The organism is Pararhizobium sp. LjRoot238 (assembly GCF_964252955.1).
Taxonomy (GTDB): Bacteria; Pseudomonadota; Alphaproteobacteria; order Rhizobiales; family Rhizobiaceae; genus Pararhizobium.
Genome location: NZ_CAXUPP020000001.1, coordinates 440,456 through 552,584 on the forward strand (window position 1 = coordinate 440,456; position 112,129 = coordinate 552,584).

Annotated in this window: 109 protein-coding genes and 1 tRNA gene (1 of these 110 only partly in view); 28 read left to right on the forward strand and 82 right to left on the reverse strand. The window is 60.0% G+C overall.

What is annotated here, in order from left to right; translation table 11 throughout:
- The 3 genes from ACSQ3F_RS02310 to ACSQ3F_RS02320 all read left to right on the forward strand — a co-directional run.
- Positions 1-240: the end of a glycosyltransferase family 2 protein gene (locus ACSQ3F_RS02310; RefSeq protein WP_436098737.1), read on the forward strand. It extends 774 nt beyond the left edge of the window; 240 of the gene's 1,014 nt are visible here — the last part of the coding sequence; the start codon falls outside the window, past its left edge; its stop codon occupies positions 238-240.
- 4 nt (positions 241-244) lie between these two features.
- Entirely contained in the window at positions 245-1,150 is a 906-nt protein-coding gene (locus ACSQ3F_RS02315) for a UTP--glucose-1-phosphate uridylyltransferase (protein WP_436098738.1), read from the forward strand.
- A 109-nt stretch (positions 1,151-1,259) separates the two neighbouring features.
- Positions 1,260-3,596, forward strand: coding sequence for a polysaccharide biosynthesis tyrosine autokinase (locus tag ACSQ3F_RS02320; protein ID WP_436098739.1), 2,337 nt, complete (start codon positions 1,260-1,262; stop codon positions 3,594-3,596).
- 462 nt (positions 3,597-4,058) lie between these two features.
- Here the strand turns inward: ACSQ3F_RS02320 and ACSQ3F_RS02325 are convergent, their stop codons facing one another.
- The 4 genes from ACSQ3F_RS02325 to ACSQ3F_RS02340 form a co-directional block, all read right to left on the reverse strand.
- Positions 4,059-5,444 (reverse strand): family 16 glycosylhydrolase, encoded by a 1,386-nt coding sequence (locus tag ACSQ3F_RS02325; protein ID WP_436098740.1) that lies wholly within the window; start codon positions 5,442-5,444, stop codon positions 4,059-4,061.
- A gap of 84 nt (positions 5,445-5,528) precedes the next feature.
- On the reverse strand, positions 5,529-5,696 hold the full coding sequence (locus tag ACSQ3F_RS02330; RefSeq protein ID WP_436098741.1) for a hypothetical protein: 168 nt from the start codon (positions 5,694-5,696) through the stop codon (positions 5,529-5,531).
- Positions 5,696-6,709: an acyltransferase family protein gene (locus ACSQ3F_RS02335; RefSeq protein ID WP_436098742.1), complete on the reverse strand. Its 1,014-nt coding sequence runs from the start codon at positions 6,707-6,709 to the stop codon at positions 5,696-5,698. Before ACSQ3F_RS02335 ends, ACSQ3F_RS02330 begins: the two co-directional genes overlap by 1 nt.
- Positions 6,710-6,715: 6 nt before the next feature.
- The gene (locus ACSQ3F_RS02340) at positions 6,716-8,002 is read right to left on the reverse strand and encodes an O-antigen ligase family protein (RefSeq protein WP_436098743.1); all 1,287 of its coding nucleotides are present in this window, start codon (positions 8,000-8,002) and stop codon (positions 6,716-6,718) included.
- A gap of 641 nt (positions 8,003-8,643) precedes the next feature.
- Here ACSQ3F_RS02340 and ACSQ3F_RS02345 point away from each other — a divergent pair.
- The 4 genes from ACSQ3F_RS02345 (at position 8,644) to ACSQ3F_RS02360 (ending at position 10,706) form a co-directional block, all read left to right on the forward strand.
- Complete coding sequence (locus tag ACSQ3F_RS02345; RefSeq protein WP_436098744.1) at positions 8,644-8,889, forward strand: helix-turn-helix domain-containing protein; 246 nt, start codon at positions 8,644-8,646, stop codon at positions 8,887-8,889.
- Between the two features lie 271 nt (positions 8,890-9,160).
- Positions 9,161-9,394: a hypothetical protein gene (locus ACSQ3F_RS02350; RefSeq protein WP_037119558.1), complete on the forward strand. Its 234-nt coding sequence runs from the start codon at positions 9,161-9,163 to the stop codon at positions 9,392-9,394.
- Between the two features lie 221 nt (positions 9,395-9,615).
- Positions 9,616-10,056: a hypothetical protein gene (locus ACSQ3F_RS02355; protein ID WP_436098745.1), complete on the forward strand. Its 441-nt coding sequence runs from the start codon at positions 9,616-9,618 to the stop codon at positions 10,054-10,056.
- 155 nt (positions 10,057-10,211) lie between these two features.
- Complete coding sequence (locus ACSQ3F_RS02360; RefSeq protein ID WP_436098746.1) at positions 10,212-10,706, forward strand: BON domain-containing protein; 495 nt, start codon at positions 10,212-10,214, stop codon at positions 10,704-10,706.
- Between the two features lie 45 nt (positions 10,707-10,751).
- Here ACSQ3F_RS02360 and ACSQ3F_RS02365 read toward each other — a convergent pair whose 3' ends face one another.
- The 3 genes from ACSQ3F_RS02365 to ACSQ3F_RS02375 form a co-directional block, all read right to left on the reverse strand.
- Positions 10,752-12,005: an NAD(P)/FAD-dependent oxidoreductase gene (locus ACSQ3F_RS02365; protein ID WP_436098747.1), complete on the reverse strand. Its 1,254-nt coding sequence runs from the start codon at positions 12,003-12,005 to the stop codon at positions 10,752-10,754.
- Positions 12,006-12,113: 108 nt separating this feature from the next.
- Positions 12,114-12,236: a hypothetical protein gene (locus tag ACSQ3F_RS02370; RefSeq protein ID WP_436098748.1), complete on the reverse strand. Its 123-nt coding sequence runs from the start codon at positions 12,234-12,236 to the stop codon at positions 12,114-12,116.
- 175 nt (positions 12,237-12,411) lie between these two features.
- Positions 12,412-12,576 (reverse strand): DUF1328 domain-containing protein, encoded by a 165-nt coding sequence (locus ACSQ3F_RS02375; RefSeq protein ID WP_037119568.1) that lies wholly within the window; start codon positions 12,574-12,576, stop codon positions 12,412-12,414.
- A 218-nt stretch (positions 12,577-12,794) separates the two neighbouring features.
- Here ACSQ3F_RS02375 and ACSQ3F_RS02380 point away from each other — a divergent pair, with 218 nt between their 5' ends.
- The 4 genes from ACSQ3F_RS02380 to ACSQ3F_RS02395 all read left to right on the forward strand — a co-directional run bounded on the left by ACSQ3F_RS02380 (position 12,795) and on the right by ACSQ3F_RS02395 (position 14,684).
- Complete coding sequence (locus tag ACSQ3F_RS02380; RefSeq protein ID WP_436098749.1) at positions 12,795-13,001, forward strand: hypothetical protein; 207 nt, start codon at positions 12,795-12,797, stop codon at positions 12,999-13,001.
- Between the two features lie 261 nt (positions 13,002-13,262).
- The gene (locus tag ACSQ3F_RS02385; protein WP_436098750.1) at positions 13,263-14,132 is read left to right on the forward strand and encodes an alpha/beta fold hydrolase; all 870 of its coding nucleotides are present in this window, start codon (positions 13,263-13,265) and stop codon (positions 14,130-14,132) included.
- A 93-nt stretch (positions 14,133-14,225) separates the two neighbouring features.
- Positions 14,226-14,381 carry a DUF3309 family protein gene (locus ACSQ3F_RS02390; protein ID WP_436098751.1) on the forward strand — a complete coding sequence of 52 codons (156 nt, stop codon included), beginning with the start codon at positions 14,226-14,228 and terminating at the stop codon, positions 14,379-14,381.
- Positions 14,382-14,435: 54 nt separating this feature from the next.
- Positions 14,436-14,684 carry a YMGG-like glycine zipper-containing protein gene (locus ACSQ3F_RS02395; protein ID WP_436098752.1) on the forward strand — a complete coding sequence of 83 codons (249 nt, stop codon included), beginning with the start codon at positions 14,436-14,438 and terminating at the stop codon, positions 14,682-14,684.
- Between the two features lie 94 nt (positions 14,685-14,778).
- On the opposite strand, the gene ACSQ3F_RS02400 is transcribed toward ACSQ3F_RS02395, so the two are convergent.
- Positions 14,779-14,973 carry a NepR family anti-sigma factor gene (locus ACSQ3F_RS02400; protein WP_037119577.1) on the reverse strand — a complete coding sequence of 65 codons (195 nt, stop codon included), beginning with the start codon at positions 14,971-14,973 and terminating at the stop codon, positions 14,779-14,781.
- A gap of 248 nt (positions 14,974-15,221) precedes the next feature.
- Between ACSQ3F_RS02400 and ACSQ3F_RS02405 the strand changes: the two genes are divergently transcribed.
- Positions 15,222-16,019, forward strand: a complete 798-nt coding sequence (locus ACSQ3F_RS02405) for a response regulator (protein WP_436098753.1) — start codon at positions 15,222-15,224, stop codon at positions 16,017-16,019.
- Positions 16,020-16,088: 69 nt separating this feature from the next.
- Here ACSQ3F_RS02405 and ACSQ3F_RS02410 read toward each other — a convergent pair whose 3' ends face one another.
- The 8 genes from ACSQ3F_RS02410 to ACSQ3F_RS02445 all read right to left on the reverse strand — a co-directional run bounded on the left by ACSQ3F_RS02410 (position 16,089) and on the right by ACSQ3F_RS02445 (position 24,058).
- The gene (locus ACSQ3F_RS02410; RefSeq protein ID WP_436098754.1) at positions 16,089-17,225 is read right to left on the reverse strand and encodes an AI-2E family transporter; all 1,137 of its coding nucleotides are present in this window, start codon (positions 17,223-17,225) and stop codon (positions 16,089-16,091) included.
- Between the two features lie 663 nt (positions 17,226-17,888).
- Complete coding sequence (locus ACSQ3F_RS02415; protein WP_436098755.1) at positions 17,889-18,059, reverse strand: hypothetical protein; 171 nt, start codon at positions 18,057-18,059, stop codon at positions 17,889-17,891.
- 221 nt (positions 18,060-18,280) lie between these two features.
- Positions 18,281-18,625 carry a RidA family protein gene (locus tag ACSQ3F_RS02420; RefSeq protein WP_436098756.1) on the reverse strand — a complete coding sequence of 115 codons (345 nt, stop codon included), beginning with the start codon at positions 18,623-18,625 and terminating at the stop codon, positions 18,281-18,283.
- Positions 18,626-18,786: 161 nt separating this feature from the next.
- Positions 18,787-19,611 carry a dipeptide ABC transporter ATP-binding protein gene (locus tag ACSQ3F_RS02425; protein ID WP_436098757.1) on the reverse strand — a complete coding sequence of 275 codons (825 nt, stop codon included), beginning with the start codon at positions 19,609-19,611 and terminating at the stop codon, positions 18,787-18,789.
- Complete coding sequence (locus ACSQ3F_RS02430) at positions 19,611-20,462, reverse strand: ABC transporter ATP-binding protein (RefSeq protein ID WP_436098758.1); 852 nt, start codon at positions 20,460-20,462, stop codon at positions 19,611-19,613. Before ACSQ3F_RS02430 ends, ACSQ3F_RS02425 begins: the two co-directional genes overlap by 1 nt.
- Complete coding sequence (locus tag ACSQ3F_RS02435; protein ID WP_436098759.1) at positions 20,462-21,355, reverse strand: ABC transporter permease subunit; 894 nt, start codon at positions 21,353-21,355, stop codon at positions 20,462-20,464. Before ACSQ3F_RS02435 ends, ACSQ3F_RS02430 begins: the two co-directional genes overlap by 1 nt.
- A 9-nt stretch (positions 21,356-21,364) precedes the next feature.
- Positions 21,365-22,369, reverse strand: coding sequence for an ABC transporter permease subunit (locus tag ACSQ3F_RS02440; protein WP_436098760.1), 1,005 nt, complete (start codon positions 22,367-22,369; stop codon positions 21,365-21,367).
- Between the two features lie 93 nt (positions 22,370-22,462).
- Positions 22,463-24,058, reverse strand: coding sequence for an ABC transporter substrate-binding protein (locus ACSQ3F_RS02445; RefSeq protein WP_436098761.1), 1,596 nt, complete (start codon positions 24,056-24,058; stop codon positions 22,463-22,465).
- 485 nt (positions 24,059-24,543) lie between these two features.
- Between ACSQ3F_RS02445 and ACSQ3F_RS02450 the strand changes: the two genes are divergently transcribed.
- On the forward strand, positions 24,544-25,254 hold the full coding sequence (locus tag ACSQ3F_RS02450) for a helix-turn-helix domain-containing protein (RefSeq protein WP_436098762.1): 711 nt from the start codon (positions 24,544-24,546) through the stop codon (positions 25,252-25,254).
- A gap of 81 nt (positions 25,255-25,335) precedes the next feature.
- On the forward strand, positions 25,336-25,725 hold the full coding sequence (locus ACSQ3F_RS02455; RefSeq protein WP_436098763.1) for a response regulator: 390 nt from the start codon (positions 25,336-25,338) through the stop codon (positions 25,723-25,725).
- Positions 25,726-25,780: 55 nt separating this feature from the next.
- On the opposite strand, the gene rirA is transcribed toward ACSQ3F_RS02455, so the two are convergent.
- The 4 genes from rirA to ACSQ3F_RS02475 form a co-directional block, all read right to left on the reverse strand.
- Positions 25,781-26,242 (reverse strand): iron-responsive transcriptional regulator RirA, encoded by a 462-nt coding sequence (gene rirA / locus ACSQ3F_RS02460; protein ID WP_436098764.1) that lies wholly within the window; start codon positions 26,240-26,242, stop codon positions 25,781-25,783.
- A gap of 276 nt (positions 26,243-26,518) precedes the next feature.
- A complete protein-coding gene (locus tag ACSQ3F_RS02465; RefSeq protein WP_436098765.1) occupies positions 26,519-27,577 on the reverse strand; it encodes a M48 family metallopeptidase in 1,059 nt (352 codons plus the stop codon).
- Positions 27,567-28,658, reverse strand: coding sequence for a YjgN family protein (locus ACSQ3F_RS02470; protein WP_436098766.1), 1,092 nt, complete (start codon positions 28,656-28,658; stop codon positions 27,567-27,569). Before ACSQ3F_RS02470 ends, ACSQ3F_RS02465 begins: the two co-directional genes overlap by 11 nt.
- 179 nt (positions 28,659-28,837) lie before the next feature.
- Positions 28,838-30,334, reverse strand: a complete 1,497-nt coding sequence (locus ACSQ3F_RS02475) for a CoA-acylating methylmalonate-semialdehyde dehydrogenase (RefSeq protein ID WP_436098767.1) — start codon at positions 30,332-30,334, stop codon at positions 28,838-28,840.
- Between the two features lie 273 nt (positions 30,335-30,607).
- On the opposite strand from ACSQ3F_RS02475, the gene ACSQ3F_RS02480 reads away from it, so the two are divergent.
- Positions 30,608-31,489 (forward strand): LysR family transcriptional regulator, encoded by an 882-nt coding sequence (locus ACSQ3F_RS02480; protein ID WP_436098768.1) that lies wholly within the window; start codon positions 30,608-30,610, stop codon positions 31,487-31,489.
- A gap of 98 nt (positions 31,490-31,587) precedes the next feature.
- Here ACSQ3F_RS02480 and ACSQ3F_RS02485 read toward each other — a convergent pair.
- Together ACSQ3F_RS02485 and ACSQ3F_RS02490 are read right to left on the reverse strand one after the other, a co-directional pair.
- Positions 31,588-31,664 (reverse strand) — tRNA-His (locus ACSQ3F_RS02485).
- Between the two features lie 167 nt (positions 31,665-31,831).
- On the reverse strand, positions 31,832-32,281 hold the full coding sequence (locus ACSQ3F_RS02490; protein ID WP_436098769.1) for a phasin: 450 nt from the start codon (positions 32,279-32,281) through the stop codon (positions 31,832-31,834).
- Positions 32,282-32,526: 245 nt separating this feature from the next.
- Here ACSQ3F_RS02490 and ACSQ3F_RS02495 point away from each other — a divergent pair, with 245 nt between their 5' ends.
- A complete protein-coding gene (locus ACSQ3F_RS02495; protein WP_436098770.1) occupies positions 32,527-36,381 on the forward strand; it encodes a PAS domain S-box protein in 3,855 nt (1,284 codons plus the stop codon).
- Between the two features lie 124 nt (positions 36,382-36,505).
- Here the strand turns inward: ACSQ3F_RS02495 and ACSQ3F_RS02500 are convergent, their stop codons facing one another.
- From ACSQ3F_RS02500 to ACSQ3F_RS02510, 3 genes are all read right to left on the reverse strand, one after another.
- Entirely contained in the window at positions 36,506-36,889 is a 384-nt protein-coding gene (locus ACSQ3F_RS02500; RefSeq protein WP_436098771.1) for a VOC family protein, read from the reverse strand.
- A 109-nt stretch (positions 36,890-36,998) separates the two neighbouring features.
- Complete coding sequence (locus ACSQ3F_RS02505; RefSeq protein ID WP_436098772.1) at positions 36,999-37,577, reverse strand: helix-turn-helix domain-containing protein; 579 nt, start codon at positions 37,575-37,577, stop codon at positions 36,999-37,001.
- A gap of 393 nt (positions 37,578-37,970) precedes the next feature.
- Complete coding sequence (locus ACSQ3F_RS02510; RefSeq protein ID WP_436098773.1) at positions 37,971-39,923, reverse strand: acetoacetate--CoA ligase; 1,953 nt, start codon at positions 39,921-39,923, stop codon at positions 37,971-37,973.
- A 175-nt stretch (positions 39,924-40,098) separates the two neighbouring features.
- On the opposite strand from ACSQ3F_RS02510, the gene ACSQ3F_RS02515 reads away from it, so the two are divergent.
- A complete protein-coding gene (locus tag ACSQ3F_RS02515; RefSeq protein WP_436098774.1) occupies positions 40,099-41,937 on the forward strand; it encodes an AsmA family protein in 1,839 nt (612 codons plus the stop codon).
- Positions 41,938-42,008: 71 nt separating this feature from the next.
- Entirely contained in the window at positions 42,009-42,269 is a 261-nt protein-coding gene (locus ACSQ3F_RS02520) for a DUF6460 domain-containing protein (protein ID WP_436098775.1), read from the forward strand.
- Between the two features lie 16 nt (positions 42,270-42,285).
- Here ACSQ3F_RS02520 and ACSQ3F_RS02525 read toward each other — a convergent pair whose 3' ends face one another.
- The 5 genes from ACSQ3F_RS02525 to ACSQ3F_RS02545 all read right to left on the reverse strand — a co-directional run bounded on the left by ACSQ3F_RS02525 (position 42,286) and on the right by ACSQ3F_RS02545 (position 48,130).
- Positions 42,286-43,101 carry an ABC transporter permease gene (locus ACSQ3F_RS02525; RefSeq protein WP_436098776.1) on the reverse strand — a complete coding sequence of 272 codons (816 nt, stop codon included), beginning with the start codon at positions 43,099-43,101 and terminating at the stop codon, positions 42,286-42,288.
- A gap of 2 nt (positions 43,102-43,103) precedes the next feature.
- Positions 43,104-44,015, reverse strand: a complete 912-nt coding sequence (locus tag ACSQ3F_RS02530; RefSeq protein ID WP_436098777.1) for an ABC transporter permease subunit — start codon at positions 44,013-44,015, stop codon at positions 43,104-43,106.
- A gap of 4 nt (positions 44,016-44,019) precedes the next feature.
- Positions 44,020-45,162, reverse strand: coding sequence for an ABC transporter ATP-binding protein (locus ACSQ3F_RS02535; RefSeq protein WP_436102015.1), 1,143 nt, complete (start codon positions 45,160-45,162; stop codon positions 44,020-44,022).
- Positions 45,163-45,262: 100 nt separating this feature from the next.
- Entirely contained in the window at positions 45,263-46,357 is a 1,095-nt protein-coding gene (locus ACSQ3F_RS02540) for a polyamine ABC transporter substrate-binding protein (protein WP_436098778.1), read from the reverse strand.
- 363 nt (positions 46,358-46,720) lie between these two features.
- A complete protein-coding gene (locus ACSQ3F_RS02545) occupies positions 46,721-48,130 on the reverse strand; it encodes a helix-turn-helix domain-containing protein (RefSeq protein ID WP_436098779.1) in 1,410 nt (469 codons plus the stop codon).
- 230 nt (positions 48,131-48,360) lie between these two features.
- On the opposite strand from ACSQ3F_RS02545, the gene aceA reads away from it, so the two are divergent.
- Entirely contained in the window at positions 48,361-49,650 is a 1,290-nt protein-coding gene (aceA, locus tag ACSQ3F_RS02550; protein ID WP_436098780.1) for an isocitrate lyase, read from the forward strand.
- 189 nt (positions 49,651-49,839) lie between these two features.
- Entirely contained in the window at positions 49,840-50,079 is a 240-nt protein-coding gene (locus ACSQ3F_RS02555) for an SMc00767 family acetate metabolism repressor (protein WP_436098781.1), read from the forward strand.
- Between the two features lie 110 nt (positions 50,080-50,189).
- Here ACSQ3F_RS02555 and ACSQ3F_RS02560 read toward each other — a convergent pair whose 3' ends face one another.
- The 4 genes from ACSQ3F_RS02560 to ACSQ3F_RS02575 all read right to left on the reverse strand — a co-directional run bounded on the left by ACSQ3F_RS02560 (position 50,190) and on the right by ACSQ3F_RS02575 (position 55,934).
- Entirely contained in the window at positions 50,190-51,065 is an 876-nt protein-coding gene (locus ACSQ3F_RS02560; RefSeq protein ID WP_436098782.1) for a LysR family transcriptional regulator, read from the reverse strand.
- Between the two features lie 397 nt (positions 51,066-51,462).
- Positions 51,463-53,991: a methyl-accepting chemotaxis protein gene (locus ACSQ3F_RS02565; protein ID WP_436102016.1), complete on the reverse strand. Its 2,529-nt coding sequence runs from the start codon at positions 53,989-53,991 to the stop codon at positions 51,463-51,465.
- A gap of 376 nt (positions 53,992-54,367) precedes the next feature.
- Positions 54,368-54,523: a hypothetical protein gene (locus ACSQ3F_RS02570; RefSeq protein WP_436098783.1), complete on the reverse strand. Its 156-nt coding sequence runs from the start codon at positions 54,521-54,523 to the stop codon at positions 54,368-54,370.
- Between the two features lie 226 nt (positions 54,524-54,749).
- Entirely contained in the window at positions 54,750-55,934 is a 1,185-nt protein-coding gene (locus ACSQ3F_RS02575; RefSeq protein ID WP_436098784.1) for an NAD(P)/FAD-dependent oxidoreductase, read from the reverse strand.
- A 174-nt stretch (positions 55,935-56,108) separates the two neighbouring features.
- On the opposite strand from ACSQ3F_RS02575, the gene ACSQ3F_RS02580 reads away from it, so the two are divergent.
- The 5 genes from ACSQ3F_RS02580 to edd all read left to right on the forward strand — a co-directional run bounded on the left by ACSQ3F_RS02580 (position 56,109) and on the right by edd (position 63,031).
- On the forward strand, positions 56,109-57,545 hold the full coding sequence (locus tag ACSQ3F_RS02580; RefSeq protein ID WP_436098785.1) for a glutamine synthetase family protein: 1,437 nt from the start codon (positions 56,109-56,111) through the stop codon (positions 57,543-57,545).
- A 16-nt stretch (positions 57,546-57,561) separates the two neighbouring features.
- Complete coding sequence (locus ACSQ3F_RS02585) at positions 57,562-58,848, forward strand: NAD(P)/FAD-dependent oxidoreductase (protein WP_436098786.1); 1,287 nt, start codon at positions 57,562-57,564, stop codon at positions 58,846-58,848.
- Between the two features lie 94 nt (positions 58,849-58,942).
- The gene (zwf, locus tag ACSQ3F_RS02590; RefSeq protein WP_436098787.1) at positions 58,943-60,418 is read left to right on the forward strand and encodes a glucose-6-phosphate dehydrogenase; all 1,476 of its coding nucleotides are present in this window, start codon (positions 58,943-58,945) and stop codon (positions 60,416-60,418) included.
- A 10-nt stretch (positions 60,419-60,428) separates the two neighbouring features.
- Positions 60,429-61,127, forward strand: coding sequence for a 6-phosphogluconolactonase (pgl, locus tag ACSQ3F_RS02595; RefSeq protein WP_436098788.1), 699 nt, complete (start codon positions 60,429-60,431; stop codon positions 61,125-61,127).
- 83 nt (positions 61,128-61,210) lie between these two features.
- A complete protein-coding gene (gene edd, locus ACSQ3F_RS02600; RefSeq protein WP_436098789.1) occupies positions 61,211-63,031 on the forward strand; it encodes a phosphogluconate dehydratase in 1,821 nt (606 codons plus the stop codon).
- A gap of 47 nt (positions 63,032-63,078) precedes the next feature.
- Here edd and ACSQ3F_RS02605 read toward each other — a convergent pair whose 3' ends face one another.
- The 7 genes from ACSQ3F_RS02605 to ACSQ3F_RS02635 all read right to left on the reverse strand — a co-directional run bounded on the left by ACSQ3F_RS02605 (position 63,079) and on the right by ACSQ3F_RS02635 (position 70,786).
- Positions 63,079-63,444, reverse strand: a complete 366-nt coding sequence (locus ACSQ3F_RS02605; RefSeq protein WP_436098790.1) for a GFA family protein — start codon at positions 63,442-63,444, stop codon at positions 63,079-63,081.
- A gap of 108 nt (positions 63,445-63,552) precedes the next feature.
- Complete coding sequence (locus ACSQ3F_RS02610; protein WP_037119649.1) at positions 63,553-63,960, reverse strand: hypothetical protein; 408 nt, start codon at positions 63,958-63,960, stop codon at positions 63,553-63,555.
- Positions 63,961-64,103: 143 nt separating this feature from the next.
- On the reverse strand, positions 64,104-65,192 hold the full coding sequence (locus ACSQ3F_RS02615) for an ABC transporter ATP-binding protein (protein WP_436098791.1): 1,089 nt from the start codon (positions 65,190-65,192) through the stop codon (positions 64,104-64,106).
- Positions 65,193-65,252: 60 nt separating this feature from the next.
- Complete coding sequence (gene bglA, locus ACSQ3F_RS02620) at positions 65,253-66,917, reverse strand: beta-galactosidase BglA (protein ID WP_436098792.1); 1,665 nt, start codon at positions 66,915-66,917, stop codon at positions 65,253-65,255.
- A 27-nt stretch (positions 66,918-66,944) separates the two neighbouring features.
- Positions 66,945-68,093 (reverse strand): carbohydrate ABC transporter permease, encoded by a 1,149-nt coding sequence (locus ACSQ3F_RS02625; RefSeq protein ID WP_436098793.1) that lies wholly within the window; start codon positions 68,091-68,093, stop codon positions 66,945-66,947.
- Between the two features lies 1 nt (position 68,094).
- Positions 68,095-69,105, reverse strand: a complete 1,011-nt coding sequence (locus ACSQ3F_RS02630) for a carbohydrate ABC transporter permease (RefSeq protein ID WP_436098794.1) — start codon at positions 69,103-69,105, stop codon at positions 68,095-68,097.
- A gap of 322 nt (positions 69,106-69,427) precedes the next feature.
- Positions 69,428-70,786, reverse strand: a complete 1,359-nt coding sequence (locus ACSQ3F_RS02635; RefSeq protein ID WP_436098795.1) for an ABC transporter substrate-binding protein — start codon at positions 70,784-70,786, stop codon at positions 69,428-69,430.
- 297 nt (positions 70,787-71,083) lie between these two features.
- Here ACSQ3F_RS02635 and ACSQ3F_RS02640 point away from each other — a divergent pair, with 297 nt between their 5' ends.
- Complete coding sequence (locus ACSQ3F_RS02640) at positions 71,084-72,115, forward strand: substrate-binding domain-containing protein (RefSeq protein ID WP_436098796.1); 1,032 nt, start codon at positions 71,084-71,086, stop codon at positions 72,113-72,115.
- Positions 72,116-72,138: 23 nt separating this feature from the next.
- Here ACSQ3F_RS02640 and folD read toward each other — a convergent pair whose 3' ends face one another.
- Complete coding sequence (folD, locus tag ACSQ3F_RS02645; RefSeq protein WP_436098797.1) at positions 72,139-73,038, reverse strand: bifunctional methylenetetrahydrofolate dehydrogenase/methenyltetrahydrofolate cyclohydrolase FolD; 900 nt, start codon at positions 73,036-73,038, stop codon at positions 72,139-72,141.
- Between the two features lie 232 nt (positions 73,039-73,270).
- Positions 73,271-75,364, reverse strand: coding sequence for a GumC family protein (locus ACSQ3F_RS02650; protein ID WP_436098798.1), 2,094 nt, complete (start codon positions 75,362-75,364; stop codon positions 73,271-73,273).
- Between the two features lie 183 nt (positions 75,365-75,547).
- Here ACSQ3F_RS02650 and ACSQ3F_RS02655 point away from each other — a divergent pair, with 183 nt between their 5' ends.
- Positions 75,548-76,813 carry a lipopolysaccharide biosynthesis protein gene (locus ACSQ3F_RS02655; protein ID WP_436098799.1) on the forward strand — a complete coding sequence of 422 codons (1,266 nt, stop codon included), beginning with the start codon at positions 75,548-75,550 and terminating at the stop codon, positions 76,811-76,813.
- 6 nt (positions 76,814-76,819) lie between these two features.
- On the opposite strand, the gene ACSQ3F_RS02660 is transcribed toward ACSQ3F_RS02655, so the two are convergent.
- From ACSQ3F_RS02660 to ACSQ3F_RS02670, 3 genes are read right to left on the reverse strand one after another with little or no spacing between them, the layout of a single operon-like run.
- Positions 76,820-77,698, reverse strand: a complete 879-nt coding sequence (locus ACSQ3F_RS02660; RefSeq protein ID WP_436098800.1) for a DUF6492 family protein — start codon at positions 77,696-77,698, stop codon at positions 76,820-76,822.
- An 11-nt stretch (positions 77,699-77,709) separates the two neighbouring features.
- Positions 77,710-78,525 (reverse strand): WecB/TagA/CpsF family glycosyltransferase, encoded by an 816-nt coding sequence (locus ACSQ3F_RS02665; RefSeq protein ID WP_436098801.1) that lies wholly within the window; start codon positions 78,523-78,525, stop codon positions 77,710-77,712.
- Positions 78,522-79,787, reverse strand: a complete 1,266-nt coding sequence (locus tag ACSQ3F_RS02670) for a glycosyltransferase (RefSeq protein WP_436098802.1) — start codon at positions 79,785-79,787, stop codon at positions 78,522-78,524. Before ACSQ3F_RS02670 ends, ACSQ3F_RS02665 begins: the two co-directional genes overlap by 4 nt.
- Positions 79,788-79,947: 160 nt before the next feature.
- On the opposite strand from ACSQ3F_RS02670, the gene ACSQ3F_RS02675 reads away from it, so the two are divergent.
- A complete protein-coding gene (locus ACSQ3F_RS02675; RefSeq protein WP_436098803.1) occupies positions 79,948-80,937 on the forward strand; it encodes a glycosyltransferase family 2 protein in 990 nt (329 codons plus the stop codon).
- Positions 80,938-80,952: 15 nt separating this feature from the next.
- Here the strand turns inward: ACSQ3F_RS02675 and ACSQ3F_RS02680 are convergent, their stop codons facing one another.
- The 36 genes from ACSQ3F_RS02680 to ACSQ3F_RS02855 all read right to left on the reverse strand — a co-directional run bounded on the left by ACSQ3F_RS02680 (position 80,953) and on the right by ACSQ3F_RS02855 (position 112,008).
- Positions 80,953-81,522 carry a hypothetical protein gene (locus ACSQ3F_RS02680; protein WP_436098804.1) on the reverse strand — a complete coding sequence of 190 codons (570 nt, stop codon included), beginning with the start codon at positions 81,520-81,522 and terminating at the stop codon, positions 80,953-80,955.
- Positions 81,522-81,890 (reverse strand): hypothetical protein, encoded by a 369-nt coding sequence (locus ACSQ3F_RS02685; RefSeq protein WP_436098805.1) that lies wholly within the window; start codon positions 81,888-81,890, stop codon positions 81,522-81,524. Before ACSQ3F_RS02685 ends, ACSQ3F_RS02680 begins: the two co-directional genes overlap by 1 nt.
- Positions 81,891-81,996: 106 nt before the next feature.
- The gene (locus ACSQ3F_RS02690) at positions 81,997-82,563 is read right to left on the reverse strand and encodes a rod-binding protein (RefSeq protein ID WP_436098806.1); all 567 of its coding nucleotides are present in this window, start codon (positions 82,561-82,563) and stop codon (positions 81,997-81,999) included.
- Between the two features lie 118 nt (positions 82,564-82,681).
- Positions 82,682-83,095 carry a hypothetical protein gene (locus ACSQ3F_RS02695; protein ID WP_436098807.1) on the reverse strand — a complete coding sequence of 138 codons (414 nt, stop codon included), beginning with the start codon at positions 83,093-83,095 and terminating at the stop codon, positions 82,682-82,684.
- 6 nt (positions 83,096-83,101) lie between these two features.
- Positions 83,102-83,854: a flagellar biosynthetic protein FliR gene (fliR, locus tag ACSQ3F_RS02700; RefSeq protein ID WP_436098808.1), complete on the reverse strand. Its 753-nt coding sequence runs from the start codon at positions 83,852-83,854 to the stop codon at positions 83,102-83,104.
- Positions 83,851-85,938, reverse strand: coding sequence for a flagellar biosynthesis protein FlhA (flhA, locus tag ACSQ3F_RS02705; RefSeq protein ID WP_436098809.1), 2,088 nt, complete (start codon positions 85,936-85,938; stop codon positions 83,851-83,853). The genes fliR and flhA overlap by 4 nt, the downstream gene beginning before the upstream one ends.
- A gap of 155 nt (positions 85,939-86,093) precedes the next feature.
- Positions 86,094-86,360, reverse strand: a complete 267-nt coding sequence (gene fliQ / locus ACSQ3F_RS02710; RefSeq protein WP_037156451.1) for a flagellar biosynthesis protein FliQ — start codon at positions 86,358-86,360, stop codon at positions 86,094-86,096.
- The gene (gene flgD / locus ACSQ3F_RS02715) at positions 86,360-86,776 is read right to left on the reverse strand and encodes a flagellar hook assembly protein FlgD (RefSeq protein WP_436098810.1); all 417 of its coding nucleotides are present in this window, start codon (positions 86,774-86,776) and stop codon (positions 86,360-86,362) included. Before flgD ends, fliQ begins: the two co-directional genes overlap by 1 nt.
- Complete coding sequence (gene flbT / locus ACSQ3F_RS02720; protein ID WP_436098811.1) at positions 86,767-87,216, reverse strand: flagellar biosynthesis repressor FlbT; 450 nt, start codon at positions 87,214-87,216, stop codon at positions 86,767-86,769. The genes flgD and flbT overlap by 10 nt, the downstream gene beginning before the upstream one ends.
- Positions 87,213-87,560, reverse strand: coding sequence for a flagellar biosynthesis regulator FlaF (gene flaF / locus ACSQ3F_RS02725; RefSeq protein WP_018324193.1), 348 nt, complete (start codon positions 87,558-87,560; stop codon positions 87,213-87,215). The genes flbT and flaF overlap by 4 nt, the downstream gene beginning before the upstream one ends.
- A 37-nt stretch (positions 87,561-87,597) precedes the next feature.
- Complete coding sequence (locus tag ACSQ3F_RS02730) at positions 87,598-88,650, reverse strand: flagellar hook-associated family protein (RefSeq protein ID WP_436098812.1); 1,053 nt, start codon at positions 88,648-88,650, stop codon at positions 87,598-87,600.
- A gap of 2 nt (positions 88,651-88,652) precedes the next feature.
- On the reverse strand, positions 88,653-90,089 hold the full coding sequence (gene flgK, locus ACSQ3F_RS02735) for a flagellar hook-associated protein FlgK (RefSeq protein WP_436098813.1): 1,437 nt from the start codon (positions 90,087-90,089) through the stop codon (positions 88,653-88,655).
- 20 nt (positions 90,090-90,109) lie between these two features.
- On the reverse strand, positions 90,110-91,327 hold the full coding sequence (locus ACSQ3F_RS02740) for a flagellar hook protein FlgE (RefSeq protein WP_436098814.1): 1,218 nt from the start codon (positions 91,325-91,327) through the stop codon (positions 90,110-90,112).
- A gap of 114 nt (positions 91,328-91,441) precedes the next feature.
- Positions 91,442-92,113 (reverse strand): transcriptional activator Rem, encoded by a 672-nt coding sequence (gene rem / locus ACSQ3F_RS02745; RefSeq protein WP_349437277.1) that lies wholly within the window; start codon positions 92,111-92,113, stop codon positions 91,442-91,444.
- A 281-nt stretch (positions 92,114-92,394) separates the two neighbouring features.
- On the reverse strand, positions 92,395-92,961 hold the full coding sequence (locus ACSQ3F_RS02750; RefSeq protein WP_436098815.1) for a transglycosylase SLT domain-containing protein: 567 nt from the start codon (positions 92,959-92,961) through the stop codon (positions 92,395-92,397).
- A complete protein-coding gene (gene fliK, locus ACSQ3F_RS02755) occupies positions 92,897-94,510 on the reverse strand; it encodes a flagellar hook-length control protein FliK (RefSeq protein WP_436098816.1) in 1,614 nt (537 codons plus the stop codon). The genes ACSQ3F_RS02750 and fliK overlap by 65 nt, the downstream gene beginning before the upstream one ends.
- The gene (gene motC / locus ACSQ3F_RS02760) at positions 94,507-95,820 is read right to left on the reverse strand and encodes a chemotaxis protein MotC (RefSeq protein ID WP_436098817.1); all 1,314 of its coding nucleotides are present in this window, start codon (positions 95,818-95,820) and stop codon (positions 94,507-94,509) included. Before motC ends, fliK begins: the two co-directional genes overlap by 4 nt.
- Before the next feature lie 5 nt (positions 95,821-95,825).
- The gene (locus ACSQ3F_RS02765; protein WP_436098818.1) at positions 95,826-97,025 is read right to left on the reverse strand and encodes a MotB family protein; all 1,200 of its coding nucleotides are present in this window, start codon (positions 97,023-97,025) and stop codon (positions 95,826-95,828) included.
- Positions 97,022-97,678, reverse strand: a complete 657-nt coding sequence (locus ACSQ3F_RS02770) for a hypothetical protein (RefSeq protein WP_436098819.1) — start codon at positions 97,676-97,678, stop codon at positions 97,022-97,024. Before ACSQ3F_RS02770 ends, ACSQ3F_RS02765 begins: the two co-directional genes overlap by 4 nt.
- A gap of 536 nt (positions 97,679-98,214) precedes the next feature.
- Complete coding sequence (locus tag ACSQ3F_RS02775; RefSeq protein WP_436098820.1) at positions 98,215-99,183, reverse strand: flagellin; 969 nt, start codon at positions 99,181-99,183, stop codon at positions 98,215-98,217.
- A 339-nt stretch (positions 99,184-99,522) separates the two neighbouring features.
- Entirely contained in the window at positions 99,523-100,488 is a 966-nt protein-coding gene (locus ACSQ3F_RS02780; protein ID WP_436098821.1) for a flagellin, read from the reverse strand.
- Positions 100,489-100,764: 276 nt separating this feature from the next.
- Positions 100,765-101,730, reverse strand: coding sequence for a flagellin (locus ACSQ3F_RS02785; protein ID WP_436098822.1), 966 nt, complete (start codon positions 101,728-101,730; stop codon positions 100,765-100,767).
- A 319-nt stretch (positions 101,731-102,049) separates the two neighbouring features.
- Positions 102,050-102,787: a flagellar type III secretion system pore protein FliP gene (gene fliP / locus ACSQ3F_RS02790; protein WP_436098823.1), complete on the reverse strand. Its 738-nt coding sequence runs from the start codon at positions 102,785-102,787 to the stop codon at positions 102,050-102,052.
- Positions 102,784-103,335: a flagellar basal body-associated FliL family protein gene (locus ACSQ3F_RS02795; protein ID WP_436098824.1), complete on the reverse strand. Its 552-nt coding sequence runs from the start codon at positions 103,333-103,335 to the stop codon at positions 102,784-102,786. Before ACSQ3F_RS02795 ends, fliP begins: the two co-directional genes overlap by 4 nt.
- Positions 103,336-103,383: 48 nt before the next feature.
- Complete coding sequence (gene flgH, locus ACSQ3F_RS02800) at positions 103,384-104,094, reverse strand: flagellar basal body L-ring protein FlgH (protein ID WP_436098825.1); 711 nt, start codon at positions 104,092-104,094, stop codon at positions 103,384-103,386.
- Complete coding sequence (locus tag ACSQ3F_RS02805; protein ID WP_436102017.1) at positions 104,091-104,585, reverse strand: MotE family protein; 495 nt, start codon at positions 104,583-104,585, stop codon at positions 104,091-104,093. Before ACSQ3F_RS02805 ends, flgH begins: the two co-directional genes overlap by 4 nt.
- Positions 104,586-104,632: 47 nt before the next feature.
- On the reverse strand, positions 104,633-105,748 hold the full coding sequence (locus tag ACSQ3F_RS02810) for a flagellar basal body P-ring protein FlgI (RefSeq protein WP_436098826.1): 1,116 nt from the start codon (positions 105,746-105,748) through the stop codon (positions 104,633-104,635).
- Positions 105,745-106,266, reverse strand: coding sequence for a flagellar basal body P-ring formation chaperone FlgA (gene flgA, locus ACSQ3F_RS02815; RefSeq protein ID WP_436098827.1), 522 nt, complete (start codon positions 106,264-106,266; stop codon positions 105,745-105,747). The genes ACSQ3F_RS02810 and flgA overlap by 4 nt, the downstream gene beginning before the upstream one ends.
- A gap of 16 nt (positions 106,267-106,282) precedes the next feature.
- Positions 106,283-107,071, reverse strand: coding sequence for a flagellar basal-body rod protein FlgG (gene flgG, locus ACSQ3F_RS02820; protein WP_436098828.1), 789 nt, complete (start codon positions 107,069-107,071; stop codon positions 106,283-106,285).
- A gap of 13 nt (positions 107,072-107,084) precedes the next feature.
- Positions 107,085-107,420 carry a flagellar hook-basal body complex protein FliE gene (locus ACSQ3F_RS02825; RefSeq protein ID WP_436098829.1) on the reverse strand — a complete coding sequence of 112 codons (336 nt, stop codon included), beginning with the start codon at positions 107,418-107,420 and terminating at the stop codon, positions 107,085-107,087.
- The gene (flgC, locus tag ACSQ3F_RS02830; RefSeq protein ID WP_436098830.1) at positions 107,420-107,839 is read right to left on the reverse strand and encodes a flagellar basal body rod protein FlgC; all 420 of its coding nucleotides are present in this window, start codon (positions 107,837-107,839) and stop codon (positions 107,420-107,422) included. The genes ACSQ3F_RS02825 and flgC overlap by 1 nt, the downstream gene beginning before the upstream one ends.
- A gap of 5 nt (positions 107,840-107,844) precedes the next feature.
- On the reverse strand, positions 107,845-108,225 hold the full coding sequence (gene flgB / locus ACSQ3F_RS02835) for a flagellar basal body rod protein FlgB (protein ID WP_436102018.1): 381 nt from the start codon (positions 108,223-108,225) through the stop codon (positions 107,845-107,847).
- 253 nt (positions 108,226-108,478) lie between these two features.
- Positions 108,479-109,021, reverse strand: coding sequence for a flagellar protein (locus tag ACSQ3F_RS02840; RefSeq protein WP_436098831.1), 543 nt, complete (start codon positions 109,019-109,021; stop codon positions 108,479-108,481).
- 3 nt (positions 109,022-109,024) lie between these two features.
- A complete protein-coding gene (gene fliI, locus ACSQ3F_RS02845) occupies positions 109,025-110,422 on the reverse strand; it encodes a flagellar protein export ATPase FliI (protein WP_436098832.1) in 1,398 nt (465 codons plus the stop codon).
- Between the two features lie 79 nt (positions 110,423-110,501).
- The gene (gene flgF / locus ACSQ3F_RS02850) at positions 110,502-111,227 is read right to left on the reverse strand and encodes a flagellar basal-body rod protein FlgF (protein WP_436098833.1); all 726 of its coding nucleotides are present in this window, start codon (positions 111,225-111,227) and stop codon (positions 110,502-110,504) included.
- 1 nt (position 111,228) lies between these two features.
- Complete coding sequence (locus ACSQ3F_RS02855) at positions 111,229-112,008, reverse strand: DUF1217 domain-containing protein (protein WP_436098834.1); 780 nt, start codon at positions 112,006-112,008, stop codon at positions 111,229-111,231.
- Positions 112,009-112,129 lie beyond the last annotated feature (121 nt).

A 112,129-nucleotide genomic window follows, 5' to 3' on the forward strand; every position in this document is an offset into this window, starting at 1 on the left:
AGCATCGAGGATGCACGGTCGTTCATCATCCTGGTCGACCAGATCAAGGCCCGGGCCCTTTCCGACGCGGTGAGAACCGCGTGGAGAAATCCGGCGGCAATTCGGCATCTGCGCATGCCGATCGCCGTCAGACTGCGGCGCCTGATGGCGCCGTTCACTGCAATTCGCCCTTTCGGCAACCCGCCGAAAACGATGAGTAGAACCACCCCGGGCAACAGCCCGCACAAAAGCAAAGGATAGTTCTATGGCTCCTGTCAAATCCGTTCGCAAAGCCGTTATCCCGGTGGCCGGAAACGGCACACGGTTTCTGCCCGCGACCAAGGCAATGCCGAAGGAAATGCTGACCATCGTCGACCGGCCCGTCGTGCAATATGCCGTCGAGGAAGCAATGCAGGCAGGCATCGAGCACATTGTTTTCGTGACGGGCCGCAACAAGCAGGCCATCGAGGATCACTTTGACGATGTGCCCGAGCTGATTTCGTCGCTGACGCGATCGGGCAAGGATGCCCAGATTTCCGAGCTCGCGCGCATGCTGCCGGCTGCGGGCTCCGTCAGCTTCACGCGCCAGCAGGCGCCGCTTGGTCTCGGCCATGCGGTCTGGTGTGCCCGCGACCTGATCGGCGACGAGCCGTTCGCGCTGCTTTTGCCCGACATGATCTGCTATGGTGCCCGTGGCTGCATGGCCGGCCTGATGGACCTTTACAACGATGTCGGCGGCAACGTCGTCGCCGTCGAGGAATGCGCGCCTGAGGAAACCTCGAAATACGGCATCGTCGGCATGGGAGCCAAAACCCGGCATGGCTTCGAAGTCACGCAGATGGTCGAGAAGCCGCCCGTGTCCGAAGCGCCGTCGACCTATTACCTGAATGGCCGTTACATCCTTCAGCCCGAGATCTTCTCGATCCTCGCGCATCAGCAGCGCGGCGCCGGCAATGAGATCCAGCTGACCGACGGCATGCTGCGCCTTTCGGCAACCCAGTCGTTCCACGCCCATCCTTACGAAGGCCGGACCTTCGATTGCGGCTCCAAGCAGGGCTTCATCGAGGCCAACGTCGCCTTTGCTCTGGCTCGTGCAGACATCGGCAATCTGGTCTTCGAATCCGTTCGCGAGATGGTGCTGTCGCACGAACAGGCGATACAGGCCGCCTAAAAAATGATGATTTTCGCTGGTTTAGCACCGGTGAAATATCTGGTCTCATCCCCGACGTGATTTGGGGGTGAGATATGAACTCAAGAAGCATCCGGAGATAAAGCCGCCCATGAATCAAAGACCCCTTCCGTTGAACACTGTTCCATCGCTGCGGAGCGATGATGCCGACTCGTTCATCGATTTGAACCGGCTAACCGCGGTTGCGGCGCGGCGTTCAAGGGTCGTGGCCGTCTGTGTTATTGCGTGTTTCCTCCTCGGTGCGATTTACCTTTTGCTTGCGACGCCGGTCTACACGTCGCAGACGCAGATCCTGCTCGATGACAACCTGTCCAAATATGCGGAAGAAGCTCCTTCGCCGCAGAGCACGCAGCAGGCCGACACGCAAATTTCCAGCGCTGTCGAAATTCTGAAATCTGGCGAACTTGCCCTGCACGTCGCCGATGCCGAGAAGCTTTGGGAAAACGAGACCATTCTCAATCCGCCGCAGTCGCTGATCTCAATGCTGAAATCGACAATCAGGTCTGTCGCCGGTGTCTTCAGCGGCAAGCCCGAAATTTCCGAGGCTGCGGCGCGCAACGGCAAGCGTGAGACCGCTGCCGCCTATATCCAGCAGGCAATAACCGTCGAGCGGGTGGCTAGAAGCTCCGTTGTCGCGCTTTCCTATAAATCGACCGACCCGCAGCTCGCAGCCAGCATCACCAGGGCCTATGCGAACGCCTATCTGACCGATCAGCTGAATGCGAACTTCGATGCCACCGAACGCGCCTCCGTCTGGCTGCAGGAACGCCTGACCGATCTTCGCCAGCGCGCGCAGGCAGCCTCGCTGGAAGCGGAAAAGTTCAAGTCGGAAAACGGTTTGACCTCGACGCGGGGAGAGTTGATGTCGGAACAGCAGCTTTCCGACCTCAACAGCCAGTTGATCGTCGCGCAGGCGGATACAGCCAGCGCCTCTGCCCGCTACAACCAGTTCAAGTCGATTGTCGATCAGGGTCCAGACAATGCCGTCGACAACGCGACGATTTCTTCGAAGGAGACTGACAATACGGTCATTCAGGATCTGCGGACACGCTATCTCGCCGTCACCAAGCGTGAGCAGGCCGTTGCCCAGAACTTCGGAGCAGACCATCCTCAGGCGGTGAGCCTCAGGACCGAAAAAACGGAGCTTGCCGGCCAGATCTTCCGGGAATTGGAGCAGATAACGGCAAGCTACCGCAACGAATTCGAAGTGGCCAAGTCCCGCGAAGCGTCGCTGCGCCAAAGCATCGAAGGTGTCGTCGGCAGCAATTCGCAGGCCAACAGGTCGCTGGTCGACCTGCGGGAACTGGAACAGAGGGCGACAGCGCTCAAGACGCTTTATGAATCCTATCTCGGCCGCTATGAGGAGGCCGCGCAGCAGCGTTCCTTCCCGATTGCCAAAGCGCGCATCATCTCGGACGCCGGTGTCCCCTCAGCGCCGTCAAGCCCGAAGAAAACGATGGTTCTTGCTCTTTCCATCGTGCTTGGCTTCATGGTGGGTGCCGCAATTGCAGGCGTTCAGGAGTTCCGCGAGCGTTTTTTCCGCCTGGAAGAAGAAGTCCGCTCGATCCTCGGACACAAGTCGCTCGGCTATCTGCCGCTAATCGGGAAAAAGACCAGCACCCTCTGGGACAAGACGCGCAGCCGCCTTGCCAAGGAGGACGTGGTCAAAACTGAGCCCGAGACCGACATTCCGTTGACGCGCATGACCCGGATTGCCGTGGAGTCGCCGCGCTCGGCCTTTGCCGAAACGCTGCGCAACGCCAAACTTGCCAGCGACGTCATGCTGCAAGGCCGGCCGAACCGGGTGATCGGTATTGTCTCTGCGTTGCCGGGCGAAGGAAAATCGACGATTGCCGCGAACTTTGCCGGGCTGCTTGCGGCCAGCGGCAAACGAACGCTGCTGATCGACGCGGACCTTCGAAACCCGGCAATCAGCCGCATGATTTCCCCGCCGCCTAAAACAGGCCTGTTGGAAGCGGTACTCGGTGAGACCGAGTGGACGGCGGGTCTGAGAGTCGATCCGCAAACGCGGCTTGCGATCCTGCCGATTGCGCCGCGTGAGCATCTTTATCACACCAACGAACTGCTGGCCTCGCACGGCATGGAAACCCTCATCAACAATGCGCGCAAGGCCTTCGACTACATCATCGTTGATCTCGCGCCACTCGCGCCGGTCATCGACGCCAAGGCTTTTTCACCCTTTGCCGACGGCTTTCTGATGGTCGTCGAATGGGGCAAGACGCCGTCCCGTCTGGTCCGGGACGTATTGCAATCCGATCCGCAGTTCAACGCCAAGATACTCGGCGTGATGCTGAACAAGACCGATATGGATGAGCTTGGCAAATATAGCGATTTCGGCGCGGCCGAAAAATATCGCAAGAGCTATGAGAAATATTACATCGAACAGCCATTGAAGGCGGCCCGGTAACTTTTCGGCTTTAGCGCGTGTGCCGTCCGTCAGGCTCGCGATCGAGCCTGAAGATGGCGGCCAGAGCCATCAGAATGATCAGGACAGCAAATCCAGCCAAGTATAGAAGACTGAAAGCGAGATATTCCACAAGGCAGGGTACGAAAAGCAAGATCCGGATGTAGGCGGGTTGTGCGCGCGCCCAGCCGTGCATGCCGTTTTGACGGAAGTTCTCGAAACGTTGCGCGATATACCTCATCGGTATCGCCCCGCGTGTTGCCTCAACATTAAGATAATGTTTACCCCAAACGGCAGACCGGCGCAATTGAACGGGCGCCCGGAAGGCGAACGCGCAGTGAACGCGCGCAGAATTTCACGATCCGAACGGCTGCAATACGCCTTCTGGGACCGCACTACTTGACAAGGTTGAGGTTCGGGGATCACCGCACGGCCAACGCCGTGCGGTCTTCGACGTGTCTCGGCCTAAGCCAGATCGTCCAGCGTGTAGGCGCGAATGTAGTCGATCTTCATCTGCGAACCATCGGCGAAATCATCGCCAGGATTGCCGGCGATGCCGCCGACCGCCAGGTTGACCAGCATATACATCGGCTTATGCATGTCCGACGGCGTATCGGCGTGCGCGACGGCGACGTCATCGAAGTACCAGACAATCTCGTCTGCCTGCCACAACACACCGTAGGTGTGAAACCCCTCGGTGCTGGCGACGCTGACGGCGCTCGTGACGGAGGTATGTTGCCCAGTTTCGTTCGAGTGCACGGTGACATGCACCGTATTCGGATCCTGGCCGCGCATTTCCACGACGTCCAGTTCCGGCGGCCAGGATCCATCTTCGGGCAGCAGCCAGAAGGCCGGCCAAGCGCCCTGGTCGTCGGGCATGTCGGCACGAATTTCGAAATAACCGTAAGTCTGGGCAAAGGACGCGTGCGTCGTCAGCATGCCGGAGGTGTAGTCATATCCATTGACCTCGGCGCTGATCGAATCCGGCGTCTCTTTGGCGGTAATCGTCAGGACGCCATTGTTGATGGAAAAAGGGTTGGCTACGGCAGTCGGGGCGTAGGATGGATTGATGTACCACTGAAGTTCGTCATTTAAGGTGGCGCCCTTTTCCGGCGCCCACCAGTATTTCGCTTCCCACACCCCAGTCGTGCCATTGTACAGTTGGAGCGTATTGAAGTCGTCGCCAAACGTTTGTGTGAGAGCGGAGCGATCAAGGCTCAGCTCAAATTGACCGGCATGAAGATCGCCGATTGCCTCATTGGCAAAGACCAGGCTTTCCCCATCCCCGAGATCAAGCCGCAGATTTGCGCCTTCCTGCGTTATGTTGTCGAGAAGCTGATCGAAGGATGTGAGCGAGTAGCTATTCAGCCGGACGATATCATCCGTGCCGAGATCGGTAATCAGGTCGCTGCCGTTGCCCTTGGTAAAAATGAAGGTATCGGCACCGGTCCCACCCGTCAGCACATCATTGCCGTCGCGGCCGTCCAGCGTCTGTCGCCCGGACGCGCCCCTGATGATGTTGTCGACAGAATTGCCGAATGCATAACGCAGATTGCCGGTCACCGTCAGGTTTTCGAAATTCTCCGGCAAGGTGTAGCTCATCCAGGTACTGATGGTGTCGATGCCCTGCCCGGCAGCCTCCTGCGCACGATTGATCGACGAATAGAGGTAGTAGATATCGTCGCCTGTGCCGCCGATCATGGTCACGTTGACGGAGCTGTCACCCCACATGGAATCGTTCCCGGCAGTTCCGTAAAGGGTCGGGCCGGAGCCCGTCGCCGAAAAAAACGCGGTCGAACTATCGCTGTAGTACAAGGGTTGCCCGAGGGCATTCAAAACGCTTTTGCGCATCGACTGTCTCCATATAATTTGCCGGTCTGGATCCGGCCGAGCGTGGCACACGCAAGCAAGGGTAGCATCTTGCTCGCAGCGAAACTATTGCAACGCAGCAAATTTCAGGCCGAAATGGCGCTTCTCGGCGATAAACTGCAGATGGGCGTTAACACGACGGTAACCGATCCCGGTTTGGGGCAGGCGATCTTTCTCGGGACAGTGCGTTGTGCCTATTTGGTATGCAGAACGCCATTGATGATTGCCCGTCATCAGATTTCTTCCGCTGGAACAGGCTTCGACCAGGACTTGGGCTTCGGCGACTTGAAGAGTTTTGTGAGCGGGCGCTCGAGCAAGATGTAAGCGCATGTGCCGAGAACAGCACCGCCCACAACAGCAGCCGCAAACGTGATGCCGGGATGGAGGCCAATCGACCCGCCCAGCTTTGCGATCACCGAGATCGCGAACGTGTGCCAGATGTATATCGAGTAGGACGCATCCCCGAGAAAGGCGAACACGCGCCATTGGCCTATCCTGCCCGCCGCTTCAAGAGAGAGAGTTCCAGCCACAAGGGCCACCGCGAGGGGACCGCAGTTGAACTCGTTGAATGGAAGTTTGAAGACCTGGAGCGCGAGAAAGCCGCCGATGGCAAGGATGACAAGCAACAGGCCAAACTGCGGCCCAAGAACTTTCCCCTTCAACCACGCCTGCCCAATGAACATGCCGACAATGAATTCCAGCATGATCGGCCGCGTATAGGTGAGGAATATCGGGTTCTGCGAGGTCATGACCAGGCCCGAAAGCACCAGGGAAGTGAAAACAGCCGCGACCGCCACGAGGCGCCACCTGCGCTCGAGAAAGAGCGAAAGCGCAAAGATCACATAGAAGAACATTTCAAAGTTCAGCGTCCAGCCTTGCACCAGGACCGGCCAGATTTCGCCGCTGCTTGGTGAGCGGACGGGAATGAAGAACAGGGATGCGACGATGTGCTGCGTGGTCAACATCAGATTTGGAAAGAGGCCGAGAACGCCACCGGCAACCATCACCGTCGTCGCCAGCCAGTAAATGGGGGCGATCCGGCGGACGCGCTCGTAGAGAAAAGCGGCTGGCGTCAGCGCGCGCCGGTCGCTGATCACCCACATGATGAAGCCGCTGATGACGAAGAAGATATCAACGCCGGCGGCGCCGATCGCAAAATGATGACCGGTTTTCTCGGCGGCATGGAAGACAACGACGGCAAGTGCCGCAAACGCTCGAAGGTACTGGATCCCGTAAATCGTCTTCATCGCAACTCACCTGCCCCTGTCTGTGTCCATGAACGCCGGAGCATGAACGTGCGCGTGCAGATACGGCCGCGCAAAAGAAGATCGGGAAGCCCCGACAGTGAGCCGCCCGGCTGAAAAATAAAGCAGGAAGGACCCGACGTGGTAGGGGTTCAGAATATCCACCTCGACGAAAGCGCGCATGAGAAGGAGGATGGCGACGCCGAAGAGCACCGACGATTCCGTTGCCAGCGCTTGCGAAAGCAGCCGCTTCAAGTGGCCGCACACGGTGATCAGAAGGATGGAACACAACAGAAACAGGCCGATAGCCCCTGTCTCTACCATCGTTTCGATGAAGGTGTTGTGGAAGTGAAAGCCGCTGCGCGACCCGATATAGAATTCCTCCCAAAGCCGCTCGGCTTCCGAGAACCCCTGGACCCAATAGGCCTGATAGCCCAGGCCAATCAATGGAGATGCGCCAGCAGCCTCGATGCCCTGCTGCCAGAGATAGGTCCGGCCCGTCAGCGTCGAATCCTTGCCGAATATGCCAAGGACGCTGTCCACCGCGCCGCCATAGATCGCGCCGACCACGGCGATCACGCCAATCACGATCACCGCGAGGAAAACCGTCTTGCGCGTTTGCGGCGAAAGCGCCGAGAGCACCTGCAGACCGAGGCAAATGCCAATCACGGCCACTGTCGTCAGCGCCGACGTTGCCGATTGAGAGGCATAGAGCGAATAACAGGCGATGAGGCCAACGCCGGCAGCAGGCGCCAGCCAAATTCCCCTTTCGCGAAGCATCAGAAAGGTTGCAAAGGCGAAATAGACCCCGAGGGAGGCATAGAACCCAAGCTGGTTTTTAGAGGCGAAGGCGCCGACGAAGCTGTAGGTGCCGTCCAGTGGATCGAAATGATAAATCCCGAACAACAGAGAAAACATCAGAACGACACCGATGCCGGTGATCATACCGAGTGTGAGAGTCCGGATGTCGACGACCCGCATTGCGATCAGGGCGCAGATGACGTGGGAGAGATATTGTAGTCCGGCTCTTGCCGTCACCGCCGGTGCCGCCGACCAGAAAAGAGAGAGACAGGCGAACACCGCGAACGCAAAGATCCATCCATACCTGCCAGAGCCGGCAAGGACGCGCCGATAATCGACCAGCACCAATGGAAGCCACAAAGCATAATAGAGGAGGATCGAAACCTGGCCGAAACGCGAGGAGTAGGCAAACACGAACAGGGACAACGCGAGCGCAGCGATGGCATAGCCGCTGTTCTCACCCGGGCTGACAAGGCTGGCTTTGGCAACTCTCACGATCGGTCCTCGATAGCGTGTTCGCCTTTGCGTCGGCCCTGCGGAGGAAACAGCAGGACGCTTCTGTTCCCTTTCCCGGCAAGCCGAGAATACCCGCTTCCGGCGGCAAGGTATTCGTTCCATCCGGTCGCGCAGACGTCAAAGACTGCTGTCTGGTCAGAGTTCAGAGCGCTCTCCGTTTCAGCGTTGGCACGGCAGACAGCATAGGGCACCATCTTGTGCATCGCAACAAATTCCATCCGAACGTATCTCGTTCACGTGCCGATTGATCCCGATAGCGCCAAAACCGATGGCCCAGATGCCCTGTTTTCAAGCCTTGGAGAGGTTGTGCGATATGGACAACGCGGCAACTCGAGAGCCACCCTGCCACCGATATCTGTCATGAATGTGTTTCCTGGGCCATTAAATGGGGCAAAAACAGGCCTTTGACTGCTGCATTCCGCTGAGCGCTACCGTTGAGGCAATACGGCCCATGGCACACTCTCTCTCCAAAGATCGCCAGCACGCCTTGCATCACCATCGTTTCTACTTATATTGCACTGCACTCGCCTCTCGCTCTGCCAGGCCGAGTATCTCAATGGCTGCAAGCCACCTTCACGCGTTGAGCTGGGCTCGCCGCGAACAACCGAAGGAGTCATTTCATGACCATCTCAATCAACAACGCCGACGTTTCCGGCAACGCTGGCATGCCGCCCGTAGAAATCGGGGAAGCCGTCAGGCGTTTTCGCGAAGCTTCAGGCTACAGCATCGAGGACCTCGCCCTGACCTGCGGGCTGACCGACGTTGAAATTTCCAGGATCGAGACTGGAGAGGATGTCGATCCCGGCAGGGTAAAGCGCATTGCCGCTGCACTTCAAATGCCGGCCTCGACCTTCGATTCTCTTTAAAAAGCCAGGGTGTCGCGCCGAAATCGGGCGCGACGCCTGCTTTGATGCATTTCCTTGGGAGCCGTTTCGCTGACCAAATGAATGATTGGTCCGGAAAACGCGCTTCGGCAGTTTGCATGGCCAGTGCATATACCGGGCGTAGCATCAGTGCTACAGGTTGCCGGACACAGGCGCCGATGCGCCTCATTCGCTACTGGCATATTGTCGAAATCTGTTACCGAGACTGCCGGTATCGGCTTTGCCGGGCCCAGCATCCCGAAAGGCGCCGTTCATGGCCGAGAAATTCATCGTTCTTCCTTATCGAAAGGTTCGTGGCGGGATGGCACCGGGGGAGATGCGTCAGGCGTCCAATGCCGCAAGCGCTGAGAAAATCGCGGCAGCGATGGCAGGCCGCTTTGCCGGAGTTGCCGCCTATGCCGTCGAGGTCGATGAGGAAACCGGCGACATGACGAGCCCACGCCTTCTGGCGCAATTCGGGGAAATCGCCGAACTCCCGTCGTCCTGACGAGCATCACGGTTGGCGAGAACGCGCCTCGTCCAGGCCTCTCCGCCATGCCAACCGAACTCTTTTTGATCCGTATTTGGGCAGAAAAGCTGTAATTTCAGCCTCTTTCGTGCGCCAAAATCGTCTTTCGCGGAACTTTCGCGCCCCTTCGACGTTTAAGGGAGCAGTTGCCTTCAACGTTTGCTGGCACAGGCTCCATTTCTCGAAAGGATATGAACGCCATGAATCAACGTTTTGACCCTAGTGAAAATCGCAACGTTAATCCGGCGGCATGGCCGGCCGACAAGGCAAACCAGCCCGCAACGGATCCGTTGGCAAACCAGCGCCTGCCGGAAGATATTGAACCCCGTTCTACGCGTTCAAGCTGGCCGATTCTGATCATCCTTTTGGCCGGTCTGGTTCTGGCCTTGCTCGTCTGGCTGCCGGCCGAGCTTTCCAACGACCAGACGAATGATGCGGCTACCCAGCCGTCAACAACGGAACAAACGACCACGCCGCCAGTTGACAACAGCGTGACCCCGGGGACCGCAACTCCCGATACCAACGCAACGCCGGACACCTCGGCGACGCCAAACGCCACGCCGGCAACCCCGGATACGCAGACACCGGCCACCGGCACGGATACCCAGACCCCTGCTACGGGCACTGCCCCGCAGAACTGATCTGCGCATGAAAAATGACGGAATGGCGGAGCCTCTTCAGCGGCTCCGCCATTTTCGTGTCCGCAGCATGTCGGATGCACGGGAGACCCGTCCAATGAACCAAACGCCCCGTCATCCGTTTCTCTTTGTGATAACATCAGAACAAGGAGCGAGCGATGAAACGCAAAATAACAAGAACGACGGGTCGTGAGGAAGACTACCGCGACTACGAGGAGCGCGACCTCGATGAAGGCTGGCCCTATGCCGACGCCACGCCCGGATCGGACACCAAAATCGGAAACAGTTCCTATGGCCAGACCGGCCAGAACTTCGACGACGCGGGCAACCCCGGCTTCGAGCGCAGTAGCGACACCGCGATCAAAAGCGCCGACGGCCCGGATCTTTTCAGTGACGATGTCCAGGCGGACGTGGAGGACGATGCGCTGGAGGAGACGATCGCCAATGCACTGTTGGACAGCGACATAGACACCTCGGGTATGGACCTGAAAGTCCGGCGCGGCATCGCCCTTCTGACTGGCGAAGTAGAAACCGCCCAAGACCGCCGCCGTATCGAGCGGTTTATCTACGATACACCCGGCATCTCGGACGTGCGCAACGAGCTGACGCTGCGTGGCGCCGATGGCAACATTCCCAGTGATTGGGACGACTGAACACGATCAGTGCGATCGGTATCCACCCCTCGTCAGCCGCGATATTCACGCCAGAAAGCGGTGAGGCCTGTAGGGCTTGATATCGATTACTGTCTTCTCCCCGGTCATCGCTTCGGCAAGCGCGCGGCCGGTGACGGGGCCAAGCGTCATGCCATGATGGGCGTGGCCGAAGGCGAACCACAGGCCTTCATGACGGGGCGCCTTGCCGATGATCGGCATCATGTCCGGCGTGCAGGGGCGTGCGCCCATCCAGGGTTCCTCATCGCGACGTTCGGCGAGCGGGAAGAATTCCCGAGCGACGCGCTCGGCGCGGGTCAACTGCACCGGGGTCTTCGGCGCATCGCGGTGGGCGAATTCGGCGCCGGTCGTCAGGCGGATGCCGCGCAGCATCGGCGCGAGGAAATAGCCCCTCTCTGCATCGAGCACCCAGTTGTTGAGTTGCGCGCCATCTTCCGTGCCGTAATGCATGTGATAGCCGCGCTTGACGGCGAGCGGGAAGCGATAGCCGAGTTTCTTCGTCACCGTATCAGCCCAGGGACCGAGCGCGACTACGACCTCTTTTGCCTCCAGCGGGCCTTCCGGTGTCGCGACGCGCCAGCCTGCGCCTTCCAGAATATGCTCCAGCGTTGCCGCGTCGCCCGAGACGAGACGCCCGCCGAGCGACTGGAAATAGGTGAGATAGGCCTTGTTGAGGCTGTGCGGATCGCGGATCGACCAGGGATCCGTCCAGCGCAGGCCGCCCGTCAACTCCGCCCTGATCGACGGCTCCATCGTCTTCAATTCGCTGCTCGACAGCTTTTGATGATTGACGCCGAAGGCCGAGGACAGTTTTTCCGCGTCCTTGTAGGCAGCGTCACGGGCAGCCTCGGTGCGGAACACCTTCATCCAGCCATCCTTGCGGATAAGGTCGCCGGCGCCGGAGGCTTTGATCAGGTCATCGTGCTCGGCGATCGAATTCTCGATCAGCGGCGCATACATCGATGCGATGTTCTCATGCTGCGTGAAGCCGGAGTTCCACCAGTAGCGCAGCAGGAAGGGCACGAGGCCCGGCAGTGCGCTGAAGTGGTAGCTCGCATCGATGGTGTTGTTCAGCGCGTAGCGAAACAGGGCACCGAAGTCGTGCGGGAAACCATAGGGGTACACGCCTTCACGCTGGATCAGGCCGGCATTGCCGTAAGAGGTTTCCTCGCCGGCGCCGCGGCGGTCGAGAAGAACGACGGATTTCCCCCGCCGCGCCAGATGAATGGCCGTTGACAGGCCAACGATGCCTGCGCCCAAAACAACGACGTCTGTCTTCATTTCCGGTTCCCCATTTTGCTTATTTCTTCAGTCTGTTGATGATCTGCTCGAGGAACCCGAGCATCGGCGCGGAGACCACGAAGGCGATGTGCATGATCGTCGCCCGCATCAGTTGCTCGCCATCATCACACCGTCGACAAAAACCGCGTTGGCCGGGCCGAAATAGAAGACCACCCGGAGCCAGCGGCTCGACGGGGTGATCCTTTCAACGGTGCGTTCCAGCGACTTCATGCGGCATGTGGCTCCGGAATGTGCGGTTGCGAGATGTCCCGGTCATGAATAGCCAAGCCAATTGCCTTCGGCAAGGCGCAAGCAGGCGGCACCGCGCGGCGCGGCCGGATGCAGGCAAGGAAAAGGGAGCAGCGCTTGCGCACCGCTCCCTTTTCAGCCGCATCACTTGATGGGGTCAGGTCCTGCGCATCAGGCCAGCCACCAGCGAAATGATCAGGAAAGCCAGGAACAGGAAGAACAGGATCTGTGCTATGCCAGCAGAAGCTCCGGCAATACCACCAAATCCAAGAACACCCGCGATAATAGCGACGACGAGGAAGACAAGGGCGTAGTAAAGCATCGAAACTCTCCTTGGTTTAATCTGTCGGGAATTAAACGCGAAAAGGATAACTTTGTTCCAGCAAAAGGCATGACGTAGTTTCTCGTCACGATTGAAACTATTCATTAACCATGCCCCGGAAATTTGCCCCGAATTGACACGGATTAGCCATTCGCATTGCGGAACCTTCCTGACGTAGGGAACGTTGTGAAGGCACACAGCCCATGCGAGACAGTAAGATGACCGTATCCACGTCCAGCATCTGGAAGTCCGCAGCAGCGGCGGTCCGCCAGCCGGGTCGGGCGCGTGAAAAGAACCTGCATATCGGCAGGACTTTGCGCGATCTCTATGCCGACGAACAGGTGCCCAAGACGGATGAGACCTTTGCCGACCTTCTCAGGGAACTTGACGCGGCGGAGGAAGACGCGTCGTCACAGGCAAGTTGAACCCGCGCAATCAAACAAAAAGCGGCGACCGATGGTCGAGTTCCGAAAATATCGCAGGGAACCTTTTTCGTCGGATCACGTTTGGAAAATACGTCAAGGAATGCCTGGCGTGACTTGGTGAACCCCGGATACGCGATCCAGACCCCGATTGCGCCTGCATCAGACAACCAACGCCTCAAGGCATGATTACCGACGCACGTCAAAGGAAAGTCGGCAATGTTGCGTCCCCCATCTCCCCATTGGCTTTCCCAGGATCCGGGCATGAAAACCGTGCTCATCCACGGAATGGTGATGGCGCCGACCTTCTGGAGTTGTTTCGCGCCGAGCATCGTGCGGGAAGGCCAGGCGGCGGCCTATCCCCTGCCGGGCCACAGCCCCTGGACCCTGGATGGCCTTTCCGGAACGTTGAATACCGCCGATATCGTCAATGCCTATGCGGCGGCGATCGAGCGCGATTTCGACGGCGAGCCGGTTACGCTGATCGGCCATTCGACCGGCGGTTTCGTTTCGCTGCTGCTCGCTCGCCACCGTCCGGACCTGGTCAGCAACGTCATTCTCATGGGTGCCTTCGCCTGCGGGCGGTTTGTTGGACAGGAAAGGTTAGCAGCGCGTATCCTCGCATTGCCGCTGCTGGGTCGGCTTCTCTTTATCCGGATCTTCACCCGCTGGATTGCCACGCGCGAAACCTTTCGCTGGGGATCGCTCCAATGTGTATTCGACAAGACCGTCGGCTGGGAGACGGAAGAAACCATCGCAACCATGGAGCAGGTCCGCGAGCATCTCATGAAGTCGCGGACGGACGAAATCGTCGCCTTTGTTTCCTGGATGTCGCAGACGTCGGTCATCGACGAACTGCCGCTCATCGACGTGCCGGTGCTCAATATCATCGGCGCCCGTGACGCGATCGTTCCGCCGTCGCACCAGATCCACCTGTCCGGCCGCCTGCCGCGCGTTCACACCGTCATCCTTGACAAGGTCGGCCACCTGCCGATGGCCGAGGCCCGCGAAAAAGTCGATCAATTGATCGGCACCTTCCTTCTGTTCGGTCCACTGACGGCAAGCCGTCAGAACGAACTTGCCAAGCCGGCAAAGCCGGAGCCTTTACGCCTAGCGCTCCCCCTCGGATCTTAGTCTACAATCGCCCGTTGGAACAAAATTGCACGACATACGTTTCCGCAAGCAGGCCCCTTGGCCCCAAAGGCCTGAAACGGAAGAGGAAACATCATGCTCGGTACAATACTCCTGATCGTCCTCATTCTTTTGCTGATCGGTGCGCTTCCGAGTTGGGGCCACAGCCGCAATTGGGGCTACGGCCCCTCGGGTGGTCTCGGGCTGGTCGTCATCATCCTCCTCATACTCGTTCTGACGGGCCGTATCTGATCGGCCGCCTTGTTTCCCGTTAGATTGTCAACGCCCCTTGAAAAGGAAGCCATCATGAAAAAGATCCTCCTCGCAGTTGCCCTCATCCTTCCCCTCGCAGCCTGCACGCAGACGGAAAAAGGTGCCGGTATCGGCGCGGCATCGGGCGCCATCATAGGCGGCGTGGCAACCGGAAATGTTCGTGGCGCGGCAGTGGGCGCTGCGGTCGGCGGTGTCGCCGGCGCATTGATCGGCAATGCAAGCGAGCCTGGCCAGTGCTATTACCGCGATCGCTACGGCCGGCGCTATATTGCAGCCTGCTGATCATCGCATCGGCAATAGCCTGAAATACAGGAAAACGGGCTTCGGCCCGTTTTTTTGTGTGATGGTGTCAAAGGGTCAATTGCTAAATGGTGCGTCAACGACGCGATTTGCCGGTTTGCTCCGCCTTGTCCAGCTTTTCGAGAAGATCGAGAAACAAGTCGGGGATCGGCTCCTGCTCGACCGCGCTGTAAAGAGCCCTCAGTTTGGAGGCAATCTGGTTGTTAGGGTCCATCATGCCACCACCAGCCCTGCCTCCGGCCCGCCGCCGATTTTCCGGGATGTCACTCATAAACGTCTCAACTCCTGACACCGCGGCGGCAATCGCCGGGCGGCGACGCATCCACGCATAATTTTGCTACGCTCAAAACCTTGATATATTCCGAATTTTTAGGGGTTTCGCTTCGGTCTGCGCTTAATTCGTCCCGCTTCAAAACTTCCCATAAACCATAAAACATGTTCAAACCAATGCCGGTTTCGACTCACATTAGCGTCGGGCACCGGAAAATCTCGGCGCCATCATACTCAAGGAAGTCCTAAATGTCACTTTCCACGCGGATCGCAGCCCATCTCCCCTATCTGCGCCGCTTCTCCCGCGCGGTGACCGGATCGCAGGCTTCGGGCGATGCCTACGTGGCGGCGGTGCTGGAGGCGCTGATCGCCGACATCACGCTTTTTCCGCAGGGGACCAATGACCGGGTCAACCTGTTCAAGCTGTTTTGCTCGCTGTTCGAGACAATCTCCATCGATCTCCCGGACACTTCTTCGCCCTTCAGCTGGGAAAAGCGCGCAGCAGCGAACCTTTCGATGATGCCGCCCGCCGCCCGCAAGGCGTTCCTTCTCGTCTCCGTCGAAGGGTTCACGCCGGACGAGGCGGCCGACATCCTTGGCATTACCGGCAACGACGTCGCTGCGCTGTTGCGCGAAGCTTCGGAAGACATTTCCAGACAGGTCGCGACCGAAATCCTCATCATCGAAGACGAACCGCTGATTGCGATGGATATCGAGGATATGGTGACGAGCCTCGGTCACAAGGTCGCCGGCGTGGCAAGAACCTATAGCGAAGCCATTACGCTTTTCGAGAAGACCACGCCGAAGATGATTCTTGCCGATATCCAGCTCGCCGACGGCAGCTCCGGCATCGATGCGGTCAATGATATCCTGAAGAGCACTGCGATCCCGGTGATTTTCATCACCGCTTTCCCGGAACGTCTGCTGACCGGCACGAAACCGGAGCCGGCCTTTCTTGTCACCAAGCCGTTCAATCCGGAGATGGTCAAGGCGCTGATCAGCCAGGCTCTGTTCTTCGACGAAAACGCCCGCTCGGGCAAACGCTAACGCGCCACTCGCGCCCGCCACCTCTGCGTCGCGGGCGATCATCGCAAGACGACGAAGCAATCGCCCTCCTTATCCTGGAAGCTGCCGTTCCGGCGGGCCGGTCCGTATCTCGTTGAAGATCGTCATTGCGATCAGCGACAGCGGGAGTGCCAGCATGGCGCCGACCGCGCCCCACATCCACGTCCAGAATATGATTGCCAGGAAGACCAGAAACGGGTTGATCTCCAGCCTGTGCCCCAGGATCGCCGGCGTCACCAGGTTTTCCATCACCAGATGTAGCACGAAGAATGCGGCAGCCGGCGCAAGCGCCAGCAACAGCGCGTCGTGGGTCATCAGGCCAGCGCACAGAAGCGCGATCGTCATCGCCGTTACGCCGAGATACGGAATGAAGCTGGAGACGAAGGCGAACAGCCCCCAAAGCGGCGCCACCGCCAGACCGCCGACAAATGCGATCGCCGCGGTGATGGCACCAAGTATCAGATAAATCACGCTTGCGGTCGCAAAATAGAACCCGACCGCATTTTCGGTGGCGTTCATGATCCGGATTGCAGCAAGGCGGCGATCGCGTGTTGCAAAGGCGAGAATGATGGTCTTGCGCAGATGCGCGCGACCCACCAGGAAGAGCCCGAGCGCTGCCAGAAAGATCAGCGTCTGGATGAAAGCCGGCGTGACCCCGGATGCGACAAATCCGAGCATGGTGCCGGCATTCTGGATAGCGACGTCGGTCACGGCTTTTTCATCCGTGCCGGCAATCGCCACCTTTACCCATTCGAACCGCTCAATATAGGGAAGAATCCGCTCAAACGTCCGCTCAAGGATGCCGGGCGCCTGCCCGGCAAGCGACGTCAACGGCTCGATCAGCGCGTTGATCAGAAAGAAAAGCCCGAAGACGAAGATGATGGCGAGCAAAAGTCCGCCAAGAACGGGCGGCAGTCCGAATTTTGCCAGCCGATCTGCGGCAAGCCCCAGAACCATGCCGACGACGATGGCAAGCGTGACCGGCATGAGGATCGCCTCCATCATGTAGATTGCCGTCGAAGCGAAGATGACGAATGTTCCGACAATGCTCCAGGAAACCACCAGGTCGAGCCCGGTTTTCGGCGACGTTTCCGGGATAGCGGCCTCGGCCGCGTGCGCCTCGATCTCAGCCTGTCTCAAATGCTGTCGTTGCTTGAAAATCCCACTCCCCGGCAAGGCAGCACTCATTTTTTATCTCTCCAAAAATCCGGCATTTACCGGACTGACACTTGCCATCCATGTGCGGAAAACGTCGAAGCGGCGTGACGGCTTCGGCTCCATCTCCGGCATCTCATAACGGCTTGCCGGGCCAAAGGTTCCAATGCCCTATGGAACAGGGCGAAAGGGAACGATTGCCGTTTCCGCGCGTTTGTCGACTGCAAGGTCGTGAGATTTGAGACACCCAGCGAATGCAACGGTCGCGGCGACGGAATGTTTCCCGAAACCGAGGGAACATCGAGTTGCGGCGACCTGACGCTGAAGCTCAAGGCGCCCGCCAAGTGACAAGCGCGACGTTGACCTCCTCTCGGCCTTTCGAACCTTGTTTCCCAAAACTCATGGGGGAAGCCCTCGCGCTTTCCCCCTTTTTTTTTCACCTCAAACCGGAAAGGTCATGCACGCACGCGTGCCGGGCGCGTAGCTGCGATCATATGTCAACTCCGCCGATCGCCCGGTCACCATCCCCAGCCCCGTTGCATGGCGGTCAAGCGCTCGTCTCGCTCGAGCCATTCGCTCCCGCAACGAGCGCGAGAACGAGATCAAGGTTCAATTTTTGATGAACAGCTCACACTGCGTCCGTACAGCGTTTGCCGGAAAAGAAAACCGTTTGTACGTCAATGCCCACGCGCAACTTCAATGTCGCTCCGGGGGAAAAACATGAAGCGTCAATGAGAACAGGCCAAGGCCCAGGGCCACCACGATCAGCGTATTGGCAATGTCCTCCGACGTTGCGGGCAGGAGACCAAAGCCCAGAACCGCACCAATGAACAGGAACAGGCATAGCCTTGGCAACCAGTACAGCATGGCACATTCCCTTCTGGTTGAGCGCATTCCGGAGAAATTCACTGGCTAACGCGGGAGCCATCGATTTGTTCCGCTCCACTGACGGAGCGCAGAGAACTAACACGGCCAAACCGGAGGGCCACGATTATTCTCTTGCGAAGATAAAAAGCCGGCGTCCCTGGAGGCGCCGGCTCGAATTCCGCGTGCGGGACCGGCAAGCCGATCCCATCATTTCCTACGCCTTAAAGAGCGGCGATAGCGATAACTTCGACGAGGTATTCCGGGCTTGCGAGCTTGGCTTCGCCGGTCGCGCGCGCCGGGGTGTTGCCCTGCGATGCCCAGGCATCCCAGACGGCGTTCATCTTCGGGAAATCGACCATGTCGGCAAGCCAGATGGTCGCCGAGAGGATACGGCTCTTGTCCGTGCCTGCGAGCGCCAGCAGACGATCAACTTCGGCGAGCGCTTGCTTGGTCTGGGTCGCAACGTCGTCACCGGCATTGCCAACCTGGCCGGCGAGGTAGACCGTGCCGTTGTGCACGACAGCCTGGCTCATGCGCGGGCCGGTTTCGAAGCGTTTGATGTCCATCTTCATAGTCCTCGTGATGTGCGGCGGGCCGCATCTGTGATTGTTGTGACGCAGGCGATTTATCGCAGATTTCCCGCAAGCGAAACCGTCATTGCGAAAAAGTCGGCGTCATTCCGCGTCAGTTGGAGTGCCGGCCCATGACAGGCACCCCATCGCCGGGATCAGGCAGCTTTCCGGGCAAGGCGCGCCTTGATGCTGTCGACATCGGCGCGTGGCGTCGCAGCGAAAAGTGTCTTGGTATAGCTGTGCTTCGGATCGCTGAAGACGTCCTCGCGGCTGCCATATTCCACGGCTTCGCCGTAATACATGACCATCACGTCGTCGGCGATATAGCGCACCACCGACAGGTCGTGGCTGATGAAGACATAGGTCAGCTGGAATTCGTCCTGCAGATCGGCGAGCAGGTTCAAGACCTGGGCCTGCACTGAGAGGTCGAGCGCCGAAACCGGCTCGTCCAGCACCAGAAGCCGCGGGTTGAGCATCAGGGCGCGGGCGATGGCGATGCGCTGGCGTTGGCCGCCGGAGAACATGTGCGGATAGCGGCCGTAATGCTTTTCCTCAAGCCCGACTTTCTTCAGCATGGCCATGGCCTTGTCGCGCCGCTCGTCCGCCTTCATCTTGGTATTGATGATCAGCGGCTCGGTGAGGATTTCACCGATCTTCTTGCGCGGATTGAGCGTGCCGTAGGGATTCTGGAAAACGATCTGCACCTTGCGGCGCATTTCCGCGGTCAGGCCGTCCTTGGCAATATCGACCTTTTCCCCGTCGATCAGCATCTCGCCCGAGGTGGCCGGATCGATCATGGTGACGATCCGGGCCAGGGTCGACTTGCCGCAGCCGCTCTCGCCGACGATGGCAAGCGTCTTGCCCTGTTCGACTGTGAAACTGACGCCCTTCACGGCATGAACGATCTTGCCCTTCCTGAGAAGGCTGCCCGGGATATGATAATCGCGGACGAGGTTTCTCGCTTCGAGAACAGGGGTCATTATACAGCTCCTGCAAAGATCTGGTCGTCGCTGAGAAACTCAGCAATCGTCGGCAACCGGTCGCCGGTGGCATTGTCCGGCAAGGCCGAAAGAAGCGCCCGCGTGTAGGTGCTCTTCGGGGATTCGAACAGCGACAGCACGTCCGCCTCCTCGATCTTGCGGCCCTTGTACTGGACGATGACACGGTCGGCGGTTTCAGCCACCACGCCCATATTGTGGGTAATAATGATCATCCCCATGCCCTGCTCGGCCTGCAGCCGCATCAGGAGGTCCAGAATCTGCTTCTGGATCGTCACATCGAGCGCGGTCGTCGGCTCGTCGGCGATCAGCAGTTTCGGATTGCAGGACAAAGCAATCGCGATCATGACACGCTGGCACTGGCCGCCGGACATCTGGTGCGGGTAATGGCTCAGCCGTTCGGCCGGATTGGGAATGCCCACCAGCTCGAAGAGCTCGATGGCACGCGCCCTGCGGGCCGCCTTGTCGAGACCGAGATGGATGCGCAGCACCTCCTCGATCTGGAAACCGACCGTAAAGCACGGATTGAGGCTGGCGATCGGTTCCTGGAAGATCATGGCAATATCCTTGCCGACGATCCTGCGACGTTCGGACGGCGACAGGCCGAGGAGATCGATGCCATGGAACTGCAGCTTGTCTGCCGTCACCTTCGCGGTCCAGGGCAAGAGGCCCATGGCCGCGAGCATGGACACGGACTTGCCCGATCCGGACTCGCCGACGATCGCCAGCACTTCACCGGCGTCCACCTTCAGCGACACGCCATCTACGGCACGGAACGGACCGGACGCCGTCTGGAATTCGACAACCAGATTTTCGACTTCAAGAAGGGACATCACGACCTCTTTAACTTGGGATCAAGCGCATCGCGCAGGCCGTCCCCCATCAGGTTGATGGCAAGAACGGTGATGAGAATGGCAAGGCCCGGGAAGGTAACGACCCACCAGGCGCGCTGGATGAATTCGCGCGCCTCGGCCAGCATCGTTCCCCATTCCGGCGTCGGCGGCTGGGCGCCCATGCCGAGGAAACCGAGGGCCGCCGCATCGAGGATCGCAGCCGAGAAGGCAAGCGTCGCCTGAACGATCAGCGGCGCAAGGCAATTGGGCAGGATGGTCAGGAACATCAAACGCAGCGTACCAGCACCCGCCACTTTCGAGGCGATAACATAATCCTTGGTACGCTCGGTCATGACTGCCGCCCGCGTCAGGCGCACGAAATGCGGCAGGTTGACGAGCGAGATCGCGATCATCGCGTTGACCAGCCCGGGACCAAGGACCGCAACAAGCACGAGGGCGAGAAGCAGCGACGGGAACGCCAGGATGATGTCCATGACGCGCATGATGATCGTATCGGTACGGCCACGGAAATAGCCGGCGATCAGACCGACGAGCACGCCTGAGACGACCGAAAGGCTGACCACCACGACGCCGATGAACAGCGAGAAGCGGGCGCCGTAAATCAGGCGCGACAGGATATCGCGCCCGACGGCATCGGTTCCGAGAAAATAGGTCAGCCTGCCGCCTTCGACCCAGGCCGGCGGCAACAACAGGACCTCGCGGTTTTGAATGGTTGGGCTATGCGGCGCCACGAACGCCGCGAACACTGCGAGCAAAAGGATGATTAAGAAGACCGCAAAGCCGATCACGGCGCCCTTGTTGCGCGAGAAATAGAACCAGAACTCGGCAAGGCCGGTCGGCGGCGTGATGGTTTTGATTTCGACGACAGCCATCGGACCCTCCTAGTACCGGATACGCGGATTGATGAACCCGTAGAGCACATCGACAATGAGGTTCACGACCATGATCACGGCGGCGATCAGCATCAGGCCGCCCTGCACGACCTGGTAGTCGCGTTTGAAGACCGAATCGACCATCCACTTGCCAATGCCCGGCCACGAGAAGATGGTTTCGGTCAGGATCGCGCCGGCGAGCAGAACCCCCACCTGAAGTCCGATGGTGGTGACGACCGGGATAAGGGCATTGCGCAGCGCGTGGACGCCGATCACCCGGAACGGCGACAGACCCTTCGAGCGGGCCGTGCGGACATAATCCTCGCCAAGCACTTCCAGCATAGCAGAGCGTGTCTGGCGGGCAATGACGGCAAGCGGAATGGTCGCAAGCACGATGGTCGGCAGGATCAGATAGATTACCGCCGACTTGAAGGCGCCGGACTGGCCAGAGAGTAGGCTGTCAATCAACATGAAGCCGGTGACCTGCGGGAAGAAGAACATCAGCGAGATACGGCCCGAGACGGGCGTCCAGCCGAGATAGCCCGAGAAGAAGATGACGAGCAACAGCCCCCACCAGAAGATCGGCATGGAATAACCGACCAGCGCGGTGCCCATCAGGGTCTGATCGAGCCAGGTGCCGCGCTTGACCGCAGCCAGGACGCCGGCCGGAACGCCGAGAGCGACGGCCAGAATGATGGCGCAGAGCGACAGCTCGACAGTTGCCGGAAACAATTGCAGGAAGTCGTCGAGCACGGCGCGTTTGGTGACGATCGAACTTCCGAAATCGCCCTGCAACAGGTTCACGAGATAGTCGAAATACTGGATGTAGATCGGCCGGTCGAGACCGAGATCCGCCATCAGCTGGGCATGACGTTCGGGAGACATCACACGCTCGCCCGACATCAGCATCACCGGATCACCGGGCAGCAGGCGGATGAACGAGAAGGCAATAATGGAAACCCCGATGAAGGTGGGGATCAGGACGGCGAGCCGTCCAAAGATAAAGCGCAACATGGGCGTTTAGTCCAATTGTAAAAACCGGCGGCCCGAAACATTCGAGCCGCCGGAATTGCTACCGCGGATGCGGCAGACATAGTTTATATTAGATTACTCTGCGATATCCACACCGTTGAAGCGGTGAATGCCGAGTGGGTCCATGACGAAGCCGGAGACCTTCTTGCTCAGCGGAACGAAGACGAGCGAGTGGTCGAGCGTGTTCCAGGGCGCTTCCTTCTTGAAGATCACCTGGGCTTCTTCATAGTACTTCGTGCGTTCTGCGACGTCGGCGGTTGCCTTCGCCTTGGTCATCAGATCATCGAACTCCTTGTTGCACCACTGAGCGCGGTTGTTGCCGCCGACGGCGTCGCAACCGAGCAGGGTGTCAAGGAAGTTGTCCGGGTCGCCGTTGTCGCCGGTCCAGCCGAGGATGGCCGCACCGTCGCGGTCCTTGGCGGAGGAGAGCTTCAGGTATTCGGCCCATTCATAGGAGACGATTTCGACGGTCACACCGATCGCGGCCAGATCGGCCTGCATCAGTTCTGCTGCGCGGCGCGCGTTCAGCATGTACGGACGGGCGACCGGCATGGCCCAGATCTTCATCTTGAGGTCCGAAACGCCAGCATCGGCCAGCATCTTCTTTGCTGCTTCCGGATCGTACTTGTCGTCTTCAATGGCGTCGTTATAGGACCACATCGTCGGCGGGATCGGGTTCTTGGCGACCTTTGCGGCCCCCTGGAACACGGCATCGACGATGGCCTGCTTGTTGACGGCCATGTTGAGCGCCTTGCGCACTTCAGCCTTGTCGAATGGCGCAACGAGCGTGTTGTAGGCGAGGTAGGAAACGTTCAGGCCTTCCTGCTCGAGAACCGTCAGGTTCTCGTCCTTCTTCAGCTCGGCAACGTCGGCTGCGTTCGGATAGGGCATGACGTGGCATTCGCCGGCCTTGAGCTTCTGCGCGCGGATCGCGGCATCGGTGGTGATGGCGAAAACGAGGTCGTCGATCTTTTCCTTGCCGGCCCAGTAATCCGGGTTGGCCTTGTAGCGGATCGCGGCGTCCGTCTGGTAGGCGACGAAGGTGAACGGACCGGTGCCGAGCGGCTGCTGGTTCATCAGCTCCATCTTGCCGTCGGCGGCGAGCTTGTCGGCATATTCCTTCGACAGGATCGACGCGAAATCCATGCCGAGGTTTGCGAGGAACGGCGCCTCGGCGCGCTTCAGCTTGAACTTGACCGTCAGGTCATCGACCTTGGTGATCGACTCGATCAGGTCCGGGAGACCCATGCCCGAGAAATATTCCCAGGAAGCGCCGGCAACATACTTGTTCCACGGGTTGTCAGCCTTGTACTGGCGCTCGAACGAGAAGATGACGTCGTCAGCATTGAATTCGCGCGTCGGCGTGAAGAATTCGGTGGTCTGGAACTTGACGCCAGGGCGCAGCTTGAAGGTGTATTCGGTGCCGTCGGCGGATACTTCATAGCTTTCAGCGAGGCCGGGTTCGATCTCCGTCGAGCCATGCTTGAACTCCACTAGGCGGTTGTAGACCGTGCGCGACGACGCGTCGAAAGTCTGGCCGGCCGTGTAGAGGCCCGGATCGAAGCCTTCCGGCGATGCTTCAGAGCAATAAACCAATGTCTTCGACCATGCAGAACCGGCCATCAACGTGGCGATTGCGGTTGCTGCAAGGAGAGTAGAGAGCTTTTTCATGAGCTTGTTTCCCAGTTTTGTTCTTGTTCTCATATTTTTCCGACGCAGAACGCCATTGCTTCCGGTCAAGGCCGGATGGAACGACATTTGATCGGGCATTGCAATAAGCGTCCAAAAAAAATTGTCCAATTGGAAAATTCTTCCGGATATGACAACGAGGGCGCTATGCACGACTTTCTTTTCGCCGCGCGCTCCATCGGCCGAATCGATTTCGTTTTACCGTCAATGTCAATCCCAATTTACACGGATAGCGATCAGGTCGCCGTCATGGCATACCCCTTCTGCGGGGCAGGGAGGACTGCCATGCCGAAGTCTGCCAGGCGGGGATAGACGAAGCGACCATAGGCAGTCCCCCTCTTCCCGCCAATCTCCCGATCGTGAAGCTTCAAAACCGCGCACAACTGCCTTTTTCGCTGAACTGCCAGTTGCGTAAAGTGATCCGCGCGTTACACTCTTATTGCGGGGACACTGGGGACGGCGGCGTCGTGGCAACCCTTTTGAAAAACCACCGGCGATACGACTTCGACAACGATTTGGAGAAAGCTCTCAATCGGGTCGATTTCTTTCGAATTTTCCATACGATGTCGCTGCGTTTCGGCTTCGACCATTTCGGCATCCTGCAACTCGGAAACGAAGGTGACGCCTGCATGCTGTCGAACCGGCTTGCATTGCATGACCTGCCGTCGGGCCTTGCGGAGGAGTATGACAGGCGTCATCGCTTCGGCGATTCCGTCGCCTACAAGAGCCTCCATGCGTCAACCATTCCTTCCATATGGAAAGCCGACGACCCCCATCTCGGCAAAGGCGGCAATCTGGTGGACCAGCTCGGTTTCGAAATGCTGATCTGCGTGCCGGTGACCGGCCTGAACGGCGCGCGCTACGCGGTCCTGTTTCTCGGCGATTGTGAGGACATAGACCAGCAGGCGCATTTCGAGCTCTGTTATGATGCGGTCTGCGCGTTCGACTATTTTTACCGGCTGGTCCTCTCCAACAAGGCGGGCCTGGGCCTGACGCCGAGGGAAACGGAAATACTGCGCTGGATCTCGCATGGCAAAACTGCGAGCGAGATCGCCTTGATCGTCTCCGTCTCTGAACACACGGTCAACTCGCACACGGCGACGATCCTGAAGAAACTCGACGTGGTCAACCGAACCCAGATGGTTGCCAAGGCGATCCGGGAGCAGATCATACAGTGATATCCAGATAGAAACCGGAAAGGGGCCCACAGCGCCGGCCTTCTTCATCAGTCATTCCATTAGGCGGAACAGCAGATCATCATGACAGAACCAATTCACATCTTGCTCGTTGATGATGATCCGGCCGAAAACCTGATCATGCGCGGCTTGATAAAGAGGGTTTCGAGCGCAGAAATCCGTCTGCATTATTGCGAAACGATCGATGCGGCCCTCGACTTCATCAAATCCGGGAAGCCCGTATCCATGGTGCTGATGGACAACCGGCTGCAGCCACAGGCAGATTTTCGCGAAACCGTTCCGGCCATGCGCCAACAGGGCTTCATCGGGCCGATCGGGGTGATTTCCTCATCCCTCGCCGACCCCTACTTCCAGAAGTTCGAGGAATATGGCGCCGATTTCCGCATCGACAAGGCGGAAATCGATCCGACTGCGATCGAGTTCATTCTCAGGGAATATGTGATAAGGAAATAGGGCCAGCAAAAAGCCCGGATCAACCGGGCTTTTGATGCTCCAAGCAGAGACAGCCTCAAGCGGCCGTTTTCGGATGTGTGATCTGGTCGAGGCCGAGCAGGAAGTTGATCTGCGGCCGAGCTTTCACCAGGTCGTCGATCGAATATTGCTGCAGGACCTCGAAGAAGGCATTCAGCGCCTTGCGCAATGCCGCGTTCAGGCCGCAGCTATCAACGAGCGGACAATCGATCTCACCCGCCTCGAAGCATTCCGCCATGGCAAAGCTGTCCTCGGTCACCTTGACGATGTCGAAGAGGCTGATCTCGGCGGCGGGCCTCGGCAGGCGTACACCGCCGTTACGGCCCCTCACCGTCTCGACAAGGCCGGCCTTGTTGAGTGGCTGCAGAATTTTGAACAGAAAGAGTTCGGATACGCCATAAGCCCTGGCGATTTCCGGAACGCGGCTCAAATGGCCGTCATTGGCAGCGCAATACATCAGCATGCGGACTGCGTAGTTCGTTTGCTTCGTCAGGCGCATTATTTGCTCCAAGCTTTAAATTTCTGCGCCCCTCGGTTCAAGCGAACCGCTGAGCCCTCCCTATCGGCACGTCGAAATCACAAGGTATGGCGGCGACTCTGCCGGTGATTTCATGACTGTCATACTCATATAGAACGGATCACAGTTTGGAACAATTCCAAAAAGCAGAAAATCATCTTGATGCGATCATGATCATCAGTTTCCTATGGACTGTCCACCCTTCGTCCCAGAAAAATGAGAGGACTTGGCAAGTTAAGACGAACATTCCGGACTACCCTAATCTTGACGCAACTTCGCTTGGTAATCGAGGATCGCCTTCTTGCGCTCCGGGGTGCCCGGATGTGTCGACAGGATATTTGTGCCCGACGTATCACCGAGCTTTTTCTCGAGGATTTCGAAGAAACGGGCGACGGCAGCGGGGTCGTATCCGGCCTTTTCCATCAGTTCGACCGAATGACGGTCGGCCGCGGCTTCCGCCGCTCGGGAGTAGGACAGCGCCAGCAAACCACCGCCCTGAACAAGCAGATCCTCGACACTGTCACCCACGTCGCCGGCGATCAGCATGATCAGGCCGGCCATGCCGGCGGCGCGGTAGATCTGCCTAAGACTGTGTTCCAGTTCGACATGGCCGATCTCGTGCGCCAGCACACCGATCAGCATTTCGGTGTCGTCGCCGGCAAGTTCAACCAGTTCATCGGTAATGATCAGCGTTCCATCCGGTAGCGCGAAGGCGTTCGGACCGATCGCCCCACCTTCCCGGAAGTGCAACGCATAGGCGGAGGCGCCACGCGCAGACTGGGCCGCGATACGGGCGAAACCTTCGGAAATCGCGTCCCTTTTCGCCTCGTCCAGCTTTGTTTCGTCGAGCACGGTGCGATCCAGCGTCTCCAGCGTGCTGACGGACATCATCCGCGGCACGACCGGCGGCGTGACGGCGACGGCAACCTCGACCAGAACCGGTAGTGCGCAACGGTAGACCAGGCCGGACAGAAGGAAAACCGCGGCAACGAAGATCAGCAGGCGCGGATGAAACCGCTCGAGCCGGTGTACCAGGCCTGCTCGCTTGCGCCCGTTCACAAGCAGCAAGCGATCGATCGCATCTTTGTCGGAGGTTTCGAACAGCGAACCATCGGGAAACTCGATGCGGCGGGGGATCGAACCAACCCGCGGCGAAATATCGAGGGCTGGAAAGGCGGCGAAAGCGAGCGCTGCCTCCCCCTCTTCCTCAACAGCCGCGATCTGCCCATCCCTTACGAGCAGACGGGCCTGGACAGACCGGCTGGAACTGTGCGGATGCCAATCGCCGCGGCAAATCGGCTGGTCATCAGAAGCCAAAATCGAAGCCCTCGAACTCCATGAACTCGGCGCCGACGGCGGTGCCTTCCTGCTCGACCGCCGCCAGGATTTCGCCGACGTCGCCATCGAAATGGATCGCCGTATGTCCATTGACATAACGCGCCATGCGCACAGCCGCCCACGGCCGCATCAGGCCGAGGGTCAGAACGGTAATGATAACATTGGAGATGGCAATCCACACATAGCGGAACCGCGACAGGTCGCTCTTCAGATTATGTCTGCCATCGAAAAGTGTCGACGACCAGGCAATGTTGCGGACGCCAGCACGATAGAACAGAGCTGCGATGCCGAAGGAGAGAAGCACGGCCAGATAACTGACCACCCCCAGAAGAAAGAGCGATGCGTTCATCTCGGGCGAGATCACATCCGGATTGTCGATCAGCGCCGCGATGACGGAGACATTGGCAAGAACGGCGACGCCGACGATCAGCATTCCGAGAACAATGATCAGCGCCGAAAAGAACCAGGTCTGGTAGATCGGCCCCAACCGCGGATCGGTGGCGAATGCGCGGCCGCCGTACCGCAGATTGTTGCCCATGTAGCGATACATCCAGCGGCTGGCGAGGGGTGCCAGAATGCCGAGCGACAGGACCGCCAGCACGGGGCCGGCCATGAAGGCTACGAAGGCACCGCCCATCTTGCCGGTAAAATCGAACCGGACGTTACGGTAGCTGGTGACCCGGGCGCTGAAGCGCAGGCCGCGCATGATCAGCCAGGGAAAGAAGAGGAGGATGACGGCGCCGAGCGCGAGGCCGGCGATCGGGAACGCTGTCAGCAGAATGTTGTAAACGACCAGGTAAGCGAAGACGATCAGCCGGCCGATGAAGATCTGTTTGCCCTTGGCATGATATTCGAAGGCGCGGCCGAGCAGCACCGTGTTGCCGTAGAAATAACGGTTGCGCCGCACCTTCGCCCAGGCCGAATAGATGCCGAGCGTGATGATCGTCAGGAGGATATTGACGATCCAGATGCCGAAATATTCCCTTGCATTTCCGCTAAACGATAGCCTGTAAAAATCCTGCGATGCCGCCGGCAAGGGTGCCGTTTCAGTCGTGTTCATAGTCGCCCCTCTTCCCTAACATTGAATGCAATTGAAGAAACGGCCGACTATCCCCCGATATTCGGCCGCCGGCACAAGTCTTAAACGGCCACCACCGCGGGTCAACCACGCGCTGGCGAGCACAACGAAAAAGGGCCTCCCGGGAGGAGGCCCAATTTGCGGAGGATGGGGAAGGAAGCTTACTTCATCGTCGGCATGACGAATTCAGCGCCGCCCTTGATGCCCGACGGCCAGCGGCTCGTGACCGTCTTGGTGCGGGTCCAGAACTTGATCGAGTCCGTGCCGTGCTGGTTGAGATCGCCGAAGGACGAGGACTTCCAGCCGCCGAAGGAGTGGTAGGCGAGCGGAACCGGGATCGGAACGTTGACGCCGACCATGCCGATATTGATGCGGCTTGCGAAATCGCGGGCCGCGTCGCCGTCGCGGGTGTAGATCGCGACGCCATTGCCGTATTCATGCTTCATCGGCAGGTCGAGGGCTTCCTCGTAGTTCTTGGCACGAACGACGGAGAGAACCGGTCCGAAGATTTCGGTCTTGTAGATGTCCATGTCCGGCGTGACGTTATCGAACAGGCAGCCGCCGATGAAATGGCCATTTTCATAGCCCTGCAGCTTGAAATCGCGGCCGTCGACGACGAGCTTGGCGCCTTGCTCGATACCCTTGTCGATCAGTCCCTTGATCCGGTCATGGGCTTCCTTGGTTACGACCGGACCCATGTCGGCCTTCTCGTCGGTATAGGGGCCGATGCGCAGGCTTTCGACCATCGGTGTCAGCTTTTCGATCAGGCGGTTGGCGGTTTCCTCGCCGACCGGGACGGCGACCGAGATCGCCATGCAGCGTTCGCCGGCCGAACCGTAGCCCGCCCCCATCAGGGCGTTGGCGGCCTGATCCATGTCGGCATCCGGCATGATGATCATGTGGTTCTTGGCGCCGCCAAAGCACTGGGCGCGCTTGCCGTTCATCGCAGCCGTGCCATAGACGTAGCGGGCGATCGGCGTCGAGCCGACGAAGGAAACGGCGGAGATATCTGGATGGGTCAGAATTGCATCGACCGCGCCCTTGTCGCCGTTGACGACGTTGAGGATGCCGGCAGGCAGACCTGCTTCGATCATCAGTTCGGCAAGGCGGATCGGCACGGACGGATCACGCTCGGACGGCTTCAGGATGAAGGCGTTGCCGCAGGCGATCGCCGGCGCGAACATCCACATCGGGATCATGGCCGGGAAGTTGAATGGCGTAATGCCGGCGCCGATGCCGACGGCCTGGCGGATCGAATACATATCGATGTTCGGGCCGGCGCCTTCGGTGAATTCGCTCTTGGCGAGGTGCGGGATGCCAATAACGAACTCGCAAACCTCCAGGCCGCGGACGACATCGCCCTTGGCGTCGTCGATGGTCTTGCCATGCTCGCGTGACAGCATCTCGGCCAGTTCGTTCATATGTTCGTTCAGGAGCTGAACGAACTTCATGAAGACGCGGGCGCGGCGCTGCGGGTTGGTCGCAGCCCACTTCGGCTGTGCTGCCTTGGCGTTCTGCACGGCTGCATCCATCTCCGCGTCGCTGGCAAGCGCCACGGTGGCCTGAACTTCGCCGGTTGCCGGATTGTAGACATTGCTCGTGCGGCCGCTGGTGCCGGCAACGCGCTTGCCGCCAATGAAATGACCAATCTCATACATGGGTGATCCTCCTGATCTTGATTATGGCGAGAGTGTCGCACTACAATATGCACAAATCAACGCGTGATATTCAGGAACCGTTGTGCAGGAATTGATGTCAAAACAGAGCTCGTGGATAGTTACCCCCCTCTGCCCTGTCGGGCATCTCCCCCTCAAGGGGGGAGATCGCAGGCGGCAGACATTTGAGGGAAAAGAACAATCTCCCCCCTTGAGGGGGAGATGTCACGGAGTGACAGAGGGGGGTAACTCGCCCCTCGCCAAAGGTCCGCGTTGATGAACTGGGACGACGTGCGCATGTTCCTGGCCGTGGCCCGAACCGGCCAGATCCTCGCAGCCTCGAAGCGGCTCGGCGTCAATCACGCGACGCTGAGCCGGCGGGTGACGGCGCTGGAAGAATCACTGAAGACGCGGCTTCTGATCCGCCGCACGAATGGCTGCGACCTGACGGCAGAAGGCGAGATTTTCGTGCACGCCGCCGAGCGGATGGAAACAGAGATGCTGGCCGCGCAGGCGCAGATCGGCCGTATCGACACGATGATCGCCGGCACGGTGCGCGTCGGCGCGCCGGACGGTTTCGGCGTGTCGTTCCTTGCTCCGCGCCTTGGCCGGCTGACGGCGCGTTTTCCGGAACTGCGTATCCAGCTCGTGCCTGTCCCCCGCTCCTTTTCGCTGTCGCAACGCGAAGCCGACATTGCTATCACGCTGGAACGCCCGGAACAGGGCCGGTTGATCTCCTCGAAGCTGACCGACTACACGCTCGGGCTCTACGCCTCGCAGGAGTATCTCGCCGCCAACGGAACACTCGAGACCATCGATGATCTGAAGACCCATCGCCGCATCGGTTATGTCGAGGACCTGATCTTCACGGCCTCGCTCAATTTCACCGGCGAGGTGATGCGCAGCTGGGATGCATCCTTCGAGATTTCCAGCGCAACGGGCCAGACCGAGGCGGTGCGCTCCAGCGCCGGGGTCGGCATCCTGCACAATTACATCGCCCGGCAATATCCCGAACTGATCCGCATCCTGCCGGAGACGACGATCCGGCGGGCCTACTGGACGACCTACCACGAAAGTGCCCGCGATCTCGTCCGCGTCCGCACCGTCGCCGATTTCCTTCAGGAGCTGGTGACCGCGGAACATCATATTTTTGTTTGAACGATCTCTTTGCGCTCAGGCGGGTCCAAGATAGGGGGCACAACGCCCGTTTGCAACGCGCCGGCGCGAAGGACAATTTAGAAATATGAAGGGCAAAATGGTACGGTTGGGGGGTCTCGAACCTCCGACCTCAGGTGCCACAAACCTGCGCTCTAACCAACTGAGCTACAACCGCACATAAGAGAGACACACGAAACATCGTCGGGTGCCGCTTTCCGGGTCAAATACGGGCAGTCCGTATTTTTTGCAAGACATAACTTGCCGTTTGATGTGAAAAAACCGGGTGACGGATCACCCGGTTCTCTTGATGGGGCTGCACCGGCAAACCGGCGCCGGCTTAAATCAGTTCTTCTTGAAGCCGGAGATGACCTTTTCGGCGGCGTCCTTGCCGGGCTTCGTGACGTTCTCGGCAACCTTGCGGGTGGCTTCCTGCATCGACTTCGCCTGCTCCACGGCAAGCTCGGCCTGCTTGCGGATGAAGGCGGTCTGCAGTTCGAAGAATTCGGAAACGGACTTGACGCCGAGCAGCGCTTCCAGATGCGAGAGCGAGTTCTCGGCATTGGTGCGCAGGGCTTCGATCGCCTTGAGGCCGAGTTCGACGGTGCCGGACTGGGCGCTTTCGAGCGTTGCTTCAACGGTCTTCGTCGCGTCTTCGGCGGCGGTCTTCACCTTCGCATAGGCTTCCTTCGACTGGGCGGCACCCTTTTGCGCGAAATCGCGGAAGGTCTCGGTCACCTTTGTCGGGTCGAATGCAGCCAGCGAAAAGGCATCTTCTGTTTTCTTGGTAGCCATGATCAGCGCTCCTTGGTTTGGGCCCTCTCATGAGGCACCCGTTTCAGATGATGTCTATATAGGCGATTTCGTTGTGCATTGCAATATATTTGTGCATTGCACAACAAACAAACCGGCCGGAATTAACCTTTCGCGGCGAAAGACCTGTGGCGCATGGCCCGTAAGCTGGACCCCCGCCGCCCTGACGGCTATTAATACACTGTTAACAATCCCGTCCGTGTGACGGTTTTAAACCAGGTCAGCCGATGCCCGCAAAATCGTATCCCTTCATCGACATCGCCGTTCACGAGCGGGTGCGGGAGCATTTTGCGAGGGGCGACGCGGCCGTCTTGTTTTCACCAGACATGAGCCAGGTGCTATGGTCGAATGGCGAGGGCGCCTTCCTGTTCGGCCTGCCGTCGATCTATGACTTCATCGACAGCGGCGCCAACCGCAACGATGCCGCCTATCGCCAGATGGAGACGGCAGCCCGGCAGCTCGAACGCAGCGGCGACAAACGGTCGTTTCTCATGCGCATCGCCTCGGGCTTCCAGCGCCTTTCCGTCAGCGCTGCGGTGGAGATGATCACCGTGCGGCCCGGCGAAACCGCAATCCTTTTTACAGCCCCGCGCACCGGCAAGCCGCTGTCAGCGGAAGAACGCGCCGCCCGGATGATCTCCGGCTTCGACGATCCCGATACGCATATGGCGGTCCTCGATAGTCAAGGCACGCTTCTCGCCGCCTCCCCCGGCTTCCACGCGCTCTCCATGACGCCGCAGACCTGCCGTGCGCTGGTCACCGCCGTTGCCCGCGACAGCGACTGGCTGCTCAAGCGCCCGGTCCCGACCGGCAAGGGCCATCTGCCGGCGGCGATCGGCAAACTTTCTGAAAACCCTGCCCTGCACCTGCTTTTTGCCGTCGAGACTATTCTCGGCAATCTCGACCCAGGCGCCGATTTCCGCGAGGTCGAGGAAACCGTCGCCACGGGAGACACCGCACTATCCGTGTCGGCGCCGCCGCTTCTTTCGCCGGCAAGCCTGCCGGACGATGTTATCGACGAGATCGAAACGATCGAGGAAATTCCGGCGGAAAACGAAAGCTTCACCGGATCGCTGCTGGAAACGCCTGCCGATGATCTTTCGGTGCAGGAGACGGAAAACGAGGCCGCCCTTACGGATACGCTCGTTTCTACCGAAGAGACCGAACAGCCTTCCATCGACGCTGACACAACACCTCGCGACATTGTATCAGAAGTAGCGGACACCCATGCAGACGAGGCGCAGCCGCACTTGTCACCGGCTGAGACGGTGGAACAAGACGATCTCGCCGAGGTCGGCGAAGCTATCGCCGCCGGGGCCGAGGACCTTGCCGAACAACCGAACGTGACAGTCGCGGACGAAACGGCCGCCGAAACGCGGAATGAGACGGAGAAGGACGCACCGGACGAAGCACCTCTGGACGAGCAGGCTGCCATAGCGCCGGTCGAAATCACGTCGGAAGAGGCATTTCAGGACGAGGCGAGCGCAGCCGGCGCGGCGCAAGGCTTCGTCTTCAATCCGAACAGCCGGGCCGTGCGTTTCGTCTGGAAGATCGATTCCGACGGGCGTTTCAGCGAGATTTCCGAGGAATTCGCGACCGCAGTCGGGCCGAAATCCGCCGATGTCGGCGGCCAGCGCTTCACCGAGCTGGCGGCGCGGTACCATCTCGATCCCGGCAACACGATCGGCGAATTGCTGAAGCGGCGCGATACCTGGTCGGGAAAGACCATTTTCTGGCCGGTCGAAGGGACCAGCCTGCAGGTCCCGGTCGATTTGGCAGCCCTTCCGACCTATTCGCGCAACCGCGAATTCGACGGCTTTCGCGGCTTCGGCATCGTGCGCGTGGCGGATGCGGTCGAGGACGAACAGGCGATCGGCCTGACATTCGGCGAGCCAGTGACCTACTCCGTCGACGAGAACGCGCCCGGAGAAATCGATGGCGCAACCGTTGACGCCACGGACGTGGACGATGGTCACGGCGATCAGGAAGGTGCGGCAAACGGCTCGATCCTGGACGAGACCATCGTGGATGACGGGATCGCGGGCGACGGCACCGACGGCGGCGTTGAAACTGCCGGCCCTGCGCAATCCAGCCCTGACCTTGCGGCCGAAGCCGAACCGGAACATTCCGACGAGGAAGACCTGTTCGCCGGACTGGAAGACGAGCAGCCTGCAGCGGAGCTTCCGCCGGAAGATCCTTTCCGTGGTGAAGTTCCAGCATTGAAGCTGGTCGAGACGCCGGGGCGCCGCGCGTCCGACAAGGTGATTGAACTCAACGACCATCGGCCGCCGGGTACCGAGACGTTGAGCCGCAGCGAGCAGGCCGCGTTCCGCGAGATCGCGCGTCAGTTGGGCGGGACCTTCGACAAGCGCGCGAACGAAGATGCGCCGGCAACCGATGAGCCCGTCGCCGATGAACCGGTGATCGCCGACCCTGTCGAAGAGACAGCACTGCTGAAGGCTGACAACACCGACAAGGACGATTTTGCGGATATCGATGGCGCTACGACCCCAGCCAGCGAAACCGCGCTCTCCGAAACGCTCGACGCGATCGTGCCGCCGCGCACCAGCAGCAACAGCAGCCTGACGCCGGAACTCCTCGACAATTTGCCGATTGCCCTTCTGGTTCACAGCGGCGACGATCTGTTTCATGCCAATTCCGAGTTCCTCAAGCTCACCGGCTATTCCGACCTGGACGAATTGCGAGACGAAGGTGGGATCGATGCTCTCTTCGCCGGCAATGAGGACGGTCTCCTCGACATGCCGGACGGCGCTTTGATGGTCATCCGCAATGACGGCAATCTCATTCCCGTGACGGCGCGGTTGCAATCGATCCGCTGGGAAGACAAGAGCGCGCTGATGATGGCGCTCTCGGCGGTGCATGCGCCGGCAACTTCAGTCGCAACCGAAGCCTCGCCGGAAGTCACGGCGCCAGAGGCTGACAGGAACACGGAAATCCAGGCTCTGCGCATGGAGACCGAAGAACTGCACTCGATCCTCGAAACCGCGACGGACGGCGTCGTCGTTGTCGGCGCGGACGGAGAAATCCGCTCGCTGAACCGCTCGGCGAGCGCGCTGTTCAACTATGATGACGGTGAAGTTCGCGGCAAGCCCTTTGCCATGTTGTTTGCCCATGAGAGCCAGAAGGCAGTGCTCGACTATCTGTCGGGCCTGTCCGGCCATGGCGTCGCCAGCGTACTCAATGACGGTCGCGAAGTGATCGGCCGCGAAGCGTCCGGCGGTTTCATCCCGCTGTTCATGACCATGGGCCGCCTCTCCTCCTCCAACGGCTTCTGCGCCGTCATCCGCGACATCACCCAATGGAAGCGGACGGAAGAGGAACTGCGCAACGCCAAGCGTGCAGCCGAGACGGCGAATGCCCATAAGAGCGACTTTCTCGCCCGCGTCAGCCATGAGATCCGCACGCCCCTGAACGCGATCATCGGCTTTTCCGACATGATGGCGAGCGAGCATTTCGGCCCGATCGGCAATCCCCGTTACGTCGAATATGCCAGCGACATCGGCCGCTCCGGCCGCCATGTGCTCGACATCGTCAACGACCTGCTCGACATTTCCAAGATCGAAGCCGGCGAGATGGATCTGGAGTTCACCGCTGTCGAGATCAATGACGCGGTCTCGGAGGCGGTCGCCCTGGTCCAGCCACAGGCCAACAGTCAGCGCGTGATCATCCGCACATCGCTTTCGGGCTCTGTCCCGAACGTGGTCGCCGACAACCGCTCGATCAAGCAGATCGCCCTCAATATCCTGTCGAACGCCATCCGTTTCACGCCGTCGGGTGGCCAGATCGTCGTCTCGACGGCCTATGAGGCCAATGGAAGCGTCATCCTGCGCATCCGCGACACCGGCGTCGGCATGACCCGCACCGAGCTCGAGCAGGCGATGAAACCCTTCCGGCAGGTGACGACCGGCGTGCGCAAGCGCGGCGACGGCACCGGCCTCGGCCTGCCGCTGACGAAGGCCATGGCGGAAGCGAACCGGGCCCAGTTCTCGATCAGTTCGGCGCCGAACGAAGGCACGCTTGTGGAGATTTCCTTCCCGTCGCAGCGGGTGCTGGCAAATTAGCTATTGCACGGCAATTGCTACCAGTATTCAGGCGCAGGGTGGCAACTTTACGCCACATCCGGATGCTTGCTGGCTGTGCGGCGAAGGATGCGTCTCGCCCCCTCGCGGACGTTGGATCGGGAAGTCATCTGCTTGCCGGCTGAAAGAGCTCAACGAAATTTCCGGACGAGTCTATCAACAAGATCTGCGATCCGCCCGGTCCCGTGACGATCTCATTGCGGAATTGGACACCGGCAGCATGCAACCGCGCTACTTCGGCAGGCAGATCGTCGACGATCAGATGAATGCGGTTCCAACCGCCGGATCGGGGCTGTTCGCCGTCCGGCATCGGCCGTCCCGCCGAACTCGTCGGCCCGCTGAGCAACAGCCGCAACGCTCCGCGCCGCACATCCGCGAAAGCGGGGGCGTGGTTCGACAGAACTGAAAAGCCCAGATGGGTCGTATACCATGTGATGGCAGCCTCGACATCATCGACCATGTAACGGACATTGACGGTTATTTCCGACATTTCTTTCTCCCAATGTTGGACAGGCGCGGTCAGCCTGAATGCCTGGCCGTCGCGCGTTCTCCGCTATCTCTACCAGCTGGAAAGCGTCGCAGATTGGAAAAAATGGAAGTCAGTCTGCCAAGGGCAGATGGTGGCGCTTCACGTGCGCGCCTGCATGATCGAATGCCTTCAGTCGGTGTCGGAGTTCGACCGGAGTGAGACCGGAGAATTCGACGAACTCGTGAATCAGGTGCGATTGGTCGAAGTAGCCGACGTCCAGGGCGAGTTGAGCCCAGTTGACCTTCGCCGTGTTCCGCGACGATGCAAATGCATGCTGGAAGCGCTGCACGCGGCCAAAAAGCTTCGGCGTCAGGCCTACCTCGGCGGTGAACACCTCGATGAATCGCCGCGGGCTCAAATCGACTGCTCTCGCGATGTCGCGTACTTTCGCTCGACCATGGGTGCGTATCAGCACGTCCAGCCCCTCGTGCGGATCGGATGAGCTGTAGATACGAAACTCATCTTCGCGGAGGTTGAATACCATCTCGAATGTTCCGCTCGGGAGTATCCGTTCCCATGAATGATCACCCGCGTAATCCTCGTAGAGCCAGAAGTCGTCCACGAATTCGCAAAGCGGAGCGGCTGGAGAGTATGATCGAAACAGCATCGAAACGGCCGAAACTTGGTCGGGAACACCCCTACTCGACATCGGAGTCTATAGTACCAGGCCGAATGATTGAAGAAACGACTGCTTGGGTTTATCCGTCACCTCCTGCCCAACAAGGATGGTGGCAGTTTCTACCGAACAGCATGCATTAGTGACAACGTAAGCTCCTGGATTAGCAGATAAAAAAAGAGGCAGCTAAAAAGCTGCCTCGATAAGTTGATGCTAAACAGGTACTCGAGAAGCAGTGCCGTCTGGTCGGTGCAGGCATCTCTGCCGAGCGCTAGCCCTCACATCGGGTAACCTCAAGTTGAGAGCACCATGCGCTGCCATTCGTAAACAAAACCTTTCCGCCGCATCCGCAAATTTTAAGCATTCGCGGCAAAGACATAAGCTTTGGTTAATTCGGCAGGCCGGAAATCCTTAACGGCACCGGGGTCAGCTCCGCAGTTCGGGAAGGTTTGCGTAGAGGTCGAGGGCTTCCGGATTGGCAAGCGCCTCCTTGTTCTTGACCGGCCGGCCATGCACCACTTCGCGCACCGCGAGTTCGACGATCTTGCCCGACTTCGTGCGCGGGATGTCGGCGACCGCGATGATCTTCGCCGGCACGTGGCGTGGCGATGCGCCGGTGCGGATCCTGGTCTTGATCGCCTTGACGAGGTCGTCAGTCAGTTCCCTGCCCTTTGCCAGGCGCACGAACAGGATGACGCGAACATCATCATCCCAATCCTGGCCGATGCAGATCGCCTCGGCGATATCCTCCATCTGCTCGACCTGATTGTAGATCTCCGCGGTGCCGATGCGCACGCCGCCCGGATTGAGCGTCGCGTCCGAACGGCCATGGATGATGATGCCGCCATGCTCGGTCCATTCGGCGAAATCGCCGTGGCACCAGATATTGTCGAAGCGTTCGAAATAGGCAGCCTTGTATTTGGCGCCCTCCGGATCGTTCCAGAACATCACCGGCATGGAGGGGAATGCCTTGGTACAGACGAGCTCGCCCTTTTCCTGGCGAACCGGCTGACCGTCGTCGTTCCAGACATCCATGGCAAGGCCGAGGCCAGGCCCCTGGATTTCGCCGCGCCAGACGGATTTAAGCGGATTGCCGAGCACGAAGCAGGAGACGATATCCGTACCGCCGGAAATCGAGGCCAGCTGGATATCGGGCTTGATGCCTTCATAGACGAAGGAAAAGCCTTCCGGCGACAGCGGCGAACCGGTTGATGTCATCAGGCGCAGCGACGAGAGATCATGCGTCGAGACCGGCGTAAAACCGCCCTTGCGAACCGCATCGATATATTTCGCCGAAGTGCCGAAGATGGCGAATTTCTCGTCACGGGCATAGTCGAACAGCACGTTGCCATCTGGATGGAACGGCGAGCCGTCGAAGAGGCAAAGCGTTGCGCCCAGCGCGAGACCGGACACCAGCCAGTTCCACATCATCCAGCCGCAGGTGGTGAAGTAGAAGAGCTTCTCGCCCTCTCTCAAGCCGCAATGGAAGCGGTGCTCCTTCAGATGCTGCAACAGCGTGCCGCCGGCCGAATGGACGATGCATTTCGGAACGCCGGTCGTGCCGGAAGAAAAGAGAATGTAAAGCGGATGCGAGAAGGGCAGCGCCGTGAACTCGAGCGGCTTTTCGGCGAAGGGCGCGATGAAGGCGGAGAGGGTTTTGCCGTTCTCAATGGATGCTGCGAGCGCGGCCGCATCGCCGGCATAGGGAATGATCAGGGCCGGCACGCCGAGTTTCTTCATGACGGCCTGAACCTTTGCGGAAACGTCCTGCAGCTTGCCGGCATACCAGTAGCCGTCGCAGGCGATGAACAGCTTGGGTTCGATCTGGCCGAAACGATCGAGTACGCCCTGTTCGCCAAAATCGGGGGAACAGGACGACCAGATCGCTCCAATGGAGGTAGTGGCGAGCATCAGCGCGATGGTCTCGGGCATGTTGGGCATCATCGCCGCGACGCGGTCACCCTTGCCGATGCCCGCGGCCTTCAACGCCTGCTGCAGCCGCGACACCAGCGCCCGCAGTTCATCAAAGGACATGCGCGATTGCGCCTTGTCCTCGCCACGGAAGATCAGTGCGTCTCCGCTCCCCGTGTTCCGCAACAGGTTTTCCGCGAAATTGAGCGTCGCGTCGGGAAAGAACCGGGCTTCCAACATGCGATCGCCGTGGATCAGCGCCTGCTCGCCCCGCTCGCCGATGACGCCGCAATGGTCCCAGACCGCCGTCCAGAAATCGGCGCGCTCGGAGATCGACCAGTCATGGAACGCATCATAGTCTACAAAGCTCTTGGAAAAGCGCTGTTCGCACCAGTCGATGAACGCCTTCATCGGCGTCTGGTCGATGAATTCACGGGACGGTGTCCAAAGGGGGCGATCTGATTGCATGCTTTCCTCCGCTACCCAAGCCAGCCTCTATATCATGCTGCGACGCAAGATAAACAGACCGAGCAATTGATGACTGTAGCAGTTGCGACATTTCCCCGTTTCAATCGTTTGATTTCTCGCCGGTGAAAGCCTATCCATCGGCCCTTCAGAACACATGAAAGTGCACCGCACGGCAATGAAGCAATTCCTTGATATCGCCAGCATCAAAGCAGGACTGCGCAAGCTGCTTCTATCGCGGACGCTTGCCTGGCTGGCGATCAGCGCGCTTGTTCTCACGGTGTTGTTCAAGGTTGCCCTGCCGCTGTTCGTCTCCACGGCCAGCGTCAAGCTCAACATGGAGCGGGCACTTTCTTCGTGGACCGGCGCGCGCGCCAGCATCGTCGGCGATCCGGATATCAGATTCTGGCCGCATCCGGTGTTGACGCTGCACACCGTGACCTTCGAAGGCGGCGATACCGCGTCCCCGGAGCTGCTGGCGAAAGCCGACGCCATCGCCGCCGGGTTCGATCTGCTTGCCGCCTTGCGTGGCACGCCGGTCTTCTACGACTTCCGCCTGCTCAACCCGGTCTTCAAAATAGAGCGCAGGATAGACGGAAGCCTCAATTGGCGACGGGCCGGCTGGATGGCCGACGCCGTCGCCAATGCGTCGTCGAAGGCGCCATCATCGGCGCGCAACACCCCGATTGGCGACATCGAGATCGAAAACGGCACGCTCGAACTGACCGACCGCATCACTGCCGGCGCCTATCGGGTGACCAATGTTTCCGGCTCGATCCAATGGCCAGCGCCCGCTGCGCGGATCAGTGCAAGTCTTTCGGCTCTGATGAATGGCGAAAAGGTCGAGTGGTCCTTCGTCTGCGATGAGCCGATGATGCTGCTTTCGGGGCAAAACAGCGCAATCCAGACATCGTTCGCCTCCGCCCCGCTGAGCTTCAGTTTCGACGGTACCGGCAACGCCTCCGCCCATCCCTTCGCCTCCGGACAACTGCAGCTTACGGCGAATTCCCTTCCAACGTTGATGAGTTGGCATGGCGCGGCCACGCCGCTGCCGCCATCGACGGGAACCATCTCCATCGACACCGGCGTGACAATGTCCGCCGAGACGTTGAAGATGGACAATCTCTCTCTTTCGCTGAACGGAACCAGCGCCACAGGTGTACTCGACGTGGCCTGGCGCCAGCAGCGCAGCCCGCGCATCAATGGAACGCTTGCGTTCGAACGGCTCGATCTGACGTCTCTTCTCGCTTCCTTCCGGCCGGTGCACCCGGCATCCAACTCTACCGGCGCGCCGGATATGTCGTTTCTTAAGCGGATCAATCTCGATCTCCGGCTTTCGGCTGAGGAAGCAAGCTACGGCGCGATTGTGTTCACCGATATCGCTGCCGGCGTCATCGCAAACAACGGCCGGGCCTCCCTGGATATCGGCGACGGTACCTATTCCGGCGGCTCGTTCAGCGGCCGCATCGCCCTTGCGAAAGACGGTGCCGATGGCGGCCAGCTGCAGTTTTCGCTGAAAAATGCCAATCTCACCCCGGTCGCTGCCGGGCTCGGCCTGCAAGGGCCGCTGCCGCTGGGGCGGGGCATGCTCAGCGTCGATCTTGCGACCACCGAACCGCTGTCGGCGATGACAATGGGCGGCGTTTCGGGAGAGATCCGCTACTCCGCAGTTAACGGTGCGCTGACAAACTTCAACGGACCGGAATTCGAACGGCTGGCGGCCCAGGGCGGTTTCTTCAACATCAATCAGGCCGGCGACGGTTCCTTCGCGTTTACCACCGCAGAAATCGTTGCAAAGCTGCGTCGAGGCGTTGCCGAGTTGACGAAGGCGGATATTCGCGGCGAAGGACGAACGCTGTCCCTTGCGGGGCTCATTCCCTACCGCAGTGGGAGCCTAGCACTCGCCGGCGCCATCCGACCCGACGATACGACATTACCGCCGGTTCGCTTTTTTGTCGGTGGCTCTTGGCCGAATGCAATCATCTCACCGCTCGCGGCGATCCCTGCCCCGCAATGATCGCATCACATCGACTTTGCCACAGGGCCTTCTAAAATAAGCTGCCGAATCAGCCCACAGGAGATGTGTCCGTGCTGCGTTTTCTTGCCGCCCTGCTCAAGATCGTCTTGGCATCGCTTCTGACGGGCACCGCGCTTTCGCTCTTCAACATCTCCTCCGAACAAATCCTGCAGCAGGCCGGCCTGACGCCGGAAATTCTGTGGACCTACCTTCTGCGCCTGAGCGCCTGGGCGCTGCCGAACATCCTGCTCGGTTCGATGATCGTGCTGCCCGTCTGGCTCTTGACCTATGTCTTCCTGCCGCCGCGCGAAAGGGAGCGCGAGCGCGACTGAAGCAGAGGCGTGTGGATCACAAGGCGAAGGCCGCCTGCTCGTCCTTGACCCGCTGGATTTCCCGGCGCCGCGAGACGACGGAAGCGATGAGCACGCCCATCGCGACGATGCCGATCAGGATGGTGCAGACTGCGTTGATTTCCGGTGTCACACCCAACCGCACCTGACTGTAGATCTTCATCGGCAGCGTGGTCGCTCCCGGGCCGGAGGTGAAGTTCGAGATCACCAGATCGTCCAGCGACAGCGTGAAGGCGAGAACCCAGCCAGAAAAGACGGCCGGCGCGATGACCGGCAAGGTCACCTGCAGGAAGGTGGCGACCGGGGTGGCGCCCAGGTCCATCGCGGCCTCTTCGATCGACCGGTCGAAGCTCAACAAACGGGACTGCACGACAACAGCGACGAAGCACATGGTGAAGGTGATGTGCGCCAGCGTCAGCGTCCAGAAACCGCGATCGAGGCCAATGGCGACGAACAAAAGCAGCATCGACAGGCCGGTGATGACCTCCGGCATGACGAGCGGCGCGTAGATCATGCCGGAAAACAGCATGCGACCGCGAAAGCGAGTGTAGCGCGTCATGGCAAGGGCGGCGAGCGTGCCGAGCACCGTTGCCACGGTCGCGGAAATCAGGCCGACCCGCACCGTCACCCAGGCGGCATCGAGCAGAGCCTGATTATGCAGCAGCTGGACATACCACTTGGTCGAGAACCCCGCCCAGACGGTCACCAGCTTCGATTCGTTGAACGAGAAGATGACGAGGAGAACGATCGGCAAATAAAGGAAGGCGAAGCCGAAAACGATCGAGGCGATATTGAAGCGCGACCACTTGACCATGATTACCTCCCCTCGCCATCGGCTTTGGCCTGCGCGTGCTGGAAGAACATGATCGGTACGACCAGAATGAGCAGCAGGATCGTCGCCACCGCCGCGGAGATCGGCCAGTCACGATTGGCGTTGAACTCGTTCCAGAGTGTCTTGCCGATCATCAGCGTCTCCGACCCGCCAAGCAGATCCGGGATGACGAATTCACCGACGGCCGGGATGAAGACGAGCATGCAGCCGGCGATCACGCCGGGCATCGAGAGGGGAAATGTCACGCGCCAAAAGGCCCGGATCGCCGTGCAGCCGAGGTCCTGCGCCGCTTCGATCAGGCTATGGTCCATCTTTTCCAGAGACGAATAGATCGGCAGCACCATGAACGGCAGGTAGGAATAGACGATGCCGATATAGATTGCCCAATTGGTGTTGAGGATGATCAGCGGCTGGTCGATGACGCCGAGCGTCAATAGCAGCTGATTCAACAAGCCTTCCGGCTTCAGGATGGCGATCCATGCGTAGACGCGGATCAGGAAACTCGTCCAGAACGGCAGGATGACCAGCATCAGCAGCGTCGGACGGATCGAGTTCGGCGCCTTTGCCATGCCGTAGGCGATGGGATAGGCGATCATCAATGTCGCGATGGTCGAGATGACAGCGATCTTCAGGCTGGAAATATAGGCATTGGTGTAGAGCGCATCCCCGGCGAGAAAAACGTAGTTGGCAACCGACAACTCGCCGAGCTTGTCGACGAGGCCCGAGATGCCATCCGCCAAATTGAAGACGGGCAGATAAGGCGGCATCGCGATGGCGGTTTCCGACAGCGATATTCTGAGAACGATGAAGAAGGGTGCGAGGAAAAAGACCGTCAGCCAGGCATAGGGGATGATGATCACCAGCCGGTTGAAGATTGCCGATCCGAATTTTGACATGGTCTCAATCCTTCAGCACGACGCCTGAGTTTTCATCGAAGGAAATCCAGACTTCCTGGTCATAGCCCAGCGGATCCTCGACCGCGCGCACCGCATTCAGGGAGGACGCCTTGATCACCTTGCCATCTTTCAGGCGCACATGAAAAATCGTCATGTCGCCAAGATAGCCGATATCCCAGATCTCGCCCTGGGCCGCATTGAGCGGCGCGCAGGCCGGCTTATCGCGGCTGACACGGATTTTCTCCGGGCGAATGGCAAGCCCGGCCTTCGTTCCGACGCCGGGCGGCTCGGCGGATGCGAGGCGCACCGTGAAGCCCGCTTCCGTCGCAATCTCGACCGTGCCTGGGCCGGCAAAGGAGACCGTGCCATCAAAAATGTTCACGTCACCGATGAAATCGGCGACGAAGCGCGAATTCGGCGCCTCGTAGATTTCCGGTGGCGTTGCCACCTGAATGACCTTGCCGTGTGCCATGACGGCAATGCGGTCGGCCATGGTCATTGCCTCTTCCTGGTCGTGGGTGACGACGACAAAGGTCAGGCCGAGTTGCTGCTGCAGGTCCATCAGTTCGAACTGGGTCTCCTCGCGCAGCTTCTTGTCGAGCGCGCCGAGCGGCTCGTCGAGCAGCAGCACCTTCGGCCGTTTGGCGAGCGACCGGGCGAGCGCCACGCGCTGGCGCTGGCCACCCGACAGCTGATGCGGCTTGCGCTTGGCGAACTTGTCGAGCTTCACGAGCTTCAGCATCTGGTCGACGCGCTCGGCGATCTGCGGCTTCGGCATGCCGTCCTGCTTCAAACCGAAGGCGATGTTGTTCTCGACCGTCATATGCGGAAACAGGGCATAGGACTGGAACATCATGTTCACCGGCCGCCGATAGGGCGGAATACCGGCAAGGCTCTGTCCATCGAGCACGATTTCGCCGGATGTCGGCTGCTCGAAGCCCGCCAGCATCCGCAAGAGCGTGGACTTGCCGCAACCCGACGCACCAAGCAGCGCGAAGAACTCACGGGGATAGATATTGAGCGATAGATTGTCGACGGCGACGAAATCACCGAATTTCTTGGTGACGTTCTTGACGGCAATGAAGGGCACGGAGGCAGGATCGGCCCAGGGTGCAAAGGAACGCCGGATACTGCCAAGTGACTTCATCATCGATCCCCGAATGACGTGCAAACAGCACGGCCACGTTGGTCCGCGCTCCCATAAGAAAATTGCCCGGATTTTTCATATCCGGGCAATTCTTTTCGGCTTACTGGCCGGTGACCACTTTGGTCCACATGCGCGTCAACACGCGCTGCGATTTGGCGTCGAAGGGCGTTGTCGTGAACAGCTTATTCATCACGTCTGCCGGCGGATAGATCGCGGTGTCCTCTATCACTTCCTTGCTGATGAACTGCTGCGATGCCTTGTTGCCATTGGCGTAGAAGACGAAATCGCTGGCCTTGGCGATGACTTCCGGCTTCATGATGTAGTTCAGGAATTCATGCGCTTCGGCGAGATGCGATGCATCGGCCGGAATGGCCATCACGTCGAACCACATCTGCGCACCCGACGGCGGGATCGAGTAATCCACGGTCACGCCGGCCTTGGCTTCGGCGGCACGGTCGCGCGCCTGGAAAATGTCGCCCGAATAACCGAGGGCAAGGCAGATATCGCCGTTGGCGAGCGCATTGATATATTCGGAGGAATGGAACTTGCGGACATAGGGACGAACCGTCAGCAGAAGCTCTTCCGCCTTGGCCAGATCGTCCGGCGAATGGCTATCGGGGTTGAGGCCGAGATAGGCAAGCACGCTCGGCACCACATCGGTAGGGGAATCGAGGATATGGATGCCGCAATCCTTGAACTTGGCGGCAACCTCGGGCTTGAACAGAACATCCCAGGTCGGCTTTTCGTCCGTTCCCAGAATCTGCTTCGCCTTCTCGACATTGTAGCCAATGCCGGTGGTGCCCCACATGTAGTCGATGGCATATTCATTGCCCGGATCATACGTCGCGACGCGCGTCGTGATCTCGTCCCACAGATTGGACATGTTCGGCAGCTTGGACTTGTCGAGCTTCTGGAACACGCCAGCTGCGATCTGGCGCTGCAGGAAGGTCGCCGTCGGCACGACGACATCGTAGCCGGTGCCGCCTGCAAGCAGCTTGGTCTCGAGAATCTCGTTGGAATCGAAGACGTCGTAGACGACTTTGATGCCGGTTTCCTTGGTGAAGTCCTCCAAAATGCTGGCATCGATGTAATCGGACCAGTTGTAAACGTTGACGACGCGCTCCTGCGCGGTGGCAATCGTTGCGGACCCGCCGAGGAGCAGAGCGGCAAAGGCGGTGATAATCTTTCGCGACATGGAATTCCCCTTTTTTTGTCGAGCTCGCGGCAGCCGCGCCATCGCCGCGCGTCAAACGATCGAGCCCGTATGCGTCTGGAAGTTAGGCATGTTTTCAGGCGACCACAAGCGCTTTTACGCGGTGGCGAAGGCATGAACGCGTCAGCGTGAATTTTAGGAAGCGCTGCAAAAACCTGAATCTTTTCAGCACCTGCAACGCGGCCGTCATCGTCCACCGGGAGGATTGACCATAACTTGGATCGGACCTTAACCATGGGCTTTGCGATCCATGGCGGGATCGCGATTACCCCGCCACCAGTTTTGCTTGTCGGAAAGCTGCGTCACGAGCGTGACGTCGCGGCTTCCGGTCTATCATCGCGTGCGTTACTGAAAATCGAAGGCGCTCAGGCCGGTCACCATCTCATCAAGCCCGAGCGGTCGGGTGACCGGCGGTTCAGCCCGCGCAAGACAACCTTGCCGCTCGCAAAGCCGACAGGCTGTACCGCCGGCAACGGTCGCAAGCGGCGCCTCGCCGTAGACGGTTTCCAGTGCATGCACAGCATCGCAGCCGATCAGAATCGCCGTCCGCCTTACCCGTTCCTGAAAGCCTGCACGTGGTCCCTCGACCGTTCGCGCGATCACCAGGAACTCGCCGCCGCCAAAAACCTCCACGCGCTCCGCCAGGATCTGGCCGGCCTGCGCAAACGCCGCGTGGATGTTGAGCTTCGGACAGTTGCCGCCGAACCGCGCCTGGGGGAAACCTTGAGCACCGGCCTTGCGCAGGCGGTGTCCGGCATGATCGATCTCCATAAGGAAAAACGGCAGGCTGGAGGCTCCCGGACGCTGTAGCGTCACCAGCCGGCTTGCCGCCTGCTCGAAGGACACCTGGAAGCGGGCGCTCAGCATATCAAGATCGTATTTCGCCCGCTGCGCGGCCGAAAGAAATGCGGCATAGGGCATCATGATCGCGTGCGCGGCATAGCGTGCCAGTTCGAAACGGCCGATGCGCCGGGCTTCGCCCGTTGAAAATGCCAGTTGATCGAGGTCGGCGGCGATCGCCTCCGGAAAGGCAATCTGGGCCGCTTCCATGGCGATCTCGCGCAACTGGTCCTGTGCGGACAGTCTCTCCGACAGGAACAACCTCATCGAGTGACGGTCGAAACGACGGCGCAGGTCCGGCATCACATGCACCGGCAACGCCCGCACCGAGAGACCGTGCTCCTTCCGCAGCCAGCCTTTCAGCGCGCCCGCGAGATCATCGCCGGGTGACAGCCGGGCGTGGTATGCTTCGGCGGCCTCGTCGATCCGTGCGAAATAATGCGGGCGATTTTCGAATAGCTCGCGCACTTCATCCATCGGCAGTCGTGCATCGGACAAGGCCGCCATATGCCCCTGTCCCGACAGGAGGCCGCTTAGATCCTTCAACCGTGAGGACTGCTCCCGATAGGCGCGATAGAGCTTGAGGATGCCGGTCGCAACGTTGGGCGCAGCTTCGGCTACCTCGATCAGTTCCTGATCACCCGGCAACTCGCCGGCGAGCAGCGGATCAGCGAACATCTCGCGCAGCTGCGCGACACTGCCGGACGCCTCCCCCTGCAATTCGTCAAGATCGACCTTGTAGACAGAGGCCAGTTTCAACAGCAGTTGCACCGTCAAGGGTCGCTGATTGCGTTCGATGAGGTTGAGATAGGACGGCGAGATACCGAGTGCCTCGGCCATCGCCGTCTGCGTCAGCGACAGGCCATTGCGGATGCGCCGCACCCGGGCGCCGGCGAAAATCTTGTTCTCAGCCATTTGTCATGCCTTTTACAATTTTACGCCAAAGCGGACATTTACATATTTTACAAAATTACAGAAGCCGCCTGTAAAACACAAGACATGATAACCCTTTTCGTAGTCGCAAAACTCCTTTTGTTCTGGCAGCTTTGTGCAGCGCACTGTAAAACTAGTTACATCGAATTCGAGGATTGAACGGGCATTGAACCAAAGTCGAACACCGTTCGAAAATTTGCAGGAGGATCTTTATGACTGATTTTTACAATCTCGTTCCGGGTGCACCGCAGGGCCGTTTCGACGGCATTGAGCGCCCGTACACCGCAGAAGACGTCAAGCGTCTGCGCGGGTCCGTCCAGATCAAGCATACACTGGCCGAGATGGGCTCCAACCGGCTGTGGCAGCTGATCCACGAGGAGGATTTCGTCAATGCGCTGGGCGCACTCTCGGGCAATCAGGCGATGCAGATGGTCCGCGCCGGCCTGAAGGCGATCTATCTCTCAGGCTGGCAGGTCGCCGCCGACGCCAATACGGCGTCCGCCATGTATCCCGACCAGTCGCTCTATCCGGCCAATGCCGCACCCGAGCTTGCCAAGCGCATCAACCGGACACTCCAGCGTGCCGACCAGATCGAAACCTCGGAAGGCAAGGGTCTGTCCGTCGATACCTGGTTCGCGCCGATCGTTGCCGATGCGGAAGCCGGCTTCGGCGGTCCGCTCAATGCCTTCGAGATCATGAAAGCCTTCATCGAGGCGGGTGCCGCCGGTGTCCACTATGAAGACCAGCTGGCATCGGAAAAGAAGTGCGGCCATCTCGGCGGCAAGGTCCTGATCCCGACCGCCGCCCATATCCGCAACCTGAACGCCGCGCGGCTTGCCGCCGACGTCATGGGGACGCCGACGTTGGTCATCGCCCGCACCGATGCGGAAGCCGCGAAGCTGCTGACCTCCGACATCGATGAACGCGACCGGCCCTTCGTCGACTACGATGCCGGCCGCACGGTCGAGGGCTTCTATCAGGTGAGGAACGGCATCGAGCCCTGCATCGCCCGCGCGATCGCCTATGCGCCGAACTGCGACCTGATTTGGTGCGAGACCTCGAAGCCGGATCTCGAACAGGCCCGCAAATTCGCCGAAGGCGTGCACAAGGCGCATCCGGGCAAGCTGCTCGCCTATAACTGCTCGCCGTCGTTCAACTGGAAGAAGAACCTCGACGACGCGACGATCGCCAAATTCCAGCGCGAGCTGGGCGCGATGGGCTACAAGTTCCAGTTCATCACGCTTGCTGGCTTCCACCAGCTGAACTTCGGCATGTTCGAACTGGCTCGCGGCTACAAGGATCGCCAGATGGCTGCCTATTCGGAGCTGCAGGAGGCGGAATTTGCCGCCGAGGTCAACGGCTACACGGCGACCAAGCACCAGCGCGAAGTCGGCACCGGCTATTTCGACGCCGTATCGATGGCGATTACCGGCGGCAAGTCATCGACCACCGCCATGCATGAATCGACCGAGCACGACCAGTTCCGCCCGGCGGCGGAGTGAGAAACTCCCCTCCCCAACCCCTCCCCACAAGGGGGAGGGGCTAGAGCGCCGCACTTCTTCGGCACCCAATTGCCTCCGCACTTTCGGAGGTCATGAAGGAACAAAGAGGTGCAGCAGGTTAAGCCCCTCCCCCTTGTGGGGAGGGGTTGGGGAGGGGTTTTAAAACCAACTCAACCAGGAGGAACCACAATGACAGTCCAGACACGCGTCAAGGAACGGGCCGAAGAGCAGTCGTCGGCCATGACACCGGAACAGCAGGCGATGATCCGCATGGTCGCCAACGACCTGCACCGGCTCAACCAGGCCGTCATGAAGGCGGTGGACGCCGGTGTTTCCGTCGAGCTCGTCCGTTCGGCCCGGCACCACGGCGGCGGAGGCAACTGGGGCGACCTGCTGATCCCGGTGATCGTCACGCAGGGTCGCGGCTGAGACATGACCATCTGTCCACGAAAATCCCGGCGGGAGCTTTGCCCGCCGGGATTTTGCGTTCCTGCCTGAGCGCTTAAGCGAACGTCAAAGAATGAAATCCGCAGCAGGGGCTAAACGCTGCGGCTGGGCCGCTTACCGGCGAAAAGGTCGGCGTGACTTTTCACCAGCCGAAACAGGCGCTCCGAGACGGTACGGATCTCGCGGCGGTGGCGATCCTCGCTGTTCGTCACGATCCACTGCCCATGACGGAGCTGCTTCAGCTCATCGCCGGCCCGTTCCAGACCGGGGTCGAGATCGCCGACGAAACAGGGCAAAACCGCCTGGCCCGCGCCTGCTCTTGCCAGGTCGAGCAAGGAGCGTGGGCGGCTGACGATGACGGCGATCGCGGCGGCCGCCTGTTCGTGCGGCCAGCGCAGATAGGGCGAGATCGCATCTTCCTCCGACACGGCGAGCCAGGCCGCTGCCAGCCCATCGGGTGCGTTGCGCTGGCGGTAGGCGGCATAGGCGACATCGCCGGTGTGGCGGCTGGTGAGATGCGGCTCCTCCGGTGCGACGGCCCGGACGCCGACATCGCTTTCCCGGTGAGCCAGCGTCGCCCGCCGCTCGGAAACGGACATGTCGAGCCGGAAACCGTCGCGTTCGCTCCAGATGGCCTGGATATTCTCGCAGACCAGCCAGGTCACCCAGGTCCCGGCCATCAGCCGCACCACCGCCGAGCCGTGCGCTTCCTGGCGCCAGTTTTCCACCTTGCGCACGACGGCGTCCATGGGCTGCAGTTGCTCGAACAGGGCCTGTCCGTCGGCGGTCAGCCGGTAGCCGGTCTGGCTGCGCAGAAAGAGTTGTCGACCGATTGCCTGCTCGAGGTCGAGCACGCGGCGGCCAACCGTTGCCGGACTGAGACCGCTCGCCTGGGCGGCGCCGGTCAGCCCGCCGTGACGGGCGACAGCTAAAAAGGTTTGATAGGCATCCCAGTTAATGTCTTTCATGCATGAAAAACATACGTCAGTTTCTTCCGTTTATAAACCAATTTTTGAAGCATAGATTGAAGCTGTAAATCAAACGCGGCCAACGATCGCCGCCTATCCCAATCAAAGGACGCTGGCATGCGGGACATCGGTCCGGCACTGGCCTCCTGTTGCCCCAAGGAAACGCACAATGCCGGAGATGGTAGGAATAGTCCTGTTGGCGGAAATGCTGTCGAAAGACGGCCGCAGGCGACATGAGTTCGAGGAACTTCGCAACCAAAGTCGTCTGTCCGGCAGGCTTGCGGCAGCCGTACGGAGATTTCGCCTGCGCTGGTCGCAGTGATGCTTGCAAAAACAAAGACCTGGCCGACGCCCCTTCGGCGTCGGCCAGGTCGTTCTGACTTTAAGCAGAGGCCGATCAGGCGGCGCGGACGACCTTGCGGCCGCCACTCACCGACTCAAGGCGGAACTGCTCGACGAGCATCATCAGCGTGTCGGCCTGGTTGGCGAGTTCGCGGCTGGCACTGGTCGCCTGATCGACCATGGTGGCGTTCTGCTGGGTCATCTGGTCCATCTGGTTGACCGAGCCGTTCACCTCGTGCAGCGCAGCCGCCTGGTCGCGGCTTGCGGTCGCGATCATCTCGACATGGCTGCTGACCGAGACGATCTGCTGGCTGATCGAGGCAAGCACGGCACCGGTTTCCTGGACCAGCTGCGACCCGGAATTCACTTCGGTGGTCGACTTGTTGATCAGCCCCTTGATCTCACGGGCGGCTCCCGCCGAGCGTTGGGCGAGTTCGCGAACTTCCTGGGCAACCACCGCAAAGCCCTTGCCCGCATCGCCGGCGCGCGCCGCCTCGATGCCGGCATTGAGCGCCAGAAGGTTGGTCTGGAAGGCGATCTCGTCGATGACCTCGATGATCTGCTCGATCTGGCGCGAGGCGTCCTCGATGCGGCCCATGGCGGCAATCGCATTGCTGACCACGACCGCCGAGCTGTCTGCACTCTTCTTGGTGTGCGTGACCGCGACATTCGCCTCGTGGGCGCGTTCGGCCGACGAGCGCACCGTGACGGTGATCTGGTCGACGGCGGCCGCGGTTTCCTCGAGCGAGGCGGCCTGCGCCTCGGTCCGCTTCGACAGCGAGTCGGCGGAGGCATGCATGTCGTTGCCGCTGCGCTGGATCAGGAGCGCGTTGTTGCGGATCTGTACGAGCGTGTCCTGCAGGCGGATCAGCGAGCCGTTGAAGTCCATGCGCAGTTGCTCGAGCCGGCCGGTGAACGGCGTTTCGATCTGCTGCGAGAGATCGCCCTGCGCCAGGCGACCGAGACCGGCTGCGAGCTGGCTGACGGCAAAATCGATCTGGCTGTCGAGCGCCCGTTTTTCGGCATCGTTGCGCATGCGCTCGGCTTCCGCCTGGGCGCGATGTTCCTCGCTTTCAGCCTCGATGCGGACTTTCGACAGGGCGTTTTCCTTGAAGATGCCGAGAGCGCGGGCCATGTCGCCGATTTCGTCGCCGCGGGCGCCGCCATCGATCGACGTGTCGAGCGCGCCGTCTGCGAGACGGCGCATCGCCGCAGTGATCTGGCCGATCGGGCCTTTCAGTGTCAGCACCAGTGCACCGCCGGCCAGAAGCGCGATCAGGATGCCGGTGACGGTTGCGAACACGGAGACCTGGTTGGCCTTGTCGCGCTCGACCGATGCCGTCGTCTTCTGGCCTTCGGCAAAGGCGGTGAGTTGGCCCCAGATATCATCGATCTCGGCGGCTGCCGCGGTAAATTCCGCCTGGCGCTTCTGACTGATGTCGACCAGCGCCGTGCTGTCGCTGGTCATCTTCTCGATGATCGGCTTCAGCGCGTTGACGAGCTTTGAGAAGAACTCCAGATCGCCGGCCGTGCCAGCGAGGCTCTGGATATCCACCTCCATGACCTTGAATTCGCGGGCCAGGCGCTGGCGGCCTTCCTCGTCCGATTTTTCAAGGAAACTCGCAGCAGCGATGCGGATCGAATAGACCGAGTTCACCAGCTTGCGGGTGTCCGTCAGCACGGCACCGGCCTTGACGAGCGGCGCGTCGAGCTTGCCGAAAGTTGCCGTCGCTTCGCGCATTTTCAGGCCGGCGGCGGTGTGGAGCTGGATGCTCGTCTGGCGGAAGCGAGCCATGAGCTTGCCGATGGCCGCTGCCGTCTCGTCGCTCTTGTCGCCGCTGTCGATCAGCGCCTTGATCTCGCCTATCGTCTTCTTGAAGGTTTCCGCGACTGCCTTCTGGTTTGGCGGCATGCCAGAACTGATCTTGCGCAGGACCTTGGTCATGGCACCATAGGAATCGGCTGCTACCTTGATCTTTTCTTCGGCGTTGGGCGCCTTTCCGAAATTCGAATTGAAAGCAACCAGCGTATCGCTGGAGGAGGTCAGGCGCTCGGCTTCACGCAGAAGCGTCTTGGCAGCTTCCTCGTCCTTGCGCACGACGCGCTCCATCTTGGTGGCTTCCTCCAGCACCTTCATCTGCTCGCCGAGCAGGTTGCCGAGGCTCGCGCTGATGGACTTGCGCAGGCTTACTTCGTTTTCATAGAGCGTCCAGAGCTGGCCGACCCGGTCACCGATCTTGGTGCTGCCGTCAACGGCTTGCTGCAATTGCTGCCGGCCTTCGTCGTCCACCACCTGCGACAGCGTGTCCGCGAGCACCCCTTGCTGTGCTTCCAGCTTCGCGACAACCGCCTGTCGGGTTTCCTCCGATGTGTTCTGGAGGAAGGCATTCATGCCGGCATAGACATCCTTGAAGCCGCTCAGCGACTGCAGCACGCTGTTGGAGATTTCCATCCGTCCCTGTAGCAATCCGGACGCATAAAGCCCGGTGATACCGACGGCGCAGATGCTGACGACGAAGGGCAGGATGAACAGAAGCACCTTGGTCTGGATTTTGAAGCGGGCAAGAATCTTGTCGATGAACATGAACGCACCTTGGCTCGCAGCCTGCATCCGCCCTCCACAAGCCGTACAGGCTTTCCCGGTGCGCCAACAAGCTGATGATTTGATTTTAAAAATCATACGGCGTTCCGCCGTCAGCCTGCCAGGCATTCATTGCATGACCCGCCACTCCCCGTGGGCGAAATCACGGCAGACTCCGTTGTGGTGCATTCTTCAACGGGAAGAATTAATATTTGAATAAATACGACTTATTTCGTTTCACATACGCCAGAGGCGAGGATACAGGAAAAAGAATCCGGCCTTCAAGCAAGCCTAGCCGCAGCGGGAGCGCGGGCAATGGACGGGGACAATCGCGCAGCAGAAATGCGCTAGCAGTCGCTACGCTATTGATCTTGGGGTTTCAGAAGGGCCAGAACGAGGGAAGCGCTGCCAGCGTGGTCAGAGCACCGAGCGCGATGACGGCGGCGCGGATCAGAATGGCCTTTCGCGTTCTGCTTTCGTCCGCTTTCGCAATGGCGATAGCGCGGGCTGCAGAGCGGTTGCGATACTGGTTCATGGCATCATGTCCTTTCGACCAAAGCAACGATAGACCCGGATGATCCGGACCGCCAGCCCGCTTCATGTTGCAACTGCACACAAAAGAGAAAAAATGTCACGTTTCTGATACATTTTCCGAAAAGCGCATCTTTTTCAGTCCGTGGGCCGTTTGTGCCAGCTTATGAAACAGGTTCCGCCAGATATCTTAACAATGGCTGAAGGTGCGCGAGACCTTTTGGAGTCCGCTATACTGCCTGCCCCGCCGAAAAGCCCGATGCCCAGGCCCATTGGAAATTATAGCCGCCGAGCCAGCCGGTGACGTCGACACATTCGCCAATGAAATAAAGGCCAGGCACCGCGCGCGCCTGCATCGTGCGGGAATCGAGCGCCTTGGTATCTACGCCACCGAGCGTGACCTCTGCGGTGCGGTAGCCTTCCGAGCCGGCCGGGGTGATGGCCCAATCCTTGATGCCGGCGCAAAAACTATCGATCACCTTGTCGGAGAGATCGGCAAGCGACCGGTTGATCAGGCCGGCGGTCTCGGCGAAGAACTGTGCCAGGCGCTTCGGCAGATGCTCGGCAAGTGCCGTCTGCAAGGCCTGCCGGCCATTTTCGCGGCGTGCCCCTTTGAGCAGTGCTGCAATATCGATGCGCGGCAGCAGACAAAGGCGGATGTCGCCGCCCTCGCGCCAATAGGACGATATCTGCAGGACGGCCGGACCACTCAAGCCGCGATGGGTGATCAGCACAGCCTCCTCGAACACCGTCTTGCCGGAACGAGCCTCGGCGTCGACGGCAACGCCGGAGAGAGCGCTCAGGCTTTCCAGTTGCGCCGGATCGAGGGTCAGGGGCACCAGCGCCGGGCGAGTTTCGATTAGCGGCAGGCCGAACTGCTCGGCAATTCTGTAGGCAAAACCCGTCGCCCCCATCTTCGGAATCGATTTGCCGCCGGTCGAGACAATCACGGCGGCGCTGTCGATCGCGCCGTCTGCCGTTGATACGCGAAAGCCGGAAAGCGACTTTTCGACTGTGAGTATCTGCGCGCCCAGCCGTAAAACTGCGCCCGACTGCTTCATCTCGGCCAGGAGCATACGGATTATGTCCTTGGCGCTGTCGTCGCAGAAGAGCTGGCCGAGTGTTTTTTCATGCCAGGCGATGTTGTGGCGTTCGACCAGTGCGACGAAATCCTGCGGCGTGTAGCGCGCCAGCGCCGACTTGCAGAAGTGCGGGTTGGCCGAGAGAAAATTCTTCGGGCTCGCATGAATATTGGTGAAGTTGCAGCGCCCGCCGCCCGAAATGCGGATCTTTTCCCCCGGCGCCTTGGCGTGGTCGAGCACCAGCACCCGGCGGCCGCGCTTGCCCGCTTCGATCGCCGCCATCATGCCGGCGGCACCCGCGCCGATTATCACCACGTCATATTGTTCAGCCAACGCATCCGGTCCTGTTTCGACTTCCTTTTCCGGGCGGAGGCTTGAAAGTCAATCACTCACTTTCTCCGGGGTTCGCGAATACAGCCTGTACGGGAGGGAAAGTCCCGGTTTTCGCCCTAGCCAATTGCCAAACTCCGGCTATGATGGCCTATCCGAACCCAAAACCGGTGATTTATGCCTGCCAGACGAAGCATTACCCAACAAACAGCAAAGAGCAGCAAGACTTTAAAAATACCCCCCGCCCTGCAATCAGCCCGAGGAGTGAAGACCTGGAAGGAAGCCACTGATTGGCTGAGAATCCGCGGTATCGAGGACATCGAGTGCATCACCCCCGATATCGCCGGCGTACCGCGCGGCAAGATGATGCCGTCCTCAAAATTCACCTCGAACACCTCGCTCGCCCTGCCATCGGCGATTTACCGCCATACAATTTCGGGTGAATACCCGGAGGAAACGGGCGACTTCCGCTACGATAGCCGCGACAGCGACATCAAGCTGGTGCCCGACCTCTCGACCCTTTCGATCGTTCCCTGGGAAAGCGACCCCACGGCGCAGGTCATCTGCGACATCGCTGGATCGAAGGGCGAGAATGTACCCTATACGCCGCGCAACGTGCTGAAGCATGTGCTGGACCTCTACCACAAGAAAGGCTGGAAGCCGGTGGTGGCGCCGGAAATCGAATTCTATCTGGTCGCCAAGAACGAAGACCCCGACTATCCGCTGAAACCGCCGACGGGACGCTCAGGCCGCGCGATCCTCAGCGGACAAGGATACTCGATCGCCGGCGTCAACGAATTCGACGAACTGATCGACGACATCTACCATTTCTCGGAAAAGCAGGGGTTGGAGATCGACACGCTGATCCACGAGGAAGGCCCGGCGCAGCTCGAAATCAACCTTCGCCATGGCGATCCGATCGAACTTGCCGACCAGGTCTTCATGTTCAAGCGGACGATCCGCGAGGCGGCGTTGAAACACGGCATCTACGCCACCTTCATGGCCAAACCGATGCAGGGACAGGCCGGGTCCGCCATGCACATCCATCAGTCGGTCATCGAGATCAATACCGGGCGCAACCTGTTTTCCAAAGCCGACGGTTCGGCCTCGAAGGAATTCTTCTCCTTCATCGGCGGCATGCAGAAATATGTCCCAAAGGCGCTGTCGATGATGGCGCCCTACGTGAACTCCTACCGCCGCCTGACACCCGACATGTCGGCGCCGGTCAACAATGCCTGGGGCTATGACAACCGCACCACGGCCTTCCGCGTGCCGGTTTCGGAGCCGATTGCACGGCGCGTCGAAAATCGGCTGCCGAGTTCGGATGCCAATCCCTATCTCGCACTCGCCGCCTCGCTCGGCTGCGGCTATCTTGGCATCCTTGAAGGGTTGGAACCATCGGCGCCGTCGGATGACACGGTAAACAGCGGCACGATCGACCTGCCGCGCGGTCTGCTCGAGGCTATTTCCCTGCTTGAGTCGGTGCCGGCCTTCGCCGAAGTCTTCAGCCCCGAATTCATCGCCATCTATGCCGGCGTGAAGCGTGGGGAGTTCGAAACCTTCATGCAGGTGATCAGTCCCTGGGAACGCGAATTCCTGCTTCTCAACGTCTGACCGGAAAGGTGTCGCGATGCCTTGGCAAAGCCCGATCTCGCCGGGGATTTCCTGGTATGAAGACAACGTGCCAGAGCGGCCGGAATATCCGGCCCTTTGCGGTTCGGTCGAGACCGACGTCGCCATTGTCGGCGGCGGTTTCACTGGTCTGCAGGCCGCCTATAATCTCGCGCTGAAGGGGGTTCGCGTCACGCTGATCGACGCCTGCCGCTTCGGCGACGGCGCCTCTGGCCGCAACGGCGGGCAACTCGGCACCGGGCAGCGCTGGTCACCGGAAGACCTTGAGGAAACGCTCGGCTTTGAGCGTTCCAAGGCTTTGTTCGATCTGGCCGAGAATGCCAAGACATACCTTCTCGACTTTGCGTCCGCCCACAGCATCGACATCGAATATGTTCCGGGCCAGCTCAATGTCTCTCACAAGAAGAGCTATGAGAAGGACTACCGCGACAGCGTCGAGATCGCCGCGTCTCGCTACGGCTATCCGCACCAGAGTTTCATGGATCGCGACGAAACCGTCGCCCGGCTCGGTTCAGAGCGTTATCTTTTCGGCATCCGCGACACCGGCACCGGCCATATCCAGCCGATGAAGCTGCTCGTCGGTCTGGCGAAGCAGGCAGCCCTGGCCGGCGCCTCGCTACACGAAAAGACCAAGGCGTTGAAAATCAACCAGAACAGCGGCCGGATCATCATCGAAACCGACAGGGGCAATATCCGCGCGGAAAGAGCGCTGATTGCCTGCAACGGCTATATCGGCAATCTCGAGCCGGTGACGGCGCGGCATGTGATGCCGATCCGTTCCTTCATCGGTGCAACAAAAGTCCTCACCGATTTTCCGGATGTGCTGCCGGGCGGCGAGGCGGTTGCCGATTCGCGCTTCGTCGTGCGCTATTTCCGCAAATCCAAGGACGGCCGGCTGCTGTTCGGCGGCCGCGAGGCCTATACGGCCGATAATCCGCGCGATATCACCGACCATATCCGCCGCCAGATCACGGAAATCTACCCATCGCTCGCCAACATTGAAATGACCCATGCCTGGGGCGGCTCCGTCGGCATCACCATGCCGCGCCAGCCCTTCGTGCGCGAAGTCATGCCCGGCGTCACCTCGATCGGTGGCTATTCCGGCCATGGTGTCATGCTGTCAAACTACTGTGGCAGGCTCTATGCCGACCTCGTGACCGGCAACCGGTCGGATCTCGATCTTTTCCGGGACTTGAACATTCCGGCATTCCCGGGCGGCACGCGGTTCCGATCCGTGCTTTTGTTCCTCGCGCTCAGCTGGTATGCCTTGCGCGACAAATTCTAAAAGCCGTGCAGCTCATTTTATTGCATCGCACCCTAGCGCTTTTAAATCGATTAGATTATAAACTCCTCAGACCAGAACGAGATCGAGATTTCTCATGAGCAGCCAGATCATTCCTGTGGAACCCTTTGACTATGTGGTTTTCGGAGGCACCGGCGACCTTGCCGAGCGCAAGTTGCTTCCTGCCCTCTATCATCGTCAGCTGGACGGCCAACTGAGCGATCCGACCCGCATCATCGGCGCATCGCGCAGCGTGCTCAGCCACGAAGAATACCGAAAGTTCGCCCAGGACGCCCTCAAGGAGCACCTGAAGAAGGGCGAATACGACGAGGCGCAGGTCAAGACCTTCACCGACCGTCTCTTCTACATTCCCGTCGACGCCAAGTCGGATAGTGGCTGGGACCAGTTGAAGTCGCTGCTGGACGAAGGCAAGGATCGCGTCCGCGCCTTCTATCTCGCCGTTGCGCCGGCCATCTTCGGCGACATCTCGGAAAAGATCCGTGACCACAAGCTGATCACAAAGACGACACGGATCGTCGTCGAAAAGCCGATCGGCCGAGACCTCGCCTCGGCGCTCGAACTCAACGACACGATCGGCAAGGTGTTCAAGGAAGAGCAGATCTTCCGTATCGACCACTATCTCGGCAAGGAAACCGTGCAGAACCTGATGGCTCTGCGCTTTGCCAATACGCTTTATGAGCCGCTGTGGAACTCCTCCTATATCGACCACGTCCAGATCACGGTCGCCGAATCCGTCGGCCTTGAGAGCCGCGCCGGCTATTACGACAAGGCCGGCGCGCTGCGCGACATGGTGCAGAACCATATCCTGCAGCTTCTCTGCCTCGTCGCCATGGAAGTGCCGCCGTCGATGAATGCGGAAGCCGTGCGCGACGAAAAGCTGAAGGTGCTGCGCGCGCTGAAGCCGATCACCCCCGGCAACGTCGAGAAGTTGACCGTGCGCGGCCAGTACAAGGCGGGTGCTTCCGCCGGCGGTGCGGTCAAGGGTTACCTTGAGGAGCTTGATGGCGGCGTCTCCAATACCGAGACCTTTGTCGCCATCAAGGCCGAGATCGGCAACTGGCGCTGGGCGGGCGTTCCGTTCTATATCCGCACGGGCAAGCGCATGGCCGGTCGCATGTCTGAAATCGTCGTCAATTTCAAGCCTATCCCGCACTCGATCTTCGACGAGGCAGCGGGCCGCATCGCTGCCAACCAGTTGATCATCCGGCTGCAGCCGGACGAAGGCGTCAAGCAGTCGCTGATGATCAAGGACCCGGGGCCGGGCGGCATGCGCCTGCGCAACGTTTCGCTCGACATGACCTTCGCGGAAGCCTTCAACGCCCGCAGCGCCGATGCTTACGAGCGGCTACTGCTCGATGTGGTGCGCAACAACCAGACGCTGTTCATGCGCCGCGACGAGGTCGAGGCCGCTTGGCGGTGGGTCGATCCGATCCTGAAAGCGTGGGAAGCCGTCGGCCAGCAGGTTCAGGCCTATACGGCCGGCACCTGGGGCCCGAGCCAGGCGATCGCGCTGATCGAGCGCGATGGCCGCACCTGGCATGAAGTGATCTGAGGACAATGGAATGACGGCTGCGATGCGTGTTTTCGATAGCGGTGCGGCACTTGCCGAAGGGCTGGCCGGCGCGGTGGCCTCGGCCCTGTCTGCGGCCGTCGCTGCGCGCGGGCAAGCTTGCATCGCCGTCTCGGGCGGTTCGACCCCGAAAGCCTTTTTCAAGGCCCTTTCCGGCAAGGCGATCGACTGGTCCAAGGTAACGGTGACGCTTGTGGACGAACGTTTCGTCGATCCCGACAGCGACCGCTCGAACGAGAAGCTCGTGCAGGACAATCTGTTGATCGATGCGGCCGCAGCGGCAAAGCTTGAGCAGCTTTACTATCCGACATCCACCGCTGAAGAAGCAGCGGCGGCCGCGACGAGCCAGACGGCCGGTATCGGCTGTCCCTTCGATGTCGTCATCCTCGGCATGGGCGGCGATGGCCACACCGCTTCCTTCTTTCCCGGCGGTTCGCGCCTTGCAGAGGCGCTCGACCCCGCCACGCCGCGCGGCGTGATGACGATGGAAGCCGAAGGTGCGGGCGAACCGCGCCTGACATTCACATTCTCCAGCCTTCAGGACGCCCGCTTTCTGGCGCTCCATATCGAAGGCAACGGCAAGAGGGAAGTTCTTGCCAAGGCAGAAGCGCCCGGCGACGAGGCGGAGATGCCGATCCGGGCGATGTTGCGCCGGGCCTCGTCTCCGCTTCAGATTTACTGGGCACCTTAGAGCCAGGATCCGGGGCCCAAGACCCGGATGACCGCAACCATGCTGACTAGAGGAGTCACAAGGACTCCGGAACAGGATATGCCATGTCCGCAGATTCCCGCATTGCCGCCATCACCGCCCGCATTGTCGAGCGTTCGAAACCCTTTCGCGAGCCCTACCTCGATCGCGTGCGCAACGCAGCAGCGAAAGGTGTGCATCGCTCGGTTCTCGGCTGCGGCAACCTTGCCCACGGCTTCGCAGTCTGTTCCCCCTCCGAGAAGGTCGCCCTTTCAGGCGACACGGTGCCCAATCTGGGCATCATCACCTCGTACAACGACATGCTCTCGGCGCATCAGCCGTTCGAAACCTACCCTGCCCTCATCCGTGAGGCGGCGCATGAAGCGGGCGGCATCGCACAGGTGGCGGGCGGCGTGCCGGCCATGTGCGACGGCGTGACCCAGGGCCAGCCTGGCATGGAGCTTTCGCTGTTTTCGCGCGACCTGATTGCCATGGCGGCGGGTATCGGCCTGTCGCACAACATGTTCGATTCCACCGTCTATCTCGGCGTCTGCGACAAGATCGTGCCCGGCCTGATGATCGCCGCGATGACCTTCGGTCACTTGCCGGCCGTCTTCATTCCGGCCGGCCCGATGACCTCCGGCCTGCCGAATGACGAGAAGTCGCGCGTGCGGCAATTGTTCGCCGAAGGCAAGGTCGGCCGCGACGAGTTGCTCGAAGCGGAATCGAAGTCCTATCACGGCCCCGGCACCTGCACTTTCTACGGCACGGCAAACTCCAACCAGATGCTGATGGAGATCATGGGTTTCCACCTCCCCGGCGCCTCCTTCATCAATCCGGGCACGCCGCTGCGCGATGCGCTGACCAGAGAAGCGACGAAACGGGCTCTGGCGATCACCGCGCTCGGCAATGAATTCACCCCGGCCGGCGAAATGATCGACGAGCGCTCGATCGTCAACGGCGTTGTCGGCCTGCATGCGACCGGCGGCTCGACCAACCACACCATGCATCTCGTCGCTATGGCCCGCGCGGCGGGCATCGCGCTGACATGGCAGGATATTTCGGAGCTGTCCGACATCATCCCGCTGCTTGCCCGCGTCTATCCGAACGGACTTGCCGACGTGAACCATTTCCACGCCGCCGGCGGCATGGGCTACCTGATCGGCCAGTTGCTGAAGAAGGGCCTGCTGCATGACGACGTGCGCACGGTCTTCGGCCAGGGGCTCGACGCCTATGCGATCGACGTGAAGCTCGGTGCCAACGGCACCGTTCACCGCGAACCGGCACCGGAGCAGAGCCACGATCCGAAGGTGCTGGCGACGATCGATCATCCGTTCCAGCCGACGGGCGGCCTGAAAATGCTGTCGGGCAACCTCGGGAAGGCCGTCATCAAGATTTCCGCCGTCAAGCCGGAACGCCACGTCATCGAGGCGCCTGCCAGGATCTTCCATGACCAGTCGGAACTGCAGGCGGCCTTCAAGGAAGGCAAGCTTGAGGGCGATTTCATCGCCGTCGTCCGCTTCCAGGGGCCGAAGGCCAACGGCATGCCGGAACTGCACAAGCTGACCACCGTGCTCGGCATCCTGCAGGACCGCGGCCAGACCGTAGCACTTGTTACCGACGGCCGCATGTCCGGTGCCTCCGGCAAGGTTCCTTCGGCGATCCACATGACGCCGGAAGCCAAGGACGGCGGGCCGATCGCCCGTATCCGCGAGGGCGACATCATTCGCCTCGACGCCATCCAAGGCACGATCCAGGTGCTTGTCGACGCCTCGGAGCTTGAAAGCCGCGCGCCGGCCGAAGCCGATCTGTCCCACAACGAGTTCGGGATGGGCCGTGAAATGTTCGCACCGTTCCGGGCCGCAGTCGGTGAGGCGGAACACGGCGCCAGCGTCTTCTTCCACTGAAAGCAGGAGCCCTCTGTATCAAACCGGGGGCTTGTTCTAGAGATTGATCAGGGCAGCGGACCCGGATGCATGTCGCTGCGGCCGTCATAACGCTCGATCTGCAAGTCGAAGATATCGATACCTTCGATGCAACGGGCATTGATCGACACGCGCTCGCCGGAGTAGCCGGTGCGCATCAGGGCAACGCCGCATGTCGGACAGAAATGATGGCCTTCGGTGACGCAGCGCCAGACGTAGGTGGACATACGGCGCCGCTCGCTGAGCAGCGTTATCTTGTTGGCGGGAACCTTCCAGTGGAGGAAGCCAGAGCGCCGGCAGGTCGAACAATTGCATTCGATCAGCTCGGAAATCTCTTCATCGACTTCAAGGCAGATATCGCCGCAATGACAGGATAGGCGATAGGGTCGTTCCATTGGTGATCATCTCGCTTTGCCGTGTCCGATGCCTATCAATCCGCCTCTCGCGAGCGGAGTCAAGCGCGGGCAACAACCGGCCGCGCCAATCGCGCAGAAGTGAAACGATCAGCTGTAGATGTCGAGTACACGGTTCCGGTGGTTGGGATGGGTGCTGTAGACGAAGATGCGGTTGAGGTCGCGCTCGGACATCAGGCGCAGGAAACGCGCTTCGAGGATGTTGTTGGCATGCACGCGCTTGACGATGCAGCCGATCATACCGATGCGAGCGCTCGGGATATCGAGATAGAAATTCTGAGGCAGCTTGAACTGCGTGGCGATGCCGATAACCGCGCTGCTTTTGGAGATTTGCAGCAGTTCGCAGCGGCGCGAGGAGAGGTTGAGCATACCGTTTTCGGTATATTCGATGCGTGCCTCGTTGCGGGTTTCCTCCATCGGGAAGTTTGCTTCCCGGTCGTACATGAAGGATTCTTCGCGGCTGAGATATGTCGGTTTATCGGATGCCTGTCCCCGCATCGATCTGCTCCCCTGCTGTATTTCCAACAGATTAGCGGCGGAGGTTTAACAGAGTGTGAGTCGGGCGCCGGAAATAGTACCGGTTGCAAGAAAATCCGGCCGAAAAAGAATTCCGGACGGATCCGTCGAAAGCCTCGCAGGGCCTATACCCGATAACTCTTGCCGTTTGCGTCGAACAGATGCAGCTTGGCCTTGTCGGCGGTGAACCGGACCTTGTCGCCGCGCTTGACATCGAGAATGCCAGGTATCTTGGCGATGATCGGTTCGTTGGCGACCAGTCCCTCGATATAGAGAAGGGTAACTTCGCCCAGCGCTTCGATAATCGCAACCGTACCCTCGAACAGAAAGTTGTCGCCGGTCGAAACCCGCAGGTCTTCCGGGCGCACGCCGAAACTTGCCGTCTTGCCGTTTTCGGAAGCCGGGGTCGCGATGTCGAGAACATCCCGCTTGCCGCCGGTCAGTTCGACCGTCGTTTCCGCGCCTGTGCCGACGATCTTTGCCGGAATGATGTTCATCGCCGGAGAGCCGATGAAGCGGGCGACGAAAAGGTTGGCGGGGCGCTCGTAGAGTTCGAGCGGCGGGCCGACCTGCTCGATATGACCGGCCGAGAGAACCACAATGCGATCGGCGAGTGTCATCGCCTCGACCTGGTCGTGCGTGACGTAGATCATCGTCGTGTCGGCCATCGCCTCATTCAGCTTGGCAATCTCGATGCGGGTCGCGACGCGAAGGGCGGCGTCCAGGTTCGACAGGGGCTCATCGAACAGGAACACCTTCGGATCGCGGCAGATGGCGCGGCCGATGGCAACGCGCTGGCGCTGGCCGCCCGAGAGCGCCTTGGGCAAGCGGTCGAGATATTTGGTGAGTTGCAGGATATCGGCGGCGGAGCGCACGCGCCGGTCAATCTCCTCCTTTGATTCCTTGGCGATGCGCATGCCGAAGGCCATGTTGTCGTACACCGTCATATGCGGATACAGTGCGTAGGACTGGAAGACCATGGCGATGCCGCGCTGCGAGGGCGGCACGTCGTTGACCAGACGATCGGCGATATACATTTCGCCACCGGAGATTTCCTCGAGCCCGGCGATCATGCGCAGCAGCGTGGACTTGCCGCAGCCCGAGGGGCCAACGAAAACCACGAACTCGCCCTGCTTGATCTCGAGATCGATGCCGTGAATGACATCAACCGCGCCATAGGACTTGCGGATATCCTTCAGTTGCAAACCTGCCATGCCACCCTCCTCTGCATTCTCTCGTTTTTATCGGCACCCGTGGATGCCGGCTTGATCCGATTATTCGACACGGGCAAAAAAGCCGCTCCACGCCGGTAGCGTGATTTTCTCGTCACCCAGATGCGAACCGAAACCGTGGCCTTCGAGCACGTCGAGCTTTTCGATCGGCCGGTCGACGGTTGTCGCCTCGCCGCTCATGTTGAACAGGCACAGGATCGTCTCGTTGCCGAATTTGCGCTCGAAACCGAGCACCGGCGCCTCATAGGCCCGGAACACGATCTCGCCCTTGGCGAAGGCCGGATGCTGCTTGCGGAACGCAAGGAAGCGCCGGTAGTGATTGAGCACCGAGCGCTGATCCGTCTGCTGGACCGAGACGGCGCGGGCGAGATGCTCCTGCGGCACCGGCAACCACGGCTTAGCCTCGCTGAAACCGCCATTGACGGCGCTGCCATCCCAGACCATCGGCGTGCGGCAGCCGTCGCGGCCCTTGAAGTCTGGCCAGAACTGGATGCCATAGGGATCCTGCAGATCCTCAAAGGCGAGCTCGGCTTCCGTCAGCGCGAGTTCCTCACCCTGATAGATGCAGACCGAGCCGCGCAACGTCATCAACAGGCTGCAGAGAAACTTCGCATGCGCCTGGTGATCGGCGACATCGAGGCCCCAGCGGGTGATGTGGCGCACAACATCATGGTTGGAAAACGCCCAGCAGGCCCAGCCTTCCGGTGCCGCACGGGCAAAATCATGCAGCACCTGCGCGACGCTTGCCGGCGTCAGCGGATCGGGCGCCAGGAATTCGAAGGCGTAGCACATATGCATCTTGTCGCCGCCGGAGGTGTACTGCCCGGCGATCTCAAGACCGATCTGGCTGTCACCGACCTCGCCGACGGCGGCGATCGCCGGATACTCGTCCATGACGGCGCGGAAACGCTTGAGGAACTCGAGGTTCTCCGGCTGGTTCTTGTCGTAGAGATGTTCCTGATAATTATACGGATTGACCGCCGGCGCCGTGTTGGCATTGCGGCGTTCCGGGGCCAGTGCCGGATTGTCGCGCAGTTGCTTGTCATGGAAGTAGAAGTTGATCGTATCCAGCCGGAAGCCATCGACGCCGCGCTCCAGCCAGAAGCGTTCGACGGCAAGCAGCGCGTCCTGAACTTCCGGATTGTGCAGATTGAGGTCCGGCTGCGAGGTCAGGAAGTTGTGCATGTAGTATTGCAGCCGCGTCGGGTCCCACGCCCAGGCCGAGCCGCCGAAGATCGACAGCCAGTTGTTCGGCGGCGTGCCGTCGGGTTTGGAATCCGACCAGACATACCAGTCCGCCTTCGGATTGAAGCGGCTGGAGCGGCTTTCGACAAACCATGGGTGCTGATCCGACGTGTGGGACAAGACGAGATCGATCATTACGCGGATGCCGAGGCGATGAGCTTCGGCAATCAGATCGTCGAAATCCGCAAGCAGGCCAAAGATCGGATCGACGCCGTTGTAGTTCGACACGTCGTAACCGAAATCCCTCATCGGCGAGGTGAAGAACGGCGAGATCCAGATCGCGTCGACGCCGAGCGAAGCGACATGCGGCAGACGCGCGGCGATACCCTTGAGGTCACCGATGCCGTCGCCGTTGGAATCCTGATAGGAGCGCGGATAGATCTGGTAGATCACCGCACCGCGCCACCAGTCACGGTCAGCCGCCAGGGTGGAAGCACCGGCCTCAGTCAAGCTCATGTTCATTTCAGTCAAATTCCCGTTTTCGAAAGATCAGCCGCCCTTGACCGAGCCCGCCAGCAGGCCGCGCACGAGATAGCGCTGCAGGCTGAAGAAGACGATCAGCGGAACGATGATGGTGATGAAGGCGGACGCCGTCAGGATTTCCCAATTGCCGCCGCGCGAGCCGAGCAGATTGACCAGGCGCCCGGTCAGGACGAGCGAGTCGTTGCCCGTGCCGAGGAAGACCATGGCAACCAGCAGGTCGTTCCAGGTCCAGAGGAACTGGAAGATCGCGAAGGAGGCGAGCGCCGGGAAGGACAAGGGCAGGATGATCTTGACGAAGATATCGAAATCGCTGGCGCCGTCCACACGGGCCGACTCCATGATTTCACGCGGCAGACCGGCCATATAGTTGCGCAGCAGATAGATGGCGAGCGGCAGGCCGAAGCCCATATGCGCCAACCAGATGCCGACATAGGTCTTGGCCGGTACACCAAGGAAGGCTCCGACGCCGTTGTACAGTTTCAGCAGCGGGATCAGCGACATCTGCAGAGGAACGACCAGAAGGCCGACCACGACGGCGATCAGGATCGCGCGACCGGGGAACTTCATCCAGGCCAGCGCATAGGCCGCAAAGGCGGCGACCAGGATCGGAATGATCGTCGAGGGTATGGCGACCGTCAGCGAGTTGATGAAGGAAGCGCCGATGCCTTCCGCCCGCATGACTTCAATATAATTATCGATGGTGAAACGCGGCGGAACGGCTGCCGTATAGAAGATCCGCTGGCCGCGCGTGCCTTCCATCGCCTTGTCGGAAACGATTTCAAATGCACCGTCAGCCTGTGCCGTGAGTTTTTCACCGTCGCCGAGATCTGCGGTCTGCCCTGGCTGGAATGCCGCCGGTTCGCGGCTGTTGAAGCCGAAGGCGGAGACCTGACCGGTCGACTGGCCTTCGAGCAAATTGCCGGAAATGACGAACTTGCCGTCGTTCTCCACCTGCTTGTCGGCGCCAGGGGCACGATAGACGAGTTTCTGCGTCGAGGTGGACAGTCCGGTCCACCAGCCGGAGACAGCGAGCTGGTCCTTGTCGCGAAGCGACGAGATGAGCAGACCGGCGGTTGGCAGCGTCCAGAGCAGAACCAGCAAAAGGACCGAGAGATGGACGACCCAGATGAGCGGCGAGCGGGAAGAAGCAATCATCTCAGCGGCCCTCCATTTCCTTGGCAGCGTTGCGGATGTTCCAGATCATGATCGGGATCACCAGCACCATGATGACGACGGCGATCGCAGCACCCCGTCCGAAGTCGCCGCCGCCGCGGAACATCCAGTCGAACATGAGGTTGGCGAGAACCTGGCTTTGCCACTGCCCGTTGGTCATGGCGAGAACGATATCGAAGACCTTGAGCACCAGGATCGTGATGGTGGTCCAGACGACGGCGATCGTGCCCCAGATCTGCGGGATCATGATCTTGAAGAAAATCTGCAGGCCATTGGCACCGTCGATGACGGCGGCCTCGATGGTCTCTTCCGGAATGCCACGCAGAGCCGCCGACAGAATGACCATGGCGAAACCGGTCTGGATCCAGACCAGGATCACCATCAGGAAGAAATTGTTCCAGAATGGCAGCGTCATCCAGGCTTCCGGCGATCCGCCTAAATAGACGACGAGCGCGTTCAGAAGACCTATCTGCTCGGAGCCCTCTGGACGGAAATCATAGATGAACTTCCAGATGACCGAGGCACCGACGAAGGAGATCGCCATTGGCATGAAGATCAGCGTCTTGGCGATATTACCCCACCAGATGCGATCCGTCAGTGCCGCGATGATCAGGCCGAAGAAGGTTGCCGCTGCCGGAACGACGAGCAACCAGAGGAAATTGTTATAGATCGACTGGCGGAATTCACCGTCGTTGACCATCCAGCTGAAATTGCTCGGGCCGACGAAATTCTGGCCGGCCTTGTCGTGAAAGCTCAGCCAAACGGATGAGATCACCGGGTAGATCAAGTAAATGGTCAGCGACACCATCGCCGGCCCGAGGAAGAGCCAGGGGCGGATGGCATTGGTGATGCGCAGGTTGCGCGACGCGACCTTGCCGGTCAGACCTTTCGACGGAAAAATCCGGTCGAGAATCCAGTTCGTCCCGTAAAAATAGGCGACGCAGGCGAGAACCCCCGCTGCCATCGTTGTGACGGCAAAAAGCAACTGCTGCATGGCAACTTCCCTCCCCAGGAATACATGGCCGTCAGCGCGGCCTTTCCGCCCGTGCCGCTCGATCTCCAACACTGTTGGGAGACCTGCGGCAGGCTGAACGGTCGGCTGCCAGGCGATGATGTGGCATCACACGCCCGGCAGGGCCGCCTCGTTCAGAGACGCCTTTTCGACCCCTCTCGACATCCGCCCTTCCCAATGTCGGAGCGGAGCGGAATCTCAGGTCTTCCAGTCTTTTCTGATTGTGGTGCCGGAACAGGTACCGGCACCGTTTTGTTCGATGGTTTGGCAGGCTGGCGGCCACCCTGCCAAACTTCTTCGATCCTTACTTAATTGCGTCCCAGGCCTTCTGGGTGTCAGCTGCGACATCGGCCGACGACTTGCCGCCGACATAATCGACCATGCCCGTCCAGAATGCGCCCGCACCGATCTTGCCCGGCATCAGGTCGGAACCGTCGAAGCGGAAGGTCGTGGCGTTGAGCAGGATTTCACCCTGCTTCTTCATCGGACCGTTGGCATAGGTGTCCTTGTTGACACCCTTGAACGGAGTGAGGAAGCTCGTCTGAGCCATCCAGACTTCATGCGCGATCGGGGTCTTCAGGAACTCGATGAAAGCGCGCGAGGCCGGCGTGTCCTTGGTAATCAGGGCGAGCGTGCCGGCGCCGAGAACCGGATTGCCGAGATCCGTCTTGCTTGCGTAGGGCGGCATGTAGAAGAAGTCCGCATCCTCGCCGACAACCGTGCCTTCCGGGAAGAAGGACGGAATGAAGGACGCCTGATGGTGCAGGTAGCACTTCGGCGGAGAGGAGAAGAGGCCCTTGGGGCTATCGCGGAAGTCGGTGGAGGCAACGGCTGCGGCGCCGCCATCGACGTTCTTGTCGTTCTTCGCAAACCAGCCGAATTCATCGATCGCGCCGGTTACGGCGGCATCGGTGAACGGAATGGCGTTGGTGACCCACTTGTCGTAGACGTCGGCCGGTTGCGTGCGCAGCATCATGTCCTCGACCCAGTCGGTTGCAGGCCAGCCGGTGGCACCGCCGGAACCGAGGCCGATGCACCAGGGCGTGCCGCCGTCAGCAACGATCTTCTCGGTGAGCGCCTTCAGCTCTTCCATGGTCTTCGGAACTTCGTAGCCCGAGTCCTCGAAGTTTTCCGGCACGTACCAGACGAGCGACTTCACGTCGATTTTGTAGGGGAAGCCGTAGAGTTCCTTCTTGCCGTCCTTGCCTGCATAGGTCGCTAGATCAACCCAGGACTGCCCGGCAGCGTAATTGTCGAGAAGCCACTTCTGGGTCTCTTCGCCGAGCGGCGTCAGATAACCCTTGGAGGCGAGATCGGCGATCAGGCCCGGCTGCGGCAGGACGGCGACGTCCGGCGGGCTGCCGGCCTGCGTATCGATGACGATCTGCTGCTCGTAGTTTTCCGAGGACGAGTATTTCACGTCCACGCCGGTCGCGTCGCGGAAATAATCGAGCACCGACTCGACCAGCGCCTGGTCTTCGCCGCGCCAGGGGCCGAAGATCGTCAGCGTCTGACCCTTGAGGTCATGACCCTTCTTGAACTCTTCGTAACTTCCCCAGTTGAATTTGGAATCTTCGCCCGGCTTGAATTTCAGCTCAGCTGCATTTGCGGCACCCGCCACAAGCGCAATCGCTGCCACTCCCATCAAGAATGCTCTCTTCACGTCATTTCCTCCCAAGAAAGACCCAGCCCATTTGACGCCGGGCGAACATCATTGCGCCTCGAAATTCAAAGCGCTTTGAGTTTGCTAACAAATCATTTCGACCGGCAGGAAGTCAAGGGCTTTCCCGTAAATGGCGAAAAAACGAATAAATCGTGCATCGCAGCGAATGTTTGCAGTGCAATGAAGTGGATTTTTCTGGTTGACTGCCACCACCGGTGATACAAAATCTGCCGCGCGCTGTGGATGGAAAGCAAAAACCAAATAGAAATCAAAGCGCTTTGGGAGGACGCGCTAGTCATGAATGTGAATTTGAAACAGCTCGCGGAAATGTTAGGCCTGTCGCAAACGACGGTCAGCCGGGCGCTTAACGGATATCCGGAAGTCAACGCCGAAACACGCCAGCGGGTCTTAAGCGCCGTGCGCGAAACCGGATACAGGCCGAACCGCGCTGCCCAGAGGCTGGCAACCGGCCGGGCCGGCTCCATCGGCCTCGTCATGCCGATCGCCCAGGGTATCGATTCCGACGTCCATTTCGGCGAATTCCTGGCCGGGCTGGGCGAGGAATCCGTCAGGCACGATTTTCATTTCGTCATCAATCCGAGCGCGCCCGACGACGAGGAAGCAACGTTCAAGCGGCTGGCTGCCAGCGGCAATGTGGACGCCCTGTTTCTCGCCTATGTGCGCGCCAATGATCCGCGCATCGCCATGCTGAAATCGCTGTCGATCCCCTTCGTCGTCCATGGGCGGGCAATCGGACAACCGGCCGACTACCCCTTCCTCGACATCGACAACACCGCGGCCTTCCATGACGCGACGCGGCTCTTGATCCAGCTCGGGCACCGGCGGATCGCACTGATCAACGGCCCGGCCAATCTGACGTTTTCGATCCGGCGCAAGAAGGGCATGCAGCGCGCACTGGAGGAAAACGGCCTGTCTTTCGACGAAGGCCTCGCCCATCACTCGCTGATGACGGATGAATATGGCCACCGGGCGATGCAGCAGTTTCTCGAACGGAAAGAGCCGCCAACGGCCGTTCTGTGTTCCAGCACCGTGATAGCGCTCGGCGCCGTCAGGGCCATTAGCAAGGCGGGATTGCAACTCGGCACTGATATTTCGCTGATCGCCCATGACGACGTTCTGCCGATGCTGAAGCCGGAAAATTTCAGCGTTCCGTTGACGACCACGCGCTCGTCGCTCAGGGCCGCCGGCTCGCGCATCGCCACCCGGCTGATTTCCCGCATCCTGAAGACCGGCGACTATCCCGAGCAGGAGCTCTGGCGCGCGGAACTGATCGTCAGGGCCTCCACCGGCCCTGCCCCGAAGTCATAAAGCGATCGCCGACGACGGTCGGATCAGAATTTCGGCGCTTTCCTACCTGCCTTGCGATAGGCGGCAATAACTGTATTGGCCATCAGCATGGCGATGGTCATCGGACCGACGCCACCCGGTACCGGCGTAATGACCTCGGCAACTTTCGCGCATTCCTCGAAGGCGACATCGCCGACCAGGCGGAACTTGCCCTCGCCCCTTTCGGGCGCAGCGATGCGGTTGATGCCGACATCGATGACGGTCGCACCGGGCTTCACCCAGTCAGCCTTGACCATTTGCGGACGTCCGACGGCGGCAACGAGGATATCGGCGCCACGGCAGACGGCGGGCAGATTCTTGGTGCGCGAATGCGCGACCGTCACCGTTGCATTGGCGGCGAGCAGCAAGGACGCCATCGGCTTGCCGAACAGATTGGAGCGGCCGATGACGACGGCATTCAGCCCGGAGAGATCCTCGCCATGCGTGCGCTTGACGAACACCATCGCACCAGCCGGCGTGCAGGAGACGAGACCGCCATCGAGATCGCCGGTCGCTACTTTGCCCGCATTGACGACGTGCAGGCCATCGACGTCCTTTTCCGGCAGAATGGACTGGATGATCGGCTCGGAGTTGAGATGCTTGGGCAGCGGAAGCTGCACGAGGATACCGTGCAGGCTTTCGTCCCTGTTCAAGGTTTGAACCAGGGCCGCGAGCTCTTCCTGCGTCGTTTCCTCCGGCAGTGTATGTTGGACGGAGGTAAAGCCGCACTCCTTGGCCATCCTGCTCTTCGCCGAGACATAGGCATGGCTTGCCGGATCGTCGCCAACGATAACCACGGCCAGACCGGTCTTGACGCCGGTCTGTTCCTGCAGCGTCTCAGACGCGGTTTTCACGGCGTCGATCACAGAAGCTGCAACTTGCTTGCCATCAATCACGGTCGTCACGGCGTTCTCCCAGATTCTCGTTTGTTCTATGCACTCTAGTTTTGGTGAAAGATATCGGTGGCCTCAATGCGTCCTATGCTGTCCCGATCGAATAAATTCAAGGCCGATTGGGCGGTCGTGGTGCGGAAACACGACCAGCTTGCGATTTTCTATCATTCTATCATTGCTGAGGAAATGAAGCCGACGAGTCGCTCGCCGCAACCAGATCCGTTCTGCAGATAAGAATAATCAACTAACGCCGTCCGCTGGTCCGCGAGCTCGCATAGTGCTCGACACGGGAGCGCAGCGCGCGCATATCCTGCTGAACCTGCGCCATGCCGCCACTACCCTGATCCTGCTCGCGCAGATAGTCCCTGAGAGCAGATGGCGCCGTGTCCCGGCGCGCGGGAAACGCCGAGAGTGCAGCCGCCGAGGCCGCCGCATGATGCACCGACGGCATCCACGCCCGGTGTTCCGCCGGCGCGGACAATGGATCTTCAAAATATCCCGAGGATCCCGGGCCGTCCGGATCATTATCTTGCCCGGGCGGATCGCGCTGCGGAACAAAGCCTGCCGGTTGGTTCGACCGCTGGAACAGGTCCCGCAGGCTCCGATAGGCGCCGAGCGCGATGCCGAGCCCGATACCTGCCATGAACCCTGCAATCAAACCGCCAACCGCGATCAGCTTGCGCGACGGGCCCTTGGCCTGGAGCGGCGGCTCCGCCTGCGAGATCACCCGGATGTTCTTCGATGTCAGCTTTTCCTCCTGGCCGGTTTCGCTTGCCCGCTTCAGGAAGGATTCATAGATGGTTCTGGTCGCATTCACCTTGCGCTGCAGTTCGCGAAGTTCGATGAAGCCGGCGGACGAGTTGACCTGCTGCGCCTTGCGAACCGCCAACTGCTGGACAAGGTCCTTCTCGGTGCGGATCGCCCGCTGCAATTCGGTCTGGGCCGCCGCCTCGATGCGGCGAAGCTCGTTGCCGATTTCCGAACGCGCAACCTCAAGCGACTGGACGGCCGCCAGCCTCTGGGGATGGCGGGGCCCAAGGCTTGCCTCGAGCGCGCTCAATTGCGCGCGCGCCAGCGAATATTGCTTGCGCAACTCCTGCAGGGTGACAGAGCTCAGCTCCTCCGGAAACGCGCCGCTAAGCACATCGTTCAACCGGGTCTTGGTGGCAACACCTGCTTTAGCCCTGGCTTCGGCGATGCGGTTGCGCACGGCGGCAACCTGATCGTTGAGGGCAAGAAGCTGCTTGTCGGAAATCAATTTGCCATCAGCGTCGACGATATCGCGGTCGGCTTTGTATTTCTCGACAGCGTTTTCAGCAGTGTCCAACTCCTTGCGAAGATCAGCCAGCCGGCTGTCGAGCGCCGCCGTAGTCTGCTGGAAGAAACCGGACTGGGCGGCCTGCTCTTCGGCAAGGAAGGTTGATACGAGGCGATTGGCGATGAGCGCCGATTTTGCCGGATCGCGGGTCTGCATCTCGACGGTGACGATGAAGGTCTTCGGATCGCGCGACACGCTGACGGCTCCACTCAATTTTTCGAGCGTGCGCGGATTGACGCCCGATGCCGGCGCCGGCTTTCCCTTGCCGGGAGAAACGATCTCGCGGATGACATCGATCCCGGCCGCCAGGCCGCCCGTGCCCGCGGCATTTCCGCCGAATTCCGGATCACGGTCGAGACCCAGATCAATGGCAACCTTTTCGAGAACCGTGCGCGATCGCAGCACTTCGAGCTGACTATCGACCAGCGCAAGAATGGCCTCGGTTGCCAGGCTTTCCTTGGACAGGTCCGAATCCGTCAGCCGCACCTCGCGCGGATCGACGTAGAGCTTGCTCTCCGAGACATAGACGCTGGGGGTCGACATGGCGAGCAGCACACCGCCCACGGCACCAACAACCGTCAACGCTATGACAACCTTGCGAAGCAGCCAGACGGAGCTCAGGATCGTGGCAACATCGATCAGAGGACGATCCTGCCCATCTGGTGGCACTCCGAAGGAGGGAGACACCGCCGGCGAGGAATAGACGGCAGCAATGGTCTGCGCCTCTGTTTCTCGTGCCGGCTCTATTTTTCCGCTACTACGCCTGAACCAGCCGGCCTGCTTTCGCGCGTCAATGGTCTCATGGCGCGCGGCCTGCTTGCCTTTGCGGGTCTGTGCCGCTTGCGGTTCGACGACCGGGCTGCCCAGCCGGCTCAGCAGGGCGGCAGCGCCATGCACAGGCGCGGGGGGCGCCGCAGCGTGCGACGTTTTCGAACGGCGCGACGGCTTCCCTTCGCTTGACGGAACGTCAAGCAGGGAGCGGCGAACCACAGTCCGTTTGTTGTCATCCGGATCGAACATCAAGGCCTGCAAGCGCCCGCGATCGGGCAAAAGGACGAATTGTGCACGGAGCTTAAGTTTTTATGGAAAACAAACCATTAACATAGGGCCGCCGTCGCACCGCAAATGCTGCAAACCGGCCGCTTCATACTGCTCATTAAGCTTTAGCGGTTAGAAACGGGACAGCACATCTGGACCCCGCCCGTGATCGATTTCGCCAAGACCCTCTATGCGCGCCACAACGGCGTGATCCACGCCTATCTCTCCATGACGGGCGGCTCGGCAGGTCGGCTCGTGCTGTCGCTGGTCTATTTCATCTGCATTGCCAACGGGCTTTCCGTCGCCGAGTTCGGCCTGTTCGCGACGGCGTCCGCCGCCGGCATCATGATCTCTCGGGTGCTCGCTTTCGGCTTCATGTCGCCGCTCTACCGGGTCGCCACCGTCAAGCCCCTGCTGGTCGGCACCTACAGCGCCGGGTTCGTGGCTGGCGCCGTACTTTCCCTGCCCTTGATCGCAATTCTGTGCCTCGCCATCTACTACGCCGTGTTCGCGCGTGACATGGCGCTTGGCGTCTTCCTCGCCCTCATGGCCGCCGAAATCATCTGCTGGCGCGGGCTGGAAGTCGTTGCCATCGTGCTCAACGGCCTCGGCCGCTTCGGCCGCGCCGCGCTTTTGGTGGTGATCGGCACGGGCATGCGCACTGCTGCAGCCCTCGGCTTTTCATTCTCGCATTGGGCATCGCTCGAAACGTGGTCGCTGCTTTATCTTGCGTCCAACCTGGTTAGCCTGCTGATCGCTGTCATCTGGTTCTTTCCGAAGGTGCGGCTACGCTGGCGGCCGGGACTCTACATTCGCCGCTGGGTGGATTCCGTCTCGGTCGCAGGCGCCGAGGTGCTGTTCTACATCCAATCGGAATTCGACAAGATCGCCGTGCTTGCCATCGGCGGACCCCAGGTTTCGGGGATCTATGCGATCATCATGCGGCTTGCCGATCTGACGGCGCTTCCCGTTCGATCCTTCAATACCCTGCTCGTCCAGAAGATCATGCGCACGCCCGGCACGATCTCATCCTGGCGGACGCGACTAACGATCGAAGCTCTGGTCGCGGCAGTATCCTTCATGGCAATAGCCGCCATGGCCATCTACCTCTGGATTTTTCCACGCGGACTTGGAAACAACGTCGCAGAGGCGGCGCCCTATCTAATGGCGGTGCTTCTGGTGCCCTCGTTCCGCAATCTGGTCGAGTATCACTCGGAACTGCTCTACGCGACGGGCCGCACCGTGCGCCGGATATTCAACCTGGTGATTGCGGGCGTGGTGAAAGTCGCCCTGCTCGCCATCGTCTTCAAAGCCAGCACCGATGTCTCCTATTGGGCACCGTTACTTAACGGCGTCTATCTGGCGCTCTATGGTGCGTCTTTCGCGCTCACCTATAGCGCGCTGCGCGGCGAAGCCGGCCGGGTGATCTGAGGAAGATCAAGCGGCGCGTTCGAGAACGATGCTGCGGATGTCGGCAAGATCGTGCCCGACGAAGGATTGCACGCCGATGCCGATGTGATGCGGCGACATATCGGCCAAGAAATGCCTGAGGCCACTGATGTCGCGCGCATAGCTGTCGTCGAACCAGAGGACGTGGCAAAGCCCCTCGGGTGACGCCACGTGCCCCTCGCCCTTCAGCACGTCATCGACGAAACGGCCGTAGATCATGCATTCCGAAAACTGCCGTGAGCGGGTGATCGCACGGATCCAGTCGCGGCCATGCAGCGCCTCGACATGATCAAGCAGTGCCCGGCAGCTATCGGTGCGCCAGGCGGTCAGCGTGTTGATATGGTCGTTGGCGGGCAAGCTGAAGGGGCCAATGCCGAGCAACCTGTCGGAATGGGCAAGCCATTCGAGATGGTTGGAGCGCATCCGCTCGCCGATCGCCCCGTCCTTGCGATAAAGCGCCAACCGATCCCCCTGCCAGAGGTTTGCAGGATCGAAATCACGCAAGAAGACCACATCGGAATCGACCGCGAACATCGTCTCTTCCTTGATGTGACGGCACAGTGCCAGCCTGCGCAACTGCTGCACATGCCAGCCGCGCAGGGGAAGGCTGTAGGGGCTGATCCAGAGCTTGCGGCGACCAGCCGACATCGGATCCGGCACGGCACGCAGCCACCAGGGCAAAAGATCGCTCTCGCTGATGACCTGACGGCGAGAGCCTTCCAACTGGCGAAACAGGGCAACGTCAAACGGGGCAACAAGCAGATAATGAACCCAATCGCCCTTCAGCCGCATATCCATGCTTTCGCACAGCAGGCGGCAACGCTCGAAATCATTGGCATAGGAGGCCGTCACGACAGCGGTGCGCATCATGGTATCCGTCAGAACGATCGAGATTCGGCACGGTGCCCGCCGACTTCCAAAGTCTTTGCGCGCCCTCCCAGCTTATGGCGAACAACATAGTAGAGGAACAGCGGATTTCCCAGCAGATATCGGCGCCACAGGCGGCGCGGTTCGAGGACCAGCCGGTGCAACCATTCCAGACGCAGGCGCCGGACGGTCGGCGAGGCCCGTGGCACTTCCTCGGCGATGAAATCAAAGAGTGCGCCGACGCTGATCACCAGCCGCGCATGGCCGGGTCCAACGTGGCGATCGATCCATTTCTCCTGCTTCGGGCTGCCCATCGCGATCAAAAGGATATCGGGCTTGAGCTCGCGAACCCTCGCCATTACCTCGTCCGATTGTGCCACGTCTAAGAAGCCGTCGGAGACGGGAATGAACTCGTGCCACGGCGAATGCCTTTGGAAATTCTCAGCCGCGCGCTTCAAAATCTCCGGACGCGCGCCGATCATCGCAACACGCCTTGGCGTCGTCATATAGGTCATCAGTGCCGGCACGAAGTCCGTGCCATTCAGATTGGCCGGAAAGATCCTCCCATGAAAAAGCCAGGAAGCAATATCCAGGCCGTGACCGTCGGGCAGAACGATGTGCCGGTTGAGGACGGCACGATACTCTCGGTCATTCATCATCAGATTGGCATTGTTGGCGTTGAGGAACGAGATGACCGTCTGCCCGATCGACAGCGACGCGATCTCGTCGGCGAACGCGAAAGCATCCGCCCAGCCGAAATCGCAGACCGGCATGTCGAGGATCATCCGTTGCGATGCGATAATCGATGTGCCCGGGAAGACATTCATCGGGATTTTCCTCCCTCATGCACGGCAAATCCATGTGGCGTGCTGGCTTTCTTTTGCGCGGCTGGCTCTCTGAAATGCGGGGCGGGCGCTGTGGCGGGCTTTGCCAAACCGGAAAGCCCCCTCTCGAGCGTACCGAGCAACCTGGCTTTCTGCGCCCGATGGAAGTCTGCGCCCGACAGGCGCTGACGATTGCCGGCCCGGACCTGCGCAACCTTCTCGGTCAGCAGCCGCGCGAATTCGGCTGGATCGTCGGCGAGCGAACAATTGCTGGGGATCGCGCCTATGCCGCGCAGAGAGGCGTGCGTGGCAACGCTCGGCATGCCCAGTTCGAAGGTCTCGATGGTTTTCAGCTGGACGCCCGTGCCACCGCGGCTGATCAACGGGATGACGGCGCCGGCCTCGACGAACGCACGGGCGTCCGGCACCTTGCCGAGGAAATGCAGACCGGGATGGGAAACCGCGGGCGCATCCGGCATCTGACCGGCGATGCCGATGGACATATCGGCCGGCAGAAGCGGCACAACCTTGGAGAGGAACCAGTCAAGTCCGATCCGGTTCGGCTTCCAGCTCCAGGTGCCGATCAGGGCCAGGTCGTATTCCGGCAGCCTTTCCACACCGCTTTCCGGCAGTTCCCAACGCGTCACCAATGGCAGGACGGCGGCACGGTCCGACACCGCGTAACCGAAACCGAAACGGTCGGCCTCGGCGAAAGTCCAGATCGCCGAGGCCGACTGCGTGAGTCGTCGTTCGACCTGCTCCAGAAGGCCCGCCTCGCGTTTGAACAGAAACCTTTCCAGCAATCCGGACGCCGACGCCGCATTTTCGAGCGCGGAATCGGCCTCGACGTTGTGGGCGACATAAATCGTCGGGTGTTTCTGGAACACAGCGGAGAATGCGCCCGGCAGTTGTACGGAGTTGAGGATTATTGCGTCGAACGGCTGCAGGCCCTGCAGCAGCATCTCGATATGCTCGGCGCCTGTCTTCAGCATCTTGGCCGAAGACAGGGTCGTGCGATTGAGAAGGGCCGTTGCCAGCCAGCGAAGTTTCGTGGCAGTGCCAACTTTCGCATTGGCGACTTCAAGCTCGCCCAAAAGATACGTGTCGCCACCTGCGGCAGCAGTCTGCCCCGGCTGAAGAAAGCCAATCACGCTTATGCGGTGGCCGAGCGCGCAAAGGCCGTCGAGAACGGCACGATTGGCAATGTCGAACCCCGATGAAGGGTTCTCCACCGGCACCAAAGAGGAAACCAAAACCAGATGCATGCTGCCACGCGAGACTTGAGAACAACTGCCCGGACTGTAGCAACGCGGCGTGAAATGACCTTTAAATCATTCATTCAAAAGCGAATTTGGAAATTTAGTATCTGTTTAGGAAGATTTGCTTTAGTGTTTGTCAAAGCGTCGCCTTCAACAGGTTCCCACCATGACCCCGCCCGCCCCGGATGTGACTGTGTTCTACCAGACGACGGTCGATGCGGCGGAAAGCGTCGAGTTCGTCGTCACCCTGCCGACATTTCGGCGGCCCGAACATCTGCTGAAAACCCTGAAAACCGTGATTTCACAGGAGCCTGGCGGCCCCTTTGCGATCGTGGTGATGGAGAATGACGCGGACGGCCTTGAAGGGGCCGAAGCGGCAAAAACGTTTTTTGCCGGCCACCGGATCAACGCCCTCGTGGTGGTCGCGCACCAGCGCGGAAATTGCCATGCCTATAATGGCGGCTGGTCGATGGCGCTTGCCACCTACCCCAATCTCCACGCTATCGCCGTTATCGATGACGACGAGATCGCGGCACCCGATTGGCTCGACAGTCTCATATCGGTACACAGACAGACCAGGGCAGACCTGGTGGGCGGACCACAACTGCCCGATTTCGAAGACCAGGGACGCAACGATCAGAAACGCCACCCTGTCTTCCTGCCCCACTACGAGACAACCGGCCCCGTCCCGATCCTCTATTCCTCCGGAAACGTCCTGATCACGCGCCCGGTACTCGACGCTATGCCGCGGCCGTTCCTCGATCCGGTGTTCAATTTCATTGGTGGCGGAGACAGCGACTTTTATCGCCGCTGCAAGGAGAAGGACTTCACATTCGCCTGGGCGGCGGAGGCCTGGGTTGCCGAGACGATCCCGGCGCGGCGGACGGAAATGTCCTGGATCAAGGCACGAAGCCTGAGGAATGGCGCAATTTCGGCGCTGCTCGAACATCGCGCGGCGCCGGGGCTTGCCGGCCGCATAAAGACGATTGCCAAATCGCTGATGCTGCTTGCCGCCTCGCCCTTCCGCGGCATTTCCCTATGGCGATCAACCAAGCTGCCGTCGGCAGGGCTCTACCATTTTTACGTGGCCTGGGGCCGATTGATGATGGAATTCGGCTTCGTCAACGAGCAGTATCGCAACCCGGAAAAGAACTGAGCGACGCGACCCGCCTCAACGTGCGGCCGCTGCGGCGCGCCTTTCGGCTTCAGGGATCTCGTCGTGGGCGGTCTCGCCATTCTTGTCGACAACCGCGACAGGCTTTTGCTGCGGCTGGCTGGCCCCCTTGGCAATCCGGGCAACATCCGCCTTCGACAGATATTCCAACTGCTCGACGAGCACGTCGAAGATCACTTCGTCGTGCATGTCCTTGTTCAGGCCTTCCTTGACCGCAGTCTTGAATTGGGCCAGGTCGAAACTGTTGCTGTCGGCGACGTTGATCAACTTTTGACCGACGAGAATGTCAAAAAGCGCGTTCGTCACCGTCTCCTTGAGCGGCACGTCCATGTGCTTGATCTTGTTCTTGTCGACGGCGAAGGACAGCTTCGTCAGGAAATAGCCCTGCACCGCACCGTCGGTGATCACCGGTACCGTAATGAGTTCACCGGGAACATATTGCTGCAATGCGCGGCGGTCCGTCTCCGCATCCGATTCCACCGGCGCCGAAGCATGCTGGATCGAGAAATAGACGGATCCGAGCGTCACTGCGCAGACCCAGACACCGGTGAAAACGAGCTTCAGCATCAAAAATCGCCGTACCGAAACTGCTGCTCGGAATAGATGCCATCCGCATCTGCATCCTGCACGGCGGTCTTGAGGATTTCCACCACCGACCGGCAGGCTTCCATATGCGCATTCACCTTCTGCGAATTTGCCATCAGCTTGGATTTGATGTGCCGTGTCTGGGAAACGAAGGACGGCGAAATCTCGCTCGGCGAGGCGTCGCGATGCAGCATCGTCAGTTCGTAGAGGCAGCGGCTCTTGCGCGCGTTCGATGCCTTCAGGTCGAAGCTCGGATCGAGCCCGATCCGGCTGTTCTCGTTGTCGAGGATCATTTCGAGGCGTCCAAGCACGTTCTGGATACGCACGTCACCCGATGCTGCAACTTCCATCATTTCGCTCCCGTTGGCGCCTGCATCACGCGGGTCCTGCCCTCGGCGTGATGCGATGCGCGAAACTTATGTGTCAGGCAAGCCCTGGCAATCCGCCGGGATTGCCTCAGGCTTGTTCGTTCCTGCCTTCGGTCGCCATGAAATTGGCGACGGCTTTGCGCTCGTATTCCTGCACCATGCTGAGCGCGACGTTGTTGTCATTACCATCGAGCGATGCGTTCACGCGATCCGGCCCCTCCGAACCGACGATCCGGTCGGTGACCATGCTTTCGGCAATGCCGACGCCGTCGCCCTGTGCCATGACGTTGCCGATCTGCTCTGCCATCATGCTCTTCCACATGTCGCCGGAGGTGCCCTTGCCGTAGACCTCTTCGCTTTCAGCGGGGAGCATCGATTTCACGAAATTCTGCAGCACCATGGCTTCGAACTTGCGGTAACTTTCCGGAATCTTCTTGGCCTCGGCGCGATTGTTGATGTCGCCAAGGCTGTTGGACGGGCTGTCCTGGTTCAGGACTGCAACCGTATTGGCAAAGCCGGTTCCGTTTTCAGCAAGGCTTGTTGCCTGGAAGGCGGCACGATTGGCCTTTAGCCGCGCCTGCGCCTCCTGCACTTCGGCCGGATCGGCGGCGCGCACGACATCCAACACCAGGTCGCTTGGAGGAGAAATGGCCATGCGGTGTCCTCTCGGTCACGGAGCTGGTGGTGCCCGAGACGACACCAGCGACAACCCCATAAATTCAGCAGTTTAAACAAGCGGTTCGGACGCAGAGACGGCCGATCCTGAAGCCGCACTATGACCGGCCAACCTTACCGGAAGCTGGTGGCTTGCCCATCACATGCTGATCGACGAGATCGTAGATCGCATTGTCGGCCTCGGTACGCTCCTCCAGGACGCGCGCTTCCTTCATGTTTTCCTCCAGCCGGTCGCCCTTTGCCCGCTCCTTGAGGACGCGGGTTTCGTGGACCTGCTGGATACCAAGGAGCATCTGGTCCTTCTGGGCAAGGCGACCGAGTTGCGAAGCATAGTGCCCGGAGAACATCGCATGCAGCGGGCTTGCCGATCCCATGGCGTCGGCGACGACATCGATGGTTTCGGCAAGGTCGCGGCGCTGCCTGGCGGTTTCGGCCAGTTCGCTTTCCGCCATCTGCTCGAGGTGCCGCTGTACGGCAACGAGGCGCTTCAATTTTTCCGACCGGCTTTTCATGCTTCGCTAGCTCCCTTGCATCATCGGGCCGAAGCCGTCGGCGAACAGGCGCAGCATCGCGGCGATGCCGAGATAGAGGAGGAACATGCCGCCCATGATCAGATACGGAAGCGAGATGAAATAGAGCGGCATCTGCGGCGCCAGCTTGTTGACCATGCCGATGGCGACGTTGAACAACAACCCATAGATGAGGAAAGGGCTCGCCAGCCGAAGCATGATGTAAAACGTCGTTTCGAGCGCATTGGCGAGCGTTATCAGTACGCCCTGCGGATCGAAGCCGACGCCGAGCGGCATCACCTTGTAGGAATCGACAACGCTCGACAGGATGACGTGGTGAAAATCGAGCATGAACAGGACTATCAGGCCGGCAAAGCTGATCAGGTTGGTCAACTGGTTTTCCGCCGTGTCTTCCAGCACGTCGGCGGTCGGTGGCGCGTTGAAGCCGATCATCATGGTGATGACCGTTCCGGCGAACTGCAGTCCCAGCACATAGTAGCGCGCGATCAAGCCGATGACGCTGCCGACCACCGTTTCGGTGGCGATGATGTAGATATAGGTATGCCCCTTGCCGGCGACCTGCGGATAGATCTCGTTCCACATGATCGGCAGCACCGCCATCGAGATCGCCACCGCGATGAAGAGACGGACCTGCACCGGGACGCGCGCCGTCGAGAAACCTGGCATGACCATGATGCACGCGCCGATCCGGCAGAATGCGGCAAAAAGCGCCAGCACCGTGCCTTCAAGATCGGAGATCATGAGATCGAGCCAATGATCTTTATCTCGAGACCCTTGGCAAGCTCGACGTGGCTGAGGACCGGCAATGTGGCAAACAAGCGCTCGATGATCATGCGCACATAAGAACGGGATTCGGGCGAACTTACCAGCACGAATGGCATACCACGATCGAGATGTTCGCGGATAACCTTGGTGGCCTGCTCGCTGAATTCCTCCAGGTGACGCGGATCGATGTCGAACTCGACGATCTCGCCCTTGGCGTCACGCTTCAGCGCCTGGTGGAAGACCATGTCCCATTTGTTGCCGAGGCGCAGGACGCGCAGCGTGCCGTTGTCGGCGAGATCACCGCACAGTTGCTGCGACATGCGCACGCGGACATGCTCGACGATCTGCTCGGTCTTCCTCACATGCGGGGCGAGTTCTGCAACCGCTTCCAAGATCAGATGCAGGTTGCGGATCGAGACGCGTTCGGCAAGCAGCAGTTTCAGCACCGCCTGCAGACCCGAATAGGACATGTGCGAGGTGCAGATCTCATCCGCCAGCTTGCGATATTCCGGATCGAGGCGCTCGATCAGGATCTTGACGTCCTTGTAGGACAGAAGCTGCGGCAGGTTGTTGCGGATGACTTCCGACAGATGCGTCAGCACCACCGAGACGTTGTCGATCGGGTGGAAGCCTTCGCGCTTCAGGTCCTCGGTAAAGGTTTCGAGGATCGATACCGCCGGCATGCCGAAGGCGGGTTCGCGAATATCGTCACCCGGAACGCTCGGTTTGCGGCCGCCGCCGGTCACGACGATGACTTCGCCGACGCGGACCGTGTTGGAGGCGATCGTCGTCCCATGGATACGGATATGATAGGCCTTGTCGGGAATGCCGATGTCGTCCGACACCTTGATTTCCGGAACGATGAGGCCGTACTGACCGGCGAACTTGCGGCGCATCTTGCCGACGCGGAAAGCCAGTTCCTGATGGGCGCCGAGAAGCCGGGTGGAGACCTGCTTGCCGAGCAGGAGCTCGATTTCAGCCGTCTTGAGGACCGATTTGACCGAATCTTTCTCGCTGTCCGTTTTCTGCTGAGCCGTCTGCTGTTCCTGCTCGCGCTTGAGCTTGTTGGCCGCTTCGAGCTGACGCGGGATCATCCAGCCGAGGAAAGCCATGCCGCCGCCGAGGAAGGCGAAGGGAATGAAGGGAAGGCCGGGCATCATCGCCAGCATCAGGATCAGGCCGGCCGCCACCATGAGCGCGCGCGGATAACCGCCCAGCTGGTTGACGACTGCCTGGTCCGTCGATCCGGCAGTGCCGCCGCGCGACACAAGCAGACCTGCCGCCAGCGACACGATCAGCGCCGGGATCTGCGACACCAGACCGTCACCGACCGAGAGCTTGACGAAGACATCGGCGGCCTCGCCGATCGACATGTCGTGGCGGGCATAGCCGATGATGATACCGCCGAAGACGTTGATGGCGGTGATCAGCAATCCGGCGATCGCGTCGCCGCGCACGAATTTCGAGGCACCGTCCATCGAACCGAAGAAGGAGCTTTCCTCTTCCAGTTCACGCCGGCGCCGTTGGGCTACTTTCTCGTCGATCAGGCCGGCGGAGAGGTCGGCGTCGATCGACATCTGCTTGCCGGGAATGGCATCGAGGGTGAAGCGGGCGCCGACTTCGGCGATACGCGTCGCGCCCTTGGTGATGACGATGAAGTTGACGGTGATCAGGATCAGGAAGACGATCAGACCGATGACGAAATCGCCGCCCATGACGAGCTGCGCAAAACCGGCGATGACCCCACCGGCTGCGTCGTGTCCTTCATGCCCATGCGAAAGGATGACGCGCGTCGTCGCGATGTTGAGCGACAGACGAGTCATGGTGGAGATCAGCAGAATGACCGGGAACGACGAAAAATCCAGCGGCTTCTGAATCCACAGGGAAACCATCAGGATGAGGATGGAGAACGCGATGGAAAAGGCCAGCCCGATGTCGATCAGAAACGGCGGTATCGGCAGAAAGAGGATCGACAGGATCGCCACGATGCCGAGCGCAAAGCCGATATCACGGCCTTTCGGTGCGACCTTCGGGATGACTAGAGCAGGAGGTGTTGCCATCGGAAGTTCCGTCTCTTCATGAGAGGCAGGCAGCATTCATACCTGCTGCCCATACTGGCAACAGGCCTAACGCGCCAAACTTGCGCGAAGGTGGCATCGATGACGGAAGGAAGCACAAAGACGTTTTTCGTGACGCCTGTTTCGCCGGAAGCGCGTCAGAAACCGCTTTGGATGCGGGAGAAGACGATATCGGTGAAGATGGAAATCTGTGAGCCGACAAAAGAGGCAGAAAGCGCCACCGTCACTAGGACAGCGAGGATTTTTGGCACGAAGGTGAGGGTCATTTCCTGCACCTGGGTCAGCGCCTGAATGAAGGCGATGACGACGCCGACCACCATGGCAGCGAGAACGGCGGGCCCGGAAGCGACGACGACCGTCCAGATCGCCGCCTGTACTATATCGAGGGCATCCGCCTCATTCATCAGCTATCACTTATGGTAACACCGGGGCCTACGGCAAGTTCCTCGCCGCTCTCAAGCACCGCGATGATTCCATCTGAGTATAGCTTCACTTCCTTGACCACGCCAGTCGTCTCGCCGTCCTCGCTCGTCACCGTCTTGCCGATAACGGCATTGGCTTCGCTGAGCGACGTGCGCTGCAGCAGGCTTTCAAGATTGGTGTTGGTCTTGATCGTCTGTTCGACCTGCGAGAAGGTCGCGAGCTGGGCGATCTGCTCGGTCGAATCCATCGGCTCGGTCGGATCCTGGTTCTTCATCTGCGCCACGAGCAGCTTGAGGAAACTGTCGTAGTTCAGGCTGGCCGAAGCCGCGTCCGTGGTCGAACTCGAGGTCGTCGTTGACGCAGTGGTGGTGGTTGACGTTACACCGCTTACCGCCATGGTGCTATCTCCTTGCGAATCTGTTCGATCGTTGCCGGTGCCATTTCCTGGTTGTTGAGGATACGGTCCTCGATGGCGTAGAGACCGCGGATCGCCTTCAGGGCGTCGAAGGCCCGGCCTTGCGTCACCATGCCGTCAACGCGCTTGAGTTCCGCCACAACGTCTTCGTTCTTGAAGCAGTTCAGAAGCATGACCACCGACTTGCGGAACATGTTGGTCGATTGCTCGGCACCTTCCGGATTGATCAGGATCATCTGGGCGATGAAATAGAGCTGCTTCAGCGGCGTGGTGGCATCTTCCGGCTGCAGAACGTGGTTTTCGAGCAGGAATGTCACGTCGTTCAGGAATTCGACTGCAACCTTACGGTCGACACGCAACACCGCTCCGTTGACAAAAATCCGTTCGCCCGACTTCAGCGAGATACGCAGTGTGCTTTTCATTTGAGTCCATCCCTGATGATGGTTGTGATGTCTATGATGCCCTGGAAGTTGGAGGATTCGCGTTTGCGAATCTTTTCCGTCTCGCCCAGAATCCAGATGGCGATTGAAATAAGGTTGGCGCGCAGTTCGTCGTTCAGTTGATTGTCCGACGCGCGAAGATCCTCGATGAACCGGATCCAGACCCGCCGCGTGTAGTAAATCGCCTCGATGGCCTCCCTCGAGTACCCCTTCTGCTGTTTTGCGGCTGCAAGCAGCGCAATCGAGCGGTCGAGTACCTGCCGTTCGCGATCCTTGGAGTCGGCGACGCCGTCCTCCATGATCTCGGCGTATGAAAACTGATACATTCAGACATCCTTCATGTTTGTCCTGGCCCTCACCGCATCAGAGGAAATTGATCAAACTCAACTGCTGAAGCCGTGAGGTAAGCGTGTAAGAAGTCTCGATCTGGGTCAGCAGCGTGTTCATGCGCGTCGACGCTTCATAGCTATCGATCCCCTCAAGATCGGAAATATGCGTCGTTACCAGCTCGATCTGCGCTGCGAGCGAAGTGTTGGCCTTCTCCACCCGAGCTTCGGAAATACCAAGCGCGCTGCGTTGAGCATCGATCCCGGAAATGCCCTCGCCGATATAGCCCATCGCTGCAGTGCTGACGGTGGCGCGGACTTCCGAACTGACATCCGCGCCGAGCAGTTCCGAGGCGATGACGCCTGCAAGTGCGAACTTGCGCATCCCGTCCGCATTGGCGCTTGTCGAACTCGCCACGACTTCGGAAGTCGAGATGCGGCTCGTCATGGTCTGGTCGGATGCCTGGGACCAATCCGTCGTCCACTGCGTCCCCGTATACAGGGGTTCAAGCGTGTTGCTGATGAAATCATCCATCTCCGACGCGGTGAAATCGCTCATCGACGCAATGCCGTTTGCCGACATGTAGGCCGCAAGTTCGGTATCGAAGGTCGTTTTCGCCGCCGAAACGGCAGGGTCATTGTAGTCTACAACTGGTTTGACGTCGGTATTGATCCCCGAAAACAGGTACTCGCCGTTGAAAGAGGTGTTCACCGCTCCCGTGAAGATCGAAAGAGCATCGGTGACCTCGGTCTTGGCGATCGCCAACTGGTCTGCCGATTCGCTTCCGCTCAGGCTGATCAACACCTTGTTGATCGATTGCGCAGCGTTGGCGATCGTCCCAAGTGCTTCCTGCGACGCGGCAAGGCGTTGCGTGACAACGGCGTTGGTGGTGGTCAGCGTCTGCATCCGCGCCATTTCGCGCTGGAGATCGAGGGAGCGCGAGGTTGTGCCGCCGAGAGCGACGCCAACATCGGCGTGGCGGCCGGTCGTGACTTCCGCCTGTAACTTGACCACTTCCGCCTGCGACTGCTGGATCGTCAGCCTCATCGCATTTTGGACGGCCAGGTTCGAAACGAAGGACGTCTTCATGATTACCTCACAGCTTCCAGAAGGGCCGCCATCATGGCGTCCACGGTACTGACCAATTTGGCCGACGCTTTATAAGATTGTTCCAGGTCGAGCAGCAGCGACAGTTCCTCGTCCATGCTGACGCCGGTTTCGTTGCTCAGGACTTCCTGCGTGCGCGACAGCAATGCCGTCTTGTTATCGTTCGCGGCGGAAGCGCTGCTGCGCAGATCTTCGAGCCAACCGACCGACGACGTGGCGAAATCCAGAATGGTGCTGCTGCCGTCAAGACCCGTCGCCGTGTCGAAGGCCAGGCTGCCGTCCATCGCGGTGACATAGCTGTCGATCAGGTCCGAATATCCCGAGTCCCCGGTCGTGTTCATGATGTATGTCGCGCCGTTGAAGCCACCGTCACGAACGAGTAGCGGGTCTGACTGGGCCAGCGAATTGATCTGCAGCGTCGAAGCGATACCCGGCTCGATCGTACCTGTCGTAGGCACCGTTCCCGACGCCCAGGTAAACAGGCCCGGTAGGGGCCCCGAACCGTCGTCTTCCGCGAACAGTTCCACCAATCCGCGTGCAACTTCATCCAGCTGCGACTGGAATTTCGGGGCGATCTCGTCACGCAACTGCAGGAGTGCAGACAACTTTCCTTCGCCGGAGGTGTTTCCGCCTGTACCGGCGGCCACCGGAACACCATCGACATAGATGGGCTGGCCGTCCGTCGTCGCGCCGAAACCGGAGGTGGCCGCGAAGGTCACCTTGCGGGGCGTGTTTTCAAAGAGAACCGTGCCGTCCGAGGTGTAGATAACAGTGTCGTTGTTCGACCGCGTCACCGTGGAGATGCCGACGATTTCTGAAATCTGGCGCAGGAGCTTGTCGCGCTGGTCGAGCGCGTCGCTGGCGTCGGATCCCGAGGCCGTGGCGGTCATCACGCCGTTGTTGGCACTTTCGAAATCGGCCAGCAAACCGTTCAGCGTATTGACGGTGGACGCGATTTCCTTGTCGGCCTCCAGACGCAGATCCTGAACCGCGGTCGACGTCTTGTTGAGCGAGTTCGCCAGGTCGTTTGCATCCGACACAAGCGTTGCCGCTATCGTCGTGTTGCCAGGGGTCGAAGCGAATGTCTGCAGGCTGTCACGAAACGCCGCCAGATAGGTGGATGGCGACGTTTCGTAGTCATTGCCGCCGAGAGAGGACTTCAGCGTCTCCAGGCCCGCAAAGAGCGTACTCTGTGCAGAGGCCTGGGAGATGCTGACGATGTTCTGCTTGAGCAACGCGTCATTCTGTGCCCGCTGAATGGAGACGACCTGCGCTCCATTCAGACTGGTGCCGAGCATCGCCAACCGCCGCGAATAGTCCGAATTGCTGGCATTCGCGATGTTCTTCGACACGATCGCGGTCTGCTGCGCCGTGTTGCTGAAGATTGAATTTGCTGTGTTTATCGCAGATGACAGAGACATGACTGAGCCTGTACTTTCAATTACCGCTTCAGGTTCACGAGAACGTCGAGCAGGTCGGCGCCGGTCTGGAACACCTTCGAGTTCGCCGTGTAGCTGCGCTGGGATTCGATCATTGCCGTCAGTTCGTTGGCGATATCGACGTTCGAGCCCTCAAGCGCGCCCGACTGGATGCTGCCGAAATCGCCGGAGCCGGCAAAACCGGTGACGATGACGCCCGAATCCACACCCTGCGAATAGACGTTGCCCGACTGTGGAACGAGATTGTCGGGGCTCTCGACGTTTGCAAGCGCCACGCGGTAGCGCGGATCGAGGTCGCCGTTCTCGTACTCGACGTAGACGATGCCTTCGTCGTCGATCTGGAAGCCAGTCACCTTGCTCGGCGCATTGCCGTCAATGGAACCACCATCCGGATTGAACTTGTAGCCGAGCTGCGTGGTTGCGCTCAGGTCGATGGTGAGCGACGCGAGGTCGGCGCCGGTACCTGTTAGACCGGTTATCGCAGTCGTTGTTACGGAGGTGTCGGATGTGGCCGCCAGGCTGCCATCGGCATTGAATTCGAGATTTGCTGTACCCAGCGACGTCGAGGTCTCGCGATCCACCACTTCCACCGTCCACGTGTTGTCGGCGGTTTTTGTGTAGGTAAAATCAAGCAGACGCGCATTGCCTTGGCTGTCGAAGACGCTGAGCGACGTGGTCGACGGATCCGTTACGCCGACTTCATCCGCCGAGTTGAGGTTGGCACCCATGGAACCCGTGGTGGAGCCAGAGGCGATCAGACCATCGGACGAAAGATTGACCTTTGTCAAACCGTCGAAGCCGTTGACGACAACCGTCGGATCGACGCCTTCTTCATACTCGTAACCCATCAGGGTGTAGCCGGCCGCGTTGACCAGATTGCCGTCGCCATCCGCGGTGAAAGCGCCGGCGCGGGTCAGGAAGTTCGAACCGTTTTCGCCCGAAACGATGAAAAAGCCGCCGCCACTGATGGCCAAATCGGTGTCGGACGTCGTGTAAGTCGTCGCGCCCTGCTCCGAGACGCTGTAGCGGATCTTCGTTTCGACACCGCCAGAGTTGTAGGAGCCGTTGCTCGTCGGAAGGATCAGGGAGGAGAATTCCGTCGATGCCCGCTTGTAGCCGGTGGTGTTGGCGTTGGCGATGTTTTCGGCGACGGTGCCCAGGCGGTTTGCCTGAGCATTCATGCCGGAACTACCGGTTCTCATCATTCCGTAAAGACTCATGTCCGATCCTCGTTTTCGTCGTTATGGCAACTCTAGGAAGTGGGCCTTGCGTGAACCTGTCTTGAGAGGCCGGATCGGATGCCGCCACAGCCGAAACCGCCGACACGACGATCGTCAGCTCCAGTCGATGCAGTAGCCGAGGAAACGCTTGGAATCGATCGGATCGAAGCCGAGCCGCTTGCGCAGCTTCTTGCGCAGCTTGCTGATGTGGCTTTCCACGACGTTCTCTTCGACGTCCTCATCGAAGATGCCGTAGATGGCGTTGAAGATCTGGGTCTTGGACACACGCCGGCCGCGGTTGGAGACCAGATATTCGAGAATACGGCGCTCGCGGCGCGGAAGGGCGAAGACTTCGCCATGCACTTCCGGATCCCGGCCGTCGGAGAAAACCCGGATCGGGCCGATGTCGGTGTAGTTCGCCAAGGCCTTCAGGCGGCGGCGGATAGCCGCTGCGCGGGCAAGGATTTCCCGGGGATGAACCGGCTTGCGCACCACGTCATCGACGCCGCAGTCGAAGAACGCCAGCGTCGTTTCGAGCGAGGGAGAATCGCTGATGGCGATGACCGGCGCCGAAGACCGGTCCCGGATGGCCCGTGGCAGGCTCATCGCCTTCTCGCCCTGGCCGATCAGAAACGCCTCGACGGCGTCGATATCGGTGTCGGCCGCCGTTGAAACCCAATCGCCAAATTCGCTTGGATGGAACCCGGTGGAGGGCACGCCCTCCCGTCCAAACAGTGAAGTGTATCCGTCTTTCACGAGCTCTCGCTCATCAACCACTACGATCATTCGTCCGCCTCCGAATCAGTATGGTGCCTCGATGGGACAAGAGATACGAATCGGCGGATTCCTGAACAACTATGGGAAGTTACTGGCTGAAATTAATACTAGATTAAGATTTCTGTACCGATTTGATCTATATGTAGTACGTACATCAAAATGCGCCACTAAAATTTATGTGGAAACGTTAACGCCTCATTAAGAAAGCGTTTGTGTTCATTTTTCAAACTCAATGTTGACGCAATTGGCTGGCGCGGAAAAAGTTCGAAATATATCTCCTATAGGTTGCGTTATCGGCAAAAGTTCGACGCGTTAGATGTCCATTTTCCATAGCCTGTAGCAACCAGATTGGCGATCACGCGGCAGACATATTTCTTCTGGGCGGGGTCGTTGTTGGGGCCGGCATGATACCGGGCAACGGCCATCGTCCAGGTCTCGTGCCTGGCATGAAGATTGGCCAGGAAGCGGGCGGCGTATTCGACGTTCTTCCTCGGGTTCAGCATCTCGTTCGGCGAGGCGAAATTCTCGCCGTGGAAATGGTAGTTGATCTGCATGCAGCCGAGGTCGATCAGCTTGGCTCCCTGCGCACGGGCAGCAGCAAATCGCTGCAACACCTCTTCGGCGCTGTTGGCGAAATAGGCCTTGCCCTCGATGTTCATAGCATAAGGCTGGAGCGATCCCTTGCGGCCGGTTTCCGTCAAGCCGACGGAATAAAGAATGCCTGCCGGAATCTGGTACTTCGCTGCTGCTGCCGTGATCTCGCTCTCGCAAACGCCGGTATTGGCGTTAGCGCTACATATAGACGTCGCCAGTCCGGCCAGGCTCAGCACCAGAAGACGCGTCGCTCGTACCTTCATTGCCCGTCCACCTTCCGCCGCCCTGTTCCTGGCTGCCACTATCGTTGCGCTGCCCCCTGCCCTGGGCCGGACCGTCTCCGGCCGCCTCGCGGCCATGCTGGCCCGTCTGAGGCTGTGCCTGCTGCTGCGTACTGTTACCACTGGAGGAATCCGGGGCATTGAAGACGACGTTGACCTGATCCACAGCGAAACCCTGCGCCCGAAGCGCCTTCACCATGGCACTCTGATCGTCGCTCAGCTGCCGGAAGGCGTCGCCCGTCTCCACCTTCAGCTCAACGTGCAATTCGTCATCCTTGAGCCGCAGCGTGGCCGTCACGGCGCCCAGATCGATCGGATGCATCTGGATCTTCAGCGTGTTGAGAACCTTGCCGGTAGAAGCCTCAGTCAGCGGAGCCGAAGCCGTCGTGCTCGGTTGGAGTGCGTTCGCCCATTCGGGATTGCTGGCGATCTGGCTCGTTACCGCCGACGCATTGCTGCTGGGCGCCAGGCCGAGATAGCGGCGCGCTTCAACGACAGTTACGGTTTCAGCCTTCGCAGTTGTCGTGGCAGAGTCTGCAGCATCGTTCTTGACGACTGCCTTGTCCCCATCCGAAGCAAGGCTCATGGAAACCGCCTGCCCCTTGCCATCGGCGCGGGCGAAACGAAAGACCTGATCGGATGATCCTGCCTGGGTGGCATTATTTACAGCGTTATCATCGCTTACCGCCCGGGCCTCGGGTTTCGCCGCCGCGGCATCCTTCGAGCCGACCTTGGCGTTGCCGGCGCTCTCTGCCAGCGCCTGGAACTCGGACAGGACCGGCGTCGTTTCTGCCGGCACCGTTGTGCCGGCGTCTGTCGGCTTCTGCGCGGCGCCAAGGAGCGCGAGCAAATGGCTGACATCGGCGGGCGCCGTGTCCATCGCAGCATCGGCATTGCCTTGCGAATTCGACGGCATTGCCCCGTCCGATGTCGCGGCCTCGGAATCGCTGTGTTTCGAAAGCTGCGCCTTCGGATCCTTCAAGAGGGCCTTCATCTTGTCGCCAGCCTGCTCGTCCAGGATCTGGCCGGCGCCGGCCGTCGCATCCGCGCCAAGATTGGCAAAACCGATGGACGCCAGAAGGCCCTCGGAAGTCGTCAAAGCGAACGTCTGGCCATGAGCCTCCTGTTCAACGGGGAACTCTTCCCCGGCCTGCGGCATCGGCATCTGCTTCGCGGCCGAACGGAAAGCGGCATCGGTGGTGCTTGCGAGCGCAGACTTCATCTCACCGTCATCTGCTGAACCGGGCAGGGATAACGAGTTGTCCGGGTCGATCGCGGCGGTATCACCGTTGGATACGGTATCGGTCATGGTGACAGCGGTCGTCAGCGCCTGCGTGCCGGTGTCCGTTGCTATCTTTCCGCTGATCGAAATCATCGGCTGCTTTTTCTTGCCGGCATCGGCAAAGGCATTTTCGAACGCCGAACGCTGCTTGACCGCTTCCGCTTCGTTTTGCTTGCCGCCGGACTTGGAGCCAGACTTGGCTGAACGTATCGGGGCCGTGCCCAAAAGACTGTCGTCCACAAATGTCATTTCTCGTCTTCCCCCTTCAGGAGAGAATCGATCTCGTCGAGTTTCGAGCGACCTGTGCTCAGAAACGCATCGAGAACCGGATCAGGCGGGCTCGCCTCAGACGCCGCCATCTCCTGTGTCTCCTCAGATTGCGCGGCACTCGACGCCGCCCCGGACGCCGGTGCTGCAAATGGGCTTTCGCCGCTGCCCGTCTCCGGGCCGCCTTCCCCCGCAGTGATTTGAGGTGCGATATTAGAATCAGATGCTTGCGTCAGGCTTTCTGGATCCGGCGCGCGCAACACTTCCTGCGCGACGACCGTCGCTGCCTGGCGCAACGCGCGGTCACGCGGAGAGAGCTCCGCGTCAGGAATGGAACTGATCCCCTTCACGGCTTCAAGGATATCCTGGGACGGAACGCCGACGAGCCCGGAATAGAGATTGGCCAGCGCCTTTGGACCAGCATCAGCGACATCCGAGAGCGCCTGGGCACGCTGGGAGGCAAGTGTCGCCAGTTCCTGCAGGCCGCCGATCGCCGCGCGCCGGGCAATGCGCAGATAGACTTCGCGTTGCCGGGGCTTGTCCATGAAACCGAGAATTTCCTGGATCTTGCCCTCCGTCTGTTCGCCGTAGTTTGCGACCGCCAATTCGACGAAGACATCAGCGAACTGGCTGGCATAGGGAGACGTCAGGAAGCGCCGCGCATAGGACAGGGAATAGGCAAATCCCTTGCCCGGCATGTGGCCCCGGGTCGCCAGCGCGATCGACCTCCGCAAGGCGGCTTCCTCGATATTCGTGCCCGGCGCCGTCAGCCGCGCCCAATCATAATATTTCATCGCCGCGGCAGGGTCCTGCTGCGCGGTGCCATTGCCGAGAACGAGATAGAGATAGGGACCGATACGCGCATTCCGGTATTCCGGAATGGCCTTCTCGAGATTCTCGACCATAAGCCCGCCCTTGCCGGCAAGGTAGTGGCTCAGCGCATCGACGACGCGGCTGTCGAAATTTCCTTCGATATCGCGGTCCGCGAGATAGGACAGGGTCTCGGGATTACCGCCGCTCATCGCATAGATGAAGGCTGCGTCGACATTTCTCGGATCATCGAAGACAGAGGCGTCCGCGGCCCGCAGGCGCTTGTCGATTGCGCCGAGCATGAAACGCTGCATCTCGGCGGCTGAATGGTCCCCAAGAACGATCGAATCCTGGATATACTGCAGAGAACGCAGCATCTTGTAGGGCGCCAGATCCTCCAAATCGCCGGCATGCGCCGTGAAGCCCGCAAGGGCCCCGATGGCGCAGGCGCCGAGAAGGAGGTTGCGGATCGCCTTCAGCATCGCGGTCAGCCCTGATCTGTCTGCAGCAGAATTTCGATACGCCGGTTGGCCGGCGCCAGTGGATCCTTCGGAACCTGGAGACGCTTGTCCGCAAAGCCACTGATCTGGCTGACACGGCTTTCGGCGAGACCACCGCGAACGAGCATGTAATAGGCACTCTGGGCACGATCGGACGAGAGCCGCCAATTATCGTAGACGCCTTTCCTGAAGGGCCGTCCGTCGGTGTGGCCGCGGATAGCGATCGCGCCCGTACGCTCGGACAAAAGCTTGCCGATCTTCTCCATGGCGATGACCATGTCTTTCTCAGGCACGGCCGAGCCGACACCGAACATCGGCGTGTCTGCCTGTTCGCTGATCGTGACAAGAAGCCCGCCCTCGGTCGGCGTCACCAGCAATCCTTCGGCAAGCTTGCCGGCATTCCCGCCGATTTCCTTCTCGATTTCGGCCTTCAGCGCCTTGGCTGCATTGTCATCAGGTTTGGCCGACGCGGCCTTTTCCGGCTGATCAGCCTGATCTTTCATCTGCGTGTCGGACTGGGCTTGTGCGGCCAAGGCAGTCTCCTTCGACGCATCGGCCGGCCCATCTCCCGCCTTGGCATCGAGGCTGTCTCCGCCCTTTTCCGCGTCCTGCAGTTCGACCTGTTTCGTCCAGAAATCCGGATCGAACGGGTCGCGATAGGCTTCGCCGCCTTCGGCGCCGGTCGCAGGGCCGGAGGTCGACGCGCCTCCATCGCCCTTGGCACTGATATTGGCCTGACGGCCGGTTTCATTGACGATTTCGGACATGACCGAATAGGGATTTTCGAAGAAATCGGCGTCGGAATATTGCGTTTCCTCACCCGACGTCGCCGTCAGGTCGTCGCCGCTTTTGGCCGATCCGCCGGTCCGCGTCTCCGTGCCGTTGACCTTCGACTTCATCTGGTCTTCTTCACCCTTGGCGTCCTTGGCCGGCTGCTTGACGCCCTTTTCGGACGGCTTGGCATCGGTCAGTTGCACAGGGTTGAAATAGGAGGCAAGTGCTGCCTTGGTCTGCGGATTGGCCGCATTGATCAGCCACATGACGAGGAAGAACGCCATCATCGCCGTCATGAAGTCGGCATAGGCGATTTTCCAGGCGCCGCCATGATGGCCGTCGTGGTTGCCGCCATGGCGCTTGACGATGATGATTTCGTTCTTGCCGTGGTGATGGCTTTCGTTCTCGCTCATGCCAGCACCTTCCTGACCGTATCGGCCCAGGCAGCCATTCGCGTCACCAGGATCGAATCGCCGAACTCAACCGAAAGGTCGATGTCGGCGGTTTCCTGGTGGCGGAAGATCAGTGTTTCATCATCGAGACGACGCTTCAGCGCCTCGAACAGAGCTAAGGGGCCCTTCACCGTGACTTTGGCTCCCTCGCCGGCGCCGACCGAGTGGGCGATCATGCGCGCCAAGTCAGCGACGGATTTGCGCAGCAGCACCTCGTCCATCACCGGTGCCAAAACACGCGCCGTCTGGTCGGAAAGCATTGTGGCGAGTTGGGACCCCATGTCGGAGAAGCGATCGTAGATCAACGCGGCGATTTCATTCTCGCAGCGCACGCGCATGGCCTCTAGCTCTGCAGCGTGGCGCGCGTTCAGCGCGGCGATTTCCGTTGCCTGCAAAGCAAGCTGCTCGGCTTCCGCTTCACGGCGCCCTTGCGCGACTGCGTCGCGGCGCTCTGCCTCGATATCGATCTGCGGTTCGGCCTGCTGCTTCATGGCGAAAGCACCATCGGCTGGAAAGTCGTCATCGAGGTCCGGGAAATATCGCGGCGGGACCATCGAGAGATCGACCTTGGGAGCGCTGAAATCCTTGAGATAGCGGGAAATGGAAGCGCTCATCGGCTGCCTCCCGTGACACAGGTCATCGTTTCGGTCACGGCTCGGCCCGCCCCCTTTTCGGTTGCTGGCAGCATTTGGCTAACGGGCCTGAAAACAAAAGACTGTGACACTTCCGGGAAGTCTCCTTCAGGAACCTGCGGAACGGCAACGCCGCACGGCCCGAACATTTTCAATCCGTACCGGCTCGCCGTCCGGAGAACCCGGTGGCGCAGGCCGCATACAACGGCAGCACAATATTCATATTGCCTGGCAACCCGGACGAGGATGGTTGCGGTTGAAGACTACCCAGCCAAACTTGCGCGAAAATGTAGGTCGGAAATGTAATAGCTGGTCTCGATGATAGGCTCCTATCATCGAGACCAGGTATGAGGTGTTGGACCGCGCTCGGGCAATTAGCGCGGTCCAACCGTTTCCAACCATACCGATGACCGGCGGCACGGCGGAAAGACTTGGTCGCGGCCCCGCAGGGGGGCGGCGATGAGCCAGGATGGCGCAGCCCGGAACTTTGCCCACCGTTCCGTCCGCGAAGAGCGGACTTACTGCTGGAACAGACGCAGGATGTTTTCGGAGTTGGTATTGGCGATCGAGAGCGCCTGGATGCCCAGCTGCTGCTGCGTCTGCAACGCCTTTAGCCTGGTCGATTCCTCGTTCATGTCGGCGTCCACCAGGCGGCCGACACCCTTGTCGATCACGTCCATCAGGTTGGCGACGAAGTTTTCCTGCATGTCGATGCGACTGGTGATGGCGCCGAGGGTCGCGGCGGCGTCGGTCGCATCGCCGAGGATCGCGTCCACGACGCGGATCATGGCTTCGATGTCTGCATCGGCGGTGGCCGCGGTCAGCGCAATTGCCGTGCCTGCTGCAGTCGTTGTCGACGAGGCATCGATCAGGAAGTAGTTCGCAACCGTGCCGGTCGGCGTGGACAGTTCGGCGTCTGCGTCATAGTCCTTCGTCAGAAGGCCGAGAGCAGCGTCATCCGTATCGATCAGGATCGACGATGCCGTATCGTAATCCAGCGTCGAGACGGAAACGGTGCCTGTGGTGGAACGGTTGAAGGATGCGACGATCTGCTTGACGCCGGCCGCAGTGCCGCTGTCGTTGTAGAGCCAGTTTTCACCGGAGAAGGAAGCTGATTCGGCCGCCGATGCCAGCTGGTTCTTGAGCTCGGTGAGCTCCTTGTTGATCTTGGTCTTGTCGACGCCCGGTTCGCGCGCAGCGACGAGCTTTGCCTTGATCTCGGAGACGAGATCGATGGCAGAGCTCATGCCGGCATAGGATGTGTCGATCTTCGCAGCACCCAGCCCGAGCGCGTCCTGAACGGTCGACAAGGCGGCATTGTCCGAGCGCATCGTGGTCGCGATCGACCAGTAGGCGGCGTTGTCCGCCGCGGTCTCGACGCGATAGCCGGAGGAAATGCGGCTCTGCACGTCTTCCATGTTCGTATTGATCGAACGCAACGTCTGGAGAGCGGCCATCGCCGCGGAATTGGTGAGGATGCTGGTCATTGGTCATTGCCCCAGTTCAAATTTAAACGGAACATTCCGGATTGATGACCGGCAGCGACGGGACCAGCGTCATGCAAACTGCCCCATGTTTAGCCCAAGGACAGCCTATCGCTCTTAACGAATACTTAACGGTCACATGGTTAACAAACCATTAATGGCGTTAGCAAGTGGGTAATCAAAATGAACAAAAATAAATATGAATTGCTGAATCGTTAAGACCCGCGACGGCCAGCGCGCGCAACGCGAAAGCCGCGCCCCTTGCGGGGCGCGGCCTGTTGGATCGCTGGCGGGATCGATGATGAAATCCGCTCGCCGGCACTATCGCTTTGCCTGTTCCGATTAACGGAAGAGCGAAAGGATGTTTTCCGAGTTGGAGTTGGCGATCGAGAGCGCCTGGATGCCGAGCTGCTGCTGCGTCTGCAGGGCCTTAAGGCGCGTCGACTCTTCGTTCATGTCGGCATCGACGAGGCGACCGACACCCTTGTCGATCACATCCATCAGGTCGGCCATGAAGTCGTCCTGCATCGAGATGCGGGAGTTGGTGGCGCCGAGGGTCGCGGCGGCATCGGTCGCATCGCCGAGGATCGCGTCTACGACGCGGATCATGGCTTCGATTTCTGTATCCAAGGTGGCCGCGGTCAGCGCAATTGCCGTGCCTGCTGCAGTCGTTGTCGAGGTGACATCGACCAGGAAGTAGTTCGCAACCGTGCCCGTCGGCGTGGACAGTTCGGCGTCTGCGTCATAGTCCTTCGTCAGAAGGCCGAGAGCAGCGTCATCGGTATCGATCAGAACCGAAGTCGAAGCGTCAAATTCGAGAATACCAACCGAAACGTTACCGTTGGAATCGCGGGTGAACGAACCGACCATTTCCTTGGTGCCGATAGCCGTCGTCGACGAGTTATAAAGCCAGTTTTCGCCGGAGAAGGACGCCGACTGAGCGGTCGAAACCAGCTGGTTCTTGAGCTCGGTGAGTTCCTTGTCGATCTTGGTCTTGTCAACGCCCGGTTCGCGGGCAGCAACCAGCTTGGCCTTGATTTCGGAGATGACTTCGATGGCGTTGTCGAGGCCGGTATAGGCCGTGTCCGTCTTGGCAGCGCCGAGACCGAGAGCGTCCTGAACGGTGGAGAGCGCCTTGTTGTCCGAACGCATGGTCGTTGCGATCGACCAGTAAGCGGCGTTGTCGGAAGCGTCGCCAACGCGCAGACCGGAGGAAACGCGACCCTGGGTCGTTTCCATGCCGTCGCTGATCGAACGCAGGGTCGAGAGAGCTGCCATTGCAGCCGAATTGGTGAGAATGCTCGTCATGGTAAAACTGCCCCTTTTGAACAGGTGAAATGGAAGGGACATTCCGGTCGTTACCCGGGAAACAGCAGCCAGCTTCATGCCTGCTAACGCGTTACATTTCTTGGTTAACCCGCTGTTTCGATGGTCATAGAAAACACCAACATGGTTAAAGAAAACCTAAAGGCGGAAATTAATTTTCGGCGCATAAGAAAAAACCGCACCTCTTGCGAGATGCGGTTTTCTGTAGGTCGCGGAGCGGCCGTTTGGGGGGGGATGGCTGCCCCGCGCCGTTTTCGATTAACGGAACAGCGACAGGATGTTCTGCGAGTCCGAGTTGGCGATCGAGAGTGCCTGGATGCCGAGCTGCTGCTGTGTCTGCAGGGCTTTAAGGCGCGTCGACTCTTCGTTCATGTCGGCATCGACGAGGCGACCGACACCCTTGTCGATCACATCCATCAGGTCGGCCATGAATTCGTCCTGCATCGAGATACGGTTGTTGGTGGCGCCGAGGGTCGCGGCGGCATCGGTCGCATCGCCGAGGATCGCGTCTACGACGCGGATCATGGCTTCGATTTCTGTATCCAAGGTGGCCGCGGTCAGCGCAATTGCCGTGCCTGCTGCAGTCGTTGTCGAAGTGGCATCGACCAGGAAGTAGTTCGCAGTCGTACCGGTCGGCGTTGACAGCTCGGCGTCTGCGTCATAGTCCTTCGTCAGAAGGCCGAGAGCAGCGTCATCGGTATCGACCAGAACCGAAGTCGAAGCGTCGAATTCGAGAACACCAACCGAAACGTTACCGTTGGAATCGCGGGTGAACGAACCGACCATTTCCTTGGTGCCGATAGCCGTCGTCGAGTCGTTGTAGAGCCAGTTCTCGCCGGAGAAGGACGCCGACTGGGCGGTCGATACCAGCTGGTTCTTGAGCTCGGTGATTTCCGAGTTGATCTTGGTCTTGTCGACGCCCGGTTCGCGGGCAGCAACCAGCTTGGCCTTGATTTCCGAGATAACGTCGATCGCGTTGTCGAGGCCGGTATAGGCCGTGTCCGTCTTGGCAGCGCCGAGACCGAGAGCGTCCTGAACGGTGGAAAGAGCCTTGTTGTCCGAACGCATGGTCGTTGCGATCGACCAGTAAGCGGCGTTGTCGGACGCGTCGCCAACGCGCAGACCGGAGGAGATGCGACCCTGGGTCGATTCCATGTCCGAGGAGATCGAACGCAGCGTCGAGAGTGCTGCCATTGCAGAAGAGTTTGTCAGGATGCTTGTCATTGGGGTTGTCCCTCTAGATACAAAATACAATTGGGGGACATACCGGACTAAAATACTTACCGGTGATGACGGCTCGGCATCATGCCACTCGGCCCCTGTTGGTCAGGCGGTCCAAATCCGTCATGTGAGGGTAATGTCGCAGGCAAACATTGCAATTTGTTTAAACGCGGCCTGCATATTACATATATCTTATTTAAAGAGAGAGCGCAGCCGGGGCAATCAAGCTTCCTATTTATACATACAATTCAAAGACTTGATTTATTTCGCCAGAGCGCGCGCATGGCGGAAAATTGACCGTCCGTTAACCACGCCAATGAGATCAGCTGAACGACCGCACCAGGCTGCCGACGAGCAGGTTCCAGCCGTCGATCAGAACGAAGAAAAGGATCTTGAAGGGCAGCGAGATCGAGGTGGGCGGCAGCATCATCATGCCCATCGCCATGGTGATCGTGGCAACGATCAGATCGATCACGAGGAACGGCAGCATGATCAGGAAGCCGATCTCGAAACCGCGCCTGATTTCCGAAATCATGAAGGCCGGCACGACGGCGCGAAGATCGACCTTGTTGTCGACGACGACGTTCTGGCCCTTCTCCCGGGCGATGTCGATGAAGAGCTGCAGGTCCTTGTCGCGCGTATTGGCGAGCATGAAATCCCTGAACGGCTCCGAGACGCGCGTCATCGCCTCGGTTTCATTGATCTGGTTTTGCAACAGCGGATTGATGCCGCTCTGCCAGGCGCGATCGAATGTCGGCGCCATGACGTAGAAGGTCATGAACAGGGCGAGGCTGACCATGATCATGTTAGAAGGGGTCGTGGCGAGGCCCATGCCGGAACGCAGGATGGCAAAGGCAATGACGAAGCGCGGAAAGCTCGTCACCATGATCAGGATACCCGGCGCGACTGACAGGACGGTCAGAAGGCCGAACGTGCGGATGATCCAGGACGCGACAGAGCCGTCGACGGGCGTCTTCAGGATGTCAGCAGGAAAGCCCTGCGCGCCCGCGATGCCCGACATCGCCATCATGGCGGCTATGAATGCGATGGTCCGAATCATTGAATAACGAATGTCCTGAAGATGACATTGGTTACGCGCCCTTCGGAACGAAGGTCAACCCGTTCTTCTATGTCATCCTTCAGATACTGAAATCCGCGTGGCCCCTGGATCTGCTGCAGAGACACCGTCTTCATGTAAGCGGCGATATCCTGATGGATCTGCTCGGCCATGGCGACGTCGGGGGCGCCCTTGAAAAGCAGCGCGACTTCGAGCCGTATCCAGTTTTCGGTGGGGTAAGCAAGATTGGTCGTGATCGCATCGAGCTGGACGACGCCATTGGCCTCCGTCGCGATCCGAGGCAGCCCTTCGTCTTTATTGCTGCCCTCTTCGCCACCCGCCTGTTCGGCCTTCTTGGCCTTGTTGGCAACGGCAGCTTTCGCCTCCTCGACCATCTTCGCTTCTTCCACGCTCAGCGGCTTTGGCGCGAGGACGCCGCCGACCAGCCATCCGCCACCGCCTGCCAGCAGCGTCAGAACGACAAGAGCAGCGATCGTCATCACCTTCGATGGTCCCTTAGGCGCAGGCGAAGCCGTATCGAGATCTTCCATGTTCAAATCCATCTCGTGTTATGCCGCGCAGACACGGCGAGGCCGCCGTCAGATCGGCGAGACGATGTCCATGACCTGCTGGCCCCATGGCGGCTGCTGCACTTCGCTCAGACGGCCGCGGCCGCCATAGGAAATGCGTGCCTCGGCGATCTTGTCGTAGGAGATCATGTTGTTCGCATCGACGTCATAGGGCCGGACGATACCGGCGACATTGAGGATGCGGATCTCGTGGTTGACGCGCACTTCCTGCGAACCGCTGATCAGAAGGTTGCCGTTTTCGAGCACACCGGTCACGACGGCAGCGACGAGCAGAGCCAGCTTTTCAGACCGCTCCGTCGTTCCCTCGCCCTTCGTACTGGTGTTCGAGCCGTAGTCGAGACCACCCTTCCAGCCGAAATCGCTCGATTCGGACTCGCCGTTTGCGCCGATGTTGAACCCGCTGTCGTTGGTTCGGCTGCGATCGGTCTTGTTGTCGAACGAAGCCTTGTCGTCGATGCGGATATCGACGGTCAGGATGTCGCCGACCTTGAGAGCGCGCGCATCCTTGAACAGCGCCGCCTGGTTGTCGCTCCAGAGTGAAAACCCGTTGGCAACGTGACGCGGCTCCTTCGGATACATTGCCATCTGCGGCGTCTGCGCATATTGCAGGCCGCTGCCGATCGGGCTCATCGAAGGTGCCCTGCCGATTTCGTTGAAAGTCTGGTTCTGGCATCCCGACAGCAGGCTGGCAGCGAGAAGAACCGAAAGCGGATATCTCATGACGGTTCCTTCGACGTTGTTGAATCGCTGGCGCTGGAAATGATGTTGGTGAGAACGGCCGCCTTGTCGCTGCTCATCTCGCTGAGGATGAGGCTCGACTGGCGGGGGGGCAGCTTCATGACGATCGCCGCGGCGATGGCGGGATTGACCAGTTCGAGCTGCCCGGCCGCCGCATCCGCCTTCATGGTCTTGTAGATATCGACGAGGCCAAGCTCGGCCTGCTTCAGGAAATCATTGCGGCGTTTCAGCCAGTCCTCGTATTCGGCGCGGCGCTCCTCGAGCTTGGCGATGCGGGTATCGACCTCGGCCTGGAGCTTTTCCAGATCCTTCTTCTGCAGGAGGTAACGCTGGTCGCGGGCAGCATCGGCAATATTGGTGCAGAACTGCTGGATTTCGTCGCCGTTCGCCGGAATGGCTGTCGCGGGTGCGGCGACTTCCTGCGCGAAGGCGCCGGGCATGGCAAGCATGGTGCAGCCGGCCGCCAGCATCATCAGGCGGCGGCGCAGATTGTTCGGCTGGGCAGAGGGACTAGGTGCGGTCATTGCAATACGAGCTCCGCCTGGAGGGCACCGGCCGTCTTGATGCCCTGGAGAATGGAAATGATGCCGTCCGGCTTCACGCCGATGCTGTTGAGTCCTGCGACGAGCGAGCGCAGGTTCGAACCGTCGAGAATGGCGACGGTGCCGCCGTCTTGCGCCGCGTCGATGGTCGTGTTCGGCTCGACCGCCGTTTCGCCGCGCGAAAAGGGCTCCGGCTGCACGACGGTCGGCGTTTCGGAGACTTGAACCGTCAGAGTGCCGTAGCTGACGGCAACCTTGTTGATCCGCACGTCCTGCCCGATCACGATCGTCCCGGTGCGCTCGTTGATGACGACACGCGCGGGGACGTCGGTCTCGATGACGAGGTTTTCGATATCGGCCATCAGGCGGGAGAGATCGGCCATCTTCGGCTTGTCGATGACAACCGTCTGCGAATCCTGCGCCTGAGCGATATTGCCGCCAAACTGGGTCTTGCTGTAGCGGTTGATCGCCGCGGCCATGCCGACGGCGGTCGAGAAGTCGGGGTTTCTCAGCTGAAGAACGAGATTGAACGCATCCTTGAACTTGGCCGGCAATTCGCGCTCGATGATGGCGCCGTTCGGCACGCGGCCTGACGTGGTGACCCCCTGGGTCACGGAGGCCGCGTCGCCCTGCGCATTGAATCCCGTCACGACGACCGACCCCTGCGCAACCGCATATATCTGACCATCGGCTCCGGAAAGCGACGTCATGACCAACGTGCCGCCGCGAAGCGAGGTGGAGTCGCCGAGCGACCCGACGGTCACGTCGATGCGGCTGCCAGCGCTCGCGAAAGGCGGCAGATTGGCCGTGACCAGAACCGCGGCAATATTCTTCGCGCGGGATTCATCGTCCTGCGTCGAAATACCGAGATTCTGCAGCATCGCGCGCAGCGATTGCGCGGTGAACGGTGAGGAACGCAAGCTGTCGCCGGTCCCCTGAAGGCCGACGACGAGGCCGTAGCCGATCAGCTGGTTCTCGCGTCCCGACTGCACCGAGGCGACATCCTTGATGCGCGAGGCAGCCTCAGCCGGCGTGATCGCCATTGCGAAGACCGCGATGAAGGCCAGGCACCATTTGCCGACACGAAAGATCATTTTGCCACCACATGAATTGTTCCGTCTTCCATCACCGTTCCGGAAACGATGATGCCGGAATCCGTGTTGCGCACCCGGATGAGGTCGCCGACCGCAGCATTCTCCAGGGGAGCGCCGCCGGCCGTTATGGTCAGAGGTCCGTTGGTGAAGACGATCCGTACCGCCTTGCCGCGCTCCACGGTATAGGGATCGCGCAGGCCCGAGACGAGAATGACGCGTCCTGCGAGCAGCGTGCGGCTGGTGACCTTGCCGGTCACCTGCTCCGTGGATGTCGCATAGTCGCCGGTGAGCGACGGGTTCGTCACCTCGACCTCTTCGAGGCGGTTGGCATCGATGATTTCGCCAGGATAGATCGTCTGAGTGGGAATGACCGCCATGCGCTTTTCGGCGAGTGCCAGGCCAGGCGACATCAGACAGGCGCAAAGAGAGCCGGTCGCCGCCAGCGCCCGCAGAAGAAATCCTCCGCGGGTGACGGCAGCTGTCAATATCGATGCGTTGGCAGTCCGGCGAAACGTCATGTTTGCCATTCCTCTGTTATCTCAGGTTCTTGCTGACCGTCGCAGCCATTTCGTCGGCGGCCTGGATGATCTTCGAATTCATTTCATAGGCGCGCTGGGCGGAGATCAGGTCGGTGATTTCCTTGACCGGATCGACGTTCGACGCCTCGAGATACTTCTGCTTGATCTGCGCGTAGCCGGGATCGGCCGGCGTGCCGATCACCGGCTCGCCGGAGGCCGGCGTCTGCTTGAAGAGATTGTCGCCCTGCGGCTCAAGACCCGCCTCGTTGACGAAGTTGGCGATCGTCAGCTGGCCGATTTCCTGCGGAACGGTGTCGTTGCCGATGCGGACGGTCACCTGACCGGACGAACTGACGGTGATCTCGCTCGCATTCTGCGGCACGGTGATCTCCGGAATGACGGTGTAGCCGTCGATGGTGACCAGCTGGCCGTCGGCGTTTGTGTTGAAGGCGCCGGCACGGGTATAGGCCGTTTCGCCGTCCGGAGTCTCGATCTGGAACCAGCCGCGGCCGATCAGCGCCATGTCGAGGTCGTTGCCGGTGCTGACCAGGCTGCCCTGCAGATGCAGGTTGCGCACGGCGGATGTCTGGACGCCGAGACCGATGTTGGCGCCTTCCGGCACGATCGCCTGGTTGGCGCGGTTCGGTACGCCCTGGGCGCGCTCGGTCTGGTAGAGAAGGTCGGAGAACTCCGCCCGCGCGCGCTTGTAACCGGTGGTGTTGATGTTCGCGATGTTGTTCGCGATCACTTCCAGGTTCAGCTGCTGGGCGTTCATGCCGGTCGCGGCGATGGAAAGAGCCTTCATTATTTTTTGTTCCTTAAATCGCCATACGTGCAATTTCGAGATAGGCGCTGACCACCTTGTCGCGGATGGCGATGGCGGTTTGCAGCGACTGCTCGGCATTCATCACGGCGTCGATGACTTCGCGGGTGTTGGCCTCGCCGCGAATGCCCTGGATGGAGGAGATTTCCGACCGTTTCAGACTGTTGGTCACCTCGGTCGCCATGTTGCCCATGACTTCGGCAAAGCTCTGCGAGGCGCCGGCCGTTGCTGCGCCACCGAGAATGCTCTGTGCCGAAGAGGTGCTGGAAGTGGTCGTGACGTCTTTGACGGTCGAAATCGCCGCGCTGATGGTCTCGATTGCGTTGATCATTATTGCGAAGCCCTCAGGAGGTCGATTGTTGCGGAAATCAGGTCGCGCGCCTGCTTCGTGGTCTGGAGATTGGCTTCATAGGAGCGGTTCGCTTCCCGCATGTCGGCCATTTCGATCAGGATGTTGACGTTCGGCAGCTTGACCATGCCCTTGTCGTCGGCAGCCGGATTGCCCGGGTCGAATTCGACGGTGAACTCGGAATCGTCGGTTCCCAGGCGCTGGACCTCGACAGTGGAGGCGCCGCTGACGCGATCGACTTCCGCAGCGAAACTGACTGTCTTGCGGCGATATGGATCGGTTCCCGGCGCGTCGCCCGTCGAGCGGGCGTTGGCAATGTTTTCCGAAACGATGCGCAGGCGCGTCGATTCCGCTTCGAGGCCGGAGGCTGAAACCTTGAGAGCTGAAACCAGAGGATCCATCGCGCTTATTTCCGTACCGTCATGAGCATCATCCGATGAAACGCCTTCACGAGCCCGGTATTGAGCTCGTAGTCGCGTTTGACTTCACCGGTCTTCATCAATTCCTGTTCCAGCTGGACGCTGTTGCCCGACTGCTGCACCTGCGCATCGCTGATCAAGCTGGTTTCCGTCACCTGGGCGGCGGTGCTTCCGTCAGTGAAATGGGCCGGATTGGTGGCTGCCATCTGAAAGCCGGTTTCCTGCAGGACGCTTTCGAACGGCTTGACGTCCTTGGCCGCATAATGCGGCGTATTGGCATTGGCGATGTTGCCGGCGACGACGTTCTGGCGGACTGCCAGCCATTGCGCCTGCCGGGACGCGAGATCAAAAAGCTGTATAGGTTGCATCATGCGACTCCATGCTTGTTGCTGGAGAACCTAGGCAAGCAATCTTGCGTGGGACTGAATTGAAAAAGGCCGTGTGCTGCAGGTGCTAACAAACGCTTTTCAAGCGAAAGCTTCGCATTGCATGCGCTCTGTCAGACCGAAAAACGATGGAACGGGAATGGTTTGGCGTGTTTCAGCACTTTTGTAGCGCCACAACCAGCTGCCCGAGAGCGGCAGTGCGCAGGTTGACGCGGTGGGTCGTCGACGCGCCGAATCACTCAGCCTGCTGGATTTCGCCCTTGGAGGTGATCATCACCCAGCGCCCGTCGCGCTGCTCCAATGTGGCAAGACGACTGTTGTCCGGCAGGATCGAGCCGATACGGACAATGTACATGCCGCTACTGTCTTCGATCAGCGCGCGGCCATTGGCGACGTGGACCAGCTTGAAACCCGTCGCCGCCGGAAACGGCTGTTCCAGACCATCTTCCGGACTGTCGTCCAGCTTCCTGCTTTCGCCTTCCGGAACCGTTGCCGTGGTCAGCTGATCAATCGCCGCCTGGGTGGCTGCATCGCGGTCCGTCATGGCCAGCGGCGAGGAGACGCCGCCAGGGCCGACCCGGCCCGGCACATCGCGGGTACTACCTTCCCAAAGCGACGGCATCGAGAACTGATCCTGGTGCAGGAATGCGTACCAGGGAAAGAAGGTAGCAAGGGCCGCAAGGGCGATACCGGTCGCACCCAGCGCCTTGTCGATCAGTGGCGTGCGCTCATTGCGCTTGCGCTGCGGCACGATTTCGTCGGCGTCGTAATCTGTCACCTCTTAGCCCCTTCGCATGTTCTGCGCCTGGCCGCCGACGTTCGCTGCCGCCTTCAGAGCATTTGCGAGGTCGGTGAACGCATCGAAGGCCGGCCGCTCGCCCGGCGTCTGTTTCAAGATGTCGTAGATGACCGGCACCTGCTTGATCGCCATGTCCAGGTCCGGATCACTGCCCGGCCGGTAACCGCCGATCAGCCGCAGGTCGCGGGTTTCTTCAAAACGGTGGATCAGCGACTTCAATCGCGCCACGAGCTTTTCCTGATCGGGCGTCCAGGCCTTGCGGGCAAGACGCGAGACCGAAGCAAGTGGATTGACCGGCGGATAGCGGCCCTCTTCGGCTAGGCTGCGGTCCATGACGATGTGACCGTCGAGAATGCCGCGGGTCGAGTCGGCGATCGGGTCGTTGTGGTTGTCGCCGTCGACGAGAATCGAGATGATCGCGGTGATCGTGCCCGCCCCTTCAGCTCCCGGCCCCGCACGCTCGAGCAACCGCGGCAGTTCGGTGAAAACCGATGCCGGGTAGCCGCGCGCGATCGGCGGCTCACCGGAGGCCGTTGCGACCTCACGGATGGCGTGAGCAAAACGGGTGACACTGTCGATGATCAAAAGGACGTTGTCGCCCTGGTCACGGTAATGCTCGGCGATCGTCACGGCGGTCAGCGGCGCCATCTTGCGCAGCATTGGGCTCTCATCGCTGGTCGCCACCACAGCGACCGACTTGGAGAGGTTTTCACCGAGCGTATCCTCGATGAATTCGCGCACTTCACGGCCACGTTCACCGACCAGCGCGATGACAACCTTGTCGAAGGCATCGGCGCGGGCAAGCATCGACAGAAGCGTCGATTTGCCGACGCCGGAGCCTGCGAAGACGCCGAGACGCTGGCCGAGGCAGAGCGGGGAAAAGATGTCGATTGCCCGGACACCGGTGCGGAAGCCATGCTCGACGCGCTTGCGGGTCATCGATGGCGGCGCCGTATTGGAAATCGACCGGCGAATATCGCCCTGCAGCAGCGGACCGCGCCCGTCGATCGGATTGCCCAGCGAATTGATCGTGCGCCCGCACCAGGATTCTGTCGGCGCGATGCGGAAGGCGCCCTTGCGGATCACCGTGTCATGAATGCCGATCGGATCGCCCGGCTCAATCGGGCAGACGACAACTGTCTCCTGCTCGACCTTGACGACTTCGCCGAGATGAATGCCCGTCGAACTCTTGTGGGCGACAAAATCGCCGAGGCGAACATGCCGCGAGAGCCCGGACACCGTGTAATAGCCGGAGGAAATCGTCTGGACGTGGCCACCGGGTGCAATCGAAAACTCCGGATTGGAGTAACGCCCGACAAGGCCCGCGAGCGCCGCAAGCGATGTCGAGGAATTGCGTATCTTAAGTTGTTCGTTCTGCATTCCGGTTCCTGCCGCCTGCCCTGCCCCGCTCTGCCGAGCATCGGCGGGCCTGGCTTAGTCGTTTGAAAAAACAGAGCTGCTACTTGCTGCCGCCGAGCGTCTTGATCGCCTCATCGAGCGAACCTTCACTGTCGCGCATCAGCGAGGTGATGTTTTCGAAGGCGCGCGACACCATGATCAGTTGCGACATTTCCTGAACCGGATTGACGTTCGATTCCTCGACATAGCCCTGCATCACGCCGACGTCGAAACGATCAACGACCGGCTCGGGTGCCGCGTTCGGGATCACAGCGCTGTTGTCGTAGCGGGAAAAGCCGTTGGCGAAGCTGGCTTCATAGAGCCCCAATGCGGCAATCTGCGTTCCATCCTGCTGAATGGCGCCGTCTGCGCCCACCTTGATTTCGCTCGCTTGAGAGTTGAGCCGGATCGGCGCGCCGCCCGCGTCGAGGACCGGATATCCGCGGAGTGTTACCAGATCGCCTGTCTCCGTGAGGGTGAAGCGGCCGTCTCGGGTCAATGCGGGACCGGCGGGCGTGTCGATCTGGAACCAGGCATCGCCCTTGATGGCGAAATCCAGCTGGTTGGCGGTCCGGTTCAGGCCGCCATTGTTGGTATTGAGGAACTCCTGCCCTTCGGACACGAAAGAAACCTTGGTCGGCCGCGTATCGCCAAGCAACTGGTTGAACTTCACCTCCGTCGAACGGAACCCGACCGTGCTCGAGTTAGCGACGTTGTCGGCCAGCGTGTTCATGCGTTTTTCAAGCGCCATCTGGGAGGAGACAGCAACGTAGAGACCGGTTTGCATATCAGCGTCCCCCGAGTTTCAGCGTATTGATGGAAAGGAGAAGATCGGACGAGATTCCGTAGCCGCTGGATGAGCCGAACACGGCGAGCGGGTCGTAGGGATCCGATGAATTGTTGATTTCCCAAAGGGCGGTGAACCGCTCGAGCATCTTCGACAGCTTGGCCGGATCCTGGAAGTCCTTGATGTCGATCGCGTTCTCGATCGCAGCCGCCTGCTTGTCGATGTCGGAAGCGGCGAACTCGCCGGGCATCTGCAAGAGCGTGCGTGTCACCTGCGCCAATGCCTCATCGGCGAGCAGCCCATAGGCATTGGTGATCGAGGGTGCCATGCGTTCAAAGTAGAGCGCCAGACGAACGCCTGAATTTTCCTCGCCGGCATTCTGTTCGAGCGTCTGACGCGTATATTTGTCGACGACGCCCTTCTGGGCTTTCTCGAACGATGTCGCAGCCGTGCCGTTGCGGGCGAAGTTCAGCGATTCGACCAGATCGGTGTAGCGGCTGTCGGTCAGCTGCTTGGCAAAGGCGTCGTCGGTGTCGATGCCTTCGGTCAGCACCTTGCGCATAAACGCCTTTGCATAGCCCATGTCTTCAAGGCCATGCGCCTTGATCGCATAGTTATAAAGCCGCGCGTCGGCGTAGAAGTCGTCGATCGTTTTGACGTTGCCGATATTGGCCAGGTAATATTCGGTCTCCCGGGCAACATCCGGCTGCTCCGACACCCGTTCCAGCGACTTGGTAAGGTTGCCCGCAATCATCTGGTAGCTGGTGTAAGTCGTCGTCACGACGTTTCCCCGTTCATCCATGAGACATGGCGCAATACGCGCCGATTGGGCGGAAAACTGCCGGAGCTTGCTTGCGCGAACCTGTTTGCCGGAAAGTCCTCCAAAAAGGGGGCCGACAGCC

What these genes read in the sequence shown, in the direction of transcription:
- ACSQ3F_RS02315 (WP_436098738.1), top strand. Translation starts at nt 245, where the DNA reads ATGGCTCCTGTCAAATCCGTTCGCAAAGCCGTTATCCCGGTGGCCGGA.
- ACSQ3F_RS02320 (WP_436098739.1), top strand. Translation starts at nt 1,260, where the DNA reads ATGAATCAAAGACCCCTTCCGTTGAACACTGTTCCATCGCTGCGGAGC.
- ACSQ3F_RS02325 (WP_436098740.1), bottom strand. Translation starts at nt 5,444, where the DNA reads ATGCGCAAAAGCGTTTTGAATGCCCTCGGGCAACCCTTGTACTACAGC.
- ACSQ3F_RS02330 (WP_436098741.1), bottom strand. Translation starts at nt 5,696, where the DNA reads ATGACGGGCAATCATCAATGGCGTTCTGCATACCAAATAGGCACAACG.
- ACSQ3F_RS02335 (WP_436098742.1), bottom strand. Translation starts at nt 6,709, where the DNA reads ATGAAGACGATTTACGGGATCCAGTACCTTCGAGCGTTTGCGGCACTT.
- ACSQ3F_RS02345 (WP_436098744.1), top strand. Translation starts at nt 8,644, where the DNA reads ATGACCATCTCAATCAACAACGCCGACGTTTCCGGCAACGCTGGCATG.
- ACSQ3F_RS02350 (WP_037119558.1), top strand. Translation starts at nt 9,161, where the DNA reads ATGGCCGAGAAATTCATCGTTCTTCCTTATCGAAAGGTTCGTGGCGGG.
- ACSQ3F_RS02355 (WP_436098745.1), top strand. Translation starts at nt 9,616, where the DNA reads ATGAATCAACGTTTTGACCCTAGTGAAAATCGCAACGTTAATCCGGCG.
- ACSQ3F_RS02360 (WP_436098746.1), top strand. Translation starts at nt 10,212, where the DNA reads ATGAAACGCAAAATAACAAGAACGACGGGTCGTGAGGAAGACTACCGC.
- ACSQ3F_RS02365 (WP_436098747.1), bottom strand. Translation starts at nt 12,005, where the DNA reads ATGAAGACAGACGTCGTTGTTTTGGGCGCAGGCATCGTTGGCCTGTCA.
- ACSQ3F_RS02370 (WP_436098748.1), bottom strand. Translation starts at nt 12,236, where the DNA reads ATGAAGTCGCTGGAACGCACCGTTGAAAGGATCACCCCGTCGAGCCGC.
- ACSQ3F_RS02375 (WP_037119568.1), bottom strand. Translation starts at nt 12,576, where the DNA reads ATGCTTTACTACGCCCTTGTCTTCCTCGTCGTCGCTATTATCGCGGGT.
- ACSQ3F_RS02380 (WP_436098749.1), top strand. Translation starts at nt 12,795, where the DNA reads ATGACCGTATCCACGTCCAGCATCTGGAAGTCCGCAGCAGCGGCGGTC.
- ACSQ3F_RS02385 (WP_436098750.1), top strand. Translation starts at nt 13,263, where the DNA reads ATGAAAACCGTGCTCATCCACGGAATGGTGATGGCGCCGACCTTCTGG.
- ACSQ3F_RS02390 (WP_436098751.1), top strand. Translation starts at nt 14,226, where the DNA reads ATGCTCGGTACAATACTCCTGATCGTCCTCATTCTTTTGCTGATCGGT.
- ACSQ3F_RS02395 (WP_436098752.1), top strand. Translation starts at nt 14,436, where the DNA reads ATGAAAAAGATCCTCCTCGCAGTTGCCCTCATCCTTCCCCTCGCAGCC.
- ACSQ3F_RS02400 (WP_037119577.1), bottom strand. Translation starts at nt 14,973, where the DNA reads ATGAGTGACATCCCGGAAAATCGGCGGCGGGCCGGAGGCAGGGCTGGT.
- ACSQ3F_RS02405 (WP_436098753.1), top strand. Translation starts at nt 15,222, where the DNA reads ATGTCACTTTCCACGCGGATCGCAGCCCATCTCCCCTATCTGCGCCGC.
- ACSQ3F_RS02410 (WP_436098754.1), bottom strand. Translation starts at nt 17,225, where the DNA reads ATGAGTGCTGCCTTGCCGGGGAGTGGGATTTTCAAGCAACGACAGCAT.
- ACSQ3F_RS02415 (WP_436098755.1), bottom strand. Translation starts at nt 18,059, where the DNA reads ATGCTGTACTGGTTGCCAAGGCTATGCCTGTTCCTGTTCATTGGTGCG.
- ACSQ3F_RS02420 (WP_436098756.1), bottom strand. Translation starts at nt 18,625, where the DNA reads ATGGACATCAAACGCTTCGAAACCGGCCCGCGCATGAGCCAGGCTGTC.
- ACSQ3F_RS02425 (WP_436098757.1), bottom strand. Translation starts at nt 19,611, where the DNA reads ATGACCCCTGTTCTCGAAGCGAGAAACCTCGTCCGCGATTATCATATC.
- ACSQ3F_RS02430 (WP_436098758.1), bottom strand. Translation starts at nt 20,462, where the DNA reads ATGTCCCTTCTTGAAGTCGAAAATCTGGTTGTCGAATTCCAGACGGCG.
- ACSQ3F_RS02435 (WP_436098759.1), bottom strand. Translation starts at nt 21,355, where the DNA reads ATGGCTGTCGTCGAAATCAAAACCATCACGCCGCCGACCGGCCTTGCC.
- ACSQ3F_RS02440 (WP_436098760.1), bottom strand. Translation starts at nt 22,369, where the DNA reads ATGTTGCGCTTTATCTTTGGACGGCTCGCCGTCCTGATCCCCACCTTC.
- ACSQ3F_RS02445 (WP_436098761.1), bottom strand. Translation starts at nt 24,058, where the DNA reads ATGAAAAAGCTCTCTACTCTCCTTGCAGCAACCGCAATCGCCACGTTG.
- ACSQ3F_RS02455 (WP_436098763.1), top strand. Translation starts at nt 25,336, where the DNA reads ATGACAGAACCAATTCACATCTTGCTCGTTGATGATGATCCGGCCGAA.
- rirA (WP_436098764.1), bottom strand. Translation starts at nt 26,242, where the DNA reads ATGCGCCTGACGAAGCAAACGAACTACGCAGTCCGCATGCTGATGTAT.
- ACSQ3F_RS02470 (WP_436098766.1), bottom strand. Translation starts at nt 28,658, where the DNA reads ATGAACACGACTGAAACGGCACCCTTGCCGGCGGCATCGCAGGATTTT.
- ACSQ3F_RS02475 (WP_436098767.1), bottom strand. Translation starts at nt 30,334, where the DNA reads ATGTATGAGATTGGTCATTTCATTGGCGGCAAGCGCGTTGCCGGCACC.
- ACSQ3F_RS02480 (WP_436098768.1), top strand. Translation starts at nt 30,608, where the DNA reads ATGAACTGGGACGACGTGCGCATGTTCCTGGCCGTGGCCCGAACCGGC.
- ACSQ3F_RS02490 (WP_436098769.1), bottom strand. Translation starts at nt 32,281, where the DNA reads ATGGCTACCAAGAAAACAGAAGATGCCTTTTCGCTGGCTGCATTCGAC.
- ACSQ3F_RS02495 (WP_436098770.1), top strand. Translation starts at nt 32,527, where the DNA reads ATGCCCGCAAAATCGTATCCCTTCATCGACATCGCCGTTCACGAGCGG.
- ACSQ3F_RS02500 (WP_436098771.1), bottom strand. Translation starts at nt 36,889, where the DNA reads ATGTCGGAAATAACCGTCAATGTCCGTTACATGGTCGATGATGTCGAG.
- ACSQ3F_RS02505 (WP_436098772.1), bottom strand. Translation starts at nt 37,577, where the DNA reads ATGTCGAGTAGGGGTGTTCCCGACCAAGTTTCGGCCGTTTCGATGCTG.
- ACSQ3F_RS02510 (WP_436098773.1), bottom strand. Translation starts at nt 39,923, where the DNA reads ATGCAATCAGATCGCCCCCTTTGGACACCGTCCCGTGAATTCATCGAC.
- ACSQ3F_RS02515 (WP_436098774.1), top strand. Translation starts at nt 40,099, where the DNA reads ATGAAGCAATTCCTTGATATCGCCAGCATCAAAGCAGGACTGCGCAAG.
- ACSQ3F_RS02525 (WP_436098776.1), bottom strand. Translation starts at nt 43,101, where the DNA reads ATGGTCAAGTGGTCGCGCTTCAATATCGCCTCGATCGTTTTCGGCTTC.
- ACSQ3F_RS02530 (WP_436098777.1), bottom strand. Translation starts at nt 44,015, where the DNA reads ATGTCAAAATTCGGATCGGCAATCTTCAACCGGCTGGTGATCATCATC.
- ACSQ3F_RS02535 (WP_436102015.1), bottom strand. Translation starts at nt 45,162, where the DNA reads ATGAAGTCACTTGGCAGTATCCGGCGTTCCTTTGCACCCTGGGCCGAT.
- ACSQ3F_RS02540 (WP_436098778.1), bottom strand. Translation starts at nt 46,357, where the DNA reads ATGTCGCGAAAGATTATCACCGCCTTTGCCGCTCTGCTCCTCGGCGGG.
- ACSQ3F_RS02545 (WP_436098779.1), bottom strand. Translation starts at nt 48,130, where the DNA reads ATGGCTGAGAACAAGATTTTCGCCGGCGCCCGGGTGCGGCGCATCCGC.
- aceA (WP_436098780.1), top strand. Translation starts at nt 48,361, where the DNA reads ATGACTGATTTTTACAATCTCGTTCCGGGTGCACCGCAGGGCCGTTTC.
- ACSQ3F_RS02555 (WP_436098781.1), top strand. Translation starts at nt 49,840, where the DNA reads ATGACAGTCCAGACACGCGTCAAGGAACGGGCCGAAGAGCAGTCGTCG.
- ACSQ3F_RS02560 (WP_436098782.1), bottom strand. Translation starts at nt 51,065, where the DNA reads ATGAAAGACATTAACTGGGATGCCTATCAAACCTTTTTAGCTGTCGCC.
- ACSQ3F_RS02565 (WP_436102016.1), bottom strand. Translation starts at nt 53,991, where the DNA reads ATGTTCATCGACAAGATTCTTGCCCGCTTCAAAATCCAGACCAAGGTG.
- ACSQ3F_RS02570 (WP_436098783.1), bottom strand. Translation starts at nt 54,523, where the DNA reads ATGAACCAGTATCGCAACCGCTCTGCAGCCCGCGCTATCGCCATTGCG.
- ACSQ3F_RS02580 (WP_436098785.1), top strand. Translation starts at nt 56,109, where the DNA reads ATGCCTGCCAGACGAAGCATTACCCAACAAACAGCAAAGAGCAGCAAG.
- ACSQ3F_RS02585 (WP_436098786.1), top strand. Translation starts at nt 57,562, where the DNA reads ATGCCTTGGCAAAGCCCGATCTCGCCGGGGATTTCCTGGTATGAAGAC.
- zwf (WP_436098787.1), top strand. Translation starts at nt 58,943, where the DNA reads ATGAGCAGCCAGATCATTCCTGTGGAACCCTTTGACTATGTGGTTTTC.
- pgl (WP_436098788.1), top strand. Translation starts at nt 60,429, where the DNA reads ATGACGGCTGCGATGCGTGTTTTCGATAGCGGTGCGGCACTTGCCGAA.
- edd (WP_436098789.1), top strand. Translation starts at nt 61,211, where the DNA reads ATGTCCGCAGATTCCCGCATTGCCGCCATCACCGCCCGCATTGTCGAG.
- ACSQ3F_RS02605 (WP_436098790.1), bottom strand. Translation starts at nt 63,444, where the DNA reads ATGGAACGACCCTATCGCCTATCCTGTCATTGCGGCGATATCTGCCTT.
- ACSQ3F_RS02610 (WP_037119649.1), bottom strand. Translation starts at nt 63,960, where the DNA reads ATGCGGGGACAGGCATCCGATAAACCGACATATCTCAGCCGCGAAGAA.
- ACSQ3F_RS02615 (WP_436098791.1), bottom strand. Translation starts at nt 65,192, where the DNA reads ATGGCAGGTTTGCAACTGAAGGATATCCGCAAGTCCTATGGCGCGGTT.
- bglA (WP_436098792.1), bottom strand. Translation starts at nt 66,917, where the DNA reads ATGAACATGAGCTTGACTGAGGCCGGTGCTTCCACCCTGGCGGCTGAC.
- ACSQ3F_RS02625 (WP_436098793.1), bottom strand. Translation starts at nt 68,093, where the DNA reads ATGATTGCTTCTTCCCGCTCGCCGCTCATCTGGGTCGTCCATCTCTCG.
- ACSQ3F_RS02630 (WP_436098794.1), bottom strand. Translation starts at nt 69,105, where the DNA reads ATGCAGCAGTTGCTTTTTGCCGTCACAACGATGGCAGCGGGGGTTCTC.
- ACSQ3F_RS02640 (WP_436098796.1), top strand. Translation starts at nt 71,084, where the DNA reads ATGAATGTGAATTTGAAACAGCTCGCGGAAATGTTAGGCCTGTCGCAA.
- ACSQ3F_RS02650 (WP_436098798.1), bottom strand. Translation starts at nt 75,364, where the DNA reads ATGTTCGATCCGGATGACAACAAACGGACTGTGGTTCGCCGCTCCCTG.
- ACSQ3F_RS02660 (WP_436098800.1), bottom strand. Translation starts at nt 77,698, where the DNA reads ATGCGCACCGCTGTCGTGACGGCCTCCTATGCCAATGATTTCGAGCGT.
- ACSQ3F_RS02665 (WP_436098801.1), bottom strand. Translation starts at nt 78,525, where the DNA reads ATGAATGTCTTCCCGGGCACATCGATTATCGCATCGCAACGGATGATC.
- ACSQ3F_RS02670 (WP_436098802.1), bottom strand. Translation starts at nt 79,787, where the DNA reads ATGCATCTGGTTTTGGTTTCCTCTTTGGTGCCGGTGGAGAACCCTTCA.
- ACSQ3F_RS02675 (WP_436098803.1), top strand. Translation starts at nt 79,948, where the DNA reads ATGACCCCGCCCGCCCCGGATGTGACTGTGTTCTACCAGACGACGGTC.
- ACSQ3F_RS02680 (WP_436098804.1), bottom strand. Translation starts at nt 81,522, where the DNA reads ATGCTGAAGCTCGTTTTCACCGGTGTCTGGGTCTGCGCAGTGACGCTC.
- ACSQ3F_RS02685 (WP_436098805.1), bottom strand. Translation starts at nt 81,890, where the DNA reads ATGGAAGTTGCAGCATCGGGTGACGTGCGTATCCAGAACGTGCTTGGA.
- ACSQ3F_RS02690 (WP_436098806.1), bottom strand. Translation starts at nt 82,563, where the DNA reads ATGGCCATTTCTCCTCCAAGCGACCTGGTGTTGGATGTCGTGCGCGCC.
- ACSQ3F_RS02695 (WP_436098807.1), bottom strand. Translation starts at nt 83,095, where the DNA reads ATGAAAAGCCGGTCGGAAAAATTGAAGCGCCTCGTTGCCGTACAGCGG.
- fliR (WP_436098808.1), bottom strand. Translation starts at nt 83,854, where the DNA reads ATGATCTCCGATCTTGAAGGCACGGTGCTGGCGCTTTTTGCCGCATTC.
- flhA (WP_436098809.1), bottom strand. Translation starts at nt 85,938, where the DNA reads ATGGCAACACCTCCTGCTCTAGTCATCCCGAAGGTCGCACCGAAAGGC.
- fliQ (WP_037156451.1), bottom strand. Translation starts at nt 86,360, where the DNA reads ATGAATGAGGCGGATGCCCTCGATATAGTACAGGCGGCGATCTGGACG.
- flgD (WP_436098810.1), bottom strand. Translation starts at nt 86,776, where the DNA reads ATGGCGGTAAGCGGTGTAACGTCAACCACCACCACTGCGTCAACGACG.
- flbT (WP_436098811.1), bottom strand. Translation starts at nt 87,216, where the DNA reads ATGAAAAGCACACTGCGTATCTCGCTGAAGTCGGGCGAACGGATTTTT.
- flaF (WP_018324193.1), bottom strand. Translation starts at nt 87,560, where the DNA reads ATGTATCAGTTTTCATACGCCGAGATCATGGAGGACGGCGTCGCCGAC.
- ACSQ3F_RS02730 (WP_436098812.1), bottom strand. Translation starts at nt 88,650, where the DNA reads ATGAAGACGTCCTTCGTTTCGAACCTGGCCGTCCAAAATGCGATGAGG.
- flgK (WP_436098813.1), bottom strand. Translation starts at nt 90,089, where the DNA reads ATGTCTCTGTCATCTGCGATAAACACAGCAAATTCAATCTTCAGCAAC.
- ACSQ3F_RS02740 (WP_436098814.1), bottom strand. Translation starts at nt 91,327, where the DNA reads ATGAGTCTTTACGGAATGATGAGAACCGGTAGTTCCGGCATGAATGCT.
- rem (WP_349437277.1), bottom strand. Translation starts at nt 92,113, where the DNA reads ATGATCGTAGTGGTTGATGAGCGAGAGCTCGTGAAAGACGGATACACT.
- ACSQ3F_RS02750 (WP_436098815.1), bottom strand. Translation starts at nt 92,961, where the DNA reads ATGAAGGTACGAGCGACGCGTCTTCTGGTGCTGAGCCTGGCCGGACTG.
- fliK (WP_436098816.1), bottom strand. Translation starts at nt 94,510, where the DNA reads ATGACATTTGTGGACGACAGTCTTTTGGGCACGGCCCCGATACGTTCA.
- motC (WP_436098817.1), bottom strand. Translation starts at nt 95,820, where the DNA reads ATGCTGAAGGCGATCCGCAACCTCCTTCTCGGCGCCTGCGCCATCGGG.
- ACSQ3F_RS02765 (WP_436098818.1), bottom strand. Translation starts at nt 97,025, where the DNA reads ATGAGCGAGAACGAAAGCCATCACCACGGCAAGAACGAAATCATCATC.
- ACSQ3F_RS02770 (WP_436098819.1), bottom strand. Translation starts at nt 97,678, where the DNA reads ATGAGCGCTTCCATTTCCCGCTATCTCAAGGATTTCAGCGCTCCCAAG.
- ACSQ3F_RS02775 (WP_436098820.1), bottom strand. Translation starts at nt 99,183, where the DNA reads ATGACCAGCATCCTCACCAATTCCGCGGCGATGGCCGCTCTCCAGACG.
- ACSQ3F_RS02780 (WP_436098821.1), bottom strand. Translation starts at nt 100,488, where the DNA reads ATGACGAGCATTCTCACCAATTCGGCTGCAATGGCAGCTCTCTCGACC.
- ACSQ3F_RS02785 (WP_436098822.1), bottom strand. Translation starts at nt 101,730, where the DNA reads ATGACAAGCATCCTGACAAACTCTTCTGCAATGGCAGCACTCTCGACG.
- fliP (WP_436098823.1), bottom strand. Translation starts at nt 102,787, where the DNA reads ATGATTCGGACCATCGCATTCATAGCCGCCATGATGGCGATGTCGGGC.
- ACSQ3F_RS02795 (WP_436098824.1), bottom strand. Translation starts at nt 103,335, where the DNA reads ATGGAAGATCTCGATACGGCTTCGCCTGCGCCTAAGGGACCATCGAAG.
- flgH (WP_436098825.1), bottom strand. Translation starts at nt 104,094, where the DNA reads ATGAGATATCCGCTTTCGGTTCTTCTCGCTGCCAGCCTGCTGTCGGGA.
- ACSQ3F_RS02805 (WP_436102017.1), bottom strand. Translation starts at nt 104,585, where the DNA reads ATGATGCTGGCGGCCGGCTGCACCATGCTTGCCATGCCCGGCGCCTTC.
- ACSQ3F_RS02810 (WP_436098826.1), bottom strand. Translation starts at nt 105,748, where the DNA reads ATGATCTTTCGTGTCGGCAAATGGTGCCTGGCCTTCATCGCGGTCTTC.
- flgA (WP_436098827.1), bottom strand. Translation starts at nt 106,266, where the DNA reads ATGACGTTTCGCCGGACTGCCAACGCATCGATATTGACAGCTGCCGTC.
- flgG (WP_436098828.1), bottom strand. Translation starts at nt 107,071, where the DNA reads ATGAAGGCTCTTTCCATCGCCGCGACCGGCATGAACGCCCAGCAGCTG.
- ACSQ3F_RS02825 (WP_436098829.1), bottom strand. Translation starts at nt 107,420, where the DNA reads ATGATCAACGCAATCGAGACCATCAGCGCGGCGATTTCGACCGTCAAA.
- flgC (WP_436098830.1), bottom strand. Translation starts at nt 107,839, where the DNA reads ATGGATCCTCTGGTTTCAGCTCTCAAGGTTTCAGCCTCCGGCCTCGAA.
- flgB (WP_436102018.1), bottom strand. Translation starts at nt 108,225, where the DNA reads ATGCAACCTATACAGCTTTTTGATCTCGCGTCCCGGCAGGCGCAATGG.
- fliI (WP_436098832.1), bottom strand. Translation starts at nt 110,422, where the DNA reads ATGCAGAACGAACAACTTAAGATACGCAATTCCTCGACATCGCTTGCG.
- flgF (WP_436098833.1), bottom strand. Translation starts at nt 111,227, where the DNA reads ATGCAAACCGGTCTCTACGTTGCTGTCTCCTCCCAGATGGCGCTTGAA.